The sequence below is a fragment of the Pseudomonas sp. BF-RE-22 genome, assembly GCF_019956155.1.
GTDB classification, from domain to species: Bacteria; Pseudomonadota; Gammaproteobacteria; order Pseudomonadales; family Pseudomonadaceae; genus Aquipseudomonas; species Aquipseudomonas migulae.
This window is the reverse complement of sequence record NZ_JAHBDD010000011.1, coordinates 338,959-453,547: the sequence shown is the minus strand read 5'-3', so window position 1 is coordinate 453,547 and position 114,589 is coordinate 338,959. Positions and strand designations below refer to the sequence as shown.

The following is a 114,589-nucleotide window of genomic DNA, read 5'->3' as shown; positions in this document are numbered from 1 at the left end:
TCCGCAGGTCAACGAGCATCACCTGGAATCGACGGGCCTGCCCGCAGACAGTCGTCTGCGCTTGCTCAGCTTCAATATCCAGGTCGGTATCAGTACCGAGCGGTATCGGCACTACCTGACCCGGGGCTGGCAACACCTGTTGCCGCACACCGGGCGTGCCGACAATCTGCAAAAGATCGGCAATCTGCTGGGCGACTTCGATCTGGTTGCACTGCAGGAAGCCGATGGCGGCAGCCTGCGATCCGGCTACGTCAATCAAGTGGAACACCTGGCGCAACTCGGCGCCTTCCCCTACTGGTATCAACAACTCAATCGCAACCTCGGTCGTCTCGGCCAGCACAGCAATGGCGTGCTCAGCCGCCTGCGCCCGTGGGCGATTGAAGATCACCCGCTGCCGGGGCCCAAGGGTCGCGGGGCGATCCTGGTGCGCTTCGGCGAAGGTCCGGAATCGCTGGTGGTGGTCATGATGCATCTGGCGCTGGGCGCACGCACCCGCAGCATGCAACTGGCTTACATCCGCGAGTTGATTGGCGGCTATAAACACCAGGTGCTGATGGGTGACATGAACACTCATGCCAGTGATCTGCTGCAAAACTCCCCGTTGCGCGACCTCGGCCTGCTGGCACCGCAACTGGAAGCAACCTTCCCCAGCTGGCGCCCGCAGCGCTGCCTGGACCACATTCTGCTGAGCCCGACCCTGACGCTGGAAAAGGTCGAAGTGCTGGCTCAACCCATTTCCGATCACCTGCCGGTCGCGGTAGAAATTCGTCTGCCGGGTTCGCTCACGGCCGATGCATTCCCCGCGTTGAGTCCTGCCCCTCGCGGAACCCCTGAATGAGCGACGAAGCACAGCGCTGGAAAGAGAAATACCTCAAAAGCATCGAACAACAGGAAAAACTCGAGCGTCGCTGGGACGCCCGGCTCGACTTGCTGCGTCGGGGGTTGGTGCGCAGTACGCTGGCGGCCGAGGGCACTGACCGCGCTGTTGACCAGTGCATGAAGGAAATGCGCGAGGTCATCCGCACCAATGACATGGATGCGGGCCTGGCGGCGCTGCTTCCGCGACTGGAAAAAGCCGTACTCGACTCCGAACAGCGTCGCGAAACCCGAGTCAATCAGACCAGTGCCGCGCTGACCTCGCTGGTAACGCAACTGCAAACGTTGCCGCTGCCCCGGGAAGTGAGCCGGCCACTCAAGAACTTTGCCAAAACCCTGGACGGACGCGTCAGCCAGGCGCGCGAGATCCCGTTGCTGCTCAGCGAACTGAGCGGCCTGCAAGGCAAAGCCTTGAATCAGCTGGAGACCCCGACAGAACCCGGTCGTCCGGGCTTGCTGCAACGACTGTTCGGCAGTCGTGAAGCGGATGAAGCCACTCCGGAAGCTGCGGCTCCGCAGGCCCAGGCGTCCGCTCCAGCGCCTGTAGAAGCCATTGCTGCTTTACCTGCCGAGACGCCGCGAGTCGCCGTCGAATCCGCGCTAGTCGCCGCTGAGCCACCAGTAACCGCGCCTGACACGCCCGTGGCCGCACCCGAGCCGCCAGTGATCGAAACGCCTACAGACGCCCCGCCGCCTGCCGTCGTGACGTTTGTCCCGCCAGTTGTTGAGCCTCAGCCGGCGCCCGAGGTGGAAACACCGGCCCAGCCGCAGGCTCAACAACCGGAACAACCCGCACCCGCCGCGATGACACCGGTTGTCGAGGCTCAACCGCCTGGCAATCCCGACGAACTCACCCCGGTGGTGCTTCTCGACAGCCTGCCCCTGCCCTCGGCCGTGGCCCAGGCGCTGGCCGCCATCGATCCGGAACAACCTGAACACGATATTCTCTACGCCCTTCCGGACTCGCCCGAGCCGTCCTACAGCTCGGTGGCCAAGCACATCGAAGACACTCTACTGGGCCTGCTCGACGACCTGTCGCTCCCCGAGCGTCACCGCCCACAAGCCGAAGCCATGCGTGATCGCCTGCAAAACGGCTTGAACTGGTACGAACTGCTACCGATCCTCGACGATCTCGCAACTTTGATGCTGGCGATCAACAACAGCGGACAGCACGAGTTCGAAGTTTATTTGCAGCAACTCAACGAACGCCTCGAGTCGTTCCAGAGCAACTTGCAAGCTGCCAGCGATGGCCATGCCGACAACCAATCTGCGGCACGGCAAATGGACACGCAGATCCGCGAACAAGTCGATGGCTTGCAGAGCAGCATGCAGGAAGCCGCCGACCTGGACGACCTCAAGCACGTACTGGAGAACCACCTCGAAGGCCTGTTGGGCACCATGGACCAACACCAGAAGCAGCGCGACGAACGCGAACAGGAAGTGGCCGCCCGCCTGAAAGGCCTGGCCGAACGGGTGGCGCACATGGAGCAGGAAGCCCAGGGTTATCGCGAACATCTCGAAGAGCAGCGCCAGAAAGCCTTGATCGACCCACTGACCGGGCTGCCGAACCGGGCGGCCTGGAGCGAGCGACTCGACCACGAAATCCATCAGTGGCAGCAGCATGGCAACACCCTTCTGCTGGCCATGCTCGACCTCGACCATTTCAAACGCATCAACGATAACTATGGTCATCTGGCGGGCGACAAAGTGCTGAAAATTATCGCCACGGTGCTGCGCAAGCGCCTGCGCGGGACAGATTTCATCGCGCGTTTTGGCGGAGAAGAATTTGTCCTGTTAATGCCCGGTACCGTGCCGGCCGTCGGCGCAAAACTGTTGGAAAGCTTGCGTGCGGCGGTAGAAGCCTGCCCGTTCCATTTCAAAAGCGAGCCGGTGACCATCACCATTTCCATGGGACTGACAGCGTTCAAACCCGGCGAACACAGCGATCTGGTGCTTAAAAGAGCCGATCAGGCGCTGTATCGCGCAAAACATGCCGGGCGTAACCGAGTGGAACTGGGCTGACAGCCAATTGTTCCATTTTGTTTAAAAGCTCGCGCCGACCATTCTCGCGCAAGGCAGTACGTTACACTGTTGCATTACTGTCTTGCGCGTACTGTCTCTACCATGAAATTTCTCACCCTCTTCGTGTCGCTGATCCTGTTGGCCGGCTGTGCCAGCGGACCTCGGTTCGACACCAGCCATCCTTCGGCCAATCACGACAGCCGCGTTCAATTCGTGGTGGTGCATTACACCTCGGCATCGCTGGAACGCTCGTTGCAACTGCTGACCCACGGCGAAGTCAGCAGCCATTACCTGATCGGCGACGACAAAAACGCCACTATCTATAAGTTGATGGACGAAAACCAACGGGCATGGCACGCCGGAGAGAGTGAGTGGCAGGGTCGGACCTGGTTGAACTCCAGCTCCATCGGCATTGAAATCGTCAACCCAGGATTCAAGGAACTCCCGACCGGAGAGCGTTACTGGTATCCCTACAGCGAAGCTCAGGTCCAGTCCTTGATCGTCTTGCTAAAAGACATCAGCAAACGTCACGCCATCAGCCCCCACAGCATTATCGGCCATAGCGACATCGCGCCGTTTCGCAAGCTGGACCCGGGGCCGCTTTTTCCCTGGAAGCGCCTGGCCGCCGAAGGCCTTGGTGTTTGGCCAGACGAGCAGGCCGTGGCGCGGCAACAAGTGCAGTTCGACTCGAAATTGCCGAGCGTCAGCTGGTTTCAGGCGCAGTTGGCCCGCCTCGGTTACGCCACGCCGCAAACCGGCGAGCTGGATGTGGCAACGCGTCACGTGATCGGCGCCTTTCAAATGCATTTCCGGCCGTCGCGCTTCGACGGCATGCCGGATGCGCAGACAGCTGCACTTCTCCAAGTGTTGAATCAGACAAAATAATGACGCCCGCCCGACGGTGCGGGCTTTTTCTCAATCAGCAGCTATAACTCATTGGTAATTCTTCGGATATTCCCATATGCCTGCTGCTCGAGAGACGCTTCGTAGCTGGTTCTATCGCCCGTGGTTTTTGGCGATGCTGGCGGCCGCCCTGAGCAGCGTGTTGCTATTGGCGCTCAGCCTGTTCGTGGCCATTCATCAGATCGAGCAAAACGAAAGCCTGGAAATGAACGCGCAAGGCGAGCGATTTCTTTCGCGCCTGGAGCAGTTGTTCGGGCAACTGCGCGAAGGCCTCGATGATCTGGAGGCCCAACCGCTGCGAACCTGCGACAAAGACATGATCGCCACTTTGCAGCAGGTCACCTTCAATTACCGCTTCGTTTACGAGGCCGCGTATATGGATGCCTCGAAGATCTGCTCCAACCGACCGAGCCAGGAAGGACTGTCGCTGACACGAGCACCGGACATTCAAGACCCCACTTACAGTTATTGGCTGAACACCACCACCGAACCTGATGAAAACCGCGCCGCGCTCATGCTCGGACGGGGCAACTTCCGGGTCGCGACCTCTCGCGGACATTTGACCGACATGGTCGACCTGTCGCCGGGCAGCAGTCTTTTGGTGATACTCGACAACGGCACCCGCGCGATTCCGGTGCTGGGCTCCCCGCAAGCCTGGCCACCGACCGTGCCTTGGCCACCGAAAAGCAGCGAAGCCTTGCAAGTCACCCCGACTCGCTTGATTTACCTCATGCCGACCAAAAGCCCCGAATACCAATTGGTGCTGATCACCCCGCGCACCGCCGTGAATGTGCCCACCGCCTGGTGGTGGCTGGTGCCGGCCAGCCTGGCATTGGGAATACTGGTGGGTTTCATGGTGTTTCTGCTGGTGCGTCAGCGGCAATCGCTGGACGCCGAATTGACCGGTGCGATACGACGTGGCGAGTTGCAGGTGTTGTATCAACCGATCTTCGACCTCGACAGCCGCAACTGCGTCGGAGCCGAAGCCTTGCTGCGCTGGCGCCGGCCGGATGGCACCCTGACCAGCCCCGACCTGTTCATTCCGATGGCGGAGAACACCGGCCAGATCCGTCAGATGACCGACTTCGTCCTGCAACGCCTGCTGGAGCAGTTGGGGCAGTTGTTGCGGGCCAATCCGCAACTGTACATCTCGGTCAACCTCGCAGCGTGCGATGTCATGGTGCCGCGAATCGGTCAGGTGATGGCGCGCCTGCTGACCTTGCATCGGGTCGCGGCCAAGCAGATTGCCTTTGAGGTGACCGAGCGGGGATTGATTGACGTGGTGGTGGCCCGGGAAAACCTGCAGGCCTTGCGCGATGTCGGGCATCAGGTGTTGATCGATGACTTTGGCACCGGCTATTGCAGCCTCGCCTATCTGCAAACCCTGCCGGTGGACTGCCTGAAAATCGACAAGGCGTTCATCGATGCGCTGGGGCATGACGCCGCCAGCAGTGGCGTGGCGCCGCATATCATTCACATGGCCCAGTCGCTGCACCTGAAGGTGATTGCCGAAGGCATCGAACATGAAGCCCAAGCCGCATTTTTGAGCAGTGAAGGGGTGAAGTTCGGTCAGGGCTGGTTGTTCGCCCATGCATTGAGCGCCGTACAGTTCATCGAGCTGATCACCCGGGGTCGGCGACTGGCCGGCCGACGCCTGGACGACGAAGCGTAAACGCGCGTTAAACCGCCAACGCCATGTAGAACTGCGTGCCCTGCCCCGGCCGCGAATAAACCCCCATCCGTCCACCGTGCAACTGCACGATTTCCTTGCACAACGCCAGGCCGAGCCCCGCGCCACCCTTCTTGCGCCCGACCTGCACAAAAGGCTCGAAGATCCGCCCCTGCTGGCCGTAGGCGATGCCCTCGCCATTGTCCTCGACGCTGATGATCACCCGCTCCCCATGACGCCGCGCCTGCAAGCGTATCTGGCCGTCTGGGCCGGTATGGCGCAAGGCGTTGTCGATCAGGTTGTCGAGCACACGGTCCAGTTGCGGTTGATCGGCCTGCAACCACGGTAACGGACCTTGCACCTCCACCAGCAGGTTGATGCCCTTCTCTTGCGCTGTATCAGCGAACCGCGACCGTGCCCGCTCAAGCAGCTCCTCGATGGAACACGGCGCCAGCGAGAGTTTCTGCAGTCCGTTCTGGTAGCGGGAGAAGTTCAGCAAGTCGTTGATCAGTTGCATCAAACGCTGCATCTCTTCATTGACGGTGTCCAGCAGGTCCGCTTCTCGCGAGTCCTGCGCAAAGTGCGTGCGCTCCCGAAACAGGCCGAATGCCATGTGCATCCCGGTGACCGGCGTTCGCAGCTCATGAGACGCACGCAACACGAACTCGCTGCGCACTCGCTCGAAAGCACGCTGCTCGGTGACGTCATGCAACACCATTACCGCGCCCAGAATCTGGGCCTGGGTATGACTGACCGGCGTCAGGCTGTACGTGAGCAACCGCGACTCGCCATCGACCTCGATACTCAGGTCCTCCGGCGCCCGCTCCAACGTGCCACCACGCAGCACCAGTTGCAGCTGTTGATCCAGCTCGGGGCGTTCGAGCGCGGCACCCAGCCCCTGACCAAGACGATCGGTGTCCCAACCCAACTGGCGCTGCGCCACCGGGTTGAGGTGTTCGAGATGGCCGTCGCGGTCGATCATCAGCAGCCCGTCATCAATGCTGTCGAGCACCGCCTGCAAACGCTGCTGGCCGGCGAGCAATTCGTCGATATTAGTGGCCTGGTGCTGACGCAGAGCCTCGGCCATGATCCCGAAACGCTTGGTCAGCAGATTCATTTCCACTGCCGAGGAAATCGGCAGGGTTACCTCGAAATTGCCTTGGCCGATGTTGTCGGCGGCCTGGGCCAACGCCTCGATCGGTTCACCGAAACGACGTGCGATCGCATGAGCAGTGATGAAACCGATGATCAGCACCGCCAGCCCGACCAGACCGAGCAGGCCGGCAATCAGCAGCGCTCGTTCCCGCGCCTGACGTTGCGTTTCATTGATGGTATCCAGCGCTCGCTTTTGCTCGGTAATCAGCCCGTTGCGCAACACGTTGAGTTTTTCGGCGAGGTCTTCGTTGCCACTCAGTACATGGGACGGATCGTGTGCCTGGTCCAGCGCCTGAAGAAACCGCAGGTAATCGTCCTTGGCCTGCCTGAAACCGTGTTGGCCGCTCTCTCGATTCTGCTCATGGGCGATGCCTTCATCCACCAACTGAAGATAATGCAGCCTGGACGTTTCAAACGCCGCGGGATCCGATTTTTCGCCCAGCATGAGGATCAGTTGATCGCCCAGGGTCTGGCGCATCTTCAGGCCCAGATCCAGGGTGACGAAATTGTTGCGAATCAGCGCTTCCTGGGTTCCCGCCATCTGCATCACGCTGACCAGACCGAGCAAAAGCCCCAGCAGCGCCACGGTGATCAAGGCGGAAATACTCAGAAAAAGCCGAGTACGCAACTTCATCGCCAGTTTCATCGCGCAGGGCTCACAAGTTGTACTGCTTGCGTTTGCGGTAGAGCGTCGAAGCGTCGATGCCGAGCGTCTTGGCGGCCTGATCCAGGGTGTCGGCGGTGGCGAGGACCGCGCCGATGTGGGCCTTCTCCAGTTCATCCAGGCTCAGCGCAGCGCCGATACGTGGCGCATTGTTGACCGGGGTTTCGGCCATGCCCAAGTGGCTGATTTCAACCCGCTCCTGTGGACAAATAATGCTCGCCCGCTCGACCACGTTGCGCAGCTCGCGGATGTTCCCGGGCCAGCGATAGCTGAGCAGCGCTTCACGGGCTTCTTCACTGAAAACCCGCGCCGGACGTGCGTATTCCTTGACGAACCGGGCCAGAAAACGCTCAGCCAGGTTCAGAATATCTTCCCGCCGTTCGCGCAGCGGTGGCAGGTGCAAGGTGATGACGTTCAGGCGATAGAGCAAATCTTCACGGAAACGTCCGTCGCGGACCATGTCTTCAAGATTGAGGTTGGTGGCCGCGAGGATGCGCACATCGGCGCGGCGGGTGACCGGATCGCCGACGCGCTCATATTCCTTGTCCTGGATGAATCGCAGCAACTTTGGCTGCAATGTCAGGGGAAAATCGCCGATCTCGTCGAGAAACAGCGTTCCGCCGTCAGCCTGGTTCACTCGTCCGAGCGTGCTCTCACTGGCGCCGGTGAACGCGCCACGGCTGTGACCGAACAGCTCGCTTTCCATCAGTTCGGCGGTCAGCGATGGGCAGTTGATGGTGACGCAGGATTTTTTCGCGCGCTTGCTCCAGCCGTGAATGGCCTGGGACAGCTCCCCCTTACCGGTACCGGACTCGCCGAGGATCAGGATGTTGGCATCCGTGCTGGCCACTTGGCGGGCGGTTTCAAGCACCACTTTCATCGCCGGGCTGTGGGAATCCAGACCGTCCTTGGGTTTGCGCACTTCACCTTCCAGCGCCTCCAGACGGGCCGACAGTTGCCGCACTTCCAGTTGCTTGGCGGTGGCAAGGCGCAATTGATCGGGGCTGCACGGCTTGACCAGATAATCAGCTGCGCCGGCCTGGATGGCATCCACCGCGGTGTCCACAGCCGAATGTGCGGTGACGATCACCACGCGCATCCACGGCGCCTGAATGCGCATCTGCGCCAACACGTCGAGGCCATTGTCCTCGCCGAGGCGCAAATCGAGGAAGCACAGGTCGAACACCTGGCGTTGCAGCAGCGCATCGGCCTGCGCCGCGCTGGTGGCGGTGGCGACGCTGTAGCCTTCATCTTCGAGGCAGTATCGGAACGTTCGCAGGATGGCGGATTCGTCGTCCACCAGCAGAATGCGGCCTTGATGCTCAGTGGCTGATTCCATTTTCCTACGCTCCTTAAAGAATGATCTTGGTTTAGTCCCGGAATAATCGGGCAAGTTGCATGGTTGATTCTGGTCGATTCCGGCTACAGCAGGGTAGCTCGCCCCTCACCCTACGGCTAATCACCTGATTTTGTTGTTTTTTTATCAGATAGCCGGCTTTCAGTTGATTCCCCATCTTTCCTTGTGACATCCGCGCCCTCCCCGCAATTCAAAAAAAATGAAAGTTCCTACAAATCCATCGTGCATTACGCACGACTGTGGAAGAGCCATCGTGCAGGATGCGTCCGGCATGATTTTCATGAAAATCATAACTAGCTGATTTTATTGATATTTATCGTCGTTAAAAGCTGGCATGCAGGCTGCAACAACCTGATTAACCAGGGCATTCAGAAACGAGGCCCATAACAAGATCACTACAGAGTGGGAGGAGCTTCAGGATGAATCGCCAACGTGCCGCCCAATTGCGTATCTCGCCACTGCATATCCAGCAAGGCCTGTTTGCTGTTCTGGCGCTTTTGATCACCTTGATCGGCGGCCAGCAGTTTCAGCGTTGGGAGCAGAGCCAGCAGCAAGAAGCGCCACGCGTGTCGATTCAGCATCCGACCCAAACCCACTTCAGCGCCGTCAGCAGCAGCTTCGCTGACAGCGCCCCGACGCGAATGATGGATGTCGACCAGGCTCAGCCTGCGGACGAGCTGACACGTCAGGAGCGTTGGGTGTTCTAGACACACGAACTTGGCGCGCTCGCGGCGCCGGGAAACGCACCACAAGTAGCCTCTCTAAATAGAAGCGTAAGGAGAATCACCATGTTGAGCTGGGCAATCACATTCTTGATCATTGCCATCATCGCTGCAGTACTGGGCTTCGGTGGTATCGCGGGCACCGCCACGGGTATCGCCAAGATTCTCTTTGTCGTGTTCCTGGTGATGTTCATTGCTTCGTTCTTCTTTGGCCGTCGCGGTCGAGGTTGAAGATGAACGCTTCACCCAAAACGTTGGCAGCCGCCCTGCTCCCGGGCGGCAGTGCCATCGCGATGGCGGCCAGGCACGGCGAAGAAAACAAATGAAGAAAGATCCGGGCTGGTACCGAATTTGTCACACGAAAGAAGCAGCATTGCTTCTCTCCAATGCGCTACCTGAGGAAGGTAGACGCATGACCAAGGGGTCGGGACGTTCTGCCTGTTTCAGGGGCGGAGTGACCTACGGGTACAGGGAGTACCTGCGAAAGGGCCGGGTCAGGAAAAAGCTGCGACGCAAGTTCGTCGTCCCTCCGTGGCTCGACGGGCTTGCGAAGAGCTTGCGCGCAACGCTTTGAAATAGAGCGATCCATCCGGTTTCGCTGTTCCAACCTCTCATTCGCACGACTATTCACCGAAAAATACTTTTCCCGGTGTTTCTTTCGTGACCGTACATCGAGAAAAAACCGCCTTATTTTGCAGCGATTTCTCACCTCTGATTGTCGGATTTTTCTGAAATCCCCCTCCCGCACCACTGATCAAAAAACACCCAGCCTGCCCGGAGATGGCCGGTTCACGGCACATATGCCTGCCGAAATGTCATATTCGAACCGTTTGCGACGTCGCTTTCAGTGAAAAAACCTCATGCCGATTCGGCATAGGGTAGGCGTTTACGGCATTAGACGTCGCATCCTTGCATCGGAATAGTTGCGCCTTTTTTCGCCTGCCAGAGAGCCATAAATACTCGCTCCGGGGCACCTTATACGGGGGCAGATGCACAAGACTTTTTCGCCAAAAGCGTTCCAGTTCCCGCATCTGCCTGAGTCAAACGCAAGTAAGGGTAAAGATATGAAGAAGGCAAAGCTTAGCCTCGCCTGGCAGATCCTAATCGGTCTGGTATTGGGGATTGCAATCGGTGCGCTGCTCAACCATTTCAGTGCCGAAAAGGCTTGGTGGATCAGCAACGTTCTGCAACCAGCAGGCGATATCTTTATCCGTCTGATCAAGATGATCGTGATCCCGATCGTAATCTCGTCGTTGATCGTCGGTATTGCGGGCGTCGGTGACGCGAAGAAACTCGGCAGCATCGGCCTCAAGACGATCATCTACTTCGAAGTCGTCACCACCATCGCCATCGTCGTTGGCCTGCTGCTCGCCAACCTGTTCCACCCGGGTGCCGGCATCGACATGAGCACCCTGGGTACCGTGGATATTTCCAAGTACCAGGCGACCGCCGCCGAGGTACAGCATGAACACGCGTTCATCGAAACCATCCTCAACCTGATCCCATCCAACATCTTCGCGGCCATGGCCCGCGGCGAAATGCTGCCGATCATCTTCTTCTCGGTGCTGTTCGGTCTCGGTTTGTCGAGCCTGAAGCCCGAGTTGCGCGACCCGCTGGTAACGATGTTCCAGGGCGTGTCGGAAAGCATGTTCAAGGTCACCCACATGATCATGAACTACGCCCCGATCGGCGTATTCGCACTGATCGCGGTGACCGTAGCCAACTTCGGCTTCGCGTCCCTGCTGCCGCTGGCCAAACTGGTAATCCTGGTTTACGTCGCCATCGCCTTCTTCGCCTTCGTGGTGCTGGGCCTGATCGCTCGCCTGTTCGGTTTCTCGGTGATCAAGCTGATGCGCATCTTCAAGGATGAGCTGGTGCTGGCCTACTCCACCGCCTCCTCCGAAACCGTGCTGCCGCGCGTGATCGAGAAGATGGAAGCCTACGGCGCGCCGAAGGCCATCTGCAGCTTCGTGGTGCCGACCGGTTACTCGTTCAACCTTGACGGTTCGACCTTGTATCAAAGCATCGCGGCAATCTTCATTGCCCAGCTCTACGGCATCGACCTGTCGATCAGCCAGCAATTGCTGCTGGTACTGACCCTGATGGTCACCTCCAAAGGCATCGCCGGCGTTCCGGGCGTGTCCTTCGTGGTGCTGCTGGCAACCTTGGGCAGCGTGGGTATCCCGCTGGAAGGCCTGGCGTTCATCGCCGGTGTCGACCGCATCATGGACATGGCGCGTACCGCGCTGAACGTGATCGGCAACGCCCTGGCCGTGTTGGTCATCGCCCGTTGGGAAGGCATGTACGACGACGCCAAGGGCCAGCGCTACTGGAACTCCCTGCCGCACTGGCGCAGCAAGGAAAAGCTGCCGGTCGGCGAAGTGTCCAACAACTGACGCAGATCCCTGTAGGAGCGAGGCTTGCCCGCGAATGGGACGCCGCGGTATTTCAGTTAAACCGCGTTATCGTTCTTCGCTGGCAAGCCATGCTCCTACAGGACGCAGTTGCACGTACATTATGTGTACGACGCAACTGCACAAACGAACCCCGGAGAAATCCGGGGTTTGTCGTTTCTGGCTACCCCGCTATCATTCGCCGCATTCTTCGGGGGATTTACTGATGCTCAATGGCCTTTGGCTTGGCTTCTTCATTGTGGCGGCCGTGTCGGCGCTGGCGCAGTGGCTGATCGGCGGTAATGCCGGGATCTTCGCGGCGATGGTGGAAAGCATTTTCGCCATGGCCAAGTTGTCGGTCGAGGTCATGGTCCTGCTGTTCGGCACCCTCACCCTCTGGCTGGGTTTTCTGCGGATCGCCGAAAAGGCCGGGATCGTCGAGTGGCTGGCCAGAGCGCTGGGCCCGTTATTCCTGCGCCTGATGCCAGAAGTGCCGGCCGGTCACCCCGCCATCGGCCTGATCACCCTGAACTTCGCCGCCAACGGCCTGGGCCTGGACAACGCCGCCACGCCAATCGGCCTTAAAGCCATGAAGGCGCTGCAAGAGCTCAACCCCAGCGACACCATTGCCAGCAACGCGCAGATCCTGTTCCTGGTGCTCAACGCCTCCTCCCTGACCCTGTTGCCGGTAACGATCTTCATGTACCGCGCGCAGCAAGGCGCGCCGGATCCGACGCTGGTGTTCCTGCCGATCCTGCTGGCCACCAGTTGCTCGACCATCGTCGGTTTCCTGGCTGTCGCGTTCATGCAACGCCTGCGCGTGTGGGACCCGGTGGTGCTGGCCTATATGATTCCCGGTGCCCTGATCCTTGGTAGTTTCATGGCGTTGCTGGCAACGCTCTCGGCCACCGCGCTAGCCAGTTTGTCGTCGATCCTCGGCAATCTGACGCTCTTCGGGATAATCATGCTGTTCCTGGTGATCGGCGCGCTGCGCAAAGTGAAGGTCTACGAGGCCTTCGTCGAAGGTGCGAAAGAAGGCTTCGACGTGGCGAAGAATCTGCTGCCGTATCTGGTGGCGATGCTCTGTGCCGTCGGTGTATTACGGGCGTCCGGGGCGCTGGATTTCGGCCTCGACGGTATTCGGCACCTGGTGGAATGGGCCGGTTGGGACACGCGTTTCGTCGACGCGCTGCCGACGGCGATGGTCAAACCGTTCTCCGGCAGCGCCGCCCGGGCGATGCTGATCGAAACCATGAAGACGTCCGGGGTAGACAGCTTCCCTGCCTTGGTAGCGGCGACGATTCAGGGCAGTACCGAGACGACGTTCTATGTGCTGGCCGTGTACTTCGGCGCGGTGGGGATTCAGCGGGCACGGCATGCAGTGGGGTGTGCGTTGCTGGCGGAGCTGGCCGGGGTGCTCGGCGCCATTGGCGTCTGCTACTGGTTCTTCGGCTAACCAAATACCCCCTGTAGGAGCGAGCCTGCTCGCGATGGTGGCAGGAGCACCGCGTTCTTCCAGAATGCCCGCGTCATCGTTGACGTCCATCGCGAGCAGGCTCGCTCCTACAGGGGATTGCGTCGGCTTACGGTCGCGGTGGCGGCGCGACTTTCTGTCCTTGTTCAACCGCCCAATCCACCACCTGCGCCGTCAATTGATCACTCGCCAGGCCAAACCCGGCCACCACCGCCGGCACCTTCACATCGCTCAGCGGCTGACGCACTTCGAAGCGGCGGCTGGCGAGAATGCGCTGGTCGTAACCACGCACCAGCAACGCATCCAGACGCACAACGACACTCGCCGCGGTGCCTTGGTATTCAGTCTGGAACGCTTGCAAACTCCCGCCCAACTCCAGATCCGCCTGGAAATTGCTGTCATCGGTGCTCAACAACGGCACGCGGCCATCGCGCTGGAAACCATCGAGCAGACGATTGCGCAGCAGCACCGGCGCCGGATCGCTCCAGCGTGAAGCCTTGTAGCTGCTGATCAGATCCCCCTGAGGGATCACGGCGATTTGCGGACTGTTCAACGCCTCGCTGGCCTGCGGTTTGGTGAGGCGCAGTGACCAGCGTTGCGCCGTGCCATAACTGCCCGAAACGCTGCCCTGGACCGAAGGCAACCGATAGACGTCGGACGGTTCGGACTTGGGCAGGATCGAGCAGGCGCCGGTCAGCGTAAAAACGCCGAGGAGGGCGATGTGAGTCAGCTTCATGGCGTGAACTCCTTGTTCTTGTCATTGCCCAGCAAGTAACCGCTCGGGTTGGCTTCCAGGCGCTGGGAGATGGCGCGCAACGAGGTCAGGGTGTCGCGCAACTCACGTACAGCCGGGGCCAGGCCATTGAGGCCTTGCATGCCGCTGTTGAGCGAATCCTGGTTGTTGGTGAGCAACGTGTTGATGGTCGCGCTGCTTTGTTCCAGCGACTTCATGGCTTGCTCGGCGCTGCCGAACATCTGCTTGCCCTGATCGGTGAGCAGGCCGTTGGCGTTGCGCATCAGGGCGGCGGTCTGTTCCAGCGTCGCCGTCGCTTGTTTACCGATGGCAGAGAGTTGCTGCATCGCCTGACGGATGTCACCGCGCTGATCGGCGATGGTGCCGGTGGTTTGTTCCAGGTGTTCGAGGGTCTTGCTGATGCGCTCGACGTTCTCCGACGAAAACATCTGATTGGCGTTGTGCATCAACACGTTCACGCCGGCCATCAGGTCGTTGCTGTCGTTGAGCAAACGGGCGATGGGCGAGGGCGAGGCCACAATCGTCGGCAAGTTGCCGTCGTGGCCCTTGAGCGTCGGGCTTTGCGGTGTACCGCCACTGAGCTGGATGATCGAGGTCCCGGTGATCCCGGTCAGCGCCAGTTTGGCCTGGGTGTCTTCCTTGATCGGCGTATCGCCGCCGAGGCGAATCCGCGCCAGCACGCGACGCGGGTCTTTCGGGTCCAGGCGCAAGCTCACCACATCGCCGACCTTGATCCCGCTGTACTGCACGGCGCTGCCCTTGGACAGGCCGCTGACCGCCTCGTTGAAGACGATCTCGTAATCCTTGAACTCGGTGTCGACGCTGGACTTGGCCAGCCACAGGCCGAAGAGCAGGGCGCTTGCCACCACAATCACAGTGAACAGGCCGATCAATATGTGATGGGCTCGGGTTTCCATGTCAGACCTCGTTAAGCTGTTGAGCGGCTGACAGCGCCGCGCGGCCGCGAGGGCCATGGAAGTATTCGTGAATCCACGCGTCGTCGGTCTCCGACACCTTGTCGATGGCGTCCGCCACCAGCACTTTCTTCTGCGCCAGCACCGCCACGCGGTCGGTGATGGTGTAGAGCGTGTCGAGGTCGTGGGTCACCAGAAACACACTCAGCCCTAACGCGTCGCGCAGGGTCAGGATCAATTGATCGAAGGCTGCCGCGCCAATCGGATCGAGGCCGGCGGTGGGCTCGTCGAGGAACAGGATGTCCGGGTCCAGCGCCAGCGCCCGGGCCAGTGCCGCGCGCTTGATCATGCCGCCGGACAGCGAAGCGGGGTACTTGTCCGCTGCCGACAGCGGCAACCCGGCCAACGCCAGTTTCACCGCCGCCAGGTGTTCGGCATCGTTGCGGCTCAGGCCCGCGTGTTCGATCAGGGGCAGGGCGACGTTCTCGGTGACGGTCAGCGAAGAGAACAGCGCGCCTTTCTGAAACAGCACACCGAAGCGCCGTTCGACCATCGAGCGCTCGTGTTCGGACAGGGTCGGCAGGTTTTTACCAAACACTTTCACCACGCCTTCGCTGGGCTGGCGCAGGCCGACAATGCTGCGCAACAGCACCGACTTGCCACTGCCGGAACCGCCGACCACCGCGAGGATTTCGCCCTTGTACAAATCCAGGTCGAGGTTCTCGTGCACGCTCTGGCGACCGAAGCGATTGCACAGCCCACGGACCTCAATCACCGCCTCGGAGGGCGCTCGGGGTAGACGACTCACCAGCCCATCTCCATGAAAAACAGCGCGGCCACAGCGTCGAGCACGATCACCACGAAAATCGACTGCACCACGCTCGACGTGGTGTGCGCCCCGACGGACTCGGCGCTGCCGCTGACCTTGAAGCCTTCAAGGCAACCGATGGCGGCGATCAGGAAGGCGAAGATCGGCGCTTTGACGATGCCGACCAGAAAGTGCTGCACACCAATGTCGGTTTGCAGCAGCGATAAAAACATCGCCGGCGAGATATCCAGCGCCACGGCGCAGACCACGCCACCGCCGACAATCCCCGAAAGCATCGCCACAAAGGTCAACATCGGCAGCGCCACCAGCAACGCCAGCACGCGTGGCACCACCAGCAACTCCATCGGGTCGAGACCCAAGGTGCGGATGGCGTCGATTTCTTCGTTGGCTTTCATCGAGCCGATCTGCGCGGTAAACGCACTGGCGGTGCGCCCGGCCATCAGGATCGCGGTCAGCAACACGCCGAATTCACGGAGGAAGGAGAACGCCACCAGGTCCACGGTGAAGATGCTCGCACCGAAACTCGCCAGCACCGTTGCGCCGAGAAACGCCACCACCGCACCCACCAGGAAGGTCAGCAGGGCAACGATGGGGGCAGCGTCGAGGCCGGTCTGTTCGATGTGCGCGACCATAGGCGTGATGCGCCAGCGCTTCGGGCGGAACAGCCCACGGGCGATGGTTTCCAGAATCAGACCGACGAAGCCCAGCAGTTGCAGGGTGTCCTGCCAGACGGCATCCACTGCGCGGCCGATACGGGTCAGCAACTGAATGCCGACGCTGATTTCCGCTTCCTTGATCGGTACGCAGAAGTCGGTCATCGAGCAATAAACGGTCTGCAACAACGCACGATCGGCGACAGATAAGGTGCAATCAGGATGTTCAGCGGATTTGCCGAGACGGTCCGAACCGAGCAATTCCACCAGCAGCGATGCGCCGGCGGTATCGAGCGCGCCGAGGCCATTGAGGTCGATGTGGGTTTTGTCGTCGTATTGGCCGCGAAGCTTTTCGCTCAGGTCCTTGAGTTCGGCGTAATGGGCAAGCGTCCAGTCACCCGTCACCCGCAACTGAGCGGGGGAGTGAGCGGCGTCCAGTTGGGCATTGCCGGCCATTGTGCTGCTGGTCATAAGCTCCGTGCTTGTTCGGCTGTTACGCAGAGCTACGTAATAGCACGAACCGCATTACTTTTCTTTGGTCGGTGTGCTGTCCGTGATCGTGAAGCGCAACACCCCGATCAATTGGCCGTCTTCGGTCAGCACCCGAACCTGCCACTTGCCCGCCGGGTTACCGGGGAAGTTCTGCTTGTGGGTCCAGGCGCGATAGCCTTCCTTGCGCCCGCCGTGGATGTCCAGGGCGATGCGGTCGACCTCTTTGCCGTTGAACTGCCACACATGGTAAATGCGCTCGTCGAGACCGCGCGGGGCATTGATCGCGGTGTAGGCGTACAGGCCATCGCCACGGATCTGCTCGGCGCTGACTTCTTCCAGACTCTTGCCCGGCGTGCGGTCCTGCATTTGCGTACTGATCGCCACATCGGTCATCCACAACGTGGCCGGCGGCACCCACGAGCGCAGCACCCAACCCACGCCGCCGATGCCGACGGTGATGCTCAGGATTGCCAGCGCGTTGCGTACTGTCCGGATCGGGAAGATCGACGCCAGACTCGGGAACGACAGCACGACGGCGGTGCCCAGCGCCAGTTTGAAACTCTGGGAGGTGGTCAGGTGCAGGATGACGGGCAGGGCGGTCAGCAGCGCGGCAAACAGCGTCAGCGTATGCAACGCCAGGAACGCCCAGCGCCGGGGCGCCAGCCACTTGTAGTAGAGCGGATCAGTGATGGAAATCAGCGCGGCGATGCCCAGCAGCCCGGTGAAGAACAACTGGCCGCTGTTCCAGGTGGTGGTGATGAAAAAGAACGGCAGGACGAAAAACAGGCTTTCCTGGTGAATCATCTGCGTCGCATAACGCAGCAACGGCTGGGGAATTTCCCGTTTGAAGATTCGGGTGAAGAGCTTGGTGAGGCTGTTTTCCAGCATCAGCCAGATCCAGCTCAACACCATGATGATGGTGATCCACGTCGCCAGGCCTTGCTGACGATCCACCAGCATGAAGCTGCCGACCCCGGAAATGAAACCGCCGAGCGCAATGACCCCGGGATAGCGCTTCATCAGTTCGAGGATGCGCTGTACGAACAAGGTCAGGGTAGGCATTCGGCGGTTCACAATAGTCGTAGGAAAAAACCCCAACAGGGTACCGCCCGGGGAGCGGTGTGGCGAGGGTGAAGTAGCGTTCGCTGGCCTACGCAAAACTGTAGGAGCCGGCTTGCTGGCGATGGACTCAAAGGCACCGCGTTTATTCAGAAAATACGCGTTATCGTTGACGACCATCGCCAGCAAGCCGGCTCCTACAGGGGTTGGTTATTGCTTACGATGGATGCGCCAGGCCAACAGGCACAGCAACATCAAAGCGAACACCCCGGCAATTGCCCACAGCACCTGGTCATAACTCATCAACGGCTTCTCGATCCGCAGATAACCCGGTTGCAGGAGCAATTCGCGCATGGCCTTGTTGGCTTTTTCCAGCGTAACCCCCTGGAGCTCCTTGGCCGGGTCGGCGAAGCGGCCGTCTTCGTAGTCGCTCAACGCGCTCCAGTAGTAATCGGCCAACGCGCTGTTGCCTTGCACGGCCCAGGCCTGGCGCGCGATGGCGGCCTGCTTGAGACGGTTGAAGGTGGCGGCGTCCAGGCCGTCCTTGAGTAACCCGGCCTTCAACTCATCCAGCACCTGTTCCGCCGCTGTCACATCGTCGCGCTCAAGGTCGGCGTTGAGGCTCATGAAACCCACGCCGCCAAACACTTCGCGCTCGGCGGAGGGGCCGTAGGACAGACCATGGGCGAGGCGCATCTGACGATAGAGCGCCCAGTCCAGATAATCCTTGAGCAGGTCGAAGGTTTCGTCGTGCTGATCCGCCAGCACGGGCTCCGGCACCAGCCAGTGCAACTTGGCACCCGCGCCGACGATACCGTGGCTCAGCGTGCGTTCATGGGCTGCGCTGGCGTTGATCTGTGGCAGCGGCGGGTGATCGGTAGGGTCAACCGCATCAAGCTCGCCCCAGGCCCGTTCCAGATAACCCGGCAGCAAGCGGTCGAGGTCGCCGACCACGATCAGGGTCATGTTATTGGGCGCGTACCAGGCCTTGCGTACCTTCTCCAGTTGTTCGCGGGTCAGGTAATCGACCTCAGCCCGCTCCGGGCACTTAAGGCCCAGTTCCACGGCCAGTTGATTGCTCGCGGTGTGGCCCAGGTCCTGACGATCCAGCCACCGTTGCAGGTGCGAGTAGTGGCCGCCGTCTTCGCGCTCGACCACTTTCTTGGCGGCGTTGATGGCGTTGTCGTCGATTCGGGTCTGGGTCAACAGCGCCAACAGCAGGTCGAGGACCTTGCGCTGGTTTTTCGCCGGGGCCTCGATAACGAACGTGGTGTCGGCGTTGCTGGTGTAGGCGTTCCAATCGCCGCCCAGCGCCTGCATGCGCTCTTCCAGACCACCTTCGCCGGTGGCGTCGATGCCACTGAACAGCAGGTGTTCGAGCAGGTGCGGCAGCTCCTTGTCGGCGCAGTTGAAATCATCGATGCCGACGCCGACCACCAGACGAATCGCCACATGCCCGCGCTCGGTGCCGGGCTTGAGCAGCAATTGCAGGCCGTTGGGCAGCGTATAGCCCTCGACCTGGAAGCGGTCCAGGGCAAAGGAGGGGAATGATCCGAGCAACAGGCAGGCGAACAACAAACAACGCATAGCGAGTTTCCATACGGCTGATTTGGAGATCCGTGTTGTCAGTCAGGGCCTCTTCGCGAGCAAGTCGAACCGTCGCACCGCCGCTCCCACAGAGGAATGCATTTCAAATGTGGGAGCGGGCTTGCTCGCGAATGGCCATCAAGCTGAATACATATAACTGACTGACCACACTGCCAGACGTTCAAGGCGAATGTGTGATGTCAGCCAAATCATCTACAGCGAGCGCACCGGTGTCAGACGTTTCCAGCACCACGTAAGCACTGCTGCAAAACAGAGAATTCAGACGCTTCATGTCGGCGATCAGCTCCAGGTGCAGCGAGCTGGTCTCGATACTCTGCACAATCTTACGTTGCAACCGGCTGACGTGAGCATGGGCCAGGCGGCGTTCCTGTGCACGAAAGCGACGCTTCTCCCGCAGCAGTTGGCGGGCACTTTCCTTGTCGGCGCTGAGGAACACCGACAACCCCAGGCGCAAATTGGAAATCAGCTGGCTGTGCAGCCCCGCCAATTCGTCCAGGCCGACCTCGGAAAAAGACCGGCGCTGCGAGGTTTTCTGTTGCTGCACCTTGCGCAACATGCGCTCGATCAGATCGCTGGCGAGTTTGAGGTTGATCGCCAGTTCGATGATTTCCGCCCAACGCCGACTGTCCTGCTCACTGAGGTCTTCACGGGGCATTTGCGCCAGATAGAGTTTGATCGAGTTGTAGAGCGCATCCACATCATCGGTCAGGCGACGCATTTCCTGGGTGACGGCAGTTTGCTTGCCGCGCAGCACGTCGAGCATGGCTTCGAGCATGCTGTCGATCAGATCGCCGATGCGCAGGGTTTCCCGGACGGCGTTGGCCAGCGCCAGGCTGGGGGTCACCAGCGCCGTCGGATCAAGGTGCCGTGGTTTGGCCGTGCCGTTGATTTCCGGGCGTTCCGGCAAGAGCCATGCGCACAGCCTGGCCATTATCCCGACCGTCGGCAGCAAGATCAGGCAGCGAGCCGTGTTGTAGAGCAGGTGGAAGCCGATGACCATTTCCTGGGGGCTGAAGTCGAGGCTGTCGATCCAGTGCACCAACGGGTCGAGCACCGGAATGATCAGCAACAAGCCGATCAGCTTGTACAGCAGGCTCCCGAGCGCCACCTGACGGCCCGCGGCGTTCTGCATGCTGGTGCTCATGAACGCCAGAATGCCGCTGCCGATGTTCGCGCCGATCACCAGGCCGATGGCCACCGGCAAGCTGATCACGCTGGCCCCGGCCAGGGTCGCGGTCAGCAGGACGGCGGCCAGGCTGGAGTAGGAAACCATCGCGAACAGGGCGCCGACCAAGGCGTCGAGCAGGATGTCGCCGGTCAGCGAGGCGAAGATGACCTTGACCCCTTGCGCCTGGGTGATCGGCGCCGCCGCTTCGACGATCAGTTGCAGGGCCAGAATGATCAGGCCCAGACCGATGGCCACCCGGCCCATCTGGCCGAGCCGCGTCTGTTTGCGCGACAGGAAAAAAATCACCCCGAGGAAAATCAACAGCGGCGACAGCCATGACAAATCGAACGTCAGCACCCGCGCCATCAACGCCGTACCAACATCGGCGCCGAGCATGGTCGCCAGCGCAGGCATCAGCGCCATCAGGCCCTGGCCGACAAAGGAGGTGACGAGCATGGCGGTGGCGTTGCTGCTCTGGACCATGGCGGTCACGACTATGCCGGCGATGAACGCCAGCCAGCGCTTGGACATGTTCTGGCCGATCACATGGCGCAGGTTGGAACCGTAGACCCGCAGGATGCCGGTTCGGACGATGTGCGTGCCCCAGATCAGCAAGGCCACGGCAGATAACAAATTGAGCAGGGTGAGCATAAGGGCCCCCTGTGGTGGTAGCGCCCCAAAGGAGCAAGTTGACGGTGCCGCGCGACTTTCTACGTTGTGTACTTAAGCTGTAGTTGGCTAACGGTCTGCGCGCCAGCATCGCATAGCTAAAGAGGTGATTGAAACAAAACTGTCATGAAATCAGGGCCTGGCGGCCGCACAAAAAAAATGTGGGAGCGAGCCTGCTCGCGATGAGGCCGTCACATTCAACATTGATGTTGACTGACTGGCCGCTATCGCGAGCAGGCTCGCTCCCACAGGTTTTACATTCGGCTTATTGCCCAGGAATATCCTTGCGCAGTTTCACCGGATCCTGCTGTTTCTTCTTCTTCGCAATCGCGGTGCGCATCTTGATGTTGATCGCTTCCACCGCCAGCGAGAACGCCATGGCGAAGTAGACGTAGCCTTTTGGCACGTGCACGTCGAAGGATTCGGCAATCAGCACGGTACCGACGATCAGCAGGAACGCCAACGCCAGCATCTTCAGCGACGGGTGCTTGTCGATGAACGAGCTGATGGTGCCGGAAGCCAGCATCATCACCAGCACAGCCACAACGATTGCAGCGACCATGACCGGTACGTGGGAGACCATGCCGACGGCGGTGATCACCGAGTCCAGCGAGAACACGATGTCGATGATCGCGATCTGGATGATGGTGTAGAGGAAGTTGCCGCCCTTACCACCCGGCTCCTCGTTGGTTTCGTCTTCACCTTCCAGCGCGTGGTACATCTCTTGCGAGCTCTTCCACAGCAGGAACAGACCACCGAAGAACAGGATCAGGTCTCGCCCGGAAATGCCCTGGCCGAACACTTCGAACAAGTCAGCGGTGAGGCGCATGACCCAGGTGATCGACAGCAGCAACAGAATCCGCGTGACCATGGCCAGCGCCAGGCCGAAGATTCGGGTGCGCGCCTGCATGTGCTTGGGCATGCGGCTGACCAGGATCGAAATCATGATGATGTTATCGATACCCAGGACGATTTCCAGGGCGGTCAGGGTAAAGAAGGCAACCCAGATTTCAGGGTTGGTCAGCCATTCCATGTGTATTCCTTTGAGCGAGTGTTAAACCACAAAGGGCCCAGGCTTCAAAAAACGAAGCCTGGACCCCCAGTGGTGAGTCTTGGGCTTATAGAGTGCTGAACAGCGGAAAAATCCCCATCAGCAATGCTGCAACCAGTATGCACATGCACACCAGCACTGCCCATTTCAGGGTAAAGCGCTGATGGTCACCGAAGTCGATACCGGCCAGGGCCACCAACAAATAGGTCGATGGTACCAGCGGGCTCAGCAAGTGGACGGGCTGACCGACGATCGAGGCACGTGCCATTTCAACCGCGGTTATACCGTAATGACTGGCCGCTTCGGCAAGTACTGGTAACACGCCGTAATAAAATGCATCGTTCGACATGAAGAACGTGAACGGCATGCTCACCAGCGCGGTGATCACGGCCAGGTACGGGCCGAGGAAATCCGGGATGACCGCCAACAGGCTCTTCGACATCGCATCGACCATGCCGGTGCCCGACAGGATACCGGTGAAGATGCCTGCCGCGAAGATCAAACCGACCACTGCCAGCACGCTGCCGGCGTGGGCCGCAACGCGATCCTTCTGCTGTTGCAGGCAAGGGTAGTTGACGATCATGGCAATACTGAACGCCACCATGAACAGCACCGGCAGCGGCAGCAGGCCTGCGATCAGGGTGCACATCAGTGCGAATGTCAGGGCACCGTTGAACCAGATCAGCTTTGGACGACGGGCGTCCGGGAACTGCGAAACGCTGATTTCGCTGTGGTCGATTTCATCGCCCACCAGGTGCAGCTCACCCAGACGCGCACGTTCACGTTTGCCGTAGAAGTAAGCGATGGCCAGGATGGCCAGGACACCGGCACCCATCGCCGGAATCATCGGTACGAAGATCGCCGACGGGTCCACATGCAACGCACTGGCCGCACGGGCAGTCGGACCGCCCCATGGGGTCATGTTCATCACGCCACCGGCGAGGATGATCAGGCCAGCCATGATCCGCGGGCTCATGCCGATGCGGCTGTAGAGCGGCAGCATGGCGGCCACGCAGATCATGTAAGTGGTCGCGCCGTCACCATCGAGGGAGACGACGAGCGCCAGTACGGCGGTGCCGACCGAAACTTTCAACGGGTCGCCCTTGACCAGTTTGAGGATCTTGCGCACGGCCGGGTCGAACAGGCCGGAGTCGATCATCAGGGCGAAGTAGAGGATGGCGAACATCAGCATCACGCCGGTCGGCGCAAGCTTGGTGATGCCTTCGAGCATCATCGGGCCGATCTTCGGCGCAAAACCGCCGAACAGAGCGAAGACGATTGGAATGATGATCAGGGCGATCAGCGCGGACAGGCGCTTGGTCATGATCAGGAACATGAACGTGATGACCATGGCGAAGCCAAGGAAAGTCAGCATGGGAATACTCCAGGCGTAGCGCGGCTAGGGAATGGGCGAACCGGGTAGGTCAGCGCAGAACGGGAAGCACGAGGCGTACGGGCGGAGTTGCGGCGAAGCGGCGGGTATCAAAGGACATCAGGGTCACCATTGTTGTTGTTAAATGGGCTGTGCGAGCGATAAAACACTGGCATTGGCCGACCGGTCTGTTGCCGGTAGTGGGGGCGATCCTAATCGGGGAAGCTTTCACCCAGCTTTCGCCGATGAAAGCATTGACCGGATGTGCGACCGGTCGTCGGACGGGGGCTAGGCTTTAAACCGCGTCGACACGATCGCGAGCAGGCTCGCTCCCACATGGAAATGCGTTCCCCTGTGGGAGCGAGCCTGCTCGCGATGGCGTCGGAACATACGCAACAGGAGGAAATGTGATGAACGAACTTCACACAGGCGGCTGCCACTGCGGACATCTGCGCTATCAATTCAGCGGCCCGCTGCACGACATCGCCCACTGCCACTGTTCAATTTGCCGACGAGTCAGCGGCGGGATCGTGACCACCTGGATCACCGTGCCCGCATCGACCTTTGAATGGCTGAAAGGCACACCGGCGCAGTACGCCTCGTCATCCAGTTGCGTACGATATTTCTGCCCGAACTGTGGGGCGCAACTCGCGCTGGTGACACACCTCAGTCCCGCGAGCATCGACCTGACCATCGCCACGCTCGATCATCCCGAGCAGGCTCCGGCCGAGCGGCACATCTGGACCGACAGCCGTCTGCCCTGGCTGCACCTGGACGAACACCTGCCGGGCGAAGCCGAAGAAACACTCTGATCAAAAAATAGACAGGTCCAGCGGCCGGATCGCCCCCATCCAGATGGCATGTTCGGTGTGGTCGAGCAGATCGTCGCCGGTGTCCGGGTGCAGGAACACCACCAAACCCTTGCGGTTGAGCGCCAGCCACGGCAACACGTCGCCGATGAGTTCCGGCCCGAATGCCAGTTGGCAACTCCAGTCCGGGTGCGGGCCGACCGGACGTTCGTGCACCCGACCCATTTTCAGCGGGAACAGCTGCGCCGCCCGCTCACACAAGGCTCGCGCCTGGTCGATGGTGCTGGCATCGAAATACACGTGGGCGTGGTAACCCTTGATCTGTTGCATCTGAAACCCTCTGAATCCCTGTCGAACCCTCACCGTCTCCCACAGGTCAAATGCTATACACCCAGGAAACGGAGCCCAGCCATGAAAAATGCCGAAACCCCGGTGGTAAAAGTGGTGCTTTATGGTGCCATGAGTAGCCTGGGCAGTGCGCTGATGGCTGAGATGCTGCGGCGGCAACACGAAGTGATCGCCATTCTCGATGACTTGACGGCACTCGCGCCACGTCCGGGTTTGCGCACCAAGACGGGCGACCTGTTTGAGGCCGAGCGCGTCAAACAAAGCGTCGCGGGCTGTTCGGCCGTCATCTGTCTATTAGACGCACCAGGCTTGCCGTTCAACAGCGAACACGTTGAAAAAACCATTGTTCCGGGCCCGGTCGAACAGGTGCTCGCCGTCGATGCGCTGATAGCCGGCATGCAAGCTGCCGGCATTGCCCGACTGTTTCTGGTGGGGGATTTCGAGGTGTTGGACGATCCGGAGATCGAGGATCAACTGCAACGCCACGCCGCCGAAGAAATCCGCGAATCCCTGCAAAGCAGTAAGTTGCACTGGACGCTGGTGAATGCGCCACGTGGCGTCCCGGGGCTGACGATCGAGCATTTCAGCCACGCCAGCAGCAGCCTGGAACCGGGGCTGGCCGAACCGCTGGATCGCTTGAAACGTGTCGCGATAGGGATCGCCGATGAAATGCACTTCAATCTTCACGTGGGCGAACACGTGAATTTCGTGGCGACTTCAGAGTAGTGAACGCTCGGGTCGCGCCCGGACGACCTTTTTGCTTTCACACCGCAATCGAAGGCAAAGGCAGGCCATTCAGCGATTGCGCACTGCTGGCCTGCTCGGCCATCAACCAATCCACAAACTGTTGAATCAACAACCCACGCCGTTTGCGTTGGGGCAGGACCACGTAATAGCCCTGCCGGGACATCACCGTTTCAGCAATTGGCCGACACAACAAACCTTGCGCCAGCAAGTTATCCACAAGGTGCCGCCAGCCAATCGCCACGCCCTGGCCGCCAATCGCCGCTTGAATCAACAACGTGTAATTGTCGAATCGCAACTGCCCGGGCGCTGGCGCCGAAGTAATCCCCAATTCGCGGAACACGCCACTCCAGTCGAACCAGTTGCTGCTGTTTTCGCCACGCAGGTGCAGCAGCGGAAATTCCAGCAGCCCTTGGGGCGGCAAGGGCAGGGGACGGTCCTTCAATAGCAGCGGACTGCACACCGGGAACACTTCTTCGCTGAACAGCCAATGGCTTTCGCCCTGTTTAAAACGCCCGTCACCAAACAGCACGGCGACATCGATATCGGTACGCAGCATGTTGAGGCTGCGCTCGCTGGTGACCAGGCTAACGTCCACGTGAGGATTGGCCGCGTGAAAGCGATGCAACCGGGGCATCAGCCAGTAAGCGGCAAAGGCAAAATCGGTGGCGACCTGCAACACTTCATGCTGTTGCTGTGCACTGATTGCACTTAATCCTGCGTCGATATTCTGCAAACCGAGCTGAACCTGCTCGAAAAGAATCGCCCCGGCCTCGGTCAATTCGATCCCGCGATAAATGCGATCGAACAGCCGTGTGGCGAGTTGATCCTCCAGCCGTTTGATCTGCTGGCTGATGGCCGGTTGCGTGGTGCCGAGCTCTACCGCAGCGGCGGTGAAGCTGTGATGGCGGGCAGCCGCTTCGAAGGCGCGGAGCAGATCCAGAGACAAATCACCGAGGGCGTCATACATAAGCTGTGCTTATCCTAGTCATTGCCTGGCATGGGCTTTACCACAAATCACATGGACTCCATGCTCGATTGCAGCACTCTCGCATAAATATTCACTATGGAATGCCGCGATCACATGAAGCGCAAGAATATTCTTTTCATCATGGCCGATCAGATGGCCGCGCCAATGTTGCCGTTCTACGGCCCTTCGCCGATCAAATTGCCCAATCTCAGCCGCCTCGCCGCCGAAGGCGTGGTGTTCGACGCCGCTTATTGCAACAGCCCACTCTGCGCGCCGTCGCGTTTTACCTTGGTCAGCGGTCAGTTACCGAGCAAGATCGGCGCCTACGACAACGCGGCCGATTTCCCTGCCGACGTGCCCACCTACGCCCACTACCTGCGGCGCCTCGGTTATCGCACCGCGCTGTCCGGCAAGATGCACTTCTGCGGCCCGGACCAACTGCACGGTTACGAAGAACGCCTGACCAGCGACATTTACCCGGCCGACTACGGTTGGGCAGTGAACTGGGACGAACCGGACGTACGTCCGACCTGGTATCACAACATGTCGTCGGTGCTGCAGGCTGGGCCTTGCGTGCGTACCAATCAGCTGGATTTCGATGAAGAGGTGGTGTTCAAGGCCCAGCAGTATTTGTTTGATCACATCCGCGAAGACGGCGACCAGCCGTTCTGCCTGACCGTGTCGATGACTCACCCACACGACCCGTACACCATTCCCAAGGCTTTCTGGGATCTGTACGACGACGCCGACATCCCATTGCCCGAAACCCCGGCACAAACCGAGCTCGATCCGCACGCCCAGCGTTTGCTCAAGGTCTACGACCTGTGGGACAAGCCGCTGCCTGTGGATAAGATCCGCGATGCACGCCGGGCTTATTTCGGTGCTTGCAGCTATATCGACAGTAACGTCGGCAAACTTCTGCAAACGCTCGAAGATACCGGGCTGATCAACGACACGATCATCGTGTTCTCCGGCGACCACGGCGACATGCTCGGCGAGCGTGGCCTCTGGTACAAAATGCACTGGTACGAAATGGCCGCGCGCGTGCCCATGTTGATCAGTTCACCCGGCCAGTTTGGCGCCGGACGGGTCAGCGCAGCGGTTTCCACCGCCGACCTGCTGCCGACGTTTGTCGAGTTGGCCGGCGGCGTTCTGGAACCGGGCTTGCCGCTGGATGGCCGGTCGCTGGTTCCGCACCTGCAAGGGCAGGGCGGTCACGACGAAGTCTTCGGCGAATACATGGCCGAAGGCACCATCAGTCCGCTGATGATGATTCGCCGTGGCGCCTACAAATTCATCTACAGCGAAGATGATCCGTGCCTGCTCTTCGACGTACACAACGACCCGCGCGAACAGGAAGAACTCAGCCAGTCGCCGCAACATCGGCTCCTGTTCGAGGAATTTCTTGCCGAAGCACGGGCCAAATGGAACATCCCGGCGATACACCAACAGGTGCTCGCGAGCCAGCGTCGTCGGCGTTTCGTCGCCGAGGCGCTGACCATCGGCAAGCTGAAGAGCTGGGATCACCAGCCACTGGTGGACGCCAGTCAGCAGTACATGCGCAACCACATCGACCTCGACGATCTGGAGCGTAAAGCACGTTATCCACAACCCTGCCAAAACCAATAATGTTAAGGGGAAGTCCATGCAAAAGTTATCCACAGTACTGACGGTCGGACTGCTGGCTCTGGGCAGTGCGTCGGCGTATGCCGATCAGAGCTGCGAGACGGTGAAAATGGCCGACCCTGGCTGGAGCGACATCGCCGCAACCAACGCCATCACCGGGTTTCTGCTGGACGGCATGGGCTACAAGCCCAAAGTCGACACCCTCGCGGTGCCGATTACCTTTGGCGGGTTGAAGGATGGCCAGGTCGACGTGTTTCTCGGCAACTGGATGCCGGCGCAGCAGGGTTTCTATGACAAGTTCGTCGCCACCGGCGACGTCACGCAACTGGCGAAGAACCTCGACGGCACCGAGTTCACCCTGGCGGTGCCGGATTACGTGTGGGACGCGGGTGTGCATAACTTCGCCGACCTGAACAAGTTCGCCGACAAGTTCGACAAGAAGATCTACGGCATCGGCTCCGGCGCGCCGGCGAACATCTCACTGCAAGAAATCATCAAGAAGAACGACTTCGACATGGGTCAGTGGAAACTGGTCGAGTCCAGCGAACAGGCGATGCTGGCCGAAGTGTCTCGTGCGGTGAAGAAACAGAAATTCGTGACCTTCCTCGGCTGGACGCCGCACCCGATGAACGTGCAGCTGAAAATGCATTATCTGAAGGGCGGCGAGAAATACTTCGGCGACACCGGCAGCGTCCATACCCTGACCCGCAAGGGCTACGCCGAAGCCTGCCCGAATGTGGGCAAGTTGCTGACCAACCTGAGTTTCACCCAGGAGATGGAAAACAGCATCATGGCGGATGTGGTGAACAAGAAGGTCAGCAATGCGGATGCGGCCAAGGCGTGGATCAAGGCCAATCCGGCGGTGCTGGACAAATGGCTGGAAGGCGTGAAGACCGCAGACGGCAAGGATGCGTTGCCGGCGGTAAAAGCCAAGTTGTAAGTGATCCTATCCTCTGTAGGAGCGAGGCTTGCCCGCGAAGAACGATAACGCGGTTTTTCTAAAGAACCGCGTTACGTTCTTCGCGGGCAAGTCGGATCGCCGCATCGCTCGCTCCTACAAAGGGAAGGATCGTCGTCTCCTGATACCCTTGCGCAAAATTTTCAACCGAGAGGACCCATGGCCTTCCCCAGCCGCCATTCACTCTTCCCCTTCCTCACGTGGTTGCCCCGGCAGACCCGCGCCAGCGTCGGCCGTGACCTGATCGTCGGCCTCAGCGGCGCCATTCTCGCGTTGCCGCAATCCATTGCCTACGCGCTGATCGCCGGTCTCCCACCGGAATACGGCTTGTACGCCGCCATCATCCCGGTGCTGATCGCCTGTCTCTGGGGTTCATCGTGGCATTTGATCTGTGGGCCTACGGCAGCGATCTCCATCGTCCTGTTCGCCAGTGTCAGTCCTCTGGCCGTCCCTGCGTCCAAGGACTACATCACGCTGATCCTGCTTCTGACGCTGCTCGCCGGCATTTTCCAGTGGCTACTGGGTTTGCTGCGATTCGGCGCGCTGGTGAATTTTGTCTCGCACTCGGTGGTATTGGGCTTCACCCTCGGGGCCGCCGTGGTGATTGCCATCGGTCAAATGCCCAACCTGCTGGGGCTGGACTTGCCTAGCCAGGCCACCGCACTGGACAGCTTTTTGATGCTGCTGCAGCACCTCGATGCGGTGGATAAACCCTCGCTCGTGCTGGGGCTGGCAACAGTTGTCGTCGGCATAATCCTGAAAGGGTTGCTGCCTCGCTGGCCGACGCTGTTGATCACCCTGATCCTCGCCGGGTTGCTGGTTTGGCTGTGGCCATCGATGTTCGGCCACGTGAACCTGGTGAGCGCGTTTGTCGGGCGGTTGCCGCCCTTCAGCCCGTTGCCACTGGATCTGGACATGATTTTGCGATTGCTGCCCAGCGCAGTAGCGGTGGGGATGCTCGGGCTGGTGACGAGCCTGTCGATTGCCCGTTCCTTGTCGGCGCGCTCGCAGCAATTGCTCGATGCCAATCAGGAGGTCCGCGCGCAGGGTTTATCGAACATGGTCGGTGCGTTTTTTTCCGGTTCGCTGTCAGCCGGTTCCTTCACCCGTTCCGGCCTCAGCTACGAAGCGGGTGCCTGTTCGCCAATGGCGGGTGTGTTTTCCGCGTTGTGGGTGGCGCTGTTTGCGATCTTCGGCGCCAACCTGATTGCGCATATTCCGATCCCGGCCATGGCTGGCAGCATCCTGCTGATCGCCTGGGGGTTGGTCGATCATCGCGGCATTCGTGCGTTGCTGCGGGTCAGCCGCGCCGAGTTCATGGTGATGGCGCTGACCTGTGTCGCCACGCTGTTGCTGGAATTGCAGACAGCGATCTATGCCGGCGTGCTCGCGTCGTTGTTTTTCTACCTCAAGCGCACCTCGCAACCACGGGTGCAGCATTGGCGCGACGGCGATGAAGACATTCTGCGGGTCGGCGGTTCGATCTTTTTCGGCGCCAGCCATTACCTGCAAGTGCGCCTGCAACGCATGCACGGGGCGCGGGTGGTGATCGAGGCGCAGCAGATCAACTTCATCGACTATTCGGGGGTGGAAATGCTGCACCAGGAAGCGCGGCGACTACGCAAGCAGGACCGTAGCCTGACCTTGCGCGGGGCGAGACCGCCGGTGGTGGAGGAGTTGCGAAAGCTCGAAGGCGCAGAGAAATGTCCGATTCATTTCGAAGATTGAATCACGATCCCTGTAGGAGCCGGCTTGCTGGCGATAATGGCACTGCGGTGTATCAGGTACACCGCGTTATCGTTGAATCGCCAGCAAGCCGGCTCCTACAGTGTGTGTGTGTTTATAGCGCCAATTGGCGGCGCAGTTCGGCCAGCACCGGCGCGGTGTCCGGGCGTACGCCGCGCCACAGCAAGAAGGCTTCTGCCGCTTGTTCAGCGAGCATCCCCAAACCATCCATCGACACGGCAGCGCCATGCGCCGTAGCCCAACGGCAGAACGAGGTCGGTTCCTTGCCGTACATCATGTCGTAGCAAACGGTCTTGCCCGGCTCGATCAGACTGCCCGCAATCGGCGGTACATCGCCCGACAAACTGGCCGATGTCGCGTTGATGATCAGGTCCACCGATTCCCGCAACCAGTCGAAACCACTGGCCGACACCGGCCCCAGATCCGCAAACAACTCAGCCAGCAGCTCGGCTTTTTCCACCGTGCGGTTGGCGATGATCACCGAGGCGGGTTGCTCGGCCAGCAGTGGCTCCAGCGCTCCGCGCACTGCGCCGCCGGCGCCGAGCAGCAGGATGCGTTTGCCCTTGAGGCTGAAACCGGCGTTGACCGTCAGGTCCCGCACCAGCCCGGCACCATCGGTGTTGTCGCCCAGCAGCGTGCCATCGGCGAGCTTGCTCAGGGTGTTCACCGCGCCAGCCCGCTGCGCTCGCGCCGTCAAACTGTCGGCCAGACGGAACGCCTCTTCCTTGAACGGCACCGTCACGTTCGCCCCGCGACCTTCCAGGAAAAACTCCCGGGCAAAGTCGGAAAAATCGTCGAGCGGTGCCAGCGAAGTGCTGTAGTCCAGTTGCTGAGCGGTCTGCTCGGCGAACAGACGATGGATCAACGGCGACTTGCTGTGGCCAATCGGGTTACCGAATACGACGTAACGGTCCATCAGGATTCCTCGTTCAGGCCTGGGCCAACCAATCGCGGTCTTGCAGGAAGTACTCGGTCAGGCGTGCTTCTTCGCTGCCGGGCTCGGCTTTCCAGTCATAACTCCAGCGAACTTGCGGCGGCAACGACATGAGGATCGACTCGGTACGCCCACCCGATTGCAGGCCGAACAGCGTGCCACGGTCGTAAACCAGGTTGAACTCGACGTAACGGCCACGGCGGAATTCCTGGAATTCGCGCTGTTTTGCAGTGAACGCATCATTTTTGCGGCGCTGCACGATCGGCAAGTAGGCGTCGATGTAAGCGTCACCGATGGCACGCATGAAAGCGAAGCTGGTATCGAAATCCCACTCGTTCAAATCATCGAAGAACAGGCCGCCGATGCCGCGCGGTTCGTGGCGATGCTTGATGTGGAAATAGCTGTCGCACCAGGCTTTGTAGCGCGAATAGACGTCCGGACCGAACGGCGCGCAGGCCTGCTCGGCGACGCGGTGCCAGTGCACGCAGTCATCGATGTTGCCGTAATAAGGGGTCAGGTCGAAGCCGCCGCCGAACCACCAGACCGGTTCTTCGCCTTCTTTTTCGGCGATGAAAAAGCGCACGTTGGCGTGGGAAGTCGGCACATGCGGATTGTGCGGGTGAATCACCAGCGACACGCCCAGGGCTTCAAAGCCACGGCCGGCCAGTTCCGGTCGATGGGCGCTGGCGGACGGTGGGAGACCGCTGCCAAACACGTGGGAAAAGTTGACGCCGCCCTTTTCGATGACCGCGCCGTTCTCGATCACGCGGGTGCGACCGCCACCGCCGGCAGGCCGGGTCCAGGCGTCTTCGACGAATTGCGTGCCGCCGTCTTCGGCTTCCAGGGCAGCGCAAATGCGGTCTTGCAGGTCGAGCAGGTAGGCTTTTACGGCCTCGGTGCGGGTCGTCATGTCTTCACCTTGAATCGGGCAAAACTACGCGGCGCTCCATGGGAGCGGGGGCCGGCGCAAATGGGCGCGTAGCATAACATTGCAGATGGACTCGCCACAGTTGACGGGGATCAAGCTTGGGAGTTCGATAGGGCGCTTGGCACTACACCTCTAGTAGCTAAAGACCTAAGGAGAGTTCTGATGGCAAAGCGTATCCAGTTCCGCGCCCATGGCGGCCCCGAAGTGCTCGAGTATGTGGATTACCAACCGGCCGAGCCCGGCCCGCAGCAAGTGCGCGTGACCAACAAGGCCATCGGCCTGAACTTCATCGACACCTATTTCCGCAGCGGCCTCTATGCGCCGCCCGCCTTGCCGTCGGGCGTGGGTTCGGAAGGTGCAGGCGTGGTCGAGGCGGTGGGCAGCGAAGTCACCCGCTTCAAGGTCGGTGATCGCGTGGCGTACGGCAGCGGCCCATTGGGCGCCTACAGCGAGGTTCACGTATTGCCGGAAGCCAATCTGGTGCACCTGCCGGACGCGATCAGCTTCGAACAGGCCGCCGGGGTGATGCTCAAGGGCCTCACCGTGCAGTACCTGTTGCGTCAGACCTATGAACTCAAGGGTGGCGAAACCATTCTGTTTCACGCCGCTGCCGGGGGTGTCGGTTCGCTGGCCTGCCAATGGGCCAAGGCGCTGGGCGTGAAGTTGATCGGCACGGTCAGCTCGCCGGAGAAAGCCGCGTTGGCAATGGCCAACGGTGCGTGGGCGACCATCGACTACAGCCACGAAAACGTCGCTCAACGCGTACTGGAATTGACCGACGGCAAAAAAGTCCCGGTGGTGTACGACGGTGTCGGCAAAGACACCTGGCTGACTTCGCTGGATAGCACAGCGCCTCGGGGCCTGGTGGTGAGTTTTGGCAACGCTTCGGGCGCGGTGGATGGGGTCAACCTGGGGATTCTGTCGGCGAAGGGATCGCTGTACGTGACCCGGCCGACACTGGCGACTTATGCCAACAACGCTGAAAACCTGCAGCGGATGGCGGATGAGTTGTTTGAGATGATCATCAGCGGGAAGCTGAAGGTGGAGATCAGCCAGAAGTATTCACTGGCTGACGCGGCGAAGGCGCAGACCGAGTTGTCGGCGCGGCGGACGACAGGTTCGACTGTTTTGTTGCCTTGAGGGCCTCTTCGCGGGCAAGCCTCGCTCCTACAGTTTGTATGCGATCCCTGTAGGAGCGAGGCTTGCCCGCGAAGAACGATGACGCGGTCTCAACCCGGGCGAATGACGTTCCCGGTCGCCAGATCGCGAATCACGCTCGGATTCTTGCGCCCACCGAGGTTGCCGCCAAGAATCAAATCAAGCTGCCCGCTGAAATACTGCTCCACGCGAATCCGCGTCCGCGCCGCCGGCCGGCCCTGCGGGTTGGCCGAGGTCGACACCAACGGCCCGACCAATGCGCACAAATCCCGCACCAACGGGTGATCGCTGACCCGCAACGCCACCGTTTCGTGCACGCCGGTAATCCACTGCGGCAACTGATTCCGATGCGGCACCAGCCAGGTATTCGGCCCCGGCCAGGTGCTCGCCATCCGATCCATCCACAGCTCAGGGAAATCTTCGAACAGGAAGTCGAACTGGCGGATGTTGTCGGCGATCAGAATCAGGCCCTTGTCCACCGACCGGCCCTTGAGCATCAGCAGACGTTCGACCGCTTCTTCATCCCACGGGTCGCAACCCAGGCCCCAGACCGCCTCGGTTGGATAGGCAATCACCGCCCCTGCGCGAATGGCTTGCGCGGCTTGTTGCACACGCCAACTGTTGACCATGAAAAACTCTCCGGAATAAGGCTCTGCGCAGTTTACCGATGTTCCTTATAAAACCTAGCTCACCCGCGCAAACCAGCGCCCGCTTTCGCAGACCGCCCGGCCGTCCATTTCCAGTTCCGTCAGCGCCGCCAGCACTTTGGGCAGCGCCCAGCCGCTGGAGACGGACAACGCTTCACTGGTGTGCGGCGCCGCGTGCAGCAGCATCAACAGAGGATGAGCCACCGACGGAGCCTGCATGGCTAACGGCAACTGCTGCCAGCCGCGCAACGCTTCGAGGATATGTTCGATGGTTTCCACCAGCATCGCGCCGTCGCGAATCAGCTGATGACACCCCTTCGCGCCGGGATGATGGATAGATCCCGGAATCGCATACACCTCACGACCTTGTTCCGCCGCCAGCCTCGCGGTGATCAAGGAACCGCTGGCGACACTGGCCTCGACCACCAGCACGCCGAGGGACAAACCACTGATGATTCGATTGCGTCGCGGGAAGTTGCTGGCCGTAGGCCCGGCGTCCAGCGGGAACTCTGAAAGCACCGCGCTGCCCGACGCAATCATGGCATCGGCAAGCCTGCGGTTGCGCTGTGGATAAAACTTTTCAAGTCCCGTGCCAAGTACGCCGACCGTTTGCCCGCCCACGTCTAGAGCGGCTTGGTGCGCGGCGGCATCGATCCCCAGCGCCAGACCGCTGGTGATGACAAAACCGGCGCCAGCCAGACTGCGCGAAAACGCGGCGGCCGTGTCCATCCCCGGACGGGAAGCGCGACGACTGCCGACCATCGCCAATTGCGGTTTTTCCAGTATGCCCGGATCGCCCGCGACGAATAGCAGTGGCGGCGCGTCGCTGATTTCCGCCAGCAATGCCGGGTAGTCAGGCTGGTCCCACATCAGTAAATGCTGGCCGGGACGGTCTAGCCAGGCCAATGCGTGGCTGGCGCCGTCCCGGACATCATCGGCCCGGCGAGCCTCGGCGCAAGCAAACGGCAAGCCCAGCGAACGCCAGGCACTGGCCGGCGCGCTGATGGCTTTGGACGCCGAGCCGAAGGCTTCGAGCAGTTTCCTGAAACGTGCAGGACCGAGCTCCGGCAAACGATGCAGACGTAAACGGGCTTCCAGTTCCGCAGGGGAAACCGGTGTAACAGCAGGCAGCGACATGGATCATCCTTGATCGTTATGAGCCCCGTTCAAACGGGAATAAGCTGTGGATAACTCTGTTGGTAACTTGTGGAGCCTGCTTACGGATTTCGCACCTTGTCCATCACTGCCAAGGAGCGCGATGCGGTGAGCACCAATCCGTAACTGAGTTTGTCGTAGGTGCGGAACACCATCAGCAAACCGGCGCGTTCATCGGGAATTTTCAGAGGCTGGCCGGAGACCCGGTCGCGCACGGTTTCGCCGGTTTTCATCACCACCAACACGTTGCCTTCGGCGAGACCGTCGCGTTGGCCCCGGTTCAGCGTCACGACATCCATCGCGCCGATCTGGGTAACCCCGCGCGGTACGTCGATGATCAGGCCGTTGATCGGTTTTTTTGGCGCACTGGGCATGAAGGTCGAGTTGATAGATCGTTCCTCGCCGCTGAACAAGCGATCGCCGAGGCGCACTTCCTGAGTGGTGCGTTGCAGTGCAAGCGTCGCGACATCACCCTCGGTAGCGACGATTTCACCACCGCCGATGTCGTCGGCATTGATCCCCAGGAACTCCTTGCTCTCGGGGTCGGTATAAACCTTGCCTTGGCGGAAGATGCCGTAGACCGGCTGGTTCGGATCGAAATGGCCGCGGGCGAAAATCCGGTCGCCGGTGCCGCTGAGCACCCGTTCGGCATCGCCGGCGACGATGTAAGGCGCCTTGTCGAAATCCTCGACCTTGTCGACGATGCGGTTGCTCAGCAGAAAACTGTTGATCGACTGCAACGGAATGCTCGGGATGGCGTCGGCCACCGGCGAACTGTGCACCCGTGGCGAGAGCTTGATGGTGCCCCGGGAAGCCCCGCGATTGAGGGTCAGGCGCGGCTGCCCGTCAACGTAGACCAGCGACAGCAAATCGCCGGGGTAGATCAGATTGGGGTTCTGGATCTGCGGATTGGCCTGCCAGAGCTCGGGCCACTTCCACGGCTCACGGAGGAATTTCCCGGAGATGTCCCAAAGTGTGTCACCCGCCGCCACTGTGTATTGCTGTGGAAAACCTTCCTTGAGTTGCACTTGCCCATGCGCCAAACCGGCCGAGGCCAGAAGGAGCAAGGCGAGTAGTGATTTCCTCATGCGGTGAATCCCTTTATTATGTGCGTTCGCGTGAAACGCCAGAGCCCTCGTGGCTCGCTCCCGACTCTTTACCTAAAAGAAAAGGAGCTACGCTTCACAACGGTAGCCTGCATCTTCGGACCTGCCAGGCCATCGACCCGACTTTACCTCACACGTGCAGCAATCAAGCTTATGGCCATTTTAGACATCCTCGAATTCCCCGACTCGCGCCTGCGCACTATCGCCAAACCTGTGGCCGTAGTGGACGACGAAGTGCATCAGTTGGTCGATGATATGTTTGAAACAATGTATGAAGCGCCAGGCATCGGCCTCGCCGCGACCCAGGTCAACGTGCACAAACGTATCGTCGTGATGGACCTCTCCGAAGACCGCACCGAACCGCGGGTGTTCATCAACCCCGAGTTCGAGCCCCTGACCGACGAGATGGAGCAATACCAGGAAGGCTGCCTCTCGGTGCCGGGTTTCTACGAAAACGTCGATCGCCCACAGAAGGTCAAGGTCAAGGCCCTGGACCGCGACGGCCAGCCTTACGAACTGATCGCCGAAGGCCTGCTCGCCGTGTGCATCCAGCATGAATGCGACCACCTGAACGGCAAATTGTTCGTCGACTACCTGTCGAATCTCAAACGTGACCGAATCAAGAAAAAACTGGAAAAGCTCCATCGCCAGAACGCTTGATGCCCTCCTTTCAAAGGCTTGCTGCGGCAAGCCTTTTTCTTTTGCGACTGCTTTGTAAATGAGAGCTTCCCATGACTGAGCCACTGCGCATCGTCTTTGCCGGCACCCCGGAATTCGCCGCCGAACACCTCAAGGCCCTGCTCGACAGCCCTTACGAGATCGTCGCGGTCTACACCCAACCGGACCGTCCGGCAGGTCGCGGGCAAAAGCTGATGCCGAGCCCGGTCAAGCAGTTGGCACTGGAAAACAATATCCCGGTGCTGCAACCGCCAACCCTGCGCAACGAAGACGCTCAAGCCGAACTGGCCGCGCTGAAGCCGGATTTGCTGGTAGTGGTCGCCTACGGCCTGATCCTGCCGCAAGTGGTACTGGATATTCCGCGCCTGGGTTGCATCAACAGCCACGCGTCGTTGCTGCCACGCTGGCGCGGTGCGGCGCCGATCCAGCGCGCCGTCGAAGCCGGCGACAGCGAAAGCGGCGTGACCGTGATGCGCATGGAACTGGGCCTCGACACCGGGCCGATGCTGCTCAAGGTCACTACGCCGATCAGCGCTGAAGACACTGGCGGCAGCCTCCACGACCGCCTGGCGGAACTCGGCCCACCGGCAGTGATTCAAGCCATCGCCGGCCTCGCCGCCGGCACGCTGGAAGGCGAAGTGCAGGACGACAGCCTCGCCACCTACGCACACAAATTGAACAAGGACGAAGCGCGCATCGACTGGACCCGCCCGGCCATTGAGCTGGAACGTCTGGTCCGCGCCTTCAACCCGTGGCCGATCACCCACAGCACGTTGAATGGCGAAGCGCTGAAAGTGCTGGCCGCGAGCCTCGCCGAAGGCAAGGGCGCACCAGGTGAAATCCTCAGCGCCAGCAAAGACGGTCTGATCGTCGCTTGCGGTGAGCAGGCTCTGTGTCTGACCCGTCTGCAATTGCCCGGCGGCAAGGCGCTGAACTTCAGCGATTTGTTCAACAGCCGTCGTGAGAAATTCGCCGTCGGCACCGTGCTCGGTCAAACGGCGGACGCTCAATGAATCCACGTCTGGCCGCCGCCAAGGCACTTGCTGCAGTTCTCAACGGAAAAGCCTCACTCAACAGTTCGCTGCCGACACAAATGGACAAGGTCGAAGACCGCGATCGCGGCTTCACCCAGGACCTGGCGTTCGGCACCGCGCGCTGGCAGCCACGTTTGTCGGCGCTCGCGGCCAAGTTGCTGCAGAAGCCGTTCAAGGCTGCCGACGCCGATGTCGAGGCGTTGCTGCTGGTCGGTCTCTATCAACTGCTTTACACCCGCGTCCCGGCTCACGCCGCCATCGGCGAAACCGTTGGTTGCGCCGACAAGCTGAAGAAGCCGTGGGCCAAAGCCTTGCTCAACGCCGTGTTGCGCCGCGCCCAACGTGAAAGCGAAGCGCTGCTGGCCGAGCTGGAACACGACCCGGTGGTGCGCACCGCCCACCCACGCTGGCTGCAAAAATCCCTGAAAGCGTTTTGGCCTGAGCAGTGGGAAGCCATTTGCGCGGCAAACAACGCGCATCCGCCGATGATTCTGCGGGTCAACCGTCGCCATCACAGCCGCGATGCCTACTTGGGTCTGCTGACCGAAGCGGGCATCACCGCCACGGCGTGCGTTTACAGCCGGGACGGCATCATTCTCGACGCCGCCGCCGACGTACGCAGCCTGCCGGGCTTCGCCGAAGGCTGGATCAGCGTGCAGGACGAAGCGGCGCAACTGGCCGCCGACCTGCTCGACCTTGCGCCGGGTCAACGGGTGCTCGACGCCTGCTGCGCTCCGGGCGGCAAGACCTGTCACATCCTCGAAGCCGAACCCGCACTGGCGGGCGTCGTCGCCGTGGATCTGGAAGCCAAGCGTCTGGTGCGTGTGCGAGAAAACCTCGCACGTCTGGGCCTGAGCGCCGAACTGATCGCCGCCGACGGCCGCGACACGGCCACTTGGTGGGATGGCAAACCGTTCCAACGCATCCTGCTCGATGCGCCATGCTCGGCCACCGGCGTGATCCGTCGTCACCCGGACATCAAGCTGACTCGCCAACCGGATGACATCGCCGCGCTGGCAGTGCTGCAAGGCGAATTGCTCGATGCCATGTGGATAACTCTGGAGGTCGGCGGGATTCTGCTTTACGCCACCTGTTCCACGTTGCCGACCGAGAACACCGAAGTCATCGAAGCCTTCCTCGCCCGCACGCCGGGCGCCCGTGAGCTGGACCTCGCCACCACGGCCGGCATCAAGCAGCCCCACGGTCGCCAGCTGCTGGCACAGGAAGGCGGCCACGACGGGTTCTATTACGCCAAGCTGATCAAGATCGCCGCCGCGCGCGGTTAACCGGTTTTAAGGGAGTGACTGGATGAAAATCATCATCCTCGGCGCAGGGCAGGTCGGCGGTTCGCTGGCGGAACACTTGGCCAGCGAGGCCAACGACATCACCGTGGTCGACACCGATGGCGAACGCCTGCGCGACCTCGGCGACCGGCTGGACATCCGCACCGTGCAAGGCCGCGGCTCGCTGCCGACGGTGCTGCGCCAGGCCGGCGCGGACGATGCCGACATGCTGGTGGCGGTGACCAACAGTGACGAAACCAACATGGTCGCCTGCCAGGTCGCCCACACCCTGTTCCACACCCCGACGAAAATCGCCCGGGTACGCGAAGCGGCGTACCTCACGCGCTCCGAGCTGTTCGATAACGAAGCGATTCCGGTGGATGTGCTGATCAGCCCGGAACAAGTGGTCACCAACTACATCAAGCGCCTGATCCAGCATCCGGGTGCGTTGCAGGTGATCGATTTCGCCGAAGGCAAAGCGCAGCTGGTCGCGGTGAAGGCGTATTACGGCGGACCGCTGGTGGGTCAGCAACTGCGTCAGTTACGTGAACACATGCCGAATGTCGAAACCCGCGTAGCGGCGATTTTCCGCCGTGACCGGCCGATCCTGCCTCAGGGCGATACGGTGATCGAGGCGGACGACGAAGTATTTTTCATCGCCGCCAAGGCGAATATTCGCGCAGTGATGAGTGAAATGCGCCGCCTCGATGAGAGCTACAAGCGCATCGTCATCGCCGGGGGCGGGCAGATCGGCGAGCGTCTGGCCGAGGCCATCGAAAGTCGTTATCAGGTGAAGATCATCGAGATGAACCCGGCCCGCTGCCGCCATCTCTCGGACACCCTCGACAGCACCGTGGTCCTGCAAGGCAGTGCCTCCGACCGCGATTTGCTGATGGAAGAGAACATCGCCGACGCCGACATCTTCCTGGCGCTGACGAACGACGACGAAGCCAACATCATGTCGTCGCTGCTGGCCAAGCGCCTGGGCGCGAAGAAGGTGATGACGATCATCAACAACCCGGCTTACGTCGACTTGATCCAGGGTGGCGACATCGACATCGCCATCAGCCCGCAACTGGCGACCATCGGCACCTTGCTGGCCCACGTGCGGCGCGGCGACATCGTCAGCGTGCATTCATTGCGCCGTGGTGCGGCGGAGGCCATCGAAGCCATTGCCCATGGTGATGCGAAGTCGAGCAAAGTGATCGGCAAGGCCATCGAGAACATCGGTCTGCCGCCCGGCACCACGATTGGCGCGATCATTCGTGATGAAGAGGTGATCATTGCCCACGATGACACGGTGATCGCGGCGGGTGACCATGTGATTCTGTTCCTTGTGGATAAGAAGCATATTCGGGATGTGGAGAAGTTGTTCCATGTCGGCCTGAGTTTTTTCTGATCCGAAGGCCTCTTCGCGGGCAAGCCTCGCTCCTACAGGGATATGCATGTTACCTGTAGGAGCGAGGCTTGCCCGCGAAGGCGATTCCGAAGCTCCCCCAAAAACCGAGGTGCACCATGATCGAATCCCTGGAAAAAATGCTCGCCAAGGGTGTGGATAACTCATTGCTGCGCTTCGGCCTCGGCAAGGGGTATCTGGATCTCGGGGAAAACGCCAAGGCCGCCGAGCATTTCCAGCGTTGCGTCGAATTCGACCCGAAGTATTCAGCGGCCTGGAAGCTGTTGGGCAAGGCATATCTGGCGCTGGCGGACTATCCGGCCGCGCGTCAGGCGTGGGAGCAGGGTCTGGAAGCTGCTCGTGCTCACGGCGACAAGCAGGCGGAGAAGGAGATGACGGTGTTCCTGAAGAAACTTGAGCGCCAGGCGCACTGATCAGAGGTAGCGCAGGCCAATGCCGTCAGCGTCTACCAGCACCACTTCCATGCGAACCCGCGGCGCGCCTGTGGGTAAATCCTGTACCTGACCATAGACCACCGCCCCCTTGGGCAACGCCGACAAGCCCGGATGCTTGACGTAGACGCCCGTGGTCGAGAGATTTCGGGTCTGGCCGAGGCATTCGCCGAAGCTTTCGTGACTGATCTTGATGCGAAACGATTTGCGGTGTTCGGACATCTTCTGCGCCCTTTTTATGAACAGTTGTGGATAACCCGAACCGGTAGGAGCGAAGCTTGCTCGCGAAGGCGATATCACATCCAACATCAATGTTGAATGAAATGGCCTCTTCGCGGGCAAGCCTCGCTCCTACAGGTTCAAGTTATCCACAGATCATGCCAATCAACTCAATACCAGCGCTCTTCACCCGGCGGCCGCTTCTTGAAGCGCTTCATGCTCCACATGTACTGGCTCGGATAAGCACGCACATAGCGCTCGACCACCTTGCTCATGGCTGCGCAGGACGTCTCGGTATCAGTGCTGTACATGGCCTCTGGCGCCGCTTCGAGGATCACTTTGTAGCCCGAACCGTCCGGTAACCGCAGCGCGTGAAGGAACACGCCAACCGCCTTGCCGCCAGCGAGCATGTTCGGCACAAACTTGCTGGTGAGTGCCTGAGTAGCGAAGAACGGCACGAAGATCCCGGCGGATTCGGCCGGTTCCGGGTCAGCGGGAATGCCCACTGCACCACCTTTGCGCACTTCCTTGATGACGCTGAGGATGCCTTCCTTGGTAGAGGCGGCGACCCTGTTACCCAGTTGCACCCGCTGCTTGCGCAGCAATTCATCCACAGCCTTGAGCTTTGGCGGACGATAGAAAATGATCGGTTTGCACTGGCTGCAATAGAAGTGGTTCAACACTTCCCAGTTGCCGAGGTGGCTGGTGATGCCGACCACACCTTTGCCGGAGGCGAGGGCGTCTTTCAAGACGTCGAGCCCTTCGACTTCGCGCACCAGATCGATGGAACGCTGCGCCGGCCAGATCCACGCGCAGGCACTTTCGGTCAGTGATTTGCCGATGTCTTTCAGGCTCTGGCCGACCAGACGCTCGCGCTCGGCAGGGTCCATCTCCGGAAAACACTTGGCCAGATTGATCCGCACCACGTCGCGGGAACGGTTAGGGGTTTTCCACATTACCCAGCCGATGGCCGAGCCAACCGTCTGCACTGCTCGCCAGGGAAGCAGGGCAAACAGCCGCAGAGCGCCTACCAGCAAGGCGCCTTTCAACTTATCCACAGGTCACTCCTGATCTTGTGCTGTGCGCGAGGCGGCTATTCTAACCGCCGATCGACAAGGTCGCGTAGCGATCGCAATCCTTGGTGTGGTCCATGACCATCCCCGAGGCCTGCATCAGCGCGTAGCAAATAGTCGGGCCGACGAAGGTGAAACCGGCTTTTTTCAGGCCTTTGCTCATCTCCACGGCGACCGGCGTGACCGCCGGGACTTCGGTGCGATCCTTGAAATGATTGATCACAGGCTTACCGCCGACGAAAGACCAGAGAAACTCGACCGGATCTTCCAGCGCCAGCCAGGCCTGGGCATTGCGCCGGGCAGCGTTGAGTTTGAGGCGATTGCGGATGATCCCGGGATCGAGCATCAATTCATCGATTTCGGCGTCGCTCATTTGCGCCACGCGCTGTACATCGAAGCCGAACAGCACCTCGCGATATCGCTCGCGTTTACGCAACACGGTGATCCAGGAAAGGCCGGCCTGGAACCCTTCGAGCAAAAGCAACTCGAACAATCCCTGCGCATCGCGTAGCGGCGTGCCCCACTCCTGGTCGTGATAAGCCATGTACAGCGGATCTTCGGAACACCAAAAGCAGCGTGGCATAAGGCTCCAGGGGGCGTGCGCAGCAATGAATCGGGTATACTCCCGCTCTTTAAATCGCAGCCCAAGAAACAGGTGAATTTCGTGAGCCAGCCTACGCCAGCCGTGCGTACCTTCCAAGACTTGATCCTCGCCCTCCAGCAATACTGGGCCGAGCAAGGTTGCGTGGTACTTCAGCCCTACGATATGGAAGTAGGCGCCGGGACTTTCCACACTGCCACGTTTCTGCGCGCCATCGGCCCGGAAACCTGGAACGCCGCTTATGTGCAGCCCAGTCGTCGCCCGACTGACGGCCGCTACGGCGAAAACCCGAACCGCCTGCAGCACTACTATCAGTTCCAGGTAGTCCTGAAGCCGAACCCGGACAACTTCCAGGAACTGTACCTGGGCTCCCTCAAGCATGTCGGCCTGGACCCGCTGGTCCACGACATTCGCTTCGTCGAAGACAACTGGGAATCGCCGACCCTGGGCGCCTGGGGTCTGGGCTGGGAAGTCTGGCTCAACGGCATGGAAGTGACGCAGTTCACTTACTTCCAGCAGGCGGGCGGCATCGAGTGCTACCCGGTAACCGGCGAGATCACTTACGGCCTCGAGCGTCTGGCCATGTACCTGCAAGGCGTGGACTCGGTCTACGACCTGGTCTGGGCTGACGGTCCGTTCGGCAAAGTGACCTACGGCGACGTGTTCCACCAGAACGAAGTGGAGCAGTCGACCTACAACTTCGAACACGCCAACGTCGAGAAGCTGTTCGAACTGTTCGACTTCTACGAAAGCGAAGCCAAGCGCCTGATCGAACTCGACCAGCCGCTGCCGTTGCCGAGCTACGAAATGGTGTTGAAGGCGTCCCATACCTTCAACCTGCTGGATGCGCGCCGGGCGATCTCGGTGACTGCGCGTCAGCAATACATTCTGCGTGTGCGCACCCTGGCGCGTTCCGTTGCGCAAGCCTACTTGCTGGCTCGCGCCAAGCTGGGCTTCCCGATGGCGACCCCGGACCTGCGTGACGAAGTACTGGCCAAGCTGGAGGCTGCACAATGAGTGCTCAAGATTTCCTGGTTGAACTGGGCACCGAAGAACTGCCACCCAAGGCCCTGAACACCTTGGCCGAAGCGTTCCTGGCCGGTATCGACAAAGGCCTGCAAGCCGCTGGCCTGAACTACGAGACCAAAACCGTCTACGCCGCGCCGCGTCGTCTGGCTGTGCTGATCACCGCGCTGGCTACCCAGCAACCGGATCGCAGCATCAACCTCGACGGCCCGCCACGTCAGGCGGCGTTCGATGCCGAAGGCAACCCGACTCAAGCGGCACTGGGTTTCGCCAAGAAGTGCGGCGTAGAGCTGAGCGAAATCGATCAGAGCGGTCCGAAACTGCGTTACAGCCAGAGCATCGCCGGCAAGCCGACCGCGAGCCTGCTGCCGACCATCGTCGAAGATTCCCTGAATGACCTGCCGATCCCGAAGCGCATGCGCTGGGGCGCGCGCAAGGAAGAATTCGTTCGTCCGACCCAATGGCTGGTCATGCTGCTCGGTGACCAGGTCATCGATTGCACGATCCTCGCCCAGAAGGCCGGCCGCGATTCCCGTGGTCACCGCTTCCATCACCCTGAAAGCGTACGCATCACCTCGCCGGCCAACTACCTGACCGACTTGCGTGCCGCTTACGTTCTGGCCGACGCCAACGAACGTCGCGCGATTATCAGCAAGCGCACCGAAGAACTGGCGACGATGCAGGAAGGCACGGCGATCGTTCCGCCAGCCCTGCTCGACGAAGTGACCGCGCTGGTTGAATGGCCGGTGCCGCTGGTGTGCTCGTTCGAAGAGCGTTTCCTCGACGTGCCGCAAGAAGCACTGATTACCACCATGCAGGACAACCAGAAGTATTTCTGCCTGCTGGATGCCGACGGCAAGTTGCTGCCACGTTTCATTACCGTGGCCAACATCGAAAGCAAAGACCCGCAGCAAATCATCGCCGGTAACGAGAAAGTGGTTCGCCCACGCCTGACCGACGCCGAGTTCTTCTTCAAGCAAGACAAGAAGCAGAAACTCGAAGACTTCAACCTGCGCCTGCAAAACGTGGTGTTCCAGGAAAAACTCGGCAGCGTCTACGACAAGGCCGAGCGCGTATCCAAGCTTGCTGCGTTCATCGCGCAACGCATTGGCGGCAACGCGGCATGGGCTTCCCGTGCCGGCCTGCTGTCCAAGTGCGACCTGGCGACCGAGATGGTCGGTGAGTTCCCGGAGATGCAAGGCGTCGCCGGTTACTACTACGCCCTGAACGATGGCGAGCCGGAAGAAGTCGCGCTGGCGCTGAACGAGCAATACATGCCGCGCGGTGCCGGTGCTGAACTGCCGACCACCCTGACCGGTGCGGCCGTGGCCATCGCTGACAAACTCGACACGCTGGTCGGTATCTTCGGGATCGGTATGCTGCCAACCGGTAGCAAAGACCCGTATGCCCTGCGCCGTGCTGCACTGGGCGTATTGCGCATCCTGATCGACAAGAAGCTCGACCTCGACCTGAACGACGCCGTGGCCTTTGCCGTGAATGCGTTCGGCGCCAAGGTCAAGGCTGCTGGCCTGGCCGACTCGGTACTGGAATTCGTGTTCGACCGTCTGCGTGCCCGTTACGAAGATGAAGGCGTGGACGTGGCGACTTACCTGTCGGTTCGTGCCCTGAAACCAGGTTCTGCGCTGGACTTCGATCAGCGCGTACAAGCGGTGGAAGCGTTCCGCAAATTGCCTGAAGCGGCGGCCCTCGCTGCAGTGAACAAGCGCGTTTCGAACTTGCTGAGCAAGGTCGAAGGTTCTGTTCCTACAGTCGTTGAAGCCAAGTACTTCGACAACGCCAACGAATTCTCCCTGTACTCGGCGATTCAGCAGGCGGACCAAGCGGTTCAACCGATGGCAGCTGCGCGTCAGTACAGCGAATCGCTGGCACGTCTGGCAGCCTTGCGCGAGCCTGTGGATGCTTTCTTCGAAGCCGTCATGGTCAACGCTGAAGATGCCAAGGTCCGTGCCAACCGCTATGCGCTGCTCGCGCGTCTGCGTGGCTTGTTCCTCGGCGTCGCCGATATTTCGTTGCTGGGGTAAGACTGTTTGAAACTGCTGATTCTCGATCGGGACGGGGTGATCAATTACGACTCCGACGCTTACATCAAGTCGGTGGAGGAGTGGAAACCGCTCCCCGGTTCGATCGAAGCCATCGCGCAGTTGAGCAAGGCCGGCTGGACGGTAGCAGTCGCTACCAACCAGTCCGGCATCGCTCGCGGCTATTACGACGTCGCCACCCTGGACGCCATGCACGAGCGCTTGCGCTCGTTGGTGGCGGAGCAGGGCGGTGAAGTCGGGCTGATCGTCTATTGCCCGCACGGGCCGGACGAAGGCTGCGATTGCCGCAAGCCAAAACCCGGGATGCTGAAAACCATCGCCACGCATTACAACGTATCGCTGACTAATCTATGGTTCGTCGGCGACAGTCTTGGTGACCTGGAAGCCGCCAAAGCCGTCGATTCTCAGCCAGTTTTGGTAAAGACCGGGAAAGGCGAAAAGACTTTGGGCAAAACCCTACCGGTAGGCACTTTGATTTTTGACGATCTCGCGGCGATTGCCGCAGAACTTATCCACAATTAGAGCGTTTTCGAGATTCCTGACCAAGGATTGATCGGGAGTGCGCTTTATATAGACGGGCAGAGCCCGCACGGTAAACGTCGCCATGTCGATATTGCAGGCCATCAGAACCTTCCTCTTTTACCTGCTGCTGGGCACCAGTTCCTTGCTTTGGTGCAGCCTGAGCTTTTTTATCGCGCCTTTTCTGCCGTTCAAGGCGCGCTATCGTTTTATCAACGTGTACTGGTGCCGTTGCGCCTTGTGGCTGAGCAAAGTCTTTCTGGGCATCAGCTACGAAGTGAAAGGTGCCGAGAACGTGCCAGACCAGCCCTGCGTGATTCAGTCGAACCACCAGAGCACCTGGGAGACGTTCTTCCTCTCGGCCTATTTCGAGCCGTTGAGCCAGGTACTGAAGCGTTCATTGCTGTTTGTACCGTTCTTCGGTTGGGCCATGGCCATGCTGCGGCCGATCGCCATCGATCGCGATAATCCGAAGGCCGCGCTCAAACATGTAGCGAAGCAGGGCGATGAACTGCTGAAGGATGGCGTCTGGGTACTGATATTCCCTGAAGGAACGCGGGTCCCTTACGGCACCATCGGAAAATTCTCACGAGGTGGTACGGCGTTAGCCGTCAACGCCGAACTTCCGGTGCTGCCGATTGCGCACAATGCCGGCAAGTTCTGGCCGAAAACCGGTTGGGCCAAGAAGCAGGGCGTCATCACTGTGATCATCGGCGAGCCGATGTACGCCGAAGGCAGCGGGCCCCGTGCGATTGCTAACCTCAATGACCGGGTTCAGGCCTGGAACGAGCAGATGCAACGGGAAATGGGCTCGCTCCCACCCGCTCCGCAAGCGCCGGCTGCCAATGATCAGATGGCTGTCTGAGATTCTGTGGATAACCTGTGTACCGTTTCGCTGAAAAGTAGCGTATTTAGTTTGTAGGCTTATGATTTATATACATATTTCCTAAGCTCATAAAATATGGAAAAAGGTGCATAAGTTTTTTTCGGACGTAAAAAAACCGGCTGATATAGCCGGTTTTTTTATGCCTTCGATTACTGTACTTCAATCGCTGAACAACACCACGATGTGACTGTAATCAGAGCCATTCAAAAACAAAAAGGCCAGCGCATTGCGCTGGCCTTTTTTTATTTTTGGCAGAACCGCTGGATCAGAAGTCCAGGTTGGAAACCGCCAAGGCATTGCTTTCGATGAAGTCACGACGAGGTTCGACCGCATCACCCATCAGGGTGTTGAAGATCTGGTCCGCGCCAATGGCGTCTTCGATGGTCACTTTGAGCATCCGGCGCTGGCTTGGGTCCATGGTGGTTTCCCACAGCTGATCCGGATTCATCTCACCCAGACCTTTGTATCGCTGGATGGTGTGACGCTTGGTGCTTTCAGCCATCAGCCATTCAAGGGCTTCCTTGAACTCGGTGACCGGCTTCCTGCGTTCGCCACGCTGGATGTACGCGCCGTCGTCCAGCAGGGTGCTCAGCTGAGCGCCCAGGGATACGACAGTCCTGTAATCGTTGCTGCCGAAGAAGTCGCGGTTGAACGTGACGTAGTTCGACAGGCCGTGAGAGATCAGTTCGACCTCTGGCAGCCAGACGTTACGCTCACGGTCTTCACGCAGGCTGGCCTTGTAGACCAGGCCGGACTTCTCGACGGTGCGCAGACGGACTTCATACTTGGCCAGCCAATCTTGCATCGCTGCGTGATCGGACAGTTGCTCCATGCTCACCGCTGGCAGGTAGATGAAGTGCTCGGTCAGTTCCTGAGGGTACAGGCGCGACAGACGCTTGAGGGTCTTCATCACCAGACGGAAGTCGTTCACCAAGCGCTCGAGAGCTTCGCCGGAGATACCCGGGGCTTCCTCGTTCAGGTGCAGGCTCGCATCTTCCAGGGCCGACTGCGTCATGTACTCTTCCATGGCGTCGTCGTCTTTGATGTATTGCTCTTGCTTGCCTTTCTTGACCTTGTACAGCGGTGGCTGAGCGATGTAGATGTAGCCACGCTCGATCAGCTCTGGCAGCTGACGGAAGAAGAACGTCAGCAGCAGCGTACGGATGTGCGAACCGTCGACGTCAGCATCGGTCATGATGATGATGTTGTGGTAGCGCAGCTTGTCGATGTTGTATTCGTCACGACCGATACCGCAGCCCAGTGCGGTGATCAAGGTGCCCACTTCTTGCGAAGAGATCATCTTGTCGAAGCGCGCCTTCTCGACGTTGAGGATCTTGCCCTTCAACGGCAGGATGGCCTGGGTTTTACGGTTACGCCCCTGCTTGGCGGAGCCGCCAGCAGAGTCACCTTCCACGAGGTACAGTTCGGAAAGGGCAGGGTCTTTTTCCTGGCAGTCAGCCAGTTTACCCGGCAGGCCGGCGATGTCCAGCGCACCTTTGCGGCGGGTCATCTCACGGGCCTTACGTGCTGCTTCACGCGCACGTGCCGCGTCGATCATCTTGCCGACGACCAGTTTGGCTTCGTTCGGGTTTTCCAGCAGGAAGTCGGAGAAGTACTTGCCCATTTCCTGTTCGACCGCGGTCTTCACTTCGGAAGAAACCAGCTTGTCTTTGGTCTGGGAGCTGAACTTCGGATCCGGCACCTTCACCGAGATGATCGCGGTCAAGCCTTCACGGGCGTCATCACCGGTGGTGGCAACCTTGTGCTTCTTGGCCAGGCCTTCAGCTTCGATGTAGGTGTTCAGGTTACGCGTCAGTGCGGAACGGAAACCCACCAGGTGAGTACCGCCATCACGCTGCGGGATGTTGTTGGTGAAGCACAACAGGTTCTCGTTGAAGCTGTCGTTCCACTGCAGGGCGATTTCCACGCCGATGCCGTCTTCACGCTGGATGTTGAAGTGGAACACCTGGTTGACCGCAGTCTTGTTGGTGTTCAGGTATTCAACGAACGCACGCAGGCCGCCTTCGTACTTGAACAGCTCTTCCTTGCCGCTGCGCTCATCCTTGAGGACGATGCCGACACCGGAGTTGAGGAAGGACAGTTCACGAATCCGCTTGGCCAGGATGTCCCAGCTGAAGTGGATGTTCTTGAAGGTTTCAGCCGATGGCTTGAAGTGAATCTGGGTGCCCGTGGTTTCGCTCTCACCAACGATTTTCATCGGCTCTTGCGGGACGCCATGGACGTAAGTCTGTTCCCAGATCTTGCCGCTGCGGCGAACGGTCAGGACCAGTTCCTTGGACAGTGCGTTCACTACCGAAACACCTACACCGTGCAGACCGCCGGATACTTTGTAGGAGTTGTCGTCGAACTTACCGCCGGCGTGCAGCACGGTCATGATGACCTCGGCTGCCGAGACGCCTTCTTCTTTGTGTACGTCTACCGGGATACCACGACCGTTGTCGCGAACGGTGATGGATTCGTCCGGGTGGATGATGATGCTGATGTCGTCGCAATGGCCGGCCAAAGCTTCGTCGATCGAGTTATCGACCACCTCGAACACCATGTGGTGCAGACCGCTGCCATCGTCGGTGTCACCAATGTACATACCGGGACGTTTGCGTACGGCATCCAGGCCTTTCAGCACTTTAATGCTCGTTGAGTCGTACGTATTTTCTTCGCTCAATGCCTTCACTCCCGATGGTCGTGGGTCTGGGTGATACGGCCCTGTTCCACGTGGAACAGAGCGACTGGCGTTTCCGTCTGCCAGCCTTCCCTCAATAATTCGTGATCTACACAGGTGATAAACACCTGGCAGCGTAAGTCTTCCAACAAGCGGCAAAGCGCGCGGCGGTGCTGCTCGTCCAGTTCGGACGGCAAGTCATCCACCAGATAAATACACTGGCCGCGTCGGGCCTGGCTGACCAGGTGCCCTTGGGCAATCCGCAATGCACAGACCACCAACTTCTGCTGACCGCGGGACAAGATGTCCGCGGCGTTATGTGCGCCCAATCTGAGGCGCAAATCAGCGCGTTGTGGTCCGGCCTGGGTATGACCCATCTGCTGGTCTCGCTGAACGGACCCAGCGAGCACTGCACTCAATTCGCGGTCTTTGTCCCAGCCTCGGTAATAGCTGAGCGTCAAACCTTCAAGCTCAACCAGTTCGCTCAAGGTCTGTTCAAAGACTGGTTTCAAGGCTTTGATATAGGCACGGCGGTATTCATCAATTTCAGCGCTGGCCTGGCACAGTTCCCTGTCCCAAACCGCTTGCGAAACGGCGTCAAGTGTACCATGCCGCAGCCAAGAGTTTCTCTGGCGCAGGGCCTTCTGCAAGCGCTGCCAGGTAGACATGAACCGCGGTTCCACGTGGAACACGCCCCAGTCGAGAAACTGCCGGCGAATCTTCGGTGCGCCTTCAAGCAGGCGGAAGCTATCAGGGTTGATCAGTTGCAGCGGCAGGATCTCCGCCAGTTGTGCCGCACTGCGCGCGTTCTGCCCGTCAATACGGATCTGGAACTCGCCTTGGCGATCCCGTGATATCCCCAGTGCGCTATGCCCGCCCTCAGCCAACTCAACCTGACCGAATACGGTACAGGCCAATTGCTCGTACTGAATAACCGGCAAAAGGCGGGTACTACGAAACGAACGGGCAAGCCCCAGCAGGTGAATGGCTTCCAGAACACTGGTTTTGCCGCTGCCGTTGGCGCCGTAAAGAATGTTGATTCGGGGGGAGGGGGAGAAGGTCACCGGGTGCAGATTGCGCACCGCGGTGACCGAGACGCGACTTAATGACATCTAGCTTCTGCTGAGCATGATTACAGACGCATCGGCATGACAACGTAGGCCGAGTCATCGTTGTCGGACTCTTGCACCAGCGCACTGCTGTTGGAGTCGGACAGGATCAGGCGAACCTGCTCAGTGGTCATCACGCCCAGCACGTCGAGCAAGTAGCTCACGTTGAAGCCGATTTCCAGATTGCCGCCGTTGTACTCAACGCCCACTTCTTCTTCCGCTTCTTCCTGCTCCGGGTTGTTGGCCTGGATCTTCAACTGACCGCTGGCCAGTTGCAGACGGATACCGCGGTACTTCTCGTTGGACAGAATCGCGGTACGGCTGAAAGCTTCACGCAACGCCTGACGATCGCCGAGCACCAGTTTATCGCCGCCCTTCGGCAGAACACGCTCATAGTCCGGGAATTTACCGTCGACCAGTTTAGAGGTGAAGGTGAACTCGCCCGTGGTGGCGCGGATGTGATGCTGACCCAGGACGATGCTGACATTGCCGTCCGGCTCGGTCAGCAGGCGCGCCAGCTCAAGGATACCCTTGCGCGGCACGATGACCTGGTGGCGATCCGGCTGACCGATGTCGGCCTGCATCGAGCACATGGCCAGACGGTGACCGTCGGTGGCCACGGCGCGGATGATCCCGGCCGAGACTTCCAGCAACATGCCGTTCAGGTAATAACGCACATCCTGCTGGGCCATGGCGAAGCTGGTGCGTTCAATCAGACGACGCAGTTTGCTTTGCTCAAGGCTGCAAGTCAGCGAACCCGGGCCTTCTTCAACGGTCGGGAAATCGTTCGCCGGCAGGGTCGACAGGGTGAAGCGGCTACGGCCAGCCTTCACCACCAGCTTCTGCTCGTCGACCTTGATGTCGATCAGCACGTCGTTCGGCAGGCTTTTGCAGATGTCCATCAGCTTGCGCGCAGGCACAGTGATGGAACCCGGGTCAGCCGGTTCTTCGAGTTGTACACGACCGACCAGCTCGACTTCCAGGTCGGTACCGGTCAGCGACAGTTGCTGGCCTTCGACAACCAGCAGCACGTTGGAGAGCACCGGCAAGGTCTGTCGGCGCTCGACGACGCCTGCGACCAGTTGCAGGGGTTTCAACAGGGCTTCGCGTTGAATGGTGAAATGCATGGTCTAGTCCCTTGCCTTAATAAGCTGCGCTGGTGTTCATCAAGTTGTCAGAGTACGCAGCAGGTTCTTGTAGTCCTCGCGGATGTCCGCGTCGGATTCCTTAAGTTCGTTGATCTTGCGGCAGGCGTGCAAAACAGTCGTGTGGTCGCGGCCGCCAAACACATCGCCGATTTCCGGCAGGCTGTGGTTAGTCAACTCTTTGGACAACGCCATGGCAACCTGACGCGGACGAGCGACCGAGCGTGAACGACGCTTGGACAGCAGGTCGGAAATCTTGATCTTGTAGTACTCGGCGACGGTGCGCTGAATGTTATCCACAGAGACCAGTTTGTCTTGCAGCGCCAACAGATCTTTCAGGGATTCGCGAATCAGCTCGATGGTGATATCGCGGCCCATGAAGTGCGAGTGGGCGATTACGCGTTTAAGCGCACCTTCCAGCTCACGGACGTTGGAGCGAATACGCTGGGCGATGAAGAACGCCGCGTCGTGGGGCAGATCGACTTTGGCCTGGTCGGCCTTTTTCATCAGGATCGCGACACGGGTTTCCAGCTCCGGCGGCTCGACGGCTACCGTCAGGCCCCAGCCGAAGCGGGATTTGAGGCGCTCTTCAAGGCCTTCGATTTCTTTAGGGTAGCGGTCACTGGTGAGAATGACCTGCTGGCCACCTTCGAGCAGGGCGTTGAAGGTGTGGAAAAACTCTTCCTGCGAACGTTCCTTGCGGGCGAAGAACTGAATGTCATCGATCAGCAATGCGTCCACCGAACGGTAGAAGCGCTTGAACTCGTTGATCGCGTTCAGTTGCAGAGCCTTGACCATATCGGCCACGAAACGCTCCGAATGCAGGTACACGACCTTGGCATTCGGGTTCTTCTTTAATAGATGGTTACCCACAGCGTGCATCAAGTGAGTTTTACCCAAGCCAACACCGCCATAAAGGAAGAGCGGGTTGTAACCGTGCTTGGGGTTGTCCGCCACCTGCCAGGCCGCAGCCCGGGCCAGTTGGTTGGACTTACCTTCGACGAAGTTCTCGAAGGTGAAAGTGCGGTTCAGGTAACTGGTGTGCTTGAGCGCACCTTCTACCTGCACCGTGCGCTGCTCGGAACGCACCGGGGCCTGTTGAGAACTGGCGCCGGCCATCGGATCGAAGCTGTCGCGCGATGGCTCTTCACTGACTTCGGCAACTTTCTGGGTCGAACGCTTGGTCGGTGTGGCCGTCGGGGCAGGTGCCGGAGCACTGACAGGCGCTTGAGCCGCCTGTGCCTGAGACGCGGCGGCAGCCAGTGGAGCATTCGGGGCAGCCCGTGGAGCCGAACTGCGTTTGCTGCCTATTAATAAGGAAAGCGCCGGCGCCATGCCATTGCCATGCTCATCCAGCAGTTCAAGGACGCGGCCCAGGTACTTTTCGTTGACCCAGTCGAGAACAAAACGATTCGGTGCGTAGACACGCAACTCGTCGCCTTCGGCTTCGACCTGTAGTGGACGGATCCAAGTGTTGAATTGTTGGGCAGGCAGCTCATCGCGCAAAAGCTCCACGCACTGCTGCCAAAGTTCCACTGACACGGATATCCCCTAAGTTGAAAGCCGGTGAGGCAAAAACAAGCGGCCATTGTAGCGACCAGACGCCGACTTATCCACACGTAGGTGGGTCACTGACCAAGAAGAATCAACGTTTTATAGGTAAAAAAGACGACCAGTGGTCTGTGCATAAGCTCTGTGGATAACCGCCCTTGAGGTCGTTGCACAAGTGGGGGCGAAACTCGGTGGATAACCTGCCTGTGGATAACAGCCCCTTTCACACACAGCTTATCCGACAGCGCAGCACAGGCTGACCACCGTTTTCCACCGTAGTTGTCATTCTCTGTACATCACGGGATAGAAGGCCTGAAGGTAGTTATCCACAGATGATCGGTGTCCTAGCTTTTATAAGCTTTACAGAAAAGCTTTAAATACTTTCCTTCTTTATTTTTATATTTGACTGGAGGTGAAGACGAGCAAAACGTCTGGAGATCTATTTATAAGGAAACGTTGGTTGGAAATTGACCTAGAGGCTTGCTTTCTCTAGAATCCCCGGTCTCTTAAAACGGGGGCCATTCCGGCCCGTTGTGGACGAACCAGGTAACACGACAATGAAACGTACTTTCCAACCAAGCACTATCAAACGCGCTCGTACCCACGGTTTCCGTGCTCGCATGGCTACCAAGAACGGTCGTGCCGTTCTGTCGCGTCGTCGCGCCAAAGGTCGTGCGCGTCTGGCAGTTTGATAAGCCGGCACTGGAGGTGAGTCAGGACTTCAGTCGGGAAAAGCGTCTGCTTACTCCCCGGCATTTCAAGGCAGTCTTTGACTCCCCTACCGGCAAGGTTCCGGGGAAAAATCTCCTGCTCCTTGCGCGCAACAACGATCTTGATCACCCCCGTCTCGGGCTGGTTATCGGGAAAAAGAGCGTAAAGCTCTCCGTCGAGCGCAATCGCCTCAAACGTCTGATGCGCGAATCGTTCCGTCTGAACCAGGATTCACTGGTCGGCTGGGATATCGTTATCGTCGCGCGCAAAGGTTTGGGTGACGTAGAAAACCCCGAATTGATTCAGCATTTCGGCAAACTCTGGAAGCGTCTGGCACGCAGCACGCCGGTACCAGCAGTCAAAACCGAAACTGTAGGGGTAGACAGTCCCGATGCGTAAACTGGCACTCGTTCCGATCCAGTTTTATCGCTATGCCATTAGTCCTCTGATGGCCAGTCACTGTCGTTTCTACCCCAGTTGTTCCTGCTACGCGTTAGAAGCCATAGAAAATCATGGCCTTCTGCGCGGTGGCTGGCTGACCTTTCGTCGTTTAGGTCGCTGTCATCCGTGGAATCCCGGTGGTTATGACCCGGTTCCACCTATCCCTACCTCCCGTTCTTCTTCGATGGCCGAGTAATCATGGATATCAAACGCACGATCCTGATCGTCGCCCTGGCAATCGTGTCCTACGTTATGGTTCTTAAATGGAACCAGGACTATGGCCAGGCTGCCCTGCCGACTCAGAATGTTGCTTCCAGTACTTCCGCACCGGGCCTACCGGATACGGCGACTGGCAATAATGCTTCTGTCAGTGACGACATTCCGCGCGCCGCAAGCGATACCAGTGCCACTGCACCTGCTGAAACACCAGTAGCTGCAAGCAAAGACCTCATCCAGATCAAAACGGATGTGCTCAACCTGGCTATCGATCCACAAGGTGGCGATGTTGCACAGTTGACGCTGCCGCTGTATCCACGTCGCCAGGACCATCCGGAAATTCCATTCCAGTTGTTCGATAACGGCAACGAGCGGACTTATCTGGCTCAAAGCGGTCTGATCGGTACCGATGGTCCGGACGCAAGTCCTGCCGGTCGTCCGGTTTACTCCTCCGAGAAGAAGATCTACCAACTGGCCGACGGTCAGAACCAATTGGTTGTAGACCTGAAGTTCAGCAAGGACGGCGTCAACTACATCAAGCGTTTCACACTGAAACGTGGCCTGTATGACGTAACCGTTTCCTACGTGATCGACAACGAAAGCGCCAAGCCTTGGTCGGGTGCAATGTTCGCCCAACTGAAGCGCGACGCCAGCTCCGATCCTTCTTCCAGCACCGCCACCGGCACCGCGACTTACCTGGGCGCTGCCCTGTGGACAAGTAACGAGCCGTACAAGAAAGTGTCGATGAAGGACATGGACAAGGCTCAGCTGAAAGAAACCGTGAACGGTGGTTGGGTTGCCTGGTTGCAACACTACTTCGTGACCGCATGGATTCCGGCGAAGGGCGAAAACAACGTCGTCCAGACCCGTAAAGACAGCAAAGGCAACTACATCATCGGCTACACCGCCCCGGCAATGACTGTTGCGCCAGGTGCGAAAGCCGAAACCAGCGCTGTTCTGTACGCCGGTCCGAAAAGCCAGGCTGTGCTGAAAGAGTTGTCCCCAGGTCTGGAACTGACCGTCGACTACGGCATTCTGTGGTTCATTGCCCAGCCAATCTTCTGGCTGCTGCAACACATCCACGCGCTGGTCGGTAACTGGGGCTGGTCGATCATCTTCCTGACCATGCTGATCAAAGGGATTTTCTTCCCGCTGTCGGCAGCCAGCTACAAATCCATGGCCCGCATGCGCGCAGTGGCACCGAAACTGGCCGCGCTGAAAGAGCAACATGGCGATGACCGGCAGAAAATGTCGCAAGCCATGATGGAGCTGTACAAGAAAGAGAAGATCAATCCGCTGGGTGGTTGCTTGCCAATCCTCGTGCAGATGCCGGTTTTCCTCTCGCTGTACTGGGTTCTGCTGGAAAGCGTTGAAATGCGCCAAGCGCCGTTCATGCTGTGGATTACTGACCTGTCGATCAAGGATCCGTTCTTCATTCTGCCGATCATCATGGGTGCAACCATGTTCATCCAGCAGCAGTTGAACCCGACTCCTCCGGATCCGATGCAGGCCAAGGTGATGAAGCTGATGCCAATCATCTTCACCTTCTTCTTCCTGTGGTTCCCGGCTGGTCTGGTGCTGTACTGGGTAGTGAACAACTGCCTGTCCATCGCCCAACAGTGGTACATCACTCGTAAAATCGAAGCGGCTACTAAAGCAGCTGCCTGATTTACACTGTGGATAACCACTCAAAACGCCCCCTAGTGGGGCGTTTTGCTATCTGTCACTTTTGTCTGGATACCGGTTTATGAGCGCTCCTCGTGAAACCATCGCCGCCGTCGCCACCGCTCAAGGTCGTGGCGGCGTAGGCATCGTCCGTATTTCCGGGCCGCTGGCGAGCGTTGCGGCCAAGGCCTTCAGCGGTCGTGAACTCAAGCCGCGATTCGCCCACTACGGCCCGTTTTTCGATCAAAACGAAGAGGTGCTGGACCAGGGCATTGCCTTGTATTTTCCGGGCCCGAACTCGTTCACCGGCGAAGATGTGCTGGAACTCCAGGGTCATGGCGGCCCGATTGTTCTCGACATGCTGCTCAAGCGATGCCTTGAACTGGGGTGCCGTCTGGCACGACCAGGTGAATTCAGTGAGCGTGCGTTCCTCAATGACAAACTCGATCTGGCACAGGCCGAAGCAATCGCCGACCTGATCGAGGCCAGTTCTGCACAGGCCGCCCGCAATGCATTGCGCTCCTTGCAGGGGGCATTTTCCGATCGTGTGCATAACCTCACCGAGCAACTGATCGGCCTGCGGATTTACGTAGAAGCGGCCATCGACTTCCCGGAAGAAGAAATCGACTTCCTTGCCGATGGCCATGTACTGAGCATGCTCGACAAAGTCAGGGAAGAGTTATCCACCGTGCTGCGCGAAGCCGGGCAGGGTGCGTTGCTGCGTGACGGCATGACGGTGGTGATCGCCGGTCGGCCAAATGCCGGTAAATCCAGTTTGCTCAACGCACTGGCGGGTCGTGAAGCAGCGATCGTGACCGAGATTGCCGGCACCACCCGTGACATTTTGCGCGAACATATCCACATCGATGGCATGCCGCTTCACGTGGTAGATACCGCTGGTCTGCGAGATACCGATGACCATGTGGAAAAAATCGGTGTTGAACGGGCGTTGAAAGCCATTAGCGAAGCTGATCGAGTGCTGTTGGTGGTCGATGCCACTGCACCGGAAGCGCTTGATCCGTTTGCGTTGTGGCCAGAGTTCCTGGAAACCCGCCCGGATCCGGCAAAAGTCACGTTGATCCGTAACAAGGCCGACCTCACGGGCGAAGCGATTGCCCTGGAAGTCAGTGAGGATGGCCATGTGACCATCAGCCTGAGTGCCAAGTCGGCTGGCGAAGGCCTGGAACTGCTGCGTGATCATCTCAAGGCCTGCATGGGCTATGAGCAGACGTCGGAAAGCAGCTTCAGTGCTCGCAGGCGTCACCTTGAGGCGTTGCGTCATGCCAGTGCGTCCCTCGAGCACGGCCGTGCGCAGCTGACGCTGGCGGGTGCCGGTGAGCTACTGGCCGAAGATTTGCGCCAGGCTCAACATGCCTTGGGCGAGATCACCGGTGCATTCAGCTCCGATGACCTGCTGGGACGGATCTTTTCCAGTTTCTGTATCGGCAAATAGCCCTATCGTTGTCCACAGACAGGCCATTCGCGCCTGTCTGTTCTCCCCCTTTTCCTGAATTGCCTCCAGTGCCGAGCAGATTCTTTCTGCCTGGGCGGATTTTCTGCGCCCGGGATTTGATCAATCGCTGCTTTTCTGTGGATTAAGCCCTGTGAATAACTGCCGCTAAGGGCAGTTGATAACAGGGCCTCAAAACTGAAGATAACCGCCTCTGTGGATAACCACCCCTTTCATCCACAGGCTTACACCGGTTATCCAAGGGCCTCATTGGCACATGACCACAGGGTTTTGATTCTCTGTACATATTGAAAACAAAGGGCTGTACGAATCTATCCACAGAAATGGTGTTCAGTAGAAATAAACATAAAAACAAAGATTTAATAAATTTCTTTCTTTTTAATTTCTATAACCCCGACTTCTCCACAGCTGGTTAAATTTTGTGCAAAGGGTTCTTTAGGAAGGGCGAAGTCCCTATACTTGTCGACCAGGTCCAAAAACCTGAGCTCAAACTATTCCTGAATTACCTACTTAAGCAGGCACGAGGTGCGTGGTGGATTTCCCTTCCCGTTTTGAAGTGATCGTCATCGGCGGCGGTCATGCCGGTACCGAGGCAGCACTGGCCTCAGCACGTATGGGGGCAAAAACCCTGTTGCTGACGCATAACGTGGAAACCCTCGGTGCCATGAGTTGCAACCCGGCCATCGGCGGGATCGGCAAAAGCCACTTGGTAAAAGAAATCGATGCCCTCGGCGGCGCGATGGCCATGGCTACCGATAAAGGCGGCATTCAGTTTCGTGTGTTGAACAGCCGCAAAGGCCCGGCCGTGCGTGCAACCCGCGCCCAGGCAGACCGGGTTCTGTACAAGGCCGCTGTCCGCGAAGCATTGGAAAACCAGCCGAACCTGTGGATATTTCAACAAGCCGCTGATGACCTGATCGTTGAACAGGAACAAGTGCGTGGTGTTGTCACCCAAATGGGCCTGCGTTTCTTCGCTGACTCCGTGGTGTTGACCACTGGCACCTTCCTCGGTGGACTTATCCACATCGGAATGCAGAATTATTCCGGCGGTCGTGCCGGTGATCCGCCGTCGATCGCCCTGGCTCACCGTCTGCGCGAATTGCCACTGCGTGTTGGCCGATTGAAAACCGGTACGCCGCCGCGTATCGACGGTCGGTCTGTGGATTTCTCGGTGATGACCGAGCAAGCCGGTGATACGCCGATCCCGGTGATGTCGTTCATGGGTTCCAAAGAGCAGCATCCGAAACAGGTCAGCTGCTGGATTACCCACACCAACGCCCGGACCCACGAAATCATCGCAGCGAACCTCGACCGTTCGCCGATGTATTCCGATGCGGGGTTGATCGAAGGTATCGGCCCGCGTTACTGCCCGTCGATCGAAGACAAGATCCACCGCTTTGCTGACAAGGAAAGCCACCAGGTCTTCATCGAACCGGAAGGTTTGACCACTCACGAGCTGTACCCGAACGGGATATCCACATCCCTGCCGTTCGACGTGCAATTGCAGATCGTGCAATCGATTCGCGGCATGGAAAACGCGCACATCGTGCGTCCGGGCTACGCCATCGAGTACGACTATTTCGATCCGCGTGACCTGAAGTACAGCCTGGAAACCAAAGTCATCGGCGGTCTGTTTTTCGCCGGGCAAATCAATGGCACCACCGGATACGAAGAAGCCGGCGCCCAGGGTTTGCTGGCCGGGGCCAACGCTGCACTGCGTGCGCAAGGCAAAGACGCCTGGTGCCCGCGTCGCGACGAGGCGTACATCGGCGTGTTGGTTGACGACCTGATTACCCTTGGAACTCAAGAGCCGTACCGGATGTTCACATCCCGCGCCGAGTACCGTCTGATCCTACGTGAAGACAACGCGGACCTGCGCCTGACCGAAAAAGGTCGCGAGCTGGGTCTGGTGGATGACGCGCGTTGGGCGGCGTTCTGCACCAAACGCGAAAGCATCACGCTGGAAGAGCAGCGCCTGAAAAGTACCTGGGTTCGCCCCGGCACCGCGCAGGGCGATGCGATATCCGAAAAATTCGGCACGCCGCTGACTCACGAATACAACCTGCTCAACCTCTTGAGCCGTCCGGAAATCGACTACGCTGGTCTGATCGCCGTGACTGGCGGGGGCGCAGAAGATCCACAAGTCGCCGAGCAGGTCGAAATCAAGACCAAATACGCCGGTTACATTGATCGTCAACAGGATGAAATCGCACGACTGCGGGCGAGCGAAGACACGAAACTGCCTGTGGATATCGATTACACGAACATTTCCGGTCTCTCCAAAGAGATCCAGAGCAAGCTCGGTGCGACCCGTCCAGAAACACTGGGCCAGGCGTCACGCATTCCGGGTGTCACACCGGCAGCCATTTCGCTGTTGATGATTCATTTGAAAAAACGCGGCGCGGGCCGTCAGTTGGAGCAAAGCGCTTGAGTTCGTTGGTCACCTCGCAACACGCCGAAGAGTTATCCACAGGTGCTCGCCAGCTCGGTGTCACATTGACCGAAACCCAGCACGCACAGTTGTTGGGTTATCTGGCCCTGTTGATCAAATGGAACAAGGCCTACAACCTGACCGCCGTGCGCGATCCGGACGAAATGGTCTCGCGTCACCTGCTCGATAGTTTGAGCGTGATGTCGTTCATCGAAAACGGTCGCTGGCTGGACGTTGGCAGCGGCGGCGGCATGCCGGGCATTCCGCTTGCAATCCTGTTTCCAGAGTCCCAAGTGACCTGCCTGGACAGTAACGGCAAGAAAACCCGCTTCCTGACCCAGGTCAAACTCGAACTCAAACTGGATAACCTGCAAGTTATCCACAGTCGCGTCGAAGCCTTCCAGCCTGCACAGCCTTTCAACGGGATCATTTCCCGGGCGTTCAGCAGCATGGAGAACTTCAGCAACTGGACGCGCCACCTTGGCGATGCCGATACACGTTGGCTGGCAATGAAGGGCGTTCATCCGGCCGATGAGCTGGTAGCATTGCCGGCAGACTTCCACCTCGATAGCGAACACGCCCTGGCCGTACCTGGTTGCCAAGGCCAACGCCATCTGCTGATACTGCGCCGCACGGCATGATTGGGAACACAAGCAAGAATGGCTAAGGTATTCGCGATAGCGAACCAAAAGGGTGGTGTGGGTAAAACCACCACCTGCATCAACCTCGCAGCTTCCCTGGTTGCTACCAAGCGCCGGGTGCTGTTGATCGATCTCGATCCACAGGGCAACGCCACCATGGGTAGCGGTGTGGATAAACACGGCCTGGAAAACTCGGTCTACGACCTGTTGATCGGCGAATGCGATCTGGCCCAGGCCATGCACTACTCCGAGCACGGTGGTTACCAGTTGTTGCCGGCCAACCGCGACTTGACCGCGGCCGAAGTGGTTCTGCTGGAAATGCAGATGAAGGAAAGCCGCCTGCGCAGTGCGCTGGCGCCGATCCGTGAAAACTACGATTACATTTTGATCGACTGCCCGCCGTCGCTGTCGATGCTCACGCTGAACGCTTTGGTCGCGGCTGACGGGGTAATTATCCCCATGCAGTGCGAGTACTTTGCGCTCGAAGGCTTGAGCGACCTTGTGGATAACATCAAGCGCATCGCTGAACTGCTGAACCCGAACCTGAAAGTCGAAGGCCTGTTGCGCACGATGTATGACCCGCGCCTGAGCCTGATGAACGACGTATCGGCGCAGTTGAAAGAACACTTCGGCGAGCAGCTCTACGACACGGTTATCCCGCGTAACATCCGCCTGGCCGAAGCGCCAAGCTATGGCATGCCGGCGCTGGCTTACGACAAGACTTCGCGGGGCGCCATTGCCTATCTGGCACTTGCCGGCGAGATGGTTCGCCGTCAGCGCAAAAATTCACGCACTGCCGCTGCTCAGGCAACTTAAGGAATCCCCATGGCCGTCAAGAAACGAGGTCTCGGACGTGGACTGGATGCACTGCTGAGCGGTCCGACCGTCAGCTCGCTGGAAGAGCAGGCTGTACAAGCCGATCAGCGTGAGCTGCAGCATTTGCCCCTGGACCTGATCCAGCGCGGCAAGTACCAGCCGCGTCGGGACATGGATCCGCAAGCGCTGGAAGAACTGGCGCAATCGATCAAGGCCCAGGGCGTGATGCAGCCGATTGTGGTTCGCCCGATTGGCAGCGGCCGCTTCGAAATCATCGCCGGCGAACGTCGCTGGCGTGCCAGCCAGCAGGCTGGCCAGGAAACCATCCCGGCGATGGTGCGCGATGTGCCGGATGAAACCGCCATCGCCATGGCGCTGATCGAGAACATCCAGCGCGAAGACCTCAATCCGATCGAAGAAGCGGTGGCCCTGCAGCGTTTGCAGCAGGAATTCCAGCTTACTCAGCAACAAGTGGCCGAAGCGGTGGGCAAATCCCGCGTGACTGTTGCCAACCTGCTACGCTTGATCGCGTTGCCGGAAGTTATCAAGACCATGCTGTCGCACGGTGACCTGGAAATGGGTCATGCCCGTGCTTTGCTTGGTTTGCCGGAGAATCAACAGGTTGAAGGGGCGCGACATGTTGTCGCACGGGGGCTGACTGTGCGCCAGACTGAGGCACTGGTTCGCCAGTGGTTGAGTGGCAAACAGGAGCCTGCCGAACCGGTAAAACCGGACCCGGATATCGCCCGACTCGAGCAGCGTCTGGCTGAGCGCCTAGGCTCTGCGGTGCAGATCCGACACGGAAAGAAGGGGAAAGGGCAGTTGGTCATTGGTTACAACTCCCTCGATGAGCTTCAGGGTGTGCTCGCACACATTCGCTGAAACATTTCCTCATGTAGCGTGCAGTCGGAAATCACTACCTGACAGTTGAATAGGGGCAGAACCGCCCCTATACTCTGCGCGCATTTTGTCGGCACAAATTATGCCAAGTTATTGAATTCTGGCAGCCGACCATTGGGGAGTATTAGTGATGGAAACCCGCACGCCAAACCGCTTGCCGTTCCATCGCCTGGCAGTTTTTCCGGTGTTGATGGCTCAGTTTGTCGTGTTGCTGATCGCCGCTTTGGCGCTGTGGCAATGGCACGGAGTCGTTGCCGGGTACTCAGGACTCTGCGGAGGCCTGATAGCCTTGCTGCCCAATGTTTATTTCGCTCACAGGGCATTTCGGTTTTCCGGCGCCCGAGCAGCTCAAGCCATCGTCCGGTCTTTTTATGCCGGCGAGGCGGGCAAACTGATTTTGACGGCAGTGCTTTTTGCATTGACGTTTGCAGGTGTGAAGCCATTGGCGCCGCTAGCTGTATTCGGCGTCTTCGTGTTGACCCAACTGGTCAGCTGGTTCGCGCCCCTGCTGATGAGAACAAGACTTTCGAGACCTTAGGGCGTTTGAGGCAACCATGGCAGAAACAACCGCTTCGGGCTATATCCAGCACCACTTGCAGAACCTGACCTTCGGTCAGCACCCAACCGGCGGGTGGGGTTTTGCCCACACCGCAGCAGAAGCCAAAGAAATGGGCTTCTGGGCTTTCCACGTCGATACCCTCGGCTGGTCGGTCGCTTTGGGTCTGATCTTCGTTCTTCTTTTCCGCATGGCGGCAAAGAAAGCGACTTCCGGTCAGCCTGGTGCTTTGCAGAACTTCGTTGAAGTATTGGTCGAATTCGTCGATGGCAGCGTGAAAGACAGCTTCCATGGCCGTAGCCCGGTGATTGCACCGCTGGCACTGACCATCTTCGTCTGGGTCTTCCTGATGAACGCCGTCGACCTGATCCCGGTCGACTGGATTCCTCAGCTGGCCATCCTGATCACTGGCGATGCGCACATTCCGTTCCGTGCCGTATCGACCACTGACCCGAACGCTACCCTGGGCATGGCCCTGTCGGTGTTCGCGTTGATCATTTTCTACAGCATCAAGGTCAAGGGCATCGGCGGCTTCGTCGGCGAGCTGACCCTGCACCCGTTCGGCAGCAAGAACATCTTCGTTCAGGCCCTGCTGATTCCGGTGAACTTCCTGCTGGAGTTCGTGACGCTGGTAGCCAAGCCAATCTCCCTGGCACTGCGTCTGTTCGGCAACATGTACGCCGGCGAGCTGGTCTTCATTCTGATTGCTGTGATGTTCGGCAGCGGTCTGCTCTGGCTTAGCGGCCTGGGCGTAGTTCTGCAGTGGGCGTGGGCTGTGTTCCACATCCTGATCATCACCCTGCAGGCGTTTATCTTCATGATGCTGACCATCGTTTACCTTTCGATGGCGCACGAAGAGAACCATTAAGGCCAGTCTCGACTAGTCTGATGTCCCACCCGGTCAAACGGGTGGGGGCCCGAACAGGGCTATGAAACGATTTGTTTTACCGCTTTAAAATCTAAAAAACCTAAACCATACGACGTAAAAGTCGGGAGGAAAGATGGAAACTGTAGTTGGTCTAACCGCTATCGCTGTTGCACTGTTGATCGGCCTGGGCGCACTGGGTACCGCAATTGGTTTCGGCCTGTTGGGCGGCAAGTTCCTGGAAGGCGCAGCGCGTCAGCCAGAAATGGTTCCAATGCTGCAAGTTAAAATGTTCATCGTTGCCGGTCTGCTCGACGCCGTAACCATGATCGGTGTTGGTATCGCTCTGTTCTTCACCTTCGCGAACCCATTCGTTGGTCAACTCGCTGGCTAATCACTCGAACCTTCGAGTGATTGGTTTGATGTGCAACGAACGAGCGAGGTGTTGGCGTGAACATTAATGCAACCCTGATTGGCCAGTCCGTTGCGTTCTTCATTTTTGTACTGTTTTGCATGAAGTTCGTGTGGCCTCCGGTCATCGCGGCTTTGCACGAACGTCAGAAGAAGATCGCGGATGGACTGGACGCTGCCGCCCGAGCAGCTCGCGACCTGGAGTTGGCCCAAGATAAAGCGGGTCAACAACTGCGCGAAGCTAAGGCTCAGGCAGCTGAAATCATTGAGCAAGCCAAGAAACGCGGTAACCAGATTGTTGAAGAGGCTGTTGAAAAAGCCCGTATCGACGCTGACCGTGTGAAGGTTCAGGCTCAGGCCGAGATCGAGCAGGAACTGAACAGTGTCAAAGACGCGCTGCGTGCCCAACTGGGTGCACTGGCCGTTGGCGGCGCCGAGAAGATCCTGGGTGCCACAATCGATCAAAACGCGCACGCGGAGCTGGTAAACAAACTGGCTGCTGAAATTTAAGCGAGGGCGATCATGGCAGAATTGACCACGTTGGCCCGACCTTACGCTAAGGCAGCCTTCGAGCACGCCCAGGCCCACCAGCAACTGGCCTCTTGGTCAGCCATGCTCGGCCTGGCTGCAGCAGTGTCGCAAGACGACACCATGCAGCGCGTGCTCAAGGCCCCGCGACTGACGAGCGCAGACAAGGCCGCCACGTTTATTGACGTGTGCGGCGACAAGTTTGATGCCAAGGCACAGAACTTCATCAACGTCGTTGCCGAAAACGACCGTCTCCCGCTGTTGCCGGAGATATCCGCTCTGTTCGACCTGTACAAGGCCGAACAAGAGAAGTCGGTAGACGTTGAAGTGACCAGTGCTTTTGCATTGAACCAAGAACAGCAAGACAAACTCGCCAAGGTTCTCAGTGCACGACTCAACCGGGAAGTGCGCCTGCAAGTCGAGGAAGACAAATCCCTTATTGGGGGCATTGTCATCCGCGCCGGCGACCTGGTTATCGATGGCTCGGTTCGCGGCAAACTCGCGAGCCTTGCCGAAGCATTGAAATCTTGAGTTTGAAGGGGCAGCAGAGCAATGCAGCAACTCAATCCTTCCGAAATAAGTGAAATTATCAAGGGCCGCATCGACAAGCTCGATGTGACCTCCCAAGCCCGTAACGAAGGCACTGTCGTCAGCGTATCTGACGGTATCGTGCGGATTCACGGTCTGGCCGACGTAATGTACGGCGAGATGATCGAGTTTCCGGGCGGCGTCTTCGGTATGGCCCTCAACCTGGAGCAAGACTCTGTAGGTGCCGTTGTATTGGGCGCATACCAGACTCTGGCTGAAGGCATGAGCGCCAAGTGCACCGGCCGCATCCTCGAAGTTCCGGTTGGTAAGGAACTGCTGGGTCGCGTAGTCGACGCACTGGGTAACCCAGTTGACGGCAAAGGTCCGCTGAACAACACCGAGACCGACGCGGTCGAGAAAGTTGCTCCAGGCGTGATCTGGCGTAAGTCGGTAGACCAGCCTGTACAGACTGGCTACAAGGCTGTCGATGCCATGATCCCTGTCGGCCGTGGCCAGCGTGAGCTGATCATCGGTGACCGTCAGATCGGTAAAACCGCTCTGGCGATCGACGCGATCATCAACCAGAAAAACAGCGGCATTTTCTGCGTCTACGTAGCGATCGGTCAGAAACAATCGACCATCGCCAACGTGGTTCGCAAGCTGGAAGAAAACGGCGCACTGGCTAACACCATCGTCGTGGCAGCGAGCGCTTCGGAATCTGCAGCACTGCAATTCCTGGCACCGTACTCCGGTTGCACCATGGGTGAGTACTTCCGCGACCGCGGTGAAGACGCGCTGATCGTTTATGACGATCTGTCCAAGCAAGCAGTGGCTTACCGCCAGATTTCCCTGCTGCTGCGCCGTCCACCAGGCCGTGAAGCTTACCCAGGCGACGTGTTCTATCTCCACTCCCGTCTGCTGGAGCGCGCATCCCGCGTTTCGGAAGAATATGTAGAGAAGTTCACCAACGGCGCAGTGACCGGCAAAACCGGTTCCCTGACCGCACTGCCGATCATCGAAACCCAGGCTGGCGACGTTTCCGCGTTCGTTCCGACCAACGTGATTTCCATCACCGACGGTCAGATCTTCCTGGAATCGGCCATGTTCAACTCCGGGATCCGTCCTGCTGTGAACGCCGGTGTTTCGGTATCCCGTGTGGGTGGTGCCGCTCAGACCAAGATCATCAAGAAGCTCTCCGGTGGTATCCGTACCGCTCTGGCTCAGTACCGTGAACTGGCGGCATTCGCCCAGTTCGCTTCTGACCTGGACGAAGCGACCCGTAAGCAACTTGAGCATGGTCAGCGCGTTACCGAGCTGATGAAGCAGAAGCAATACGCACCAATGTCGATCGCTGACATGGCGCTGTCGCTGTATGCCGCTGAGCGTGGGTTCCTGACTGACGTTGAAATCGCCAAGATCGGCAGCTTCGAACAAGCGCTGATTGCTTTCTTCAACCGCGATCACGCCGAATTGATGGCGAAGATCAACGTGAAGGGTGACTTCAATGACGAAATCGACGCTGGCATGAAAGCCGGTATCGAGAAGTTCAAGGCCACCCAAACCTGGTAAGCCGCAGCGGGAGCCGCAAGGCTCCCGCTTGCTAACCTGATAGGTGTTACATGGCAGGCGCAAAAGAGATTCGCAGTAAGATTGCGAGCATCAAAAGCACGCAAAAGATTACCAGCGCCATGGAAAAAGTGGCGGTCAGTAAAATGCGCAAGGCACAAATGCGCATGGCTGCTAGCCGTCCTTACGCGGAGCGCATCCGCCAGGTTATTGGCCATTTGGCCAACGCTAACCCGGAATATCGCCACCCATTCATGATCGACCGTGAAGTAAAGCGTGTTGGTTATGTCGTGGTGAGCAGTGACCGTGGTCTGTGTGGTGGCTTGAACACCAACCTGTTCAAGGCTCTGGTCAAGGACATGGCGGTAAACCGCGAAAACGGCGTCGAGATTGATCTGTGTGTTGTTGGTAGCAAGGGTGCGGCTTTCTTCCGCAACTTCGGCGGTAACGTCGTAGCAGCTATCAGCCACCTGGGTGAAGAGCCGTCGATCAATGACCTGATCGGCAGCGTCAAGGTGATGCTGGATGCCTACCTGGACGGCCGTATTGACCGCCTGTCCGTGGTGTCCAACAAGTTCATCAACACCATGACGCAAACGCCTACCGTGGAGCAGTTGATTCCACTGGTGGCAACCCCGGATCAAGGACTCAAGCACCACTGGGATTATCTGTACGAACCGGACGCCAAAGAGCTGCTTGACGGCTTGATGGTCCGTTACGTGGAGTCGCAGGTCTACCAGGCGGTGGTCGAGAACAACGCGGCTGAACAAGCTGCGCGGATGATCGCGATGAAGAACGCTACCGACAACGCCGGTGATTTGATCAGCGATTTGCAGCTGGTCTACAACAAGGCGCGTCAGGCTGCGATCACCCAAGAGATCTCGGAAATCGTCGGCGGCGCTGCCGCGGTTTAACGGTTCAAATATTCAGAGGATCCAGCTATGAGTAGCGGACGTATCGTTCAAATCATCGGCGCCGTTATCGACGTGGAATTCCCACGCGACAGCGTACCGAGCATCTACAACGCTTTGAGTGTAAAAAGCGATGCAGGCACCACTCTCGAAGTTCAGCAGCAGCTGGGCGACGGCGTGGTTCGTACCATTGCGATGGGTTCCACCGAGGGCTTGAAGCGCGGTCTGGAAGTCACCGACTCTGGCGCAGCCATCTCCGTACCGGTCGGTAAAGCGACTCTGGGCCGGATCATGGACGTACTGGGCAACCCGATCGACGAAGCTGGTCCGATCGCCACCGAAGAGCGCTGGGGCATTCACCGTCCTGCGCCAACCTTCGCTGAGCAAGCGGGCGGCAACGACCTGCTGGAAACCGGCATCAAGGTTATCGACCTGGTTTGCCCGTTCGCCAAGGGTGGTAAAGTTGGTCTGTTCGGTGGTGCCGGTGTAGGCAAAACCGTAAACATGATGGAACTGATCCGTAACATCGCCATCGAGCACAGCGGTTATTCCGTGTTCGCCGGTGTGGGTGAGCGTACTCGTGAGGGTAACGACTTCTACCACGAGATGAAGGACTCCAACGTTCTGGACAAAGTGGCACTGGTTTACGGTCAGATGAACGAGCCGCCGGGTAACCGTCTGCGCGTAGCACTGACCGGCCTGACCATGGCCGAGAAGTTCCGTGACGAAGGTAACGACGTTCTGCTGTTCGTCGACAACATCTATCGTTACACCCTGGCCGGTACTGAAGTATCCGCACTGCTGGGCCGTATGCCTTCCGCAGTAGGTTACCAGCCGACCCTGGCCGAAGAGATGGGTACTCTGCAAGAGCGTATCACTTCGACCAAAAACGGTTCGATCACCTCGATCCAAGCGGTATACGTACCTGCGGATGACTTGACTGACCCGTCGCCAGCGACCACCTTCGCCCACTTGGACGCCACCGTCGTTCTGTCCCGTGACATCGCTTCCCTGGGTATCTACCCAGCGGTCGATCCACTCGACTCGACTTCGCGCCAGCTGGACCCGAACGTAATCGGCCAGGACCACTACGATACCGCTCGCGGTGTACAGTACGTTCTGCAGCGTTACAAAGAACTGAAGGACATCATTGCGATCCTGGGTATGGACGAGCTGTCGGAAGCCGACAAGCAGTTGGTAAACCGTGCTCGTAAGATCCAGCGCTTCTTGTCGCAGCCGTTCTTCGTGGCTGAAGTCTTCACCGGTGCCTCGGGTAAATACGTTTCCCTGAAAGACACCATTGCTGGCTTCAAAGGCATCCTCAACGGTGACTACGACCACCTGCCAGAACAAGCGTTCTACATGGTCGGCGGCATCGAAGAAGCGATCGAGAAAGCCAAGAAACTGTAATCCCGGCGCCCGGCAACGGGCGCTAATTTAGGTTGAGGCAATCAGATGGCTATGACAGTCCATTGCGATATCGTCAGCGCGGAAGGAGAAATCTTTTCCGGCCTGGTCGAGATGGTGATTGCGCACGGTGCACTGGGTGATCTTGGTATCGCCCTGGGCCACGCGCCGCTGATCACTAATCTCAAGCCTGGCCCGATCCGCCTGGTCAAGCAGGGCGGGGAAGAGGAGGTGTATTACATCTCCGGTGGTTTCCTCGAGGTTCAGCCGAACATGGTCAAGGTTCTTGCCGACACCGTGCAACGAGCTGCCGACCTGGACGAAGCCTCCGCTCAGGAAGCCGTTAAGGCTGCCGAGAAGGCCTTGCATGAGCGGGGCGCGGAATTCGATTACGGTTCTGCTGCCGCACGTCTGGCCGAGGCTGCAGCTCAGCTGCGCACCGTCCAGCAGATCCGCAAGAAGTTTGGCCACTAACAGGCCATCACTTGTTGCGCGATTGATTAAAAAGGGTAGCCTCGGCTACCCTTTTTTCTTTTCCGATTTTCATAACCTGGTCGCAGCCGCTGACCATCCAGGATTGGTAGCCAGTCATGTCTCTTGAAATTGTTATCCTCGCTGCCGGCCAAGGCACTCGCATGCGTTCGGCACTGCCGAAAGTCCTGCATCCGATTGCCGGCAACTCGATGCTTGGTCATGTTATCCACAGCGCGCGGCAACTTGATCCACAGCGCATCCACGTGGTGATTGGCCATGGTGCCGACGCCGTGCGTGAGCGACTGGCAGCCGATGATCTGAATTTCGTCCTGCAGGACAAGCAGTTGGGTACTGGCCACGCGGTTGCTCAGGCAGTGCCGTTCATTGAGTCCGACACCGTCCTGATTCTTTACGGCGACGTACCGTTGATCGAAGTCGAGACCCTTCAGCGTTTGCTCAAGCAGGTTGCGCCGCAGCAATTGGGTTTGCTGACCGTTCAGCTGGATGATCCAACCGGCTATGGCCGCATCGTTCGTGATGCTGCCGGCAAGGTGACGGCTATCGTCGAGCAGAAAGACGCCAACGAAGCCGAACGTGCGATCACTGAAGGCAACACCGGCATTCTCGCGCTGCCGTTCGCGCAACTGGGCGGCTGGATGAGCCGTCTCTCCAACAACAACGCCCAGGGCGAGTACTACCTGACTGACGTGATTGCCATGGCAGTCAGCGATGGTCTGGTGGTGGCGACCGAGCAGCCTCACGATGCGATGGAAGTGCAGGGCGCCAATGATCGCAAGCAGCTTTCCGAGCTCGAGCGTCATTATCAACTGCGCGCGGGTCGTCGTTTGATGGCCCAGGGCGTGACCCTGCGCGACCCGGCACGTTTCGATGTCCGCGGTGACATCACTGTCGGTCGCGATGTGCTGATCGACATCAACGTGATTCTCGAAGGCAAGGTTGTCATCGAAGATGACGTGGTGATCGGCCCGAACTGCGTGATCAAGGACAGCACTTTGCGCAAAGGCGTGGTGATCAAGGCCAACAGCCATATCGAAGGCGCGATCATGGGCGAAGGCAGTGATGCCGGTCCATTCGCGCGCCTGCGTCCAGGCTCCGTGCTGGAGGCTCGCGCGCATGTGGGTAACTTTGTCGAGCTGAAAAACGCTCACATGGGCGAAGGCGCCAAGGCCGGTCACCTGGCCTATCTGGGCGATGCCGAGATTGGCGCACGCACCAACATCGGTGCGGGCACTATCACGTGCAACTATGACGGTGCCAACAAGTGGAAAACCGTGTTGGGTGAGGATGTGTTCATCGGTTCCAACAACTCGTTGGTGGCGCCTGTGGATATCTCTAGCGGTGCGACCACTGCGGCCGGATCGACAATTACGCAGAATGTGGATAAAGAGCAACTGGCCGTCGGACGTGCACGCCAGAAGAATATCGATGGCTGGAAACGGCCAGTGAAAATCAAGAAAAGCTGAGTTATCCACAGGCGTCTGCGGTGTTCGTTAGATCGCCTTCGCGGGCAAGCCTCGCTCCTACAGTTAAAGTCGTACACATTATGTGGATTGACTACGATCCCGTAGGAGCGAGCGGTGCGGCGATCCGACTTGCCCGCGAAGCTTTTATCCACAGACCTTTTTATCGCCTCGCGCTTGACGAAGTTTCGCCAATAGGTTTTGATTGCTTCCGTTATCTTTCGAATCGAAACTTACCAAGTCATGTCGAAGCGCAATACACCTCAACGCCGTCACAATATCCTCGCCTTGCTCAATGAGCAGGGCGAAGTCAGTGTTGATGAACTGGCCAAGCGCTTCGAAACCTCGGAAGTTACGATTCGCAAGGACCTGGCGGCGCTCGAAAGCAATGGTCTTTTGTTGCGCCGGTATGGCGGTGCGATCACCATGCCTCAGGAACTGGTCGCCGATATCGGGCAACCGGTTTCCAGGTACAAACAGGCGATCGCCCGTGCTGCCGTTGCGCGGATCCGCGAGCATGCCCGGATCATCATCGACAGCGGCAGCACCACGGCAGCGATGATTCCGGAACTCGGCCAGCAGCCGGGCCTGGTGGTGATGACCAACTCGCTTCATGTCGCCAACGCCTTGAGTGAACTCGAGCACGAACCGGTGCTGCTGATGACCGGCGGTACCTGGGACCCGCATTCCGAGTCTTTCCAGGGGCAGGTCGCCGAGCAAGTGCTGCGCTCCTACGATTTCGATCAGTTGTTCATCGGTGCCGACGGCATCGACCTGGTGCGCGGTACCACCACCTTCAATGAATTGCTGGGACTCAGCCGCGTCATGGCGGATGTTGCCCGCGAAGTGATCGTGATGGTGGAGTCCGACAAGATAGGCCGCAAGATTCCCAACCTGGAGCTGCCATGGAGCAGCGTCCATACCCTAATTACCGATGATCGCCTGCCGCTGGAGGCACGCGATCAGATACAAGCCCGCGGTATCACGCTGATATGCGCGGCTGTCAGTCAGGAGAAATAGCATGTGTGGAATTGTCGGTGCAGTCGCAGAACGTAACATCACTGCCATCCTCCTCGAAGGCCTCAAGCGCCTGGAATACCGTGGCTATGACAGCGCCGGTGTGGCGGTCTATACCAATGATCAACAGCTCGAGCGCATGCGTCGTCCGGGTAAAGTCAGCGAGCTGGAACTGGCGCTCGAAGCCGAGCCGCTGGTCGGTCGTCTGGGCATCGCCCACACTCGCTGGGCCACTCACGGTGCGCCGTGCGAGCGCAACGCTCACCCGCATTTTTCCGGTGATCTGGCGGTGGTGCACAACGGCATCATCGAGAACTACGAAGCCCTGCGCGAACAACTCAAGGCATTGGGTTACGTGTTCACATCGGACACCGACACTGAAGTCATCGCCCACCTGCTGAACCACAAACTCAAGGATCTGAACGACCTGACCGTGGCCCTCAAGGCCACTGTTAAAGAGTTGCACGGTGCTTACGGCCTGGCCGTGATCAGCGCTCGGCAACCGGATCGCCTGCTCGCCGCTCGCAGTGGCAGCCCGCTGGTGATCGGCCTTGGCCTGGGTGAAAATTTCCTCGCTTCCGACCAATTGGCCCTGCGCCAGGTCACTGACCGCTTCATGTACCTGGAAGAAGGCGATATCGCCGAAATTCGTCGCGATAGCGTGCAGATCTGGGACGTTAGCGGCAAGGTCGTCGAGCGCCAAACCGTGCAGTACCGTGACGGTGCCGACGTGGCTGACAAGGGCGAGTTCCGCCACTTCATGCTCAAGGAAATCCACGAACAACCGACTGTGGTGCAGCGTACCCTCGAAGGTCGTCTGAGCCCGGACGGTGTGCTGGTGCAAGCTTTCGGCCCACAGGCTGCCGAGCTGTTCGCCAAAGTGCGCAACGTGCAGATCGTCGCCTGCGGCACCAGCTACCACGCCGGCATGGTCGCCCGTTACTGGCTGGAAGAGCTGGCCGGCATCCCGTGCCAGGTCGAAGTCGCCAGTGAATTCCGCTATCGCAAAGTCGTGGTGCAGCCAGACACCCTGTTCGTGACCATTTCCCAGTCCGGCGAAACCGCCGACACCCTGGCCGCGCTGCGCAACGCCAAGGAGCTGGGCTTCCTCGCCAGCCTGGCGATCTGCAACGTCGGCATCAGCTCGCTGGTGCGTGAGTCCGACCTGACCTTGCTGACCCAGGCCGGTCGCGAAATCGGCGTGGCCTCGACCAAAGCCTTCACCACTCAGTTGGTTGGCCTGCTGTTGCTGACGCTGTCCCTCGGTCAAGTGCGCGGCACCCTGGCCAAAGGCGTCGAAGCCACCCTGGTCGAAGAACTGCGTCGCCTGCCGACCCGTCTGGGCGAAGCCCTGGCTATGGACAGCACGGTGGAGAAAATCGCCGAGCTGTTCGCCGAGAAACACCACACCCTGTTTCTCGGTCGTGGCGCGCAATTCCCGGTAGCGATGGAAGGTGCCCTGAAACTTAAGGAAATCTCCTACATCCACGCTGAAGCCTACCCGGCCGGCGAACTGAAGCACGGCCCGTTGGCGCTTGTGGATAACGACATGCCAGTAGTGACCGTGGCGCCCAACAACGAACTGCTGGAGAAGTTGAAGTCCAACCTTCAGGAAGTGCGCGCCCGTGGCGGCCAACTGATCGTCTTCGCAGACGAACAGGCCGGCATGACCAACGGCGAAGGCACCCACGTTGTGCACATGCCGCACATCCACGACATCCTGTCGCCGATCCTCTACACCATCCCGTTGCAGTTGCTGTCGTACTACGTCGCGGTGTTGAAAGGCACAGACGTTGACCAGCCGCGTAACCTGGCGAAGTCAGTCACCGTGGAATAAGTTATCCACAGCTGAATCGAGGGGCAGAGTTCCTGTTGTTCACAGGACCTTGCCCCTTTTACATTCAGCTCAGAATTTTTCCTCTATCAATCGCAGTGGATAATCCGGCTCTCGATAGCTGCCTGGCTTCTGGCGTTTGGGCAACTTCACGGGCTCCCTCGGAACATCCTTATAGGGAATGCGGCTGAGCAGGTCGGTGATGATGTTCAGGCGAGCCCGTCGCTTGTCATTGGAGTTGGCCACGAACCAGGGGGCATGTTCGGTGTCGGTCATCTTGAACATGTCGTCACGGGCGCGTGAATAGTCGTACCAGCGGCTGTATGACTTGAGATCCATGCCGGTGAGCTTCCAGATTTTGCGTCCATCCTTGATGCGTGCCTGAAGACGTCGTGTCTGTTCCTCTTGGCTGACCTCCAGCCAATATTTGATCAGGATGACGCCCGAATCGACGATTGCACGTTCCACCAACGGAATAGACTTCAGGAAACGGTCGACCTGCTCTTGGGTGCAGAACCCCATCACGCGCTCAACGCCCGCACGGTTGTACCAACTGCGATCGAAGATCACCACTTCGCCAGCCGCCGGCAGATGCGGCAGGTACCGCTGGACATACATCTGGGTTTTCTCACGTTCGGTCGGCGCGCTCAACGCCACCACCCGAAAGATACGTGGGCTCACCCGTTCAGTCAGGGCCTTGATTGTCCCTCCCTTGCCGGCACCGTCGCGGCCCTCGAAAACAATGCACACCTTGATCCCTTTTTGCCTTACCCACTCCTGCAACTTGACGGTTTCGACGTGCAGTCGGCGCAGTTCTTCCAGGTAGTCCTTGTTAGACATCTTCGAGCTGTCGGCAGCGTTCTGCTTAAGCGGGCGCTTCTTATCCTTTGCCATAATCAAGACCTCGCAAATTCCCGGTTATGTCAGACTAGATTGTTTTGAACGCCGTATTGGATTCGCAGCCTGACGGTAGCGAATATCTGAGTAGAGGACATACCCAGTGGACCGATTCCAGGAAATGCAGGTCTTCGCCGCCGTCGCCCAGGACCAGGGTTTTTCGGCTGCGGCGCGGCGTTTGGGCCTGTCGGCGGCCAGTGTTACCCGTGCCGTGGCCGCGCTGGAAAAACGCATTGGCACACGCTTGCTGACGCGCACCACCCGCAGCGTGCATTTGAGCGAGGCGGGTCAGCGGTATCTCGAAGACTGTAGGAGGATTCTTGCCGAGGTGCAGGAAGCGGAGGATTCAGCTGCGGGCAGTCATGCCGAACCCCGTGGGCAACTGACGATCACCGCGCCAGTGTTATTTGGCGAGTTGTTCGTTACGCCGGTAATGGTGAGTTATCTGAAGCAGTTTCCTGAAGTCTGCATCAACGGCTTGCTGGTCGATCGGGTCGTGAGCATGGTCGAGGAGGGGATTGATGTGGCTGTGCGCATCGGTGAGTTGCCCGACAGCAACCAGCACGCGATCCGCGTCGGCGAAGTACGGCGGGTGATTTGCGCTGCTCCGCCATTTTTGGAGGCGCAAGGCAGGCCGGTGCATCCTCAGGATCTGGCGCGTGCACCGGTTATTTCGACGTCCGCTATTGGTCAGCTTAAAAGCTGGCCTTTTCAGGATGCGCGCGAGCCACTCAGCGTGCGGGTTGAATCGCGATTGGTGGTGACGGCGAATCAGGCAGCCATTACGGCTGCGTGTCTCGGGCTGGGATTCACCCGTGTCCTGTCTTATCAAGTCGCCAGTGAAGTCGCTTCCGGCGAACTGGAAATCGTATTGGCTGACTTCGAACTGCCGCCATTGCCCATCCATGTGGTGTATCAGGGCGGCCGCAATGCGCCGGCCCGGATTCGCAGTTTTGTCGACTTCACGGTGAAAGCGCTGCGGGAACACCCGGCCTTGCAGGGCTGATGGGTTATTGCACTGGCTGAAATAATTGATTGCGTTTGCTGGTTATTCTGTTGTTTTGGTTGGGGGTGGAAGATGGCTCCCATCGGCGCTGATCGTTTCAGAACGGCGCCACCACCCAGCGGAGTCGACCATGCAAGCGATCAAACTCTACAACTTCCCACGTTCCGGCCATGCTCACCGTGTGGAGCTGATGTTATCCCTGCTGCAACTGCCGACCGAGCTGATCCTGGTCGATATGGCCAAGGGCGCGCACAAACAGCCCGATTACCTGGCGATCAACCCGTTCGGACAGGTCCCGGCCATCGACGATCAAGGCGTGGTGCTGGCCGATTCCAACGCAATTCTGGTTTACCTGGCGAAAAAATACGGTAACGGTCGCTGGCTGCCAGACGACCCGCTCGGCGCCGCCAAGGTTCAACGCTGGTTGTCAGTGGCGGCTGGACCGATTGCCTTTGGCCCGGGCCGGGCGCGGCTGATCACGGTGTTTGGCGCGCCTTACAGGGCTGAAGAGACGATCGCTTACGCCCACGTCTGGCTCAAACTGATCGATCAGGAACTGGCGGATACGGTTTACCTGACCGGCAGCGAACCGACCATTGCCGACGTGGCCGCCTACAGTTACATCGCCCACGCTCCGGAAGGCAACGTGTCGCTCGAGGACTACGCCAACGTGCGGGCCTGGCTGGCGCGCATCGAAGCCTTGCCAGGGTTTGTCGGCATGCCGCGCACCGTCGCCGGCCTGCAAAAAACTGCCTGATACCTGCGGCCCGGCATTGTCGGGCCGTTCACACTGCGCCTGGCGCGCACGGGAGAAGCCGTAATGGACCAGTCACCTTGGCACGCGGGCGAAAAACAGTTGCAGGCACACGTCGGTGTTGCCCAGCGAATGGAGGAGTTGGGTCGTAGGGTGGTTCGCACTGAGATGCCGGACCAACACCGCAAATTCTATGAGCAACTGCCGTTCATGCTGTACGGCGCAGTGGACATCGACGGCAATCCTTGGGCGAGCATTCTTGAAGGGCAACCGGGCTTCGCTCATTCGCCCCAGCCAGGTGCGCTGCAATTCAACAGCTTGCCGGGGGCGGATGACCCGGCGCAATTGACTGATGGCGCGGCGATCGGCTTGTTGGGGATCGAACTGCACACGCGGCGGCGCAACCGCCTCAATGGTCGCGTCGGCGCCGTGACGGCGAATGGCTTCGGCGTAACGGTCGAACAGTCCTTCGGCAACTGCCCGCAATACATTCAATTGCGGCAGTTTCGTTCGGTGCCGCTGGCGGATCCCTCGACGCGCATCGCGCAGCACATGGGCGCTCTGGATGACGCTGCCAAAGCCATGATTGCCGACGCCGATACCTTCTTCGTCGCCAGTTATGTGGATGTCGACGGTCGGCGCTCAGTGGACGTTTCCCACCGTGGCGGTCAGGCCGGTTTCGTACACGTAGAAGGTAATCGTCTGACCATCCCGGACTTCGCCGGCAATCTGTTCTTCAATACCCTGGGCAACCTGTTGATCAATCCACGGGCGGGTTTGCTGTTCATCGATTTCAACTCCGGCGACCTGCTGCACCTCAGCGGTCGCACCGAAATCATCCTTGAAGGCCCCCAAGTCGAAGCCTTTCAAGGCGCCGAGCGTCTGTGGACATTCGAGGTGGAGCAGGTGGTGCGTCGGCCCGCAGCACTGGCTCTGCGCTGGCGCTTCGACGGCGTATCGCCCACCAGTTTGCTGACGGGCACCTGGGAGCAGGCCAACGCACGCCTGCAAGCCCGGGCGCTGGGTGATCATTGGCGGCCGCTGCGGGTGGCCCGCATCGAAGCGGAAAGCCACAACATCCGCTCGATCTATCTGGAGCCCGCCGATGGCGCCGGGTTGCCGCTGTTTCAAGCGGGGCAGCATTTACCGCTGCGGTTCAACATTGGCGGTGAGGTGCATATCCGCACCTATAGCCTGTCGAGCGCGCCGTCCGATGACTTTTTCCGCATCAGCGTGAAGCGAGAAGGGCGGGTGTCTTCGCATCTGCATGAGCAGGTTCGTGTCGGTGATCTGCTGGAAGCCCGCGCGCCTCAGGGGCACTTCACCGTGGCAACCCATGAGCGTCGGCCGCTGGTGTTGTTGGCCGCCGGCGTAGGCATTACGCCGCTGCTGTCGATGGTGCGGGAGGTGGTGTATCAAGGCCTGCGCACGCGGCACATTCGGCCTACATGGTTTTTTCAGAGTTCGCGCACGCTGGCGGATCAACCGTTTCGCTCCGAGCTGGATCGTTTGCTGGATGACGCCGGTGATTCGGTGCGGGTGCTGCGTCTGCTCAGTCAGCCGGAGGCCGATGCTCACGAGGGTGAGGACTTTGACCTGACCGGACGGATAGACGCCGCGTTGCTGAAGAACATCCTTGAAGTGGAGGACTACGATCAGCTGGATTTTGTCCTCTGCGGGCCGGGCAGTTTTACCCAGGGGCTGTACGACAGCCTTCGGGAACTGGACATCCGTGACAGCAGGATTCACGCCGAGACCTTCGGCCCGTCGACCTTGCGTCGCCGGCCGGACCCCGACGCGGTGGTCATCGAGCAACCGCCGGCCGCGACCACGTCGGTGCCGGTGGTGTTCGAGCGTTCGGCCAAAGAAGCCCGCTGGCAACCCGACGGCGGCAGTTTGCTGGAGTTGGCGGAAAGCCGCGGGTTGCGCCCGGAATTCAGTTGCCGCGGCGGTTCCTGCGGGACCTGTAAGACTCGCCTGATCAGCGGTCAGGTGAATTATCCACAGCCGCCAGCGGAAGTGCCGGAAGAAGGACACGTCCTGATTTGTTGTGCGATTCCGGCGCAGGGCTCGCAGCCTTTGGTGCTCGACCTGTAGCATCTGACGCGGCGTGTAGGAGCGAGCGATGCGGCGACCCGACTTGCCCGCGAAGGCGTCCTAAACTCCGCCAAATGCTTCGCGGGCAAGCCTCGCTCCTACAAGATGAGATTCAGGCTTAGGAGTTTTATGGTTTTTCTCGCTCGCCTGTCAGGCTTGCTGGTGATGCTGGCTTTGCTTAGCGGTTGCGAACAACAGGACGCACCGCCGCTCGATCAGCAACTTTATGTATGGCAACGACAATGGACGCCGGCCCACGAAGCCGCACTCAAAGACAGCCGTGCGGATTTTTCGACCCTGCGGGTGCTGGCCTTGCAGGCATTCCCCAAGGCGGGCTGGAACCGGGCGCGAATCGACCCGGTGCTGCTCAACCGGGATGGCCGGCCGCTGATTGCGGTGATTCGTCTCGATGGCCAGCTCAAGTCGCTGGATCAGGACGAGGTCGCTGCGCAGATCCTGCAAGTGCTCAGCGATTGGCAGGCGCAGGGGCTGGTGCTCTCCGGTGTGGAAATCGACCACGATGCCGGGAACGCTCGGCTACCGGCTTATCGGAAATTCCTCACGGATTTGCGCGCGGTGCTGCCGGCTTCCATACCGTTGAGCATTACCGCGCTGCCGGCGTGGCTCGACAGTCCTGAACTGCCTGCATTGTTATCCACAGTCGATAGCAGCGTGTTGCAGGTACATGCGGTGAGCGACCCGCGCATGGGATTGTTTGACCCGGATCAGGCCAGAAAATGGGCCGGCGCCTGGAGCCGCATCACGTCGAAACCTTTTTATCTGGCGCTGCCGGCCTATGGCGTAGCGTTGTTGCCGCAGGCCGGCGGCGCACTCGACGTGGAAAGCGAAGTGCCCATTGAGCGCGTCGGCGAGCGCCGGGAATTGCTGGCCGATCCGCAGCAACTGAGCACACTTGCCACCCAGTTGCGCGACGATCCGCCGGCTCATCTGGCCGGGCTGATCTGGTTTCGCCTGCCATTGGTCAATGATCGCCGGGCCTGGAGCCTGACGACCTTGCGCGCCGTGGCCCGTGGCGATGCCCTCGATAGTCGCCTGACGCTGAAACTCTCGGCGCAGGATGGCCTCTATGACGTCAGCATCAGCAATCAAGGCAACCTCGACAGTGCCTGGCCCGAACGCCTGACGCTCGCCGCGCGAGGTTGTGAGGGCGCCGATGCCCTGGCCGGTTATGCGTTGCAACAAAGCCCGGATCTGCTTACCTTCACCCGCCTGCGCGACGGTCGGATCCCGGCCGGTGGGCAGCGCGCCATCGGTTGGGCGCGCTGCACAAACATTGATCAAGGAGGTTCGAATGTTCACCCGTAACTGGCCCCGCCATTTGCTTTGCCTGAGCCTCGGTTTTCCACTGGGTTCGGCAGTGGCCTGCGGGCCGGATTTCCCTATGCGCCTGCTCGACAACCGGGGCCAGTCGATGGCGGAGCTGCCGGAAGGCAACTTCCGGTTCGAGATCAGTCGTCTCGGGCAGGCGATTACGGGTTTGAAGAGCGTCAGCGAAGTCGTCTACAGCATGGACGCGCCTGACTATGCCGTGCAGCGCGACGACGCCGAACAGGCTGGTTTGACGGTGCCGCAGCAGGCGTTGGTCAAAGAACTGCGCACGCTGAGCGATGCTCATCAGGTCGAGGCGCAGGGCGCAGGCCTGCCGACCGAGCACAGGCTCTATCTGGCGGGCGCCGTGGCGTTCAGCGCCGGTGACCATGGATTGGCCGCCGATTACTTCCAGAAAGTGCTCGCATTGCCGGCGGATCAACGCGCGTTGCGCAGCACGTGGGCCGCTTATTCGCTGGGCCGGGCGCTGTTTGCCATGAGCAGCGAAGCGGACGCCGCACCCGATCTGCTGACGCAGTCGCGCAAGGCCTTTGAGCAGGCGCGCCAGTTGAGCATCGACGGTTTCAGCGACCCATTGGAGCTGGGCGTCGCCAGCCTCGGCGAAGAGGCGCGTGTCGCTCGCACGGCGGGCGATTGGGACAACGCTATAAAACTCTACGCCACGCAAAACCTCCACGGTTCCGCAGTGGGTTACACCTCATTGAAGCTGTTGATGGCCGATCTGGCGGCGATGCCCGACGAGCAACTGGCCGCGTTGCTTAAAGGCAAACCGGTGCAGCAGCTGGTCACGGCGTCACTGATCAGCCGGTTGGGTTGGTCATTTGGTGATCAACCGCCAAACGAACAAAAACTGATCAAACTGCTGCAAAACAGCACGCGCGGTAGCCTCGACAATGCTGATCGACTGGCCGCCGTGAATTATCAACAGGGCGATTACGCCAGCGCCAAGGCATTTCTTGAACACGCCGGTGACGGTGGCCTGGCATGGTGGCTGCGGGCGAAACTGGCGATGCGCGAGGGTGATAAAACGGCTGCCGCCGCCGCGTACGCCAAGGCTGCCCAGGCCTTCCCGCAGAACGAATCCTGGGGCGAGCGACGGACACCGGACTGGGATTTCGAAACGCTTCAGCCCAAGTGCCGCGTCGAGGGGGAAAGCGCGATCCTGGCGTTGCAACGTGGGGATTATTTGCAGGCATTCGATCAGCTTTATCGCAGCAATGACATTTACTGGTTCGACGCTGCGACCGTCGCTGAGCGTGTGCTGACCGTCGATGAGCTCAAGCACTACGTCGACACTCAAGTGCCGGCGCCGCCAGCACTGACTCAGGAGGATCGCGATAACTACGTGCCGTTGTCGGTGGCGGCGAAGTTGCGCAACCTGCTGGGGCGGCGATTGCTGCGTGAGGGCCGTTATGATGAGGCGCCAGGCTATTTCGACAATGCCAACTTGCAGGCCAAGGCCAAGTGGTACGGGGAGTTGCGCCACGACGCCGAGTCGAAATGGTGGCCAACCAAACGGGCATTCGCTTATTACCATGCCGCGACAGTGGCTCGTTTCGACGGAATGGAGCTGTTGGGCTACGAGATGTCTCCGGATTACGCCACTTTCGGTGGTAATTACAGTCTCGAGGCTCCCGAGCTCAAGGTCGGCCCATTGATGGCCGAGGGTGAGGTGAAACGCCAGCAAGCCACGTTGGCGCAACCTGATGAGCGTTTCCATTACCGGTTTGTTGCCACCGCGCTGGCGAGTAAAGCGGCTGATCTTTTGCCCCACAGCAGCCAGGCTTTCGCGTCGGTGCTGTGCAAGGCTTCGTCGTGGGGTACGAACCTGCAAGAGCAAAGCGCGTTCTACCGTCGTTATGTCGAGGAAGGCCCGTATGTCGTCTGGGCGGGTGATTTCGGTCACCAATGCCAGGACCCGGACTTTCAGCGCGCCGACAAGCGCTACGTCACCCAGGTCACCGACGCCGTGCGCTCCGAGCTGCGGCCTTACAAAAAAACTTTGCAGATCGGCGGTGTGTTGGCGGTCACGGTAGCGGCATTGTTACTGATCAATCGTCGTCGCCGTAAGTCGCAGTAAGGTTCAAACCTGTTGAACAAAGGTCAGTCGCAGGGCAAAACCAATCAACAGGCTGCCAAACAACCACTGCTGTACGCGCTGGGCCGAAGGACTGCGTTGCAGCCAGCGGCCAAGCGCGGCGCCGGCCAAGGCGTACGCGCTGTCGAACAACAAACCGACACTGACCAGCACCACGCCCAGGGTCGCGAATTGTGCGAGCACCGGCCCTGCATGCGGATCGATAAACTGCGGCAGCAGCACCGAGCAGAACAGCAGCGCCTTGGGGTTCAGCAGGTTGGTCAACAATCCGCGCTGAATGGCTTCGCGCCAACGAGGTTTTCCACAGGCTGAATCTGCACCGTTCAGGTTCGGGAGCATCGTGGTCCGCAGGCATTGAATGCCGATCCACAACAGGTACGCGGCCCCGGCCAGGCGCACCAAATCGAACGTCCAGGGCGCGGCCTTGAACAGTGCCGCCAGCCCCAGTGCCGCCAACGCCACATGACAACCCCGGGCAATGCCCAATCCCACCGCCGTGGCCAGCGCCGCGCCTTTGCCCTGACGAGCGCCGGTTTGCAGCAGCAGAATCATGTCCGGGCCTGGGAGCAGGTAAACCACTGCCAGTGCCATGAAAAACAGCCAAAACCCCGCCATGCTGCACCCCTTTCGTTGTCGATTCGGTAGCGCCAGTCTAGGGCTGAAGCACAGGGCAGGTGGTTGCGTAGTTTGCTTCTAAACAGTCTTGAATTGGCATAACCTGCCATTCTTTGACGCATGAACCATCAGGATCTGCCAAGCATGAAACTGGACGCTTACGACCGAAAAATTCTCGCGGCCCTGCAACGTGACGGTCGTCTGAGCAACGTACAACTGGCTGACGAGATTGGTCTGTCCGCGTCCCCCTGTTTGCGTCGGGTGCGGATGTTGGAGGAGGCCGGGGTGATTCGCGGCTATCAGGCCAATCTGGATCGCGATGAAGTCGGGTTGGGGCTGACGGTGTTTGTCGGGGTCAAGGTCGAACGCCACAACGACGAACAGGCCGAAGCCTTCCGTGTGGCGGTGATGGCGTTGCCCGAGGTGATTTCGGCGTTTCTGGTGTCAGGGGAATCGGATTTTCTGTTGCAGGTGGTGGTGCCGGATTTGCGTGCTTATGACCGCTTTCTCACCGGGCGTTTGCTGAAGTTGCCGGGCGTGAGCGACATCCGCAGCAACTTTGCGATTCACACGGTGAAAACGCCGGGGGCGTTGCCGTTGGAACACTTGCCGCTCTAGACCGGGTTGCCCCCTTCGCGAGCAAGCCCGCTCCCACATTGGTTCTATGGTGTACACAAAGCTAGTGTGGGAGTGAGCCTGCTCGCGATGGCGGTAGATCAGTCTCAACAGGTCTCCAGCCCTACATCTGCGTCGCCATCCCCTCCACATTCATCGCCGCCTGGCGCAACGCCTCGGAGCGGGTCGGGTGTGGATGACAGGTCAGGGCAATATCTTCAGCCGAAGCACTGAACTCCATAGCCACGCAATATTCGCCAATCATTTCACTGACGCTCGGGCCTACCAGGTGCACGCCAAGAATCTCGTCAGTGCGCTCATCGGCCAGCACTTTGGCGAAGCCTTCAGTCTCGTGGTTGATCTTCGCCCGGCTGTTGGCGGTGAAGGGGAATTTACCGACCTTGTACGCGCGGCCCTCAGCCTTGAGTTGCTCTTCGGTCTTGCCGACGCTGGCCAGCTCCGGCCTGGTGTAAATGACGTTGGGGATCAGGTCGTAATTGACCTCGCCTGCCTTGCCGACGATCTGCTCGATACAGGCCATGGCTTCATCTTCGGCCTTGTGCGCGAGCATCGGCCCCGACGTGACATCGCCGATGACCCATACGCCTGCCGCTTCAGTGCGATGACCCTTGTTGGCGAGCATGCCGCGTTTATCCGTGGCGAGGCCGACGTTTTCCAGCCCCAGCCCCTCGGTGTAAGGCCGGCGCCCGATGGCGACCAGCACGTAATCGGCTTCGAGTAGTTCGGCAGCACCTCCGGCGGCCGGTTCGACGCTGAGCTGAACGCCGTTCGCCGAGGTCGTGGCGCGGGTGACTTTCGAACTCAACTTGAAGCTGATGCCTTGCTTGCTCAACGAACGTTGCAGGGTTTTGCCCGCTTCGCCGTCCACACCAGGGCAAATCCGGTCGAGAAACTCGACCACGGTCACCTGTGCGCCCAAACGCCGCCACACCGAGCCCAATTCCAGGCCAATGACCCCGGCGCCAATCACCACCAGATGCTTGGGCACTTCGGACAAAGAAAGCGCACCTGTGGAATCGAGGATGCGCGTGTTGTCGATGTCCACGCCGGGCAGGGGAGTGGGCTCGGAGCCGGTGGCAATGATGATGTCCTTGGCGCTCAGCTCAGTCTTGCCGCCCTGGCTGTCCGTTACCGTGACTTTGCCCGGCCCGTCGATATGGCCCCAGCCCTTGATCCAGTCGACCTTGTTTTTGCGGAACAGAAACTCGATGCCCTTGGTCAGCCCGGCAACACTGTCATCCTTCTGCTTCATCATTTGCGCGAGGTTCAGCGTGGGTTTGACCTCGATACCGAGGTTGGCAAATTCCGCGCCCATGGCCGCGTCATACAATTCAGAAGCATGCAGCAATGCCTTGGACGGCATGCAACCGACGTTCAGGCAAGTGCCGCCGAGGGTGGCGCGGCCTTCGACACAGGCGGCTTTGAGGCCCAACTGGCCGGCGCGAATTGCCGCGTTATAGCCGCCGGGGCCTCCGCCCAGTATCACGACGTCATAGTTGCTCATGGATGTACTCCTGAATTGGATGGGAATCGGGCTGGATAAACGTAGTTCCTGAATAAAATTACGAGCGTAATATGTGCGCAGCCACGCCTTTCGGTCAAGGCTTCAGCCAAGCGACAGGTTGAGCGTCTTTAGATAAAGAGATTTAGTACGAAAATTTCACGGTTTTCGTTATATCGTAACGAATTGCGACGTGAGCAAAGAAAATCACTGGGGTGGTATGCAAGTCGATCTCGAGATTGAGGGCGCAACGGTAGCCGGGCTGCCGCGCTTTCAGCAGGCAGTCTTTCAAGGGCGGCGATTGCGGCAGTTGGCAATCGGCCTCGGCGCGCTCGCAGGGGCAGGCTGGGTGCTGGCATTTTTCGTCGGGCTGTTTGCGCCGCAGTCGCTTTGGCCTGCGGTGCTGGTCAATCAGAGCGCCGGTTTGCTGGTGCTGGTCGCCGGGCTGCAATCGGCGTGGTGGGTGACACGGTGGCGTGAAAGGGCGATGAACCCGGCGATGCTCCCTGTGGAAGTCGCCGCTGAATCGCCGCCGGAGGGCTGGTATGAACGGCTACTGGAGCGGATCAGCCAGCGATGGTTGCGGCTGCTGGCGCAGATCGGCGCTTCGACGCTGTGGCTTGGCGCTTGGGCGCTGCTGGTAGTGTTCAGCATCAATCAAGTCTGGAACCTGGCCCTGCCTCCCGCTGCGCTCGGTTTTTCCGCGAGTGTCGCGGCGGCCTTGTCGTTACTGCTGGCCTTCGGTTTGCTGGTGCTGGAGCGACAACTTGCCCAGGAAAACGTGGCCCAGTGGCCCGAAGCAGGTTCGCTTGCGCAGCTGACGCGCGTGGCAATCATCTGTCTTGTGCTGGGCGCGCTGTGCCTGTTGTTCGGCAGCGAAGCGTCGGTTTGGCCGGTACGTCTGGCTGTACTGATTGGCCTGCTGCCGGTTCTGGTTGCGGTCGAACTGCTGCTACGCGCGGTGTTGTCACTGTTCAGTCCGCAGCGTGAACAACTCGAACCTGCGTTGCTGGCGCGAAGCTTCGTCGCCGACATGCTGCGCTGGCCACCCCAACCGTTGCTGGCGCTGCAACACGAATTACATAACCGCTTCGGCATCGATCTGCGACAGATCTGGGCCTTCACTTACATGCGCCGGGCATTCGTTCCGGTACTGGCGGTGGTGGCACTGGTCGGTTGGTCGCTCACCGGCATTCACGAAATTTCCCTGCAGGGGCGGGGCATCTATGAGCGTTTCGGCAAACCGGTGGAGGTCTTCGGCCCCGGTTTGCACGCAGGTCTGCCGTGGCCGCTGGGTCGAGTGTTGAGTGTCGAGAACGGCGTGGTTCACGAGTTGGCCACCAGTGTTGGCGAAGCGGCGGCGCCGATTGTGGCTGAACCGGCTGAAGGTCCGGCGCCGACGACGGCCAATCGCTTGTGGGACGCCAGCCACGTGAACGACAAGTCTCAGGTGATTGCCAGCAGTCGCGCCGACAAACAGAGCTTCCAGATCGTCAACATGGACGTGCGTTTCGTCTATCGCATCGGCCTCACGGATCAAGCGGCGTTGGCCGCGACGTACAACAGCGCCAACGTGCCGACACTGATCCGCAGCACCGCCAGCCGGATTCTGGTGCACGACTTCGCGTCTCGTACCCTCGACGGTCTGCTCGGTGAGGACAGGGTAGGGCTCGCCGAAGAGATTGGCCGCGCGGTGCAAGCGGACCTGGAAAAGCTCGACAGCGGCGTGGAGATTCTCGCGACTGTGGTTGAAGCGATTCACCCACCGGCCGGCGCGGCCAACGCTTATCACGGTGTGCAAGCGGCGCAAATTGCTGCGCAGGCCCTGATCTCGCGTGAGCGCGGCGCAGCTGCAGAGGCCACCAATCAGGCGCAATTGCAGGCCAGCATCGCACGGGATCAAGCGACGGCCAGCGCGCGTGAAATCAATGCGGCTGCGCAAGCGGCCGATCTGAAATTCAGCGCCGAGCAAAAGGCCTACGCCAGCGCGGGCCAGGCTTTCGTGCTGGAACAGTATTTCAGCCAGCTCTCCCAAGGCCTGACCAACGCCAGGTTGCTGGTTCTCGATCATCGTCTGGGCGGCAGCGGCAACGCGCCGACCATCGACCTCCGTACTTTCACGCTGCCGGTTGACCCTGCATCGGCGCGTAAAACTGCTCAGCCAGGAGCTGCCAATTGAGCCAGTCGCACACTCACGATCACGATGATCACGCCGGCCACGATCACGGTCATGGCGGGCATCATCACGGGCATCACCATCACCACCACGGCGATCCGCAGGAAGCGGGTCCATTCCCGTGGCGGCGCATGGGGTGGGCGGCGTTGCTGGTGGCGTTTGCCATCGCGGCTGCAAGCCTGGTGCAGGTGCGCTCCGGCGAAGCCACGGTGATCACGCGCTTCGGCAATCCGTCGCGGGTGTTGCTGGAGCCGGGGCTGGGCTGGCGTTGGCCCGCGCCTTTTGAAGCGGCGATTCCGGTCGATCTGCGTTTGCGCACCACGTCCAGTGGTTTGCAGGATGTGGGTACGCGCGACGGTTTGCGCATCATCGTTCAGGCTTACGTGGCGTGGCAGGTGCAGGGCGATCCGGACAATGTGCAGCGCTTCATGCGCGCCGTGCAGAATCAGCCGGACGAAGCGGCGCGGCAGATTCGCACCTTCGTCGGCTCGGCGCTGGAAACCACGGCCAGCAGTTTTGACCTGGCCAATCTGGTGAACACCGATGCCAGCCAGGTGCACATCGCTGATTTTGAAGCGCAGTTGCGTCAGCAAATCGATCAGCAGTTACTCGCCACTTATGGCGTTCGTGTGCTGCAAGTCGGCATCGAACGATTGACCTTGCCGTCGGTGACCCTGACCGCCACCGTCGATCGCATGCGCGCCGAGCGTGAAACAATCGCCACCGAACGCACGGCCATCGGCAAACGTGAAGCGGCGCAAATTCGCTCTGCTGCCGAGCGTGATGCGCGAATCGTCCAGGCCGATGCGACAGTAAAAGCTGCCGACATCGAGGCTCAATCCCGGGTCGAAGCCGCACAGATTTACGGCCGCGCTTACGCGGGTTCGCCGCAGCTGTATAACTTGCTGCGCTCCCTCGACACCTTGGGCACCATCGTCACACCTGGCACCAAACTGATTCTGCGAACCGATGCCGCGCCGTTCCGGGTGTTGGTTGACGGTCCGCCGACGCTCGATAACAAGTCCGGATCGCAGCCATGAGTTTGGTTCCACGTGGAACAAATGAGTTAAGCAGCCCCTGGATTCAGGCCGGGCGATTGGCTTTTCTCGCCCTGTATGCGGTGACAGTCTTGGCCGCGTTGGCGTGGGCATTCTCCAACGTGCGGCAAATCGACCCGCAAAATCGCGCGGTGGTGTTGCACTTTGGCGCGCTGGATCGCATTCAGAATGCCGGTCTGCTGTTGGCGTGGCCGAGGCCGTTCGAGCAGGTGGTTTTGTTGCCGGCGGCAGATCGGGTGATCGAGCGTCGGGTCGATAATCTACTGCGCAGCGATGCCGCGCTGCAGGCCGACCGAGCAGCCACTTTCGCCACGCCGCTCAGTGATGCGCTGGCAGGTTCCGGTTATCTGCTGACGGGTGACGCAGGTGTGGTGCAACTGGATGTGCGGGTGTTTTACAAAGTCACCGAACCGTATGCGTTCGTTGTTCAAGGTGAACACATGCTGCCGGCACTGGATCGCCTGGTGACTCGCAGCGCCGTGGCACTCACCGCCGCACGAGATCTGGACACTATCCTGGTGGCGCGCCCTGAGTTGATCGGCGCGGATAATCAAGCGGCGGAAAGACGCGAACGCCTGCGCGGGGATTTGGTACAAGGCATCAATCAACGACTCGCGCAATTGACCGCAACGGGGCAGGGGCTGGGGATCGAAGTGGCGCGCGTGGATGTGCAGTCGAGTCTGCCAGGACCTGCGGTCAATGCTTTCAACGCCGTTCTGACGGCAAGTCAGCAAGCCGATAAAGCCGTGGCCAATGCCCGCACTGAAGCCGAGAAACTCACCCAGGCCGCCAACGAGCAAGCCGACCGTGCGCTGCAAGTCGCCCACGCTCAAGCCAGCGAACGGCTGGCCAAAGCCTCCGCCGACACGGCCACGGTATTGAGCCTGGCCAAGGCGCAACAACAAGGCACCGACCCGCAAATGCTGTTGCGCATTTACCGCGAACGCTTGCCGAAAATCCTCGATCAGGCCGGCTCGGTGACCACGGTCAATCCGAAAGACGATTCCCGCCTGATCATTCAGGGAGCTGCACAATGACCGCCCAAACCGCCGCCGCACCGAGCATGTTGTCCTCGGCCGAACAACGCAGCGCTGCACGCCAGCTGACCTTGGCCATGCTCGCGCTCGGCTTGCTGGCGCTCGGTTTGATCTGGCGCTGGTGGTCGCCGGAGCAGACGGGCGTCAGTCAATTGCTGCTGGGTTTTGCCTCGTTGCTGGTGGCCGTGCCGGTGATGCGTTCGGCCTGGTACAGCCTGCGTTATCCCAGCTTGCACGGGATCACTGATCAGTTGATTGCGTTGGCGATGTTGGGTGCCTGGGCAACTGGCGATCTACTGACCGCTGCGTTGTTGCCGATCATCATGATCTTCGGCCATGTGTTGGAAGAGCGCAGCGTGATCGGTTCCCAGGAGGCGATTCACGCACTCGGCAAACTGACGCGCAGCCATGCGCGCAAGGTTCAGGCGGATGGCACCATCGTCGAAGTCGACAACGGCACACTCAAGGCTGGCGACCGCGTGGAGGTCCGCGCCGGTGATCGAGTGCCGGCCGATGGTCGTGTGCTCTCCGGTCAGGCGAGTCTCGATACCGCATCGATCACGGGCGAGTCGGTGCCGGTGGAGGCGGGCGTCGGCATGACGGTGTTCGGCGGGGCGATCAACCTTGATGGCCTGCTGCGCATTGAAGTGACCCGTACCGGCAACGAATCGACACTCGGTAAAGTCATCGCGCTGATGCAAAGCGCCGAGCGTTCCAAGCCGCCAATCACCCGTTTGCTGGAGCGCTACGCTGGTAGCTATATGGTGCTGGTGTTGTTGCTGGCCGCAGTGACCTGGTTCATCACCAACGATGCGCAAGCGATGCTCGCGGTGTTGGTGGCAGCCTGTCCATGTGCGTTGGTGTTGTCGGCACCGGCCACGGCGATTGCCGGCGTCGCGGTTGCCGCACGACATGGGATTCTGATCCGCAGCTCGGCGTTTCTCGAAGAGCTGGCGGATCTGACGTCGCTGGTGGTCGACAAGACCGGGACGCTGACCTTCGGCACCTTGCGCCTGCAATCGATCGACAGTCCGCTGGAAGATCGCAATCACGTGTTGAAACTGGCTGCCAGCCTGGGTTCCGCCAGCAGTCACCCGGTCAGTCGCGCGCTCGCCGGGTTGGTTAGCCAGGAACATTTTCTGCTGCTCACGGACATTCACGAACGTCAGGGCCTGGGCGTGGTAGCGATGACCGAACAGGGCGAAGCAGCACTCGGGCGGCCGGAGTTGTTCGCGCAATTGGCAATCGCCACTTCAGCGGTTCCTGAACACGATGGCCCGATTGCCGGCTTGGCGCTCAACGGTGAATTCCTGGCCTGGCTGTTGCTCGCGGACAGCGTCAAACCTGAAGCGCGATTCGCCTTGAGTGAATTGCGAGAACTCGGGTTGGGCCGGCAATTGTTGCTCACCGGCGATCGCCAAAGCGTCGCGAATACGTTGGCCCTGGATGTCGGGATCAGCGATGTCGAAGCCCAGGCCTTGCCCGAGGACAAACTCAACCGTGTGCTGAAAGAAATCGGCAGCGGCTTCCGGCCGATGGTGGTCGGCGATGGCATCAATGATTCGCTGGCACTCAAGGCCGGTGTGGTGGGCGTCGCCATGGGGGCGGGCGGTGCGGATATTGCCTTGGCTTCAGCCGACATCGTGCTGATCGGCAGCGACCTGCGTCGGCTCGGCACTTGCGTACGTTTGAGTCGCCAATGCCGGCAAACCTTGCAGGTCAACGTGATCATCGGTCTGGGCTGGACACTGGCAATTGTCGCTTTCGCTGCCTTCGGCTGGCTCGGTGCGGCAGGGGCGATGATTGCTGCGCTGCTGCATAACCTGAGCACGTTGCTGGTATTGGGCAACGCCGGGCGGCTGCTGCGTTTCCAGGAGCCGTTGCTCAAGATGAAGGAAGACGTCTGAGGGATGTGAACATTTCAGAACTGTGCGCGAAATTCGCAGTCATCTAGTGTGAGGGCAATCACTTCTGTGATTTTGCGGCGTTTGTTTCAAGCGCTGCAAATCATAGAAGACGGCTATTAAATCGATAGCCTGCTATTTTTCAAGGATGGTCTACCCTCACATCAGACGTCTGAAACAAGGGGGATATTCCATGCTCGCGCAACTTCCACCGGCCTTACAGAATCTGCAGTTACCGCTACGCCTGCGACTCTGGGACGGCCATGAATTTAATCTGGGGCCGACGCCCAGCGTCACGATTGTGGTCAAGGACCCACAAATGGTTACCCAGTTGACTCATCCCAGCCTCGATGCGCTCGGAGCGGCATTCGTCGAGGGCAAACTTGAGCTGGAAGGCTCCATCAGCGAGGTTATCCGCGTCGTTGATGAATGGAGTCAGGCCTTGCTGGGCGACCTCGACAGTCAGCCTGTTCGCACCGCCCACGACAAGGAAACCGACGCCAAGGCGATTTCCTATCACTACGACCTTTCCAACGCGTTTTATCAGCTGTGGCTCGACAGTGACATGGCGTATTCCTGCGCCTATTTCGAGACCGGCAGCGAAACGCTTGAGCAGGCCCAGCAAGCCAAATTCCGCCACCTGTGTCGCAAACTACGCCTGCAACCTGGCGAGTATCTGCTGGATGTAGGCTGTGGCTGGGGCGGTTTGGCGCGCTATGCGGCGCGGGAGTTTGGCGCGAAGGTATTCGGGATCACACTGAGCAAAGCGCAACTGGCCCTGGCCCGTGAGCGGGTGAAGGAGGAAGGCCTCGACGATCTGGTCGAGCTGCAACTGCTGGACTACCGCGATCTGCCTCAAGACGGGCGCTTCGATAAAGTGGTCAGCGTCGGCATGTTCGAGCATGTGGGGCACGAGAACCTGGCCGAGTACTGCAAAACCCTGTTCGGCGCGGTGAAAGAGGGCGGCCTGGTGATGAACCACGGCATCACCGCCAAGCACACCGATGGCCGGCCAGTGGGACGCGGCGCGGGTGATTTTATCGAGAAGTACGTGTTCCCCAACGGCGAGCTGCCGCACCTGTCGATGATCTCTGCCGAGATCAGCGAAGCAGGGCTGGAGATCGTCGATGTCGAGAGTTTGCGCCTGCACTACGCGCGCACCCTGGACCATTGGAGCGAACGCCTGGAGGACAACCTGGAAGCGGCCGCCCGGCAGGTGCCGGAGCAGGCCTTGCGAATCTGGCGGCTGTACCTGGCGGGATGTGCTTATGCGTTCGCCCGGGGCTGGATCAACCTGCACCAGATCCTCGCAGTGAAAGCCCACCCCGATGGCAGCCATGAACTGCCCTGGACCCGCGACGACATCTACAACCCTTAAAGTATCGGTGAGATAAGCCGGGCGATCCGCATGCCGACCTGTTGCAGGCGGTGGGTCTCCCGGCTTTCTTCTTTGGCGACTTCATGCGCCTGGTCGAAGTCGTCGTTGAGCATCTGTTCCACCTCGCCGGCAAACACTCGGTCGACAGTCAGCAACATCACTTCAAAATTCAGCCGGAACGAGCGGTTGTCCATATTGGCGCTGCCGATGGCGCTGATTTCGCTGTCGATCAACACCACTTTCTGATGCAGGAAACCGGGCTGGTAGCGAAATACCCGCACACCGGCGCGCACGGCTTCGAAGGCATACAGGCTGGAGGCGGCGTAGACGATGCGGTGATCCGGTCGTGAAGGCAGCAGCAATCGCACATCCACGCCGCGCAGAACCGCCAGCCTCAAGGCGGCAAACACCGCTTCATCGGGGATGAAGTAGGGGCTGGTAATCCACACCCGCTCGGTCGCCGCGTGAATGGCTTCGACGAAGAATAGCGAACAGGTTTCGTAGGAATCTGCCGGCCCACTGGCAAGCAATTGGCAGAGCACACCGTTGTCCGGATACGCGTCCGGCAGTATTAACGGCGGCAAGGAGCGCGCTGCCCAAAACCAGTCTTCGGCGAAGGACTCCTGCATGCACGCCACCACCGGCCCGCGCACCCGCACGTGGGTATCGCGCCAAGGGGCGAGGGGTGGTTTCTCGCCCATGTATTCGTCGCCTACGTTGTGCCCGCCAACGAAGCCCAACACGCCGTCCACCACGACGATCTTGCGATGGTTGCGGAAGTTGACCTGAAAGCGATTGAGCCAGCCGCTACGCGTCGCGAAGGCTTTGACCTCGACACCGGCATCGCGCAACGGCTGCACATAACTGTGGGGCAGGGAGTGGCTGCCGATGCGGTCGTACAGTAAATAAACGGCAACGCCTTCGGCGGCTTTTTTCAGCAACAAGGTTTGCAGGCGTTGGCCCAGACGGTCGTCGTGGATGATGAAAAACTGGATCAGCACGGCTTCCTTAGCCTGGCTGATGGCCTCGAAGATCGCCTCGAAAGTGGCGTGGCCGTTGATCAGCAGGCTGACTTCGTTGTTCGCCAGGCAGGGCATGCGGCCCAGTTTTGGCATTGCCCTTAATGATGCGTAGGCGTTGGAGGCCCGGGCGGTCAGTGCTTCTTCGACCCACGGGCGCCAGTTCAAATCGGAGATGGCCTTGCGCATTTCCTCGTTGGCCTGTCGCCGTGCCTTGATGTAGCCATCGAAGGTGCTGCGGCCGAAGACCAGATAGGGAATGAGCGTGAAGTAGGGAATGAACAGCAGCGACAAGGCCCAGGCGATCGAGCCCTGAGCGGTCCGAACGGTCAACACGGCATGAATGGCGGCGATCATGCCTAACGAGTGCAGCAGGGCGATCAGGTAACCGAAAATATGCGGTCCAAAGTAATCCATGGGGGCAGCCTTGCTCCTGAAGATTCAGTGCTTAACAGACCATGTTCCGTGCAGAATGTCGCTATTTAATTGGCCCATGAACCGAAGCTCGTGGCTGACGTCTAACGGCCACTATCGATCAGGAGTTACTCAATGAACGTTCGTCTGCTGGGTTTGGCCGTAGCTTTAGGTTTAGCACTTCCGGTGGCCGCTCAGGCGCAGATGCTGCAGCCGGGTTTGTGGGAATTGACCTCGAGCAACATGAAAGCCGATGACCAGAACCTGCCGGATCTGCAACTGATCCTCGGTCAGATACAGAGCCAGATGACGCCTGAACAGCGCGCGCAGCTGGAGAAGCAGGGCATCACCATGGGCGGCAAGGGGATCCGGGCTTGCCTGACGCCGGAGCAAGTGAAGACCGACAACATTCCGCTGACGGATCCGCAATCGGGCTGCAAGCAGGAAATCACCGAGCGCACCGGTAACCAGTGGAAATTCCGCTTCAGCTGCCCGAAAGCGCAGGGTGCGGGTGTCGCCACATTCCTCAGTGATCGTGAGTTCACCACCAAGGTGAATGGCACGTTCAACGCCACCGGCATTCAGCAGAAGGGTAGCCTTGATACTCGCGCGGTGTGGTTGGGGCAGGATTGCGGGACAGTGAAGCCAAGGGCTTAAAAGCTTCGCGGGCAAGCCTCGCTCCTACGGGGACGGTATAAAACCTGTAGGAGCGAGGCTTGCCCGCGAAGGCGTCATTTCAGGCACCCGCAATCCCCGTTGATCTCAGCCAATCACACACCGCCTCAATGGCCATCCGGCCAAAATCCTCTCCGGTACGACTGCGTACGCTGACAAACCCGCCTTCTTTTTCTTTCTCCCCAATCACTACCAGATACGGCACTTGCTGGCTGTGTTCGCGAATCTTGTGGCGGACCTTCTCGTTGCGCAGGTCCGCACGGGCGCGTACACCGCTTCGGCGCAAGGCCTCGGTCACCCACTGTGCGTAATCCGTTTGGCGATCATCCATGCTCACGACCATCACGTGCGGCGGTGCCCGCCAGTCGTCCAGTTCCTCCTGGCAAGACCAGCACGTGCCATAGATCCGCTGTGGCGCAAGGCCGCTGATGTGATCGAGCGCGAATGCCTGCAACACTCTGGTTGCCGGAGCATGCGGGCCCATCGACACACATTCGAAGTCCCCGAGCAGGTAGGTCGCAAGTTTTTCCATGTACTTGGAACGCGGTGACGGCTCGCGCCGGCGGATCGAATGATTGGTCGCCGCCAGGGTCTTCATGCGCGCTTCGATGCCCGCAAGGTCGTCCAGGTTTAACGGTCGTTCAAAGGCAAACTCATAATAGAACCCGTCACCCAGCGCCGATCCGGTCTGCAATTGCGCTTTTGGATAGAGCTGTTTCACGGCCATCGCCAGCATCAATGCGCAGGAGCGGCGCAGTATCTCCAGGCCATCGGGTTCTTGAGGCGTCACGATGCTGACCCGGGCATCGGCCTCGATCAAGAACTGACAGTCCACCAATACGCCGTCCACCCGGCCGGCGACGGCTGCTTTGGCAAGCCCGGGACCAATGCTCGCGGCGAACTCGTACACCGACAACGGTTGGTCGTATTCACGCAATGAACCATCGCTCAGAGTGATGTGGATCATGTCGGTGCTCTCGAGTGCTGCACTAGCGTGTAAACCGTAGCGGTAAACCCTGGCAGCTGTCATTAAGACATTTGTCGTGCCACGCCATTTGCCCCGATACCAACGTAGTGCTCACGCTGTGGCGAAAGCGCCGTTGCGCGAAGGGCGTCCAGCCGCATTGAGACAGGATCGGCTGTTGGGAGACGGCAACGCCACCAGGTTCGGGTTTGATCAACACCAGGTCGGCCCAATACCCTTCGCGCAAATAGCCTCGGTCGGGAATCGCAAACAGATCGGCGACACGGTGACTGGTCTTGGCCACAAGGGTGGTGATCGGTAGAACGTCATCCGCCACCAACTCCAGCAGGGCGGGCAGGGCGTGTTGCACCAATGGCAAGCCGGACGGTGCCTGGCAGTAGGGACGTTGCTTTTCGTCCCAGGTGTGAGGCGCGTGATCGCTGCCGATGACGTCCAGTCGATCACTCATCAGGGCCCGGCGCAAGGTGTCTCGGTCGGCCTGAGTCTTGATCGCCGGGTTGCATTTGATCAAGTTGCCGAGCGTTGCGTAGTCGCGATCGTCGAAGAGCAGGTGGTGCAGACAGACTTCGGCGGTAATGCGTTTTTGTGTCAGTGGCTTGTCTTCGAACAACGCCAGTTCGCGGGCGGTGGTCAGGTGCAACACGTGTAGCCGGGTGCCATGCCGCTTGGCCAGATCCACGGCCATCGAGGACGAACGGAAGCAGGCCTCGGCATTGCGGATCAGCGGATGGGCTGCTGCGGGAATGTGCTCGCCGAACAGCTCTCGCAGGTTCACCGCATTGGCGTCGATGCTGGGCGTGTGTTCGCAGTGGGCCAACAGGATCGTCGGCACCTCGGCGAATAGCCGCTCCAGGACCTTGGGATCGTCTACCAGCATGTTGCCCGTGGACGCGCCCATGAACACTTTTACGCCGGCCACTTCGCAAGGATTGAGCGCGGCGACGGTGTCGAGATTGTCGTTGCTCACGCCGAAGTGAAAACCGTAGTTGGCCACCGAATTGATCGCTGCGCGGCGCTTCTTGTCGGCCAATGCTGCCAGCGTCAGGGTCGCCGGATTCGTGTTGGGCATGTCCATGAAACTGGTGATGCCGCCGGCCACCGCAGCTCGCGATTCGGTGTAGAAACTGCCCTTGTCGGGCGAACCGGGATCGCGGAAGTGCACCTGATCATCGATCATTCCAGGCATCAACCACTGGCCGTCAGCATCGATTTCGACGGCAGCATTTTCCCCTTCGATGCTGCTCGCGATCTTGACGATGCGACCATGGCCGACCAACAGATCACCGTCAAACTCACGTCCTTCATTCACCAGCCGGGCATTGCGAATCAGCACGTTGTTCATGGTCAGAACTCGTTTTGCAGGGCTTTGTAGCCACGCACCAGATCGACGTTGGTGCGCGCCACGTCTTCGGAAAACTCCGAGGCGCTGACGCTCACCGGCGGGAATTGCGACAGGTCAGTCTTGGGCCCGATGCGGGTGGTAGAGGGCACGTAGAAGTCGGCAGGCAAGTCGCGACCGTCGACCACCGAGTTGTGCCGCACCACGCAGCCATCACCGACGGCGCAGTTGAACAGCACGCTGTTGAACCCGATGAACACCCGGTCGCCCACGGAGCACGGACCATGAACGATGGAGCGGTGGGCGATCGAGCTGAACTCGCCGATCGTCACCGCCGCACCGGACTTGGAGTGGATCACCACGCCGTCCTGGATGTTCGAGTTGGCGCCGATGGTGATCGGCTCCATCTCGCCCGAGGCGTCGACTTCGTCCGCGCGAATCACCGCGTAGGGGCCGACGAAAACGTTCTCGCCGATCACCACTTTGCCGCAGATGATCGCGGTCTTATCAACGTAGGCGGACTCCGCAATCAGCGGCAAATCGCCTGAGGGATTCTTGCGGATCATGGCTTGCTCAAAGCCTCGTACAAGGTGTTGAGGTTGTACTCGAACAACCCGGTAAAGGTGCTCGCCGGACCGGTGGCGGCGAGCGCATCGGAGTACAGCGTGCCGCCAATGTGTGCACCGCTTTCATCGGCAATCTGCTTGAGCAGGCGGGCGTCCTTGATGTTCTCCATGAACACCGCTTTGACCTTGGCCTGGCGAATCTGGGTGATCAGCGCAGCGACTTCGGCGGCGGAAGGTTCGCGCTCGGTGGACAGACCTTGTGGCGCCATGAAGTCGATGCCATAGGCCTGACCGAGATAACCGAATGCGTCGTGGGACGTCACGATCTTGCGGTTGCCCGGTGGCAGCGAACCGAGCTTGGCTTTGGCTTCGGCGAGCAGCGCGTAGATCTGTTTCAGGTAGGCCTGGCTGTTGCGTACGTAGTCGGCTTTGTTCGCCGGGTCGGCGGCGATCAGCGCCTTGGTGATGTTGCTGATGTACAGCTCGGTGTTCGCCAGGTTGTGCCAGGCGTGAGGGTCGGGGACGGTCTCGCCATCTTCATCCAGCGAGCGTGGGATGACACCGTGGCTCGCGCTGATGACCGGGGTTTTGGTCTCGGTGCTGGTCACCAGGCGGTCCAGCCACGGCTCGAAACCCAAGCCGTTTTTGATGATGAGTCTGGCCTTGAGCAATGCCTTGGCATCATCCGGGGTTGGCTCATAGGTGTGAGCATCGGCGTCGGGGCCGACCATGTTGGTGATCTGGATGTGCTCGCCACCGACCTGATGGGTCATGTCGGCGAGGATGCTGAAGCTGGTGACCACCTGCAGTTTTTCCGCCGCAGACAACGACATCGACAGCATCAAACTGAACAGCACGAGTAAAGCGCGCATCGGGAAACACCTCATTGGGATGTGAGCAAGGGCGGGCGGCGCAGCAAGCCGTGCACCGGTCCGAACACCACGGACAGCAGGTACCCGCCGCCAGCCACCAGCACGATCGCCGGGCCGCTGGGCAGCGAGTAATAGAACGACAGCAACAAGCCGAGCCATACCGAGAGACAGCCGAACACCCCGGCGATGGCCATCAACACGGGCAAGCGTCGACTCCAGAAACGCGACGCGGCGGCGGGCAACATCATCAGACCGACGACCATCAACGCGCCGATGGCTTGAAATCCGATCACCAGATTCAGCACCACCAATGTCAGGAATACGCCGTGTGCCAGCGGACCCAGACGGCTGACGGTTTGCAGAAACAGTGGGTCGAGGGTGTCCAGCAACAACGGTTTGTAGATGAGCGCCATGACGATAAGGCTGAGCCCTGAGACCCACAACATGCCAGTCAACGTCGGGCCGTCGACCGCCAACGCCGAGCCAAAAAGCAGGTGCAGCAGGTCCAGGCGTTTACCGGCGATGCCGAGGATCAGCACGCCGCTGGCGAGTGAGATGGGGTAGATTGCGGCGAGGCTCGCGTCTTCTCTCAGACCTGTGCGGCGGGTGATCCATGCCGCGAGCCCGGCCATGCTCAGGCCCGCACCGAGGCCGCCGAAGGTCAGTGCCGGAAGGCTCAACCCGGCGAACCAGAAGCCGAGCGCTGCGCCGGGCAGGATGCCGTGAGCAACCGCGTCACCGATCAGACTCATGCGTCGCAGGATCAGAAATACGCCGAGCGGTGCCGTGCTGCAGGCCAACACCAATCCACCGAGCAGTGCCCGGCGCATGAACACGAACTCGTGGAACGGTTGCCAAAGATGGGCAGCGGCGAGCATCAGGCCACCTGCGTCTGTGGTTGTTGGCGGATAAGCTCGGTGCTCGAACCGAGGACGCAGCCGCTGCTTTTGATCAGCAGCGTTTGAGGAATGTGTTGGCGCACGGCGGCGAGGTCATGACACACGACCACCAGGGTTCGACCTTCGGCGTGCCAGGCGTGGATGTTTCTCCACAGCAGTGATTGACCGAGTTCATCGAGGGCTGCGTGAGGTTCGTCGAGCAACAACAAGGGCGCTTCGGCGAGGCTCAATCGGGCGAGCAGGGCGCGCTGCAATTCGCCGCCGGAGAGGGCCATCAATGGGCGCTGTTCCAGACCGGTCAGGCACCAGTTTTCCAGCACGGCTTTAAGGCGTTGGCTTCGGACTTCGGGGGAAAGCTTGCTGCCCCAGAAACCTGCGGCGACCAACTCTTGCAGACTGATCGGGAATTGCCGGTCGAGGTGCTGTTGCTGAGGGAGAAACGAGAGTGAGCCTTTGCGTGGAACATCCAGGATCACTTTGCCGGTCAGTGGTTTTTGCAGGCCGGCGATGACTTTCAGCAGGCTGCTTTTGCCTGAGCCGTTGGCGCCGATCACGGCGGTCAGACTGCCTTGGTTCAGTTCGAAATCTATCGGCGGCGTGAGCGGTTGGCCCGGTGCACCCCAGCGCAACGCGTCGCAGCGAATCATGCGGCCTCCCAATTCCATCGGCTTTCGGCGACGGCGTCGTGGGCGTGCAGGCTCTCGGCGTGGACGACTTTCAAGTAGAAGGCATTGATGCCGGGGGAACGCTTCAACGCCAGATTCAAACGGCGAGCGGCGTCTTCGCAGAACATCAGGTTTTGACCATTGGCCAGCGCGAAGGCTTGTTCGTCCGCGCGCTTTACCGCGGTTTGCACGGCGGTGCCGAGGGCGGCTTCGGCGTCGTTGATCAGCGCAATCAGTGGCAGGTCATCGAGATAATCATCGAGACGCAGCCTCAGCTGCGCATTGCTGCGTTGGCTGTGAGGCGTGGCAACGATGCCTTTTGTGGTGCCGAGCCAAGCCAAAACATCGGCGTGTTGCAGTGGCTGGTTGGCAAAGTCGTCGACGAATTGCTGCTGAATCAACTGCCGCGCCAGTGCAGCTGAACAGGGGCAAGTTGAGGAATAGGGGATGTCGATGTTTAGTTCCACGTGGAACATCGCGTTTTTCAAACGCGCATTGATGCTGACTGGATAGGATTTCCAACCGGACAATGGACTGATCAGCGCTGGCCGTTTGAGCAGAAAATCTGCGTGAATGTTCAGGTAAGCGCTGTTGGATAGACCTTCATGGGTATCGAGAAATCGCTGCAAGACACGCCGCAACAGGGCGGGTGTCAGGCGTTCCTGTTCGAGTATTTCCAGCGCCAGGTACAGCCGCGACATATGAATGCCGCGCGCTTCTCCATCGTCGAGGCTCACGCCCGCATCGGCCTTCGCGCTCAATCGTTGGCCATCGAACAAAACTGGAAGAGCAATGCCGCACATGCCCACCCATTCAAGTGGCAGGGCTTGGCGTGAGGCCTGCGCGGCGATATCCGGCAGAGTCAGCGCATTCATGAGCAGGTCCATCGTGAAAGTCGGTTCAACATGTTATGTTATTACATTAAAATCGACTACGCCTTTTTCACGAGCGGCTTTCACCATGCACAGACGTCACTTGCTCAACTTGATCCTGGCCAGCGCGGCCTTCGCATTGCCCTTCGGTGTTGGCGCCACGCAAATTCGCAACGCGCGGCTCTGGCGCTCGGATGACAAGTTGCGCCTGGTGTTCGATCTGAGCGGGCCGGTGCAGTACAAAACCTTTTCACTGAGCGCGCCTGAGCGGCTGATCATTGACCTGAGTGGCGCCAACGTCAGTGGCGACTTCAGTCAGCTGGTGCTTGGCAACACGGTGATTCGCTCGATCCGCTCCGGACACTTTGGTCAGGGCGATACGCGGATCGTCCTCGACCTCAGCGGCCCGGTGCAGCTCAACAGCTTTTTGTTGCCGCCGCAGGACGGGCAGGGTCATCGGCTGGTGCTCGACCTGAAGACCGCGGCCCCCTTGCAAATAGCCGCCGCGCCCGTGGCAGCCATCGACAAGACTCACCCGAAACGGGACATCATCGTGGTGGTCGACCCCGGCCATGGCGGCAAAGACCCGGGCGCAGTCGGCGCCAAAGGCGAGCGTGAGAAAGACGTGGTGCTGTCCATCGCTCAGCTGTTGGCCAAACGGCTGAAAAGGGAGAAGGGCTTCGACGTGAAACTGGTGCGCAACGACGACTTCTTCGTCCCGCTGCGCAAGCGCGTGGAGATCGCCCGCAAACACAACGCCGATATGTTCATCTCGGTGCATGCCGATGCGGCGCCGCGTCTCACGGCTTCTGGCGCGTCGGTGTATTGCTTGTCTGAGGGCGGAGCGACGTCGGCCACGGCACGCTTCATGGCGCAGCGAGAGAACGGCGCGGACCTGTTGGGCGCCACCAGCCTGCTCAATCTCAAGGACAAGGACCCGATGCTGGCCGGGGTGATTCTCGACATGTCGATGAACGCTACCCTCGCCGCGAGTTTGCAGTTGGGCAACACGGTGCTTGGCAGTCTGGCGGGCATCACCACGTTGCATCAGAAGCGCGTGGAGCAGGCAGGATTTGCCGTGCTTAAATCGCCGGACGTGCCTTCGATCCTGGTGGAAACCGGCTTCATTTCCAACGCTCGCGACAGTCAGCGGCTGGTCACGGCGCGGCATCAGCAGGCCGTGGCTGACGGATTGTTCGAAGGATTACAGCGCTACTTCCAGAAGAATCCGCCGGTCAACAGTTACATCGCCTGGCAGCAGGAACAGCAAAAAGCGCAGGCCTAGCAGCCGGTGATCCGGCTGCAAGTGAACCTGGCACTGCTGCCACCGGAACTGGAAAACCGGTTGATGGTGGTCCAGCCAACCCGACGGTTGTAGCCCACCCAGGCTTCGCCGTCGGAAGCGATCCCTGTGAAGAATGTCAGTTGCCCGTAGCGACTGTTGGTTTGCGCCCAATAGCGCTTGCCCGCCCGTTCGAAGCCTCGCAAGTAGATCGTGCTGCCGACGGTGTTGACGCTGTAAGCGTTGCCGTTGGCATCCACGCAGGCCAGCAGGTTAGCGCTGCGGGTGCAGCTGGCCAGGCTCGGGATTTGCGCCCAGGCGTCTACGGCGAGCAGCAGCGAAACGCTTATCAGCGTTAATTTCAAGGCAGTGCGCATGGGGTTTCTCTCGGGGCGAACGGGCTTCAGCATCCTGCCCTTTGTCACTGCCGGCAAGAGGGGAGTGGTCTAATTGCATTGTTATACTATAACATTGAATTAAGCCCGACACTGCGACCGGGCATCTTCTGTGAGGATTACCTGATGCCCAATCGTCTCCCCGTGACCGTTTTGTCGGGCTTTCTCGGCGCCGGCAAAAGCACGCTGCTCAACTACGTGCTGCGTAACCGCGACAACCTGCGAGTCGCCGTGATCGTCAACGACATGAGCGAAATCAACATCGATGGCAGCGAAGTTCAGCGTGATGTCACCCTGAACCGCGCCGAAGAAAAACTCGTGGAAATGAGCAACGGCTGCATCTGCTGCACCTTGCGCGAAGACCTGCTCGAAGAAGTCAGCCAACTCGCCAGGGACGGCCGCTTCGATTACTTGCTGATCGAATCCACCGGCATTTCGGAACCCCTTCCCGTGGCGGAAACCTTCACGTTCCGCGACGAAGAAGGGCAAAGCCTGGCCGACATCGCACGTCTCGACACCATGGTCACTGTGGTCGATGGCATGAACTTTCTGCTCGATTATCAGGCCGCCGAAAGCCTCGCCTCGCGTGGCGAAACCCTGGGCGAAGAGGACGAGCGCTCGATCACCGACCTATTGATCGAGCAGATCGAATTCGCCGACGTGATCCTGATCAGCAAGATCGATTTGATCAGCAGCCGCGAGCGTCAGGAGCTGATCGCGATCCTCGAGCGTTTGAACTCGCAAGCCGAAATCATCCCGATGGTCATGGGCGAAATCCCGCTGAAAAAGATCCTCAACACCGGTCGTTTCGACTTTGAAAAAGCGGCACAGGCGCCAGGCTGGTTGCAGGAGCTTCGCGGCGAGCACGTGCCGGAAACCGAGGAATACGGCATCGCTTCCACGGCATATCGAGCACGCAGGCCCTTTCATCCACAGCGCTTTTTCAGCTTCATCGACCGTCCGTGGGTGAATGGCAAATTGCTGCGCTCGAAAGGTTTTTTCTGGCTGGCGAGCAAACCCATGGACGCGGGCAGTTGGTCTCAGGCGGGCGGTTTGATGCGCCATGGTTTTGCCGGACGCTGGTGGCGTTTCGTGCCGAAAACCCAATGGCCGCAGGACGAAGAAAGCACCGCCGGGATCATGGAAAACTGGACCGCCGCCACTGGCGATTGCCGGCAGGAACTGGTGTTCATTGGCCAGAACATCGACTTCAACTTACTCACAGCGGAACTCGACGACTGCCTGCTGAGTGATGAAGAAATGGCGTCCGGCGTCGAGGGCTGGCGGTTGCTACCCGATCCGTTCGGCCCCTGGCATGAAGAGGAAGCCGCGTGATGCCGGCGCCGACCTTGAAGTTACGACCGGTCATTTGCCAGGTTCAGGGTGAGACGCCGCAAGCCCTCGCGCGAATTCTGGACGACGGCGTGAACCTCGCCATTTGGCAGCGCCGACTCCCGGTGCACATCGCCGATTTCGGCCGTTTGTTGCTGTCCCTGAACGAGCCATTGGCCGAGTCGCTGGTTTTGGAAATGCCCGCTGACGACACCGAGCCCAATCTGCAGGGACTGGCCTCGGGCTTCAACGATCTTGAAGGCTACGAAGGCTTCATCGCCGACGTTTCCTGGTTGGTCAGCGCATTCGCCTGTCTGTTGGGCGCCAAGCGTATCGGCGTGCGTCTACGGGTTCTGGACAAAGCCATGTGCCCGCGTTTTCACGTCGATCATGTGCCCGTGCGCTTGATCACCACGTACGCCGGAATCGGCAGCGAATGGCTGAAGGAAGGGGCAATGGATCGCCGCCAATTGAGCAAACCCGAAGCCGAACCCACGGATGATTCGCTGATCCAGCACATCGGCAGTGGTTGCGTGGCTTTACTCAAGGGCGAGAAATGGCACGGCAACGAAGGCTTTGGCCTGATCCACCGCTCGCCGCAACCCGCGCCGGGCGAGCGCCGTTTGATCCTGACCCTCGACTGGTTGGGTTAGCGGATCAAGGCTTGAGCCAGTTGCCCTGGCTCTGGCCTTCGCAAAACGGCTTCAGATACGCCGCGTCGGTGGCCACGCCGTAATAGTGAATATCCTGTCGGTAAGGCATATTGGCGACTTGGGCGTTGCTGCACACACCGAATGCACCGCCGGGGCATTGGTCGACGTATTGCACGTCGACTTTCTGGCCAGCAAGGTTGGGCTGGCAGAACCCGTCGGCGAAGAGCTTTTCCGGGATGTTGCGGTTCTGCTGGCAGACTTTCACGTCGAGGCGCTCAGCCGTGCTATGTACTACGCAAGCCTGGGCCAGCGCCTCGCCGCAAACCAGCGCCAGAAGCAACGTCCAGCCAATCAACCGCATCCTTTACCTCCTCAGAAAACACCGACCATGTTGCAGAACATTCCCACGCACGTCATTGCCGGCCCCTTGGGTGCAGGCAAGACCAGTTTGATCAAGCATCTGTTGGCGCAGCGGCCGGCGAACGAGCGCTGGGCGGTGCTGATCAACGAGTTCGGCCAGATCGGCCTAGACGCCGCGTTGCTGACCCGGGACGCCGATGGTATCGCACTGGGCGAAGTGGCCGGGGGCTGTTTGTGTTGCGTCAATGGTGCGCCGTTTCAGATTGGCCTCGGACGTTTGCTGCGCAAGGCGCGGCCGGATCGGTTGTTTATCGAGCCATCCGGGCTGGGCCATCCGGCGCAGTTGCTCAGGCAACTGCATGAGGCGCCGTGGTTGGGTGTGCTGGCCGTCCAGCCCAGCGTGCTGGTGCTGGATGCCCAAGCGCTCGCCGCCGGCAAACAGCTGCCTGTGACGCAGCAGGAGGCGTTGGGCAGCGCCGGGCTGTTGCTGCTGAACAAGTCGGAAAACCTCGACACAGGCGATCGTCAACGAATGGTTGCGCAGTTGCCGGCGCGGCGCGTGTACTGGACGCAACAGGCGCGGTTGCCATTGAGCGAGTTGCCCGGCCTGGAGGCGAAGGCTGTGGCGGGTGTGGATAACTTCATCCAACCCAAAGGAATGGCGCAGATGCCGACCGTCTGGACCGATCCCGAGGTGCCGATTTGCTTGAGTCAGGAGCAGGAGGGTGGCTGGAGCATTGGCTGGCGCTGGCATCCGAGCCAGACATTCGATTCCGCGCGCGTAGGCCGATGGCTTGAAAGCCTTGCCTGGCGGCGGGCGAAGCTGGTTATCCACAGCAGCGACGGCTGGGTTTCAGCGAATGCCCTGGATAACTCGCCATTGGCGTGGCAGCCCAGCGAGTGGCGCCGGGATTCGCGGATCGAGCTGATCTTCAGCGAGCCGCAGGAGATTGATTCATTGCAGAGCGCGCTGGCCGACTGTCGGCTGAATTAAGGACGCCATTTTGTGTGTTCTTGCCGCCACTGACTAAGCTCAATCACTTCAGCGCGAGGCTTCGCCACGTCGACCACCGGAGGCGTGTCGTCGAACGGCATCGGGTAGGGCGCCAGTTCGATCTGCGCGCTGTGGGCGCCGAACTGGGTGATGGTGCCGTTGTGGCGGGTTTCGCCAGTCACCGTGAACTCGAAGTTATACACGCGGGCCAAGCGTCGCCGCCCGTTGGCATCCTTGATGAAGGCGATTTTTTTCAGCGCCACGTTGCCGTCCAGCAACTCGATCCCGAGCTTGACGCAGTGCAGCTTGACCCGCTCCAGCGCGCGCTCACGCAAGCCATGGTTGTGCCACAGCCACGCGCCGCCTGTGGCGAGCAGCATCAGCACGAAGATATTTCCGAGGGTCAGCATCAACAGGGTGCTCCAACTAGATAGTGTCAGCTTAACTGCGTCGCCGGTCTGTCGTACAGGCTGCGTTTAGTCGCATACTGCGCGGCTTGAATTTCAATCGGTTTACGGAAAACTCACCGCATGAAACGTACGCCCCATCTGCTCGCCATTCAGTCCCACGTGGTGTTCGGCCACGCTGGCAACAGCGCCGCGGTTTTCCCGATGCAGCGGGTCGGGGTGAATGTCTGGCCGCTCAATACCGTGCAGTTCTCCAATCACACCCAATACGGGCAGTGGGCGGGCGACGTGCTGGCACCGCAGCAGATTCCCGAATTGGTCGAAGGCATTGCAGCGATTGGCGAGTTGGGCAATTGCGATGCGGTGTTGTCCGGTTACCTCGGCAGTGCAGCCCAGGGCCGGGCTATCCTGACGGGCGTGGCGCGGATCAAGTCGATGAATCCCAAGGCACTGTATCTGTGCGACCCGGTGATGGGCCATCCAGAGAAGGGTTGCAGCGTGCCGGCCGAAGTCAGCGATTTTCTGCTGGAAGAAGCGGCAGCCATGGCGGACTTCATGTGCCCGAACCAACTGGAACTGGACAGCTTCTCGGGCCGCAAGCCGCAGTCGCTGTTCGATTGCCTGGCCATGGCGAAAGCGTTGCTGGCACGCGGTCCGCAGGCGGTGCTGGTCAAGCATCTGGCCTATCCCGGTAAACCGGAGGATGTGTTCGAGATGTTGCTGGTGACGAACGAAGGCAGCTGGCACCTGCGACGTCCAATGCTGGCGTTTCCGCGTCAGCCGGTGGGCGTTGGCGACCTGACATCCGGCCTGTTTCTGGCGCGTGTACTGCTGGGAGACAGCCTGGTGGCGGCGTTCGAATTTGCTGCGTCGGCGGTGCATGAAGTGCTGCTGGAGACCCAGGCGTGCGCCAGTTACGAGTTGGAGCTGGTGCGGGCGCAGGACCGTATTGCGCATCCGCGAGTGCGGTTTGAGGCCACCGCGATCAGCCTTTAAAAGCTTAGCGGGCAAGTCGGATCGCCGCACCGCTCGCTCCTACAAGTTCAAGCCGTACACAAAACGTGTGAATGACTTTGACTTGTAGGAGCGAGGCTTGCCCGCGAATGCGATTTAACGGTCAAACGTATCAGGCGTCGCCCTTGATCTCCTGATACCGCTTTTCCAGCTCCTGACGAATCTGCCGACGCTGCTGGGCCTGCATGTAGCGGCGTTTGTCTTCGCTGTTCTGCGGTTGCAGCGGCGGTACGGCGGCGGGTTTGCGGTCGTCATCCACCGCGACCATGGTGAAGAAGCAGCTGTTGGTGTGGCGCACCGAGCGCTCGCGGATGTTTTCGGTCACCACCTTGATGCCGACCTCCATGGAGGTGTTGCCGGTGTAGTTGACCGACGCCAGGAAGGTCACCAGTTCGCCGACATGGATCGGCTCGCGAAAAATCACTTGATCCACCGACAGGGTCACCACGTAGCGGCCGGCATAGCGGCTGGCGCAGGCGTAGGCCACTTCGTCCAGGTACTTGAGCAAGGTGCCGCCGTGGACATTGCCAGAGAAGTTGGCCATGTCGGGAGTCATCAGTACCGTCATCGACAGCTGGGCGTTTCCGGGTTCCATAACGTTCTCACGGTTCAAGGCAGGTTTCGGAGGAGTGCACCTCTGCGGGTGCCTGTTCGGTTTTTTCAAACCACAGTTATCGGGACGCCGGGCGGGTGATCGCCGTCACGCCGGATCGATCTGTTTCCATATATTGCACCGCCTTTCTGACGGAAGTCGCGGTGTTAACCTCCGAAAGTCGACCTTAAGGAGCCCCACGCCATGCATGCCATCAGTTTTATTCAGGATCTGGCAGTGATCATGCTGGTCGCAGGCGTGGTGACCGTACTGTTTCACCGCCTCAAACAACCGGTCGTCCTCGGCTACATCGTCGCCGGGTTCATCATCGGCCCGCACACGCCACCCTTCGGCCTGATCCACGACGAAGAAACCATCAAGACCCTCGCCGAACTCGGGGTGATTTTCCTGATGTTCTGCCTCGGCCTGGAGTTCAGCCTGCGCAAACTGTTCAAGGTCGGCGCCACGGCGTTTATCGCGGCGTTCCTGGAAATCGTGCTGATGATCTGGATCGGCTACGAAATCGGCCGCTGGTTCGACTGGAACACCATGGACTCGCTGTTCCTCGGCGCGATCCTGGCCATCTCTTCGACCACCATCATCGTCAAGGCACTCAATGACCTGAAGATGAAAAACGAGCGTTTCGCGCAGCTGATTTTCGGCGTACTGATCGTCGAGGACATTCTCGGCATCGGCATCATTGCCTTGCTGTCGAGCATCGCGGTCAGTGGCACGGTCAGTTCCGGCGAAGTGTTTTCCACGGTCGGCAAGCTCTCGCTGTTCATGATCGTCGCGCTGGTAATCGGGATTCTGCTGGTGCCGCGCCTGCTGGCCTACGTGGCCAAATTCGAAAGCAACGAGATGCTGCTGATCACCGTGCTGGGCCTGTGTTTCGGCTTCTGCCTGTTGGTGGTCAAGCTGGAATACAGCATGGTGCTCGGCGCGTTCCTGATTGGCGCGATCATGGCCGAGTCGCGACAGTTGCTGAAGATCGAGCGCCTGATCGAGCCGGTTCGCGACCTGTTCAGTGCAATCTTTTTCGTCGCCATCGGGCTGATGCTCGACCCGATGATCCTGCTGCAATACGCCTGGCCAATCGCAGTCATCACCGTCGCTGTGGTGCTCGGCAAGATGTTGTCCTGTGGCCTCGGTGCCTTTATCGCCGGCAATGACGGACGCACCTCACTGCGCGTGGGGATGGGGCTTTCGCAGATTGGCGAATTTTCTTTCATCATCGCGGCACTGGGGATGACCCTGCAGGTCACCAGCAACTTCCTCTACCCGGTCGCCGTGGCGGTGTCGGTGATCACTACGCTGCTGACGCCGTATCTGATCCGCGCGGCTGATCCGCTGTCGATCAAACTGGCTGGCGTGATGCCGCAGCGGTTGGGCCGCGTATTGGGGATGTATGGCGAATGGCTGCGCAGCATCCAGCCTCAGGGCGAGGGCGCGCTACTGGCGTCGATGATCCGGAGGATTCTGTTGCAGGTGGGGGTCAATCTGGCGCTGGTGATTGCGATTTTCTTCTCGGGCGCTTTTTTTGCCGAGCGGATGTCGCCCTATTTGCAGGACTGGATCAGCGACCCAAGCTGGCAGAAGGCGTTGATCTGGGGAGGGGCATTGCTGTTGTCGCTGCCGTTCCTCATCGCCGCCTATCGCAAGCTCAAGGCGCTGTCGATGTTGTTGGCGGAGATGGGCGTGAAACCGGAGATGGCCGGCCGTCACACGCAGCGAGTGCGTCGGGTGATCGCCGAGGTGATCCCGATCCTTTCGCTGTTGGTGATCTTCCTGCTGTTGGCAGCCTTGTCGGCCAGTATTCTGCCGACCAACAAGTTGCTGGTGTTGATTGTCGTGGTCGCGGCCGCCGTGGCGGCGCTGCTCTGGCGCTGGTTCATCCGCGTGCACACGCGGATGCAGGTGGCCTTGCTGGAAACCCTGGACAATCACAAGGAATCTTCGGGGCATTGACCACGCGGCGCGTCAGACGGCTCAGCTTTCCAGCCAGACGTCTCGTGCCCAGTGCCACACCGATTCCCAGGTTTCTTCGGCGATCAGCTCTTCTTCGGCTTGCCACAGCACTACAGTGCCGTCTTCTTCGACGCAGTAGTAGTCGTCACCGTCCTGGCAGATCGGGATCAGGCTGCGATCGACACCGGCGTCCCAGGCGTTGGCGGCAACGTCCGGCAGGTAGGTGTGGGATTGCGGGTCGGTGACGGTCACCGGCTCCAGGCTGCCGTAGACCACGTCGCTGACGGTCAGCAAAAATTCTCTGAAAACAAATGGAATGTCGATGAACAGTTGTTCTTCGATTTCGACCAGCAGATCTTCGTCGGGCAGCTCCAAGGGGACCGGTACCGGTTCGTTGGCTTCACGCAGTTGTTCGATGATTTCTTCCACGTCCGGGATCCTCTTGCTTGTATGGCGCGGTTTAGTTGGGGCGGTTTATACAGTAGCTCGCTATAGATGCAACCGTGAAATAGAAAACCCCGGCCGAGGCCGGGGTTTTTGTTGCGACACATTTAACGCAGGTCGGTTCAGCCGTTCTGGCGGATACCGGCAACCAGCCAAGGCTGGTTTTCACCCTGTGGACGTTCCATGTTCCAGCTTTCGCTGAACACTTCGCCCTGGTCGAAACGCGAGGTTTTCGACACGCCGCTGAAGGTCAGGGTGGCGATGGTCTTGTCGGCGCGATCATCGACGCCATCCAGTTGAACATTGAGGTTATCAATGTAGGTGGACTGGAAGCCCTCACCCAGATCGGCACGTTCGCGCTTGAGGAACTCAAGCAGCTGCGGGGTCACGAACTCGGCGATCTTGTCCATTTCGTTGGCGTCCCAGTGTTGCTGCAGGGACTGGAAGTGGTTGCGGGCCGCTTCAATGAAGTTCTTTTCATTGAACCAGGCTGGCGCGTTGATGACCGGACGGGCGGCAGCCGGAGCGGCCGAACCACCGAAGATCGAACCCATGGCGCTTGGCTTCTGCTCGAACACTTCACGCTGCATCGGGGCGCCAGCCGGAGCCAGGTGCTCCTGTTGCTTGCGACGACGAGCGGCGATGAAACGGAAGACCAGGAAGGCAATGACGGCCATGATCAGGATGTCGAAGAACTGCATGCCCTCGAAGCCGCCGCCCATGAACATGGAAGCCAGCAGGCCACCGGCAGCGATACCGGCCAGAGGGCCGAGCCAGCGCGAAGCACCGCCGGCCTTGGTGGCAGCGCCAGCGGCACCGGCCGCGCCCGCAGTGGCAGCAGCGCCACCTGCAGCAGAAGAAGGAGCCATTTGGCTGGTCTGGTGAGTCGGCGCAGCGCCGGAGCTCTTGCCGCCACCAAAGCGCTTGGCGTTGGCGTCGAGGCTCATCGTCAGGCCGATGCACAACGCCATGGCGATGCTAAGAAAACGTTTCATAAAGGGAATTCCCATTTGTGGATGGCACGCGCGCCATGTTGCACAGCTGAAGTGTTACTGGCTAGCGGCAGAGTGTTTCGGGCTTTTGCCTGACAGGTCGTGTTCAGCTTCAGTCAGGGCAATAAGGCCTGTTAACTTTGGTCCGTAGGACGAGTGGATAGGTTCTGTAGGAAGGGGCCTAGCGTCGTAGCGCAAGCGTGACCACACCGGCCGTGATCAGGCCGATTCCGCCCCATTGGCGCAGGTCGAGTTTTTCACCCAGCAAGATCACGCCGAGCACCGCCACCAGCACCACACTGAGTTTGTCCACCGGAGCGACCAGCGAGGCCGGCCCCAGTTTCAATGCGCGGAAGTAGCAGATCCACGAGGCGCCGGTGGCCAGTCCCGACAGCAGCAGGAACAGGTAGCTCCTGGCCGAGATCGATCCTAATGACTGATATTGGCCCGTGGCGTACAAAATCAAGGCCAGGCTGACCAACACCACCACGGTGCGCAGCAACGTGGCGAAGTCGGAGTTGACGTTTTCGATGCCGATTTTGGCAAAGATCGCGGTCATGGCGGCAAAGGCTGCCGACATCAGGGCCCAGAATGTCCAGGAAGAAAAGAAACCTGAGCCCATGGTTCGCGCCTTTATAAGATCAACCTGCCGAGGTGGATTAACCACAAACCCCTGTGGGAGCGAGCCTGCTCGCGATAGCCGCACCACGGTTTTCCGGATAAACCGCGGCGCCCTCAATCGCGAGCAGGCTCGCTCCTACAGAAAAGCCGACAACCCTTAGATCGCTTCCAGTTTGGCGTAGCCCAACATCAGCCACTTGCTGCCTTCGCTGAAGTTCACCTGCACCCGGGCCTGCGCGCCGGCACCTTCGAAGTTCAGGATCACGCCATCGCCAAACACCGAATGCCGTACGGTCTGACCGAGGCTGAACCCGGTGTCGGGAATCTCGCTGCCGCCAAACAGGCTGCTGGAACTCTGCTGCTGGCCGCCGCCAAACGGGCGACTGACACTGTTGGACAGGCGCACTTCCTGAATCAGGCCTTTCGGCACTTCACGTACGAAACGCGAGACCTTGTTGTAGGTTTCGCTGCCATACAGACGTCGGGTTTCAGCATAGGTCATCACCAGGTTCTGCATCGCCCGGGTAATGCCGACGTAGGCCAAACGGCGCTCTTCCTCAAGGCGCCCCGGCTCTTCCAGGCTCATCTTGTGCGGGAACAGGCCTTCTTCCATGCCCACCAGGAACACGTAAGGGAATTCCAGGCCTTTGGCGCTGTGCAACGTCATCAGCTGAATGCTGTCTTCGTGCTCATCGGCCTGAGTGTCACCCGCCTCCAGTGACGCATGACCGAGGAACGCCGCCAGTGGGGTCAGGTCCTCGTCTTCTTCTGCGTTCTCGAAGTTGCGTGCGGCGCTGACCAGTTCCTCAAGGTTTTCTACCCGGGCCTGGCCTTTTTCGCCTTTTTCCGCTTCGTGATAGGCAATCAGTCCGGACTGCTCGATGACGGTCTGGGTCATCAGGTGCAGCGGCATTTCCATGCACTTGGCGGCGAGGTTCTCGATCAGCTCGATAAACGCGCCAAGCGCACCTGCTGCGCGACCGGTCAGGCCTTTATTGGCAACCAGCAGGCGCATGGCTTCCCACATCGACACATCACTGTGGCGCGCATGGTCGCGAATCGCTTCAACGGTTTTCTCGCCGATGCCGCGCGCCGGAACGTTGATCACCCGCTCCAGCGCTGCATCGTTGCCACGACCTTCCAGCAAACGCAGGTAAGCCATGGCGTTCTTGATTTCAGCCCGCTCGAAGAAGCGCTGACCGCCATA

Annotated in this window: 106 protein-coding genes (2 of these 106 running past the window's edge); 62 read left to right on the top strand and 44 right to left on the bottom strand. The window is 59.7% G+C overall.

The features are described from left to right. The 4 genes from KGA82_RS08630 to KGA82_RS08615 all read left to right on the top strand — a co-directional run. Positions 1-838, top strand: partial view of an endonuclease/exonuclease/phosphatase family protein gene (locus KGA82_RS08630; protein ID WP_008027651.1) — the 3' portion only. Its footprint begins 41 nt before the window's first position; 838 of the gene's 879 nt are visible here — the last part of the coding sequence; its start codon lies off the left edge, out of view; its stop codon occupies positions 836-838. Beyond that, entirely contained in the window at positions 835-2,898 is a 2,064-nt protein-coding gene (locus KGA82_RS08625; protein WP_223450122.1) for a GGDEF domain-containing protein, read from the top strand. Before KGA82_RS08630 ends, KGA82_RS08625 begins: the two co-directional genes overlap by 4 nt. 102 nt (positions 2,899-3,000) lie before the next feature. After that, on the top strand, positions 3,001-3,783 hold the full coding sequence (locus tag KGA82_RS08620; protein ID WP_223450121.1) for an N-acetylmuramoyl-L-alanine amidase: 783 nt from the start codon (positions 3,001-3,003) through the stop codon (positions 3,781-3,783). Between the two features lie 76 nt (positions 3,784-3,859). Next, entirely contained in the window at positions 3,860-5,473 is a 1,614-nt protein-coding gene (locus KGA82_RS08615) for an EAL domain-containing protein (protein WP_008044710.1), read from the top strand. Positions 5,474-5,480: 7 nt separating this feature from the next. Here the strand turns inward: KGA82_RS08615 and KGA82_RS08610 are convergent, their stop codons facing one another. Then, positions 5,481-7,271 (bottom strand): ATP-binding protein, encoded by a 1,791-nt coding sequence (locus KGA82_RS08610; RefSeq protein ID WP_223450120.1) that lies wholly within the window; start codon positions 7,269-7,271, stop codon positions 5,481-5,483. Between the two features lie 10 nt (positions 7,272-7,281). Further along, positions 7,282-8,628, bottom strand: coding sequence for a sigma-54-dependent response regulator transcription factor AlgB (algB, locus tag KGA82_RS08605; RefSeq protein ID WP_008044712.1), 1,347 nt, complete (start codon positions 8,626-8,628; stop codon positions 7,282-7,284). Positions 8,629-9,065: 437 nt separating this feature from the next. Between algB and KGA82_RS08600 the strand changes: the two genes are divergently transcribed. The 4 genes from KGA82_RS08600 (at position 9,066) to KGA82_RS08585 (ending at position 13,217) form a co-directional block, all read left to right on the top strand. After that, a complete protein-coding gene (locus KGA82_RS08600) occupies positions 9,066-9,353 on the top strand; it encodes a hypothetical protein (RefSeq protein ID WP_008044713.1) in 288 nt (95 codons plus the stop codon). Between the two features lie 81 nt (positions 9,354-9,434). Then, positions 9,435-9,599 carry a DUF1328 domain-containing protein gene (locus KGA82_RS08595; protein ID WP_003177151.1) on the top strand — a complete coding sequence of 55 codons (165 nt, stop codon included), beginning with the start codon at positions 9,435-9,437 and terminating at the stop codon, positions 9,597-9,599. A gap of 833 nt (positions 9,600-10,432) precedes the next feature. After that, positions 10,433-11,764, top strand: coding sequence for a glutamate/aspartate:proton symporter GltP (gene gltP, locus KGA82_RS08590; protein ID WP_008044718.1), 1,332 nt, complete (start codon positions 10,433-10,435; stop codon positions 11,762-11,764). A 223-nt stretch (positions 11,765-11,987) separates the two neighbouring features. Next, entirely contained in the window at positions 11,988-13,217 is a 1,230-nt protein-coding gene (locus KGA82_RS08585) for a nucleoside recognition domain-containing protein (RefSeq protein ID WP_008027633.1), read from the top strand. Positions 13,218-13,344: 127 nt separating this feature from the next. On the opposite strand, the gene KGA82_RS08580 is transcribed toward KGA82_RS08585, so the two are convergent. The 9 genes from KGA82_RS08580 to KGA82_RS08540 form a co-directional block, all read right to left on the bottom strand. Continuing rightward, a complete protein-coding gene (locus KGA82_RS08580; RefSeq protein ID WP_223450119.1) occupies positions 13,345-13,971 on the bottom strand; it encodes an ABC-type transport auxiliary lipoprotein family protein in 627 nt (208 codons plus the stop codon). Beyond that, on the bottom strand, positions 13,968-14,906 hold the full coding sequence (locus KGA82_RS08575; protein ID WP_223450118.1) for an MlaD family protein: 939 nt from the start codon (positions 14,904-14,906) through the stop codon (positions 13,968-13,970). The genes KGA82_RS08580 and KGA82_RS08575 overlap by 4 nt, the downstream gene beginning before the upstream one ends. 1 nt (position 14,907) lies before the next feature. Further along, the gene (locus KGA82_RS08570) at positions 14,908-15,711 is read right to left on the bottom strand and encodes an ABC transporter ATP-binding protein (protein WP_008044731.1); all 804 of its coding nucleotides are present in this window, start codon (positions 15,709-15,711) and stop codon (positions 14,908-14,910) included. Then, positions 15,708-16,856 carry an ABC transporter permease gene (locus KGA82_RS08565; protein WP_032828683.1) on the bottom strand — a complete coding sequence of 383 codons (1,149 nt, stop codon included), beginning with the start codon at positions 16,854-16,856 and terminating at the stop codon, positions 15,708-15,710. The genes KGA82_RS08570 and KGA82_RS08565 overlap by 4 nt, the downstream gene beginning before the upstream one ends. A 54-nt stretch (positions 16,857-16,910) precedes the next feature. Continuing rightward, positions 16,911-17,939, bottom strand: coding sequence for a DUF5924 family protein (locus KGA82_RS08560; protein WP_192228126.1), 1,029 nt, complete (start codon positions 17,937-17,939; stop codon positions 16,911-16,913). 207 nt (positions 17,940-18,146) lie between these two features. After that, the gene (locus tag KGA82_RS08555) at positions 18,147-19,523 is read right to left on the bottom strand and encodes a M16 family metallopeptidase (protein WP_223450117.1); all 1,377 of its coding nucleotides are present in this window, start codon (positions 19,521-19,523) and stop codon (positions 18,147-18,149) included. Positions 19,524-19,704: 181 nt separating this feature from the next. After that, complete coding sequence (locus tag KGA82_RS08550; RefSeq protein ID WP_008044735.1) at positions 19,705-21,363, bottom strand: Na/Pi cotransporter family protein; 1,659 nt, start codon at positions 21,361-21,363, stop codon at positions 19,705-19,707. A 283-nt stretch (positions 21,364-21,646) separates the two neighbouring features. Then, entirely contained in the window at positions 21,647-22,414 is a 768-nt protein-coding gene (locus tag KGA82_RS08545) for a TerC family protein (protein WP_192228129.1), read from the bottom strand. Between the two features lie 85 nt (positions 22,415-22,499). Further along, the gene (locus KGA82_RS08540) at positions 22,500-23,807 is read right to left on the bottom strand and encodes a CitMHS family transporter (protein WP_008027613.1); all 1,308 of its coding nucleotides are present in this window, start codon (positions 23,805-23,807) and stop codon (positions 22,500-22,502) included. A gap of 407 nt (positions 23,808-24,214) precedes the next feature. Here KGA82_RS08540 and KGA82_RS08535 point away from each other — a divergent pair, with 407 nt between their 5' ends. After that, the gene (locus KGA82_RS08535; protein WP_223450116.1) at positions 24,215-24,616 is read left to right on the top strand and encodes a GFA family protein; all 402 of its coding nucleotides are present in this window, start codon (positions 24,215-24,217) and stop codon (positions 24,614-24,616) included. On the opposite strand, the gene KGA82_RS08530 is transcribed toward KGA82_RS08535, so the two are convergent. After that, on the bottom strand, positions 24,617-24,943 hold the full coding sequence (locus KGA82_RS08530) for a DOPA 4,5-dioxygenase family protein (RefSeq protein ID WP_008044035.1): 327 nt from the start codon (positions 24,941-24,943) through the stop codon (positions 24,617-24,619). 81 nt (positions 24,944-25,024) lie between these two features. On the opposite strand from KGA82_RS08530, the gene KGA82_RS08525 reads away from it, so the two are divergent. Then, complete coding sequence (locus KGA82_RS08525; protein ID WP_223450115.1) at positions 25,025-25,687, top strand: NAD(P)-dependent oxidoreductase; 663 nt, start codon at positions 25,025-25,027, stop codon at positions 25,685-25,687. A gap of 37 nt (positions 25,688-25,724) precedes the next feature. Here KGA82_RS08525 and KGA82_RS08520 read toward each other — a convergent pair whose 3' ends face one another. Continuing rightward, positions 25,725-26,675 carry a choline sulfate utilization transcriptional regulator gene (locus KGA82_RS08520; protein ID WP_223450114.1) on the bottom strand — a complete coding sequence of 317 codons (951 nt, stop codon included), beginning with the start codon at positions 26,673-26,675 and terminating at the stop codon, positions 25,725-25,727. 114 nt (positions 26,676-26,789) lie between these two features. Between KGA82_RS08520 and betC the strand changes: the two genes are divergently transcribed. From betC to KGA82_RS08505, 3 genes are all read left to right on the top strand, one after another. Next, complete coding sequence (gene betC, locus KGA82_RS08515) at positions 26,790-28,304, top strand: choline-sulfatase (RefSeq protein WP_223434182.1); 1,515 nt, start codon at positions 26,790-26,792, stop codon at positions 28,302-28,304. 16 nt (positions 28,305-28,320) lie between these two features. Next, positions 28,321-29,241 (top strand): choline ABC transporter substrate-binding protein, encoded by a 921-nt coding sequence (gene choX / locus KGA82_RS08510; RefSeq protein ID WP_207285006.1) that lies wholly within the window; start codon positions 28,321-28,323, stop codon positions 29,239-29,241. Between the two features lie 177 nt (positions 29,242-29,418). Beyond that, a complete protein-coding gene (locus KGA82_RS08505; RefSeq protein ID WP_008044030.1) occupies positions 29,419-30,987 on the top strand; it encodes a SulP family inorganic anion transporter in 1,569 nt (522 codons plus the stop codon). Between the two features lie 112 nt (positions 30,988-31,099). Here KGA82_RS08505 and aroE read toward each other — a convergent pair whose 3' ends face one another. Then, positions 31,100-31,921: a shikimate dehydrogenase gene (aroE, locus tag KGA82_RS08500; RefSeq protein WP_223450113.1), complete on the bottom strand. Its 822-nt coding sequence runs from the start codon at positions 31,919-31,921 to the stop codon at positions 31,100-31,102. A gap of 13 nt (positions 31,922-31,934) precedes the next feature. Then, a complete protein-coding gene (gene hemF, locus KGA82_RS08495; protein WP_008027593.1) occupies positions 31,935-32,849 on the bottom strand; it encodes an oxygen-dependent coproporphyrinogen oxidase in 915 nt (304 codons plus the stop codon). A gap of 180 nt (positions 32,850-33,029) precedes the next feature. Here hemF and KGA82_RS08490 point away from each other — a divergent pair, with 180 nt between their 5' ends. Next, entirely contained in the window at positions 33,030-34,007 is a 978-nt protein-coding gene (locus tag KGA82_RS08490) for an NADPH:quinone reductase (RefSeq protein WP_207285004.1), read from the top strand. A gap of 89 nt (positions 34,008-34,096) precedes the next feature. Here KGA82_RS08490 and KGA82_RS08485 read toward each other — a convergent pair whose 3' ends face one another. The 3 genes from KGA82_RS08485 to KGA82_RS08475 form a co-directional block, all read right to left on the bottom strand. Next, on the bottom strand, positions 34,097-34,654 hold the full coding sequence (locus tag KGA82_RS08485) for an L-threonylcarbamoyladenylate synthase (RefSeq protein ID WP_223450112.1): 558 nt from the start codon (positions 34,652-34,654) through the stop codon (positions 34,097-34,099). Positions 34,655-34,708: 54 nt separating this feature from the next. Next, complete coding sequence (dprA, locus tag KGA82_RS08480; RefSeq protein ID WP_008027588.1) at positions 34,709-35,809, bottom strand: DNA-processing protein DprA; 1,101 nt, start codon at positions 35,807-35,809, stop codon at positions 34,709-34,711. An 80-nt stretch (positions 35,810-35,889) separates the two neighbouring features. After that, a complete protein-coding gene (locus tag KGA82_RS08475) occupies positions 35,890-36,915 on the bottom strand; it encodes a LysM peptidoglycan-binding domain-containing protein (protein WP_192417806.1) in 1,026 nt (341 codons plus the stop codon). A gap of 171 nt (positions 36,916-37,086) precedes the next feature. Between KGA82_RS08475 and def the strand changes: the two genes are divergently transcribed. The 5 genes from def to KGA82_RS08450 all read left to right on the top strand — a co-directional run bounded on the left by def (position 37,087) and on the right by KGA82_RS08450 (position 41,758). After that, the gene (gene def / locus KGA82_RS08470; protein ID WP_223450111.1) at positions 37,087-37,593 is read left to right on the top strand and encodes a peptide deformylase; all 507 of its coding nucleotides are present in this window, start codon (positions 37,087-37,089) and stop codon (positions 37,591-37,593) included. A gap of 71 nt (positions 37,594-37,664) precedes the next feature. After that, entirely contained in the window at positions 37,665-38,624 is a 960-nt protein-coding gene (fmt, locus tag KGA82_RS08465) for a methionyl-tRNA formyltransferase (RefSeq protein WP_008027581.1), read from the top strand. Beyond that, entirely contained in the window at positions 38,621-39,931 is a 1,311-nt protein-coding gene (rsmB, locus tag KGA82_RS08460; RefSeq protein ID WP_223450110.1) for a 16S rRNA (cytosine(967)-C(5))-methyltransferase RsmB, read from the top strand. The genes fmt and rsmB overlap by 4 nt, the downstream gene beginning before the upstream one ends. 22 nt (positions 39,932-39,953) lie before the next feature. Next, positions 39,954-41,327 (top strand): Trk system potassium transporter TrkA, encoded by a 1,374-nt coding sequence (trkA, locus tag KGA82_RS08455; RefSeq protein WP_008027578.1) that lies wholly within the window; start codon positions 39,954-39,956, stop codon positions 41,325-41,327. A 116-nt stretch (positions 41,328-41,443) separates the two neighbouring features. Then, the gene (locus KGA82_RS08450; protein ID WP_207285000.1) at positions 41,444-41,758 is read left to right on the top strand and encodes a tetratricopeptide repeat protein; all 315 of its coding nucleotides are present in this window, start codon (positions 41,444-41,446) and stop codon (positions 41,756-41,758) included. Here KGA82_RS08450 and KGA82_RS08445 read toward each other — a convergent pair whose 3' ends face one another. The 3 genes from KGA82_RS08445 to tag form a co-directional block, all read right to left on the bottom strand. Continuing rightward, entirely contained in the window at positions 41,759-41,998 is a 240-nt protein-coding gene (locus tag KGA82_RS08445; protein ID WP_008027574.1) for a PilZ domain-containing protein, read from the bottom strand. A gap of 167 nt (positions 41,999-42,165) precedes the next feature. Further along, entirely contained in the window at positions 42,166-43,053 is an 888-nt protein-coding gene (locus tag KGA82_RS08440) for a lysophospholipid acyltransferase (RefSeq protein WP_008027572.1), read from the bottom strand. Positions 43,054-43,093: 40 nt separating this feature from the next. After that, entirely contained in the window at positions 43,094-43,651 is a 558-nt protein-coding gene (tag, locus tag KGA82_RS08435; RefSeq protein ID WP_008041464.1) for a DNA-3-methyladenine glycosylase I, read from the bottom strand. Positions 43,652-43,732: 81 nt separating this feature from the next. Between tag and glyQ the strand changes: the two genes are divergently transcribed. The 4 genes from glyQ to KGA82_RS08415 all read left to right on the top strand — a co-directional run bounded on the left by glyQ (position 43,733) and on the right by KGA82_RS08415 (position 48,139). Then, entirely contained in the window at positions 43,733-44,686 is a 954-nt protein-coding gene (glyQ, locus tag KGA82_RS08430) for a glycine--tRNA ligase subunit alpha (protein ID WP_003213601.1), read from the top strand. After that, the gene (gene glyS / locus KGA82_RS08425) at positions 44,683-46,737 is read left to right on the top strand and encodes a glycine--tRNA ligase subunit beta (protein ID WP_008041461.1); all 2,055 of its coding nucleotides are present in this window, start codon (positions 44,683-44,685) and stop codon (positions 46,735-46,737) included. The genes glyQ and glyS overlap by 4 nt, the downstream gene beginning before the upstream one ends. Positions 46,738-46,743: 6 nt before the next feature. Further along, complete coding sequence (gene gmhB, locus KGA82_RS08420) at positions 46,744-47,277, top strand: D-glycero-beta-D-manno-heptose 1,7-bisphosphate 7-phosphatase (RefSeq protein ID WP_008027564.1); 534 nt, start codon at positions 46,744-46,746, stop codon at positions 47,275-47,277. Between the two features lie 82 nt (positions 47,278-47,359). Continuing rightward, positions 47,360-48,139: a lysophospholipid acyltransferase family protein gene (locus tag KGA82_RS08415; RefSeq protein WP_008027562.1), complete on the top strand. Its 780-nt coding sequence runs from the start codon at positions 47,360-47,362 to the stop codon at positions 48,137-48,139. 286 nt (positions 48,140-48,425) lie between these two features. On the opposite strand, the gene gyrB is transcribed toward KGA82_RS08415, so the two are convergent. The 4 genes from gyrB to dnaA are packed head-to-tail and all read right to left on the bottom strand — an operon-like array spanning position 48,426 to position 54,636. Then, entirely contained in the window at positions 48,426-50,843 is a 2,418-nt protein-coding gene (gyrB, locus tag KGA82_RS08410) for a DNA topoisomerase (ATP-hydrolyzing) subunit B (protein ID WP_192228142.1), read from the bottom strand. A 5-nt stretch (positions 50,844-50,848) separates the two neighbouring features. Next, positions 50,849-51,952 (bottom strand): DNA replication/repair protein RecF, encoded by a 1,104-nt coding sequence (gene recF / locus KGA82_RS08405; protein ID WP_008041454.1) that lies wholly within the window; start codon positions 51,950-51,952, stop codon positions 50,849-50,851. 20 nt (positions 51,953-51,972) lie between these two features. Further along, positions 51,973-53,076, bottom strand: a complete 1,104-nt coding sequence (gene dnaN, locus KGA82_RS08400) for a DNA polymerase III subunit beta (RefSeq protein WP_223450109.1) — start codon at positions 53,074-53,076, stop codon at positions 51,973-51,975. A gap of 39 nt (positions 53,077-53,115) precedes the next feature. Next, on the bottom strand, positions 53,116-54,636 hold the full coding sequence (dnaA, locus tag KGA82_RS08395) for a chromosomal replication initiator protein DnaA (protein WP_008027554.1): 1,521 nt from the start codon (positions 54,634-54,636) through the stop codon (positions 53,116-53,118). 566 nt (positions 54,637-55,202) lie between these two features. Here dnaA and rpmH point away from each other — a divergent pair. The 21 genes from rpmH (at position 55,203) to glmS (ending at position 75,518) form a co-directional block, all read left to right on the top strand. After that, positions 55,203-55,337 carry a 50S ribosomal protein L34 gene (gene rpmH / locus KGA82_RS08390; RefSeq protein ID WP_003213577.1) on the top strand — a complete coding sequence of 45 codons (135 nt, stop codon included), beginning with the start codon at positions 55,203-55,205 and terminating at the stop codon, positions 55,335-55,337. 16 nt (positions 55,338-55,353) lie between these two features. Further along, positions 55,354-55,755, top strand: coding sequence for a ribonuclease P protein component (gene rnpA, locus KGA82_RS08385; protein WP_028620331.1), 402 nt, complete (start codon positions 55,354-55,356; stop codon positions 55,753-55,755). Next, entirely contained in the window at positions 55,748-55,993 is a 246-nt protein-coding gene (yidD, locus tag KGA82_RS08380; protein ID WP_010207715.1) for a membrane protein insertion efficiency factor YidD, read from the top strand. Before rnpA ends, yidD begins: the two co-directional genes overlap by 8 nt. A gap of 2 nt (positions 55,994-55,995) precedes the next feature. After that, positions 55,996-57,681, top strand: coding sequence for a membrane protein insertase YidC (gene yidC, locus KGA82_RS08375; protein WP_192228144.1), 1,686 nt, complete (start codon positions 55,996-55,998; stop codon positions 57,679-57,681). 79 nt (positions 57,682-57,760) lie between these two features. Beyond that, the gene (mnmE, locus tag KGA82_RS08370) at positions 57,761-59,131 is read left to right on the top strand and encodes a tRNA uridine-5-carboxymethylaminomethyl(34) synthesis GTPase MnmE (protein WP_192228145.1); all 1,371 of its coding nucleotides are present in this window, start codon (positions 57,761-57,763) and stop codon (positions 59,129-59,131) included. Between the two features lie 550 nt (positions 59,132-59,681). Then, a complete protein-coding gene (mnmG, locus tag KGA82_RS08365) occupies positions 59,682-61,580 on the top strand; it encodes a tRNA uridine-5-carboxymethylaminomethyl(34) synthesis enzyme MnmG (protein ID WP_223450108.1) in 1,899 nt (632 codons plus the stop codon). Further along, positions 61,577-62,221 (top strand): 16S rRNA (guanine(527)-N(7))-methyltransferase RsmG, encoded by a 645-nt coding sequence (gene rsmG / locus KGA82_RS08360; RefSeq protein ID WP_007948096.1) that lies wholly within the window; start codon positions 61,577-61,579, stop codon positions 62,219-62,221. Before mnmG ends, rsmG begins: the two co-directional genes overlap by 4 nt. Before the next feature lie 18 nt (positions 62,222-62,239). Then, a complete protein-coding gene (locus KGA82_RS08355; RefSeq protein ID WP_027926208.1) occupies positions 62,240-63,037 on the top strand; it encodes a ParA family protein in 798 nt (265 codons plus the stop codon). Between the two features lie 9 nt (positions 63,038-63,046). Further along, the gene (locus KGA82_RS08350) at positions 63,047-63,919 is read left to right on the top strand and encodes a ParB/RepB/Spo0J family partition protein (RefSeq protein ID WP_008027541.1); all 873 of its coding nucleotides are present in this window, start codon (positions 63,047-63,049) and stop codon (positions 63,917-63,919) included. Between the two features lie 148 nt (positions 63,920-64,067). After that, the gene (locus KGA82_RS08345; protein WP_008027539.1) at positions 64,068-64,475 is read left to right on the top strand and encodes a F0F1 ATP synthase subunit I; all 408 of its coding nucleotides are present in this window, start codon (positions 64,068-64,070) and stop codon (positions 64,473-64,475) included. A 16-nt stretch (positions 64,476-64,491) separates the two neighbouring features. Further along, on the top strand, positions 64,492-65,361 hold the full coding sequence (gene atpB / locus KGA82_RS08340) for a F0F1 ATP synthase subunit A (protein WP_008027537.1): 870 nt from the start codon (positions 64,492-64,494) through the stop codon (positions 65,359-65,361). A gap of 133 nt (positions 65,362-65,494) precedes the next feature. Next, on the top strand, positions 65,495-65,752 hold the full coding sequence (gene atpE, locus KGA82_RS08335; protein WP_002555987.1) for a F0F1 ATP synthase subunit C: 258 nt from the start codon (positions 65,495-65,497) through the stop codon (positions 65,750-65,752). Positions 65,753-65,808: 56 nt separating this feature from the next. After that, positions 65,809-66,279, top strand: a complete 471-nt coding sequence (locus KGA82_RS08330; RefSeq protein ID WP_008027535.1) for a F0F1 ATP synthase subunit B — start codon at positions 65,809-65,811, stop codon at positions 66,277-66,279. Positions 66,280-66,291: 12 nt separating this feature from the next. Further along, positions 66,292-66,828: a F0F1 ATP synthase subunit delta gene (locus tag KGA82_RS08325; protein WP_008027533.1), complete on the top strand. Its 537-nt coding sequence runs from the start codon at positions 66,292-66,294 to the stop codon at positions 66,826-66,828. Positions 66,829-66,849: 21 nt separating this feature from the next. Then, on the top strand, positions 66,850-68,394 hold the full coding sequence (atpA, locus tag KGA82_RS08320) for a F0F1 ATP synthase subunit alpha (RefSeq protein ID WP_008027530.1): 1,545 nt from the start codon (positions 66,850-66,852) through the stop codon (positions 68,392-68,394). Between the two features lie 50 nt (positions 68,395-68,444). Beyond that, positions 68,445-69,305, top strand: a complete 861-nt coding sequence (atpG, locus tag KGA82_RS08315) for a F0F1 ATP synthase subunit gamma (protein WP_008027528.1) — start codon at positions 68,445-68,447, stop codon at positions 69,303-69,305. Between the two features lie 27 nt (positions 69,306-69,332). Continuing rightward, the gene (gene atpD, locus KGA82_RS08310; protein WP_008027526.1) at positions 69,333-70,712 is read left to right on the top strand and encodes a F0F1 ATP synthase subunit beta; all 1,380 of its coding nucleotides are present in this window, start codon (positions 69,333-69,335) and stop codon (positions 70,710-70,712) included. Positions 70,713-70,757: 45 nt separating this feature from the next. Continuing rightward, positions 70,758-71,183 (top strand): F0F1 ATP synthase subunit epsilon, encoded by a 426-nt coding sequence (locus KGA82_RS08305; RefSeq protein ID WP_007969909.1) that lies wholly within the window; start codon positions 70,758-70,760, stop codon positions 71,181-71,183. Between the two features lie 116 nt (positions 71,184-71,299). Beyond that, positions 71,300-72,667 (top strand): bifunctional UDP-N-acetylglucosamine diphosphorylase/glucosamine-1-phosphate N-acetyltransferase GlmU, encoded by a 1,368-nt coding sequence (glmU, locus tag KGA82_RS08300; RefSeq protein WP_192228149.1) that lies wholly within the window; start codon positions 71,300-71,302, stop codon positions 72,665-72,667. 240 nt (positions 72,668-72,907) lie between these two features. Beyond that, the gene (locus KGA82_RS08295) at positions 72,908-73,684 is read left to right on the top strand and encodes a DeoR family transcriptional regulator (RefSeq protein ID WP_008027522.1); all 777 of its coding nucleotides are present in this window, start codon (positions 72,908-72,910) and stop codon (positions 73,682-73,684) included. Position 73,685: 1 nt separating this feature from the next. Continuing rightward, on the top strand, positions 73,686-75,518 hold the full coding sequence (glmS, locus tag KGA82_RS08290) for a glutamine--fructose-6-phosphate transaminase (isomerizing) (RefSeq protein ID WP_223413993.1): 1,833 nt from the start codon (positions 73,686-73,688) through the stop codon (positions 75,516-75,518). Positions 75,519-75,587: 69 nt separating this feature from the next. On the opposite strand, the gene ppk2 is transcribed toward glmS, so the two are convergent. After that, positions 75,588-76,409 carry a polyphosphate kinase 2 gene (ppk2, locus tag KGA82_RS08285; RefSeq protein ID WP_008027519.1) on the bottom strand — a complete coding sequence of 274 codons (822 nt, stop codon included), beginning with the start codon at positions 76,407-76,409 and terminating at the stop codon, positions 75,588-75,590. Between the two features lie 106 nt (positions 76,410-76,515). Here ppk2 and KGA82_RS08280 point away from each other — a divergent pair, with 106 nt between their 5' ends. The 5 genes from KGA82_RS08280 to KGA82_RS08260 all read left to right on the top strand — a co-directional run bounded on the left by KGA82_RS08280 (position 76,516) and on the right by KGA82_RS08260 (position 83,699). After that, positions 76,516-77,418, top strand: coding sequence for a LysR family transcriptional regulator (locus KGA82_RS08280; RefSeq protein ID WP_223450107.1), 903 nt, complete (start codon positions 76,516-76,518; stop codon positions 77,416-77,418). Positions 77,419-77,548: 130 nt separating this feature from the next. Next, a complete protein-coding gene (locus KGA82_RS08275) occupies positions 77,549-78,175 on the top strand; it encodes a glutathione S-transferase family protein (protein WP_008041372.1) in 627 nt (208 codons plus the stop codon). 63 nt (positions 78,176-78,238) lie between these two features. Next, on the top strand, positions 78,239-80,269 hold the full coding sequence (locus KGA82_RS08270; RefSeq protein WP_223450106.1) for a pyridoxamine 5'-phosphate oxidase family protein: 2,031 nt from the start codon (positions 78,239-78,241) through the stop codon (positions 80,267-80,269). A gap of 129 nt (positions 80,270-80,398) precedes the next feature. Then, positions 80,399-81,595: a DUF3142 domain-containing protein gene (locus KGA82_RS08265; protein ID WP_223450105.1), complete on the top strand. Its 1,197-nt coding sequence runs from the start codon at positions 80,399-80,401 to the stop codon at positions 81,593-81,595. Next, the gene (locus KGA82_RS08260) at positions 81,582-83,699 is read left to right on the top strand and encodes a hypothetical protein (protein WP_223450104.1); all 2,118 of its coding nucleotides are present in this window, start codon (positions 81,582-81,584) and stop codon (positions 83,697-83,699) included. Before KGA82_RS08265 ends, KGA82_RS08260 begins: the two co-directional genes overlap by 14 nt. A gap of 3 nt (positions 83,700-83,702) precedes the next feature. On the opposite strand, the gene KGA82_RS08255 is transcribed toward KGA82_RS08260, so the two are convergent. Beyond that, positions 83,703-84,332 (bottom strand): LysE family translocator, encoded by a 630-nt coding sequence (locus KGA82_RS08255; RefSeq protein ID WP_223450103.1) that lies wholly within the window; start codon positions 84,330-84,332, stop codon positions 83,703-83,705. A gap of 144 nt (positions 84,333-84,476) precedes the next feature. Between KGA82_RS08255 and KGA82_RS08250 the strand changes: the two genes are divergently transcribed. Next, entirely contained in the window at positions 84,477-84,950 is a 474-nt protein-coding gene (locus KGA82_RS08250) for an Lrp/AsnC family transcriptional regulator (RefSeq protein WP_008027506.1), read from the top strand. Positions 84,951-85,071: 121 nt separating this feature from the next. Here the strand turns inward: KGA82_RS08250 and lpdA are convergent, their stop codons facing one another. Continuing rightward, complete coding sequence (lpdA, locus tag KGA82_RS08245; protein WP_008027503.1) at positions 85,072-86,472, bottom strand: dihydrolipoyl dehydrogenase; 1,401 nt, start codon at positions 86,470-86,472, stop codon at positions 85,072-85,074. 217 nt (positions 86,473-86,689) lie between these two features. Here lpdA and hflK (KGA82_RS08240) point away from each other — a divergent pair, with 217 nt between their 5' ends. The 5 genes from hflK (KGA82_RS08240) to cfaB all read left to right on the top strand — a co-directional run bounded on the left by hflK (KGA82_RS08240) (position 86,690) and on the right by cfaB (position 94,022). Beyond that, positions 86,690-88,648: a protease modulator HflK gene (gene hflK, locus KGA82_RS08240; RefSeq protein WP_223450137.1), complete on the top strand. Its 1,959-nt coding sequence runs from the start codon at positions 86,690-86,692 to the stop codon at positions 88,646-88,648. Then, positions 88,645-89,685 (top strand): protease modulator HflC, encoded by a 1,041-nt coding sequence (gene hflC / locus KGA82_RS08235; protein WP_032828679.1) that lies wholly within the window; start codon positions 88,645-88,647, stop codon positions 89,683-89,685. The genes hflK (KGA82_RS08240) and hflC overlap by 4 nt, the downstream gene beginning before the upstream one ends. Further along, on the top strand, positions 89,682-90,740 hold the full coding sequence (gene hflK / locus KGA82_RS08230; protein ID WP_223450102.1) for a protease modulator HflK: 1,059 nt from the start codon (positions 89,682-89,684) through the stop codon (positions 90,738-90,740). The genes hflC and hflK (KGA82_RS08230) overlap by 4 nt, the downstream gene beginning before the upstream one ends. Next, positions 90,737-92,647, top strand: coding sequence for a cation-translocating P-type ATPase (locus tag KGA82_RS08225; RefSeq protein ID WP_223450101.1), 1,911 nt, complete (start codon positions 90,737-90,739; stop codon positions 92,645-92,647). The genes hflK (KGA82_RS08230) and KGA82_RS08225 overlap by 4 nt, the downstream gene beginning before the upstream one ends. 190 nt (positions 92,648-92,837) lie before the next feature. Continuing rightward, positions 92,838-94,022, top strand: coding sequence for a C17 cyclopropane fatty acid synthase CfaB (gene cfaB, locus KGA82_RS08220; protein WP_223450100.1), 1,185 nt, complete (start codon positions 92,838-92,840; stop codon positions 94,020-94,022). Here the strand turns inward: cfaB and cls are convergent. Next, a complete protein-coding gene (cls, locus tag KGA82_RS08215; protein ID WP_207284992.1) occupies positions 94,019-95,458 on the bottom strand; it encodes a cardiolipin synthase in 1,440 nt (479 codons plus the stop codon). The genes cfaB and cls overlap by 4 nt on opposite strands. A gap of 132 nt (positions 95,459-95,590) precedes the next feature. Between cls and KGA82_RS08210 the strand changes: the two genes are divergently transcribed. After that, positions 95,591-96,112, top strand: coding sequence for a DUF3617 domain-containing protein (locus tag KGA82_RS08210; protein ID WP_223450099.1), 522 nt, complete (start codon positions 95,591-95,593; stop codon positions 96,110-96,112). A 79-nt stretch (positions 96,113-96,191) separates the two neighbouring features. On the opposite strand, the gene KGA82_RS08205 is transcribed toward KGA82_RS08210, so the two are convergent. The 7 genes from KGA82_RS08205 to folE2 are packed head-to-tail and all read right to left on the bottom strand — an operon-like array spanning position 96,192 to position 102,331. Continuing rightward, entirely contained in the window at positions 96,192-97,097 is a 906-nt protein-coding gene (locus tag KGA82_RS08205; RefSeq protein ID WP_008041356.1) for a His/Gly/Thr/Pro-type tRNA ligase C-terminal domain-containing protein, read from the bottom strand. 22 nt (positions 97,098-97,119) lie between these two features. Then, positions 97,120-98,457: a dihydroorotase gene (locus KGA82_RS08200; RefSeq protein WP_192228160.1), complete on the bottom strand. Its 1,338-nt coding sequence runs from the start codon at positions 98,455-98,457 to the stop codon at positions 97,120-97,122. A 2-nt stretch (positions 98,458-98,459) separates the two neighbouring features. Next, positions 98,460-99,020: a DapH/DapD/GlmU-related protein gene (locus KGA82_RS08195; protein ID WP_223450098.1), complete on the bottom strand. Its 561-nt coding sequence runs from the start codon at positions 99,018-99,020 to the stop codon at positions 98,460-98,462. Continuing rightward, positions 99,017-99,892 carry a metal ABC transporter substrate-binding protein gene (locus KGA82_RS08190; RefSeq protein ID WP_008027481.1) on the bottom strand — a complete coding sequence of 292 codons (876 nt, stop codon included), beginning with the start codon at positions 99,890-99,892 and terminating at the stop codon, positions 99,017-99,019. The genes KGA82_RS08195 and KGA82_RS08190 overlap by 4 nt, the downstream gene beginning before the upstream one ends. Positions 99,893-99,903: 11 nt before the next feature. After that, on the bottom strand, positions 99,904-100,770 hold the full coding sequence (locus tag KGA82_RS08185; protein ID WP_223450097.1) for a metal ABC transporter permease: 867 nt from the start codon (positions 100,768-100,770) through the stop codon (positions 99,904-99,906). Next, positions 100,770-101,438 (bottom strand): metal ABC transporter ATP-binding protein, encoded by a 669-nt coding sequence (locus KGA82_RS08180; RefSeq protein ID WP_223450096.1) that lies wholly within the window; start codon positions 101,436-101,438, stop codon positions 100,770-100,772. Before KGA82_RS08180 ends, KGA82_RS08185 begins: the two co-directional genes overlap by 1 nt. After that, the gene (gene folE2, locus KGA82_RS08175) at positions 101,435-102,331 is read right to left on the bottom strand and encodes a GTP cyclohydrolase FolE2 (RefSeq protein WP_223450095.1); all 897 of its coding nucleotides are present in this window, start codon (positions 102,329-102,331) and stop codon (positions 101,435-101,437) included. The genes KGA82_RS08180 and folE2 overlap by 4 nt, the downstream gene beginning before the upstream one ends. An 85-nt stretch (positions 102,332-102,416) precedes the next feature. Between folE2 and KGA82_RS08170 the strand changes: the two genes are divergently transcribed. Next, positions 102,417-103,613: an N-acetylmuramoyl-L-alanine amidase gene (locus KGA82_RS08170; RefSeq protein ID WP_223450094.1), complete on the top strand. Its 1,197-nt coding sequence runs from the start codon at positions 102,417-102,419 to the stop codon at positions 103,611-103,613. Here the strand turns inward: KGA82_RS08170 and KGA82_RS08165 are convergent. Then, a complete protein-coding gene (locus tag KGA82_RS08165; protein WP_223450093.1) occupies positions 103,610-103,987 on the bottom strand; it encodes a glutamine synthetase in 378 nt (125 codons plus the stop codon). The two genes, KGA82_RS08170 and KGA82_RS08165, sit on opposite strands and share 4 nt — an antisense overlap. Positions 103,988-104,131: 144 nt before the next feature. Here KGA82_RS08165 and zigA point away from each other — a divergent pair, with 144 nt between their 5' ends. Further along, on the top strand, positions 104,132-105,340 hold the full coding sequence (gene zigA / locus KGA82_RS08160; protein ID WP_008027470.1) for a zinc metallochaperone GTPase ZigA: 1,209 nt from the start codon (positions 104,132-104,134) through the stop codon (positions 105,338-105,340). Then, a complete protein-coding gene (locus KGA82_RS08155) occupies positions 105,340-105,990 on the top strand; it encodes a DUF1826 domain-containing protein (protein ID WP_223450092.1) in 651 nt (216 codons plus the stop codon). The genes zigA and KGA82_RS08155 overlap by 1 nt, the downstream gene beginning before the upstream one ends. 4 nt (positions 105,991-105,994) lie before the next feature. On the opposite strand, the gene KGA82_RS08150 is transcribed toward KGA82_RS08155, so the two are convergent. After that, positions 105,995-106,351: a hypothetical protein gene (locus KGA82_RS08150; RefSeq protein ID WP_008027465.1), complete on the bottom strand. Its 357-nt coding sequence runs from the start codon at positions 106,349-106,351 to the stop codon at positions 105,995-105,997. Between the two features lie 27 nt (positions 106,352-106,378). Between KGA82_RS08150 and KGA82_RS08145 the strand changes: the two genes are divergently transcribed. Next, complete coding sequence (locus KGA82_RS08145; protein ID WP_223450091.1) at positions 106,379-107,344, top strand: CobW family GTP-binding protein; 966 nt, start codon at positions 106,379-106,381, stop codon at positions 107,342-107,344. Here KGA82_RS08145 and KGA82_RS08140 read toward each other — a convergent pair. After that, positions 107,341-107,754, bottom strand: a complete 414-nt coding sequence (locus tag KGA82_RS08140) for a DUF3301 domain-containing protein (RefSeq protein WP_008027461.1) — start codon at positions 107,752-107,754, stop codon at positions 107,341-107,343. The genes KGA82_RS08145 and KGA82_RS08140 overlap by 4 nt on opposite strands. A 120-nt stretch (positions 107,755-107,874) precedes the next feature. Between KGA82_RS08140 and pdxY the strand changes: the two genes are divergently transcribed. Beyond that, positions 107,875-108,747 carry a pyridoxal kinase PdxY gene (gene pdxY / locus KGA82_RS08135; protein ID WP_192417750.1) on the top strand — a complete coding sequence of 291 codons (873 nt, stop codon included), beginning with the start codon at positions 107,875-107,877 and terminating at the stop codon, positions 108,745-108,747. A 130-nt stretch (positions 108,748-108,877) separates the two neighbouring features. On the opposite strand, the gene KGA82_RS08130 is transcribed toward pdxY, so the two are convergent. After that, positions 108,878-109,360 (bottom strand): acyl-CoA thioesterase, encoded by a 483-nt coding sequence (locus KGA82_RS08130; RefSeq protein ID WP_008027457.1) that lies wholly within the window; start codon positions 109,358-109,360, stop codon positions 108,878-108,880. Between the two features lie 201 nt (positions 109,361-109,561). Here KGA82_RS08130 and KGA82_RS08125 point away from each other — a divergent pair, with 201 nt between their 5' ends. Continuing rightward, the gene (locus tag KGA82_RS08125) at positions 109,562-111,325 is read left to right on the top strand and encodes a cation:proton antiporter (protein WP_008027455.1); all 1,764 of its coding nucleotides are present in this window, start codon (positions 109,562-109,564) and stop codon (positions 111,323-111,325) included. A gap of 21 nt (positions 111,326-111,346) precedes the next feature. Here KGA82_RS08125 and KGA82_RS08120 read toward each other — a convergent pair whose 3' ends face one another. The 4 genes from KGA82_RS08120 to uvrD form a co-directional block, all read right to left on the bottom strand. Then, positions 111,347-111,754, bottom strand: a complete 408-nt coding sequence (locus KGA82_RS08120; RefSeq protein WP_003187120.1) for an SMI1/KNR4 family protein — start codon at positions 111,752-111,754, stop codon at positions 111,347-111,349. 137 nt (positions 111,755-111,891) lie between these two features. Further along, positions 111,892-112,764 (bottom strand): Tim44 domain-containing protein, encoded by an 873-nt coding sequence (locus KGA82_RS08115; protein WP_223415546.1) that lies wholly within the window; start codon positions 112,762-112,764, stop codon positions 111,892-111,894. Between the two features lie 178 nt (positions 112,765-112,942). Beyond that, positions 112,943-113,383: an EamA family transporter gene (locus KGA82_RS08110; protein WP_223450090.1), complete on the bottom strand. Its 441-nt coding sequence runs from the start codon at positions 113,381-113,383 to the stop codon at positions 112,943-112,945. A 156-nt stretch (positions 113,384-113,539) separates the two neighbouring features. Then, positions 113,540-114,589: the final stretch of a DNA helicase II gene (gene uvrD / locus KGA82_RS08105; RefSeq protein WP_008027451.1), read on the bottom strand. 1,134 nt of this gene lie beyond the right edge of the window; only the last 1,050 of its 2,184 coding nucleotides appear in the window; its start codon lies beyond the right edge, outside the window; it ends in the stop codon at positions 113,540-113,542.

Excerpts from the sequence above, each read along its gene's own strand:
- KGA82_RS08555 (WP_223450117.1), bottom strand. The coding sequence starts at position 19,523 with ATGCGTTGTTTGTTGTTCGCCTGCCTGTTGCTCGGATCATTCCCCTCC.
- KGA82_RS08520 (WP_223450114.1), bottom strand. The coding sequence starts at position 26,675 with ATGTATGACGCCCTCGGTGATTTGTCTCTGGATCTGCTCCGCGCCTTC.
- KGA82_RS08255 (WP_223450103.1), bottom strand. The coding sequence starts at position 84,332 with ATGGCGGGGTTTTGGCTGTTTTTCATGGCACTGGCAGTGGTTTACCTG.
- KGA82_RS08305 (WP_007969909.1), top strand. The coding sequence starts at position 70,758 with ATGGCTATGACAGTCCATTGCGATATCGTCAGCGCGGAAGGAGAAATC.
- hemF (WP_008027593.1), bottom strand. The coding sequence starts at position 32,849 with ATGACGACCCGCACCGAGGCCGTAAAAGCCTACCTGCTCGACCTGCAA.
- cfaB (WP_223450100.1), top strand. The coding sequence starts at position 92,838 with ATGCTCGCGCAACTTCCACCGGCCTTACAGAATCTGCAGTTACCGCTA.
- hflK (WP_223450137.1), top strand. The coding sequence starts at position 86,690 with ATGCAAGTCGATCTCGAGATTGAGGGCGCAACGGTAGCCGGGCTGCCG.
- KGA82_RS08140 (WP_008027461.1), bottom strand. The coding sequence starts at position 107,754 with ATGCTGACCCTCGGAAATATCTTCGTGCTGATGCTGCTCGCCACAGGC.
- KGA82_RS08270 (WP_223450106.1), top strand. The coding sequence starts at position 78,239 with ATGGACCAGTCACCTTGGCACGCGGGCGAAAAACAGTTGCAGGCACAC.
- glmS (WP_223413993.1), top strand. The coding sequence starts at position 73,686 with ATGTGTGGAATTGTCGGTGCAGTCGCAGAACGTAACATCACTGCCATC.
- KGA82_RS08185 (WP_223450097.1), bottom strand. The coding sequence starts at position 100,770 with ATGCTCGCCGCTGCCCATCTTTGGCAACCGTTCCACGAGTTCGTGTTC.
- KGA82_RS08540 (WP_008027613.1), bottom strand. The coding sequence starts at position 23,807 with ATGCTGACTTTCCTTGGCTTCGCCATGGTCATCACGTTCATGTTCCTG.
- hflK (WP_223450102.1), top strand. The coding sequence starts at position 89,682 with ATGAGTTTGGTTCCACGTGGAACAAATGAGTTAAGCAGCCCCTGGATT.
- KGA82_RS08580 (WP_223450119.1), bottom strand. The coding sequence starts at position 13,971 with ATGAAGCTGACTCACATCGCCCTCCTCGGCGTTTTTACGCTGACCGGC.
- KGA82_RS08260 (WP_223450104.1), top strand. The coding sequence starts at position 81,582 with ATGTTCACCCGTAACTGGCCCCGCCATTTGCTTTGCCTGAGCCTCGGT.
- KGA82_RS08115 (WP_223415546.1), bottom strand. The coding sequence starts at position 112,764 with ATGAAACGTTTTCTTAGCATCGCCATGGCGTTGTGCATCGGCCTGACG.
- yidD (WP_010207715.1), top strand. The coding sequence starts at position 55,748 with ATGCGTAAACTGGCACTCGTTCCGATCCAGTTTTATCGCTATGCCATT.
- betC (WP_223434182.1), top strand. The coding sequence starts at position 26,790 with ATGAAGCGCAAGAATATTCTTTTCATCATGGCCGATCAGATGGCCGCG.
- KGA82_RS08265 (WP_223450105.1), top strand. The coding sequence starts at position 80,399 with ATGGTTTTTCTCGCTCGCCTGTCAGGCTTGCTGGTGATGCTGGCTTTG.
- KGA82_RS08475 (WP_192417806.1), bottom strand. The coding sequence starts at position 36,915 with ATGAGGAAATCACTACTCGCCTTGCTCCTTCTGGCCTCGGCCGGTTTG.
- KGA82_RS08275 (WP_008041372.1), top strand. The coding sequence starts at position 77,549 with ATGCAAGCGATCAAACTCTACAACTTCCCACGTTCCGGCCATGCTCAC.
- KGA82_RS08295 (WP_008027522.1), top strand. The coding sequence starts at position 72,908 with ATGTCGAAGCGCAATACACCTCAACGCCGTCACAATATCCTCGCCTTG.
- KGA82_RS08620 (WP_223450121.1), top strand. The coding sequence starts at position 3,001 with ATGAAATTTCTCACCCTCTTCGTGTCGCTGATCCTGTTGGCCGGCTGT.
- KGA82_RS08200 (WP_192228160.1), bottom strand. The coding sequence starts at position 98,457 with ATGAACAACGTGCTGATTCGCAATGCCCGGCTGGTGAATGAAGGACGT.
- KGA82_RS08345 (WP_008027539.1), top strand. The coding sequence starts at position 64,068 with ATGGAAACCCGCACGCCAAACCGCTTGCCGTTCCATCGCCTGGCAGTT.
- KGA82_RS08210 (WP_223450099.1), top strand. The coding sequence starts at position 95,591 with ATGAACGTTCGTCTGCTGGGTTTGGCCGTAGCTTTAGGTTTAGCACTT.
- rsmB (WP_223450110.1), top strand. The coding sequence starts at position 38,621 with ATGAATCCACGTCTGGCCGCCGCCAAGGCACTTGCTGCAGTTCTCAAC.
- KGA82_RS08525 (WP_223450115.1), top strand. The coding sequence starts at position 25,025 with ATGAAAAATGCCGAAACCCCGGTGGTAAAAGTGGTGCTTTATGGTGCC.
- KGA82_RS08535 (WP_223450116.1), top strand. The coding sequence starts at position 24,215 with ATGAACGAACTTCACACAGGCGGCTGCCACTGCGGACATCTGCGCTAT.
- algB (WP_008044712.1), bottom strand. The coding sequence starts at position 8,628 with ATGGAATCAGCCACTGAGCATCAAGGCCGCATTCTGCTGGTGGACGAC.
- KGA82_RS08560 (WP_192228126.1), bottom strand. The coding sequence starts at position 17,939 with ATGCCTACCCTGACCTTGTTCGTACAGCGCATCCTCGAACTGATGAAG.
- KGA82_RS08490 (WP_207285004.1), top strand. The coding sequence starts at position 33,030 with ATGGCAAAGCGTATCCAGTTCCGCGCCCATGGCGGCCCCGAAGTGCTC.
- mnmE (WP_192228145.1), top strand. The coding sequence starts at position 57,761 with ATGAGCGCTCCTCGTGAAACCATCGCCGCCGTCGCCACCGCTCAAGGT.
- KGA82_RS08595 (WP_003177151.1), top strand. The coding sequence starts at position 9,435 with ATGTTGAGCTGGGCAATCACATTCTTGATCATTGCCATCATCGCTGCA.
- lpdA (WP_008027503.1), bottom strand. The coding sequence starts at position 86,472 with ATGAGCAACTATGACGTCGTGATACTGGGCGGAGGCCCCGGCGGCTAT.
- KGA82_RS08545 (WP_192228129.1), bottom strand. The coding sequence starts at position 22,414 with ATGGAATGGCTGACCAACCCTGAAATCTGGGTTGCCTTCTTTACCCTG.
- atpG (WP_008027528.1), top strand. The coding sequence starts at position 68,445 with ATGGCAGGCGCAAAAGAGATTCGCAGTAAGATTGCGAGCATCAAAAGC.
- KGA82_RS08180 (WP_223450096.1), bottom strand. The coding sequence starts at position 101,438 with ATGATTCGCTGCGACGCGTTGCGCTGGGGTGCACCGGGCCAACCGCTC.
- gltP (WP_008044718.1), top strand. The coding sequence starts at position 10,433 with ATGAAGAAGGCAAAGCTTAGCCTCGCCTGGCAGATCCTAATCGGTCTG.
- KGA82_RS08205 (WP_008041356.1), bottom strand. The coding sequence starts at position 97,097 with ATGATCCACATCACTCTGAGCGATGGTTCATTGCGTGAATACGACCAA.
- zigA (WP_008027470.1), top strand. The coding sequence starts at position 104,132 with ATGCCCAATCGTCTCCCCGTGACCGTTTTGTCGGGCTTTCTCGGCGCC.
- aroE (WP_223450113.1), bottom strand. The coding sequence starts at position 31,921 with ATGGACCGTTACGTCGTATTCGGTAACCCGATTGGCCACAGCAAGTCG.
- KGA82_RS08195 (WP_223450098.1), bottom strand. The coding sequence starts at position 99,020 with ATGATCCGCAAGAATCCCTCAGGCGATTTGCCGCTGATTGCGGAGTCC.
- KGA82_RS08190 (WP_008027481.1), bottom strand. The coding sequence starts at position 99,892 with ATGCGCGCTTTACTCGTGCTGTTCAGTTTGATGCTGTCGATGTCGTTG.
- KGA82_RS08355 (WP_027926208.1), top strand. The coding sequence starts at position 62,240 with ATGGCTAAGGTATTCGCGATAGCGAACCAAAAGGGTGGTGTGGGTAAA.
- yidC (WP_192228144.1), top strand. The coding sequence starts at position 55,996 with ATGGATATCAAACGCACGATCCTGATCGTCGCCCTGGCAATCGTGTCC.
- KGA82_RS08155 (WP_223450092.1), top strand. The coding sequence starts at position 105,340 with ATGCCGGCGCCGACCTTGAAGTTACGACCGGTCATTTGCCAGGTTCAG.
- KGA82_RS08550 (WP_008044735.1), bottom strand. The coding sequence starts at position 21,363 with ATGCTCACCCTGCTCAATTTGTTATCTGCCGTGGCCTTGCTGATCTGG.
- KGA82_RS08150 (WP_008027465.1), bottom strand. The coding sequence starts at position 106,351 with ATGCGGTTGATTGGCTGGACGTTGCTTCTGGCGCTGGTTTGCGGCGAG.
- dnaN (WP_223450109.1), bottom strand. The coding sequence starts at position 53,076 with ATGCATTTCACCATTCAACGCGAAGCCCTGTTGAAACCCCTGCAACTG.
- atpA (WP_008027530.1), top strand. The coding sequence starts at position 66,850 with ATGCAGCAACTCAATCCTTCCGAAATAAGTGAAATTATCAAGGGCCGC.
- KGA82_RS08225 (WP_223450101.1), top strand. The coding sequence starts at position 90,737 with ATGACCGCCCAAACCGCCGCCGCACCGAGCATGTTGTCCTCGGCCGAA.
- KGA82_RS08625 (WP_223450122.1), top strand. The coding sequence starts at position 835 with ATGAGCGACGAAGCACAGCGCTGGAAAGAGAAATACCTCAAAAGCATC.
- dprA (WP_008027588.1), bottom strand. The coding sequence starts at position 35,809 with ATGTCGCTGCCTGCTGTTACACCGGTTTCCCCTGCGGAACTGGAAGCC.
- atpD (WP_008027526.1), top strand. The coding sequence starts at position 69,333 with ATGAGTAGCGGACGTATCGTTCAAATCATCGGCGCCGTTATCGACGTG.
- KGA82_RS08415 (WP_008027562.1), top strand. The coding sequence starts at position 47,360 with ATGTCGATATTGCAGGCCATCAGAACCTTCCTCTTTTACCTGCTGCTG.
- glyS (WP_008041461.1), top strand. The coding sequence starts at position 44,683 with ATGAGTGCTCAAGATTTCCTGGTTGAACTGGGCACCGAAGAACTGCCA.
- fmt (WP_008027581.1), top strand. The coding sequence starts at position 37,665 with ATGACTGAGCCACTGCGCATCGTCTTTGCCGGCACCCCGGAATTCGCC.
- KGA82_RS08615 (WP_008044710.1), top strand. The coding sequence starts at position 3,860 with ATGCCTGCTGCTCGAGAGACGCTTCGTAGCTGGTTCTATCGCCCGTGG.
- KGA82_RS08250 (WP_008027506.1), top strand. The coding sequence starts at position 84,477 with ATGAAACTGGACGCTTACGACCGAAAAATTCTCGCGGCCCTGCAACGT.
- KGA82_RS08450 (WP_207285000.1), top strand. The coding sequence starts at position 41,444 with ATGATCGAATCCCTGGAAAAAATGCTCGCCAAGGGTGTGGATAACTCA.
- ppk2 (WP_008027519.1), bottom strand. The coding sequence starts at position 76,409 with ATGGCAAAGGATAAGAAGCGCCCGCTTAAGCAGAACGCTGCCGACAGC.
- glmU (WP_192228149.1), top strand. The coding sequence starts at position 71,300 with ATGTCTCTTGAAATTGTTATCCTCGCTGCCGGCCAAGGCACTCGCATG.
- KGA82_RS08600 (WP_008044713.1), top strand. The coding sequence starts at position 9,066 with ATGAATCGCCAACGTGCCGCCCAATTGCGTATCTCGCCACTGCATATC.
- KGA82_RS08565 (WP_032828683.1), bottom strand. The coding sequence starts at position 16,856 with ATGACCAGCAGCACAATGGCCGGCAATGCCCAACTGGACGCCGCTCAC.
- KGA82_RS08125 (WP_008027455.1), top strand. The coding sequence starts at position 109,562 with ATGCATGCCATCAGTTTTATTCAGGATCTGGCAGTGATCATGCTGGTC.
- KGA82_RS08505 (WP_008044030.1), top strand. The coding sequence starts at position 29,419 with ATGGCCTTCCCCAGCCGCCATTCACTCTTCCCCTTCCTCACGTGGTTG.
- KGA82_RS08485 (WP_223450112.1), bottom strand. The coding sequence starts at position 34,654 with ATGGTCAACAGTTGGCGTGTGCAACAAGCCGCGCAAGCCATTCGCGCA.
- KGA82_RS08165 (WP_223450093.1), bottom strand. The coding sequence starts at position 103,987 with ATGCGCACTGCCTTGAAATTAACGCTGATAAGCGTTTCGCTGCTGCTC.
- choX (WP_207285006.1), top strand. The coding sequence starts at position 28,321 with ATGCAAAAGTTATCCACAGTACTGACGGTCGGACTGCTGGCTCTGGGC.
- KGA82_RS08610 (WP_223450120.1), bottom strand. The coding sequence starts at position 7,271 with ATGAAACTGGCGATGAAGTTGCGTACTCGGCTTTTTCTGAGTATTTCC.
- cls (WP_207284992.1), bottom strand. The coding sequence starts at position 95,458 with ATGGATTACTTTGGACCGCATATTTTCGGTTACCTGATCGCCCTGCTG.
- KGA82_RS08350 (WP_008027541.1), top strand. The coding sequence starts at position 63,047 with ATGGCCGTCAAGAAACGAGGTCTCGGACGTGGACTGGATGCACTGCTG.
- KGA82_RS08530 (WP_008044035.1), bottom strand. The coding sequence starts at position 24,943 with ATGCAACAGATCAAGGGTTACCACGCCCACGTGTATTTCGATGCCAGC.
- KGA82_RS08445 (WP_008027574.1), bottom strand. The coding sequence starts at position 41,998 with ATGTCCGAACACCGCAAATCGTTTCGCATCAAGATCAGTCACGAAAGC.
- recF (WP_008041454.1), bottom strand. The coding sequence starts at position 51,952 with ATGTCATTAAGTCGCGTCTCGGTCACCGCGGTGCGCAATCTGCACCCG.
- KGA82_RS08145 (WP_223450091.1), top strand. The coding sequence starts at position 106,379 with ATGTTGCAGAACATTCCCACGCACGTCATTGCCGGCCCCTTGGGTGCA.
- atpB (WP_008027537.1), top strand. The coding sequence starts at position 64,492 with ATGGCAGAAACAACCGCTTCGGGCTATATCCAGCACCACTTGCAGAAC.
- KGA82_RS08575 (WP_223450118.1), bottom strand. The coding sequence starts at position 14,906 with ATGGAAACCCGAGCCCATCACATATTGATCGGCCTGTTCACTGTGATT.
- KGA82_RS08585 (WP_008027633.1), top strand. The coding sequence starts at position 11,988 with ATGCTCAATGGCCTTTGGCTTGGCTTCTTCATTGTGGCGGCCGTGTCG.
- trkA (WP_008027578.1), top strand. The coding sequence starts at position 39,954 with ATGAAAATCATCATCCTCGGCGCAGGGCAGGTCGGCGGTTCGCTGGCG.
- folE2 (WP_223450095.1), bottom strand. The coding sequence starts at position 102,331 with ATGAATGCGCTGACTCTGCCGGATATCGCCGCGCAGGCCTCACGCCAA.
- rpmH (WP_003213577.1), top strand. The coding sequence starts at position 55,203 with ATGAAACGTACTTTCCAACCAAGCACTATCAAACGCGCTCGTACCCAC.
- KGA82_RS08170 (WP_223450094.1), top strand. The coding sequence starts at position 102,417 with ATGCACAGACGTCACTTGCTCAACTTGATCCTGGCCAGCGCGGCCTTC.
- KGA82_RS08325 (WP_008027533.1), top strand. The coding sequence starts at position 66,292 with ATGGCAGAATTGACCACGTTGGCCCGACCTTACGCTAAGGCAGCCTTC.
- atpE (WP_002555987.1), top strand. The coding sequence starts at position 65,495 with ATGGAAACTGTAGTTGGTCTAACCGCTATCGCTGTTGCACTGTTGATC.
- KGA82_RS08110 (WP_223450090.1), bottom strand. The coding sequence starts at position 113,383 with ATGGGCTCAGGTTTCTTTTCTTCCTGGACATTCTGGGCCCTGATGTCG.
- KGA82_RS08130 (WP_008027457.1), bottom strand. The coding sequence starts at position 109,360 with ATGGAACCCGGAAACGCCCAGCTGTCGATGACGGTACTGATGACTCCC.
- def (WP_223450111.1), top strand. The coding sequence starts at position 37,087 with ATGGCCATTTTAGACATCCTCGAATTCCCCGACTCGCGCCTGCGCACT.
- pdxY (WP_192417750.1), top strand. The coding sequence starts at position 107,875 with ATGAAACGTACGCCCCATCTGCTCGCCATTCAGTCCCACGTGGTGTTC.
- tag (WP_008041464.1), bottom strand. The coding sequence starts at position 43,651 with ATGCCACGCTGCTTTTGGTGTTCCGAAGATCCGCTGTACATGGCTTAT.